At 41.7% G+C, this 82,189-nt stretch carries 84 protein-coding genes, 1 tRNA gene and 1 rRNA gene (1 of these 86 only partly in view); 55 read left to right on the plus strand and 31 right to left on the minus strand.

Features of this window, described 5'->3' with window-relative positions; translation table 11 throughout:
- From rsmH to lpxC, 15 genes are all read left to right on the plus strand, one after another.
- Positions 1-697 carry the 3' portion of a 16S rRNA (cytosine(1402)-N(4))-methyltransferase RsmH gene (gene rsmH, locus A7968_RS17475; RefSeq protein ID WP_064667856.1) on the plus strand. The gene continues 242 nt to the left of window position 1, outside the view, so only the last 697 of its 939 coding nucleotides appear in the window; its start codon lies off the left edge, out of view; the stop codon is at positions 695-697.
- Positions 694-1,020: a cell division protein FtsL gene (gene ftsL, locus A7968_RS17480; protein ID WP_064667857.1), complete on the plus strand. Its 327-nt coding sequence runs from the start codon at positions 694-696 to the stop codon at positions 1,018-1,020. The genes rsmH and ftsL overlap by 4 nt, the downstream gene beginning before the upstream one ends.
- The gene (locus A7968_RS17485) at positions 1,017-2,834 is read left to right on the plus strand and encodes a penicillin-binding transpeptidase domain-containing protein (RefSeq protein ID WP_064667858.1); all 1,818 of its coding nucleotides are present in this window, start codon (positions 1,017-1,019) and stop codon (positions 2,832-2,834) included. Before ftsL ends, A7968_RS17485 begins: the two co-directional genes overlap by 4 nt.
- Positions 2,827-4,332, plus strand: coding sequence for a UDP-N-acetylmuramoyl-L-alanyl-D-glutamate--2,6-diaminopimelate ligase (murE, locus tag A7968_RS17490; RefSeq protein WP_064667930.1), 1,506 nt, complete (start codon positions 2,827-2,829; stop codon positions 4,330-4,332). The genes A7968_RS17485 and murE overlap by 8 nt, the downstream gene beginning before the upstream one ends.
- The gene (locus tag A7968_RS17495; RefSeq protein ID WP_064667859.1) at positions 4,329-5,717 is read left to right on the plus strand and encodes a UDP-N-acetylmuramoyl-tripeptide--D-alanyl-D-alanine ligase; all 1,389 of its coding nucleotides are present in this window, start codon (positions 4,329-4,331) and stop codon (positions 5,715-5,717) included. Before murE ends, A7968_RS17495 begins: the two co-directional genes overlap by 4 nt.
- Positions 5,711-6,793, plus strand: coding sequence for a phospho-N-acetylmuramoyl-pentapeptide-transferase (gene mraY, locus A7968_RS17500; protein WP_064667860.1), 1,083 nt, complete (start codon positions 5,711-5,713; stop codon positions 6,791-6,793). The genes A7968_RS17495 and mraY overlap by 7 nt, the downstream gene beginning before the upstream one ends.
- Entirely contained in the window at positions 6,794-8,119 is a 1,326-nt protein-coding gene (murD, locus tag A7968_RS17505; RefSeq protein ID WP_064667861.1) for a UDP-N-acetylmuramoyl-L-alanine--D-glutamate ligase, read from the plus strand.
- On the plus strand, positions 8,116-9,291 hold the full coding sequence (gene ftsW / locus A7968_RS17510) for a cell division protein FtsW (protein ID WP_064667862.1): 1,176 nt from the start codon (positions 8,116-8,118) through the stop codon (positions 9,289-9,291). Before murD ends, ftsW begins: the two co-directional genes overlap by 4 nt.
- Positions 9,288-10,397 (plus strand): undecaprenyldiphospho-muramoylpentapeptide beta-N-acetylglucosaminyltransferase, encoded by a 1,110-nt coding sequence (murG, locus tag A7968_RS17515; protein ID WP_064667863.1) that lies wholly within the window; start codon positions 9,288-9,290, stop codon positions 10,395-10,397. The genes ftsW and murG overlap by 4 nt, the downstream gene beginning before the upstream one ends.
- Positions 10,398-11,846, plus strand: a complete 1,449-nt coding sequence (gene murC / locus A7968_RS17520) for a UDP-N-acetylmuramate--L-alanine ligase (RefSeq protein ID WP_064667864.1) — start codon at positions 10,398-10,400, stop codon at positions 11,844-11,846. It begins immediately after the preceding gene.
- Positions 11,843-12,763 carry a D-alanine--D-alanine ligase gene (locus A7968_RS17525; protein WP_064667865.1) on the plus strand — a complete coding sequence of 307 codons (921 nt, stop codon included), beginning with the start codon at positions 11,843-11,845 and terminating at the stop codon, positions 12,761-12,763. Before murC ends, A7968_RS17525 begins: the two co-directional genes overlap by 4 nt.
- 1 nt (position 12,764) lies before the next feature.
- On the plus strand, positions 12,765-13,544 hold the full coding sequence (locus A7968_RS17530; protein ID WP_064667866.1) for a cell division protein FtsQ/DivIB: 780 nt from the start codon (positions 12,765-12,767) through the stop codon (positions 13,542-13,544).
- The gene (gene ftsA, locus A7968_RS17535) at positions 13,541-14,773 is read left to right on the plus strand and encodes a cell division protein FtsA (protein WP_016709472.1); all 1,233 of its coding nucleotides are present in this window, start codon (positions 13,541-13,543) and stop codon (positions 14,771-14,773) included. Before A7968_RS17530 ends, ftsA begins: the two co-directional genes overlap by 4 nt.
- Before the next feature lie 21 nt (positions 14,774-14,794).
- Positions 14,795-16,039, plus strand: a complete 1,245-nt coding sequence (ftsZ, locus tag A7968_RS17540) for a cell division protein FtsZ (protein ID WP_064667867.1) — start codon at positions 14,795-14,797, stop codon at positions 16,037-16,039.
- A 104-nt stretch (positions 16,040-16,143) separates the two neighbouring features.
- Complete coding sequence (lpxC, locus tag A7968_RS17545; RefSeq protein WP_016709470.1) at positions 16,144-17,055, plus strand: UDP-3-O-acyl-N-acetylglucosamine deacetylase; 912 nt, start codon at positions 16,144-16,146, stop codon at positions 17,053-17,055.
- A gap of 62 nt (positions 17,056-17,117) precedes the next feature.
- On the opposite strand, the gene yjjG is transcribed toward lpxC, so the two are convergent.
- The 3 genes from yjjG to A7968_RS17560 form a co-directional block, all read right to left on the minus strand.
- Positions 17,118-17,792 carry a pyrimidine 5'-nucleotidase gene (yjjG, locus tag A7968_RS17550; RefSeq protein ID WP_064667868.1) on the minus strand — a complete coding sequence of 225 codons (675 nt, stop codon included), beginning with the start codon at positions 17,790-17,792 and terminating at the stop codon, positions 17,118-17,120.
- Positions 17,792-18,337: an inosine/xanthosine triphosphatase gene (yjjX, locus tag A7968_RS17555; protein ID WP_064667869.1), complete on the minus strand. Its 546-nt coding sequence runs from the start codon at positions 18,335-18,337 to the stop codon at positions 17,792-17,794. Before yjjX ends, yjjG begins: the two co-directional genes overlap by 1 nt.
- A 67-nt stretch (positions 18,338-18,404) precedes the next feature.
- Complete coding sequence (locus A7968_RS17560; RefSeq protein WP_016709467.1) at positions 18,405-19,304, minus strand: phosphoribulokinase; 900 nt, start codon at positions 19,302-19,304, stop codon at positions 18,405-18,407.
- Between the two features lie 128 nt (positions 19,305-19,432).
- Here A7968_RS17560 and A7968_RS17565 point away from each other — a divergent pair, with 128 nt between their 5' ends.
- Positions 19,433-20,302: a TolB-like translocation protein gene (locus A7968_RS17565; protein ID WP_064667870.1), complete on the plus strand. Its 870-nt coding sequence runs from the start codon at positions 19,433-19,435 to the stop codon at positions 20,300-20,302.
- Positions 20,303-20,373: 71 nt separating this feature from the next.
- A complete protein-coding gene (locus A7968_RS17570; RefSeq protein ID WP_064667871.1) occupies positions 20,374-20,739 on the plus strand; it encodes a hypothetical protein in 366 nt (121 codons plus the stop codon).
- 51 nt (positions 20,740-20,790) lie between these two features.
- Here A7968_RS17570 and A7968_RS17575 read toward each other — a convergent pair whose 3' ends face one another.
- The 6 genes from A7968_RS17575 to A7968_RS17600 all read right to left on the minus strand — a co-directional run bounded on the left by A7968_RS17575 (position 20,791) and on the right by A7968_RS17600 (position 26,211).
- The gene (locus A7968_RS17575) at positions 20,791-23,361 is read right to left on the minus strand and encodes a M1 family metallopeptidase (RefSeq protein ID WP_064667872.1); all 2,571 of its coding nucleotides are present in this window, start codon (positions 23,359-23,361) and stop codon (positions 20,791-20,793) included.
- Positions 23,362-23,487: 126 nt separating this feature from the next.
- The gene (locus A7968_RS17580; RefSeq protein ID WP_064667873.1) at positions 23,488-24,168 is read right to left on the minus strand and encodes a site-specific integrase; all 681 of its coding nucleotides are present in this window, start codon (positions 24,166-24,168) and stop codon (positions 23,488-23,490) included.
- Positions 24,169-24,257: 89 nt separating this feature from the next.
- The gene (locus tag A7968_RS17585; RefSeq protein WP_064667874.1) at positions 24,258-24,608 is read right to left on the minus strand and encodes a DUF2750 domain-containing protein; all 351 of its coding nucleotides are present in this window, start codon (positions 24,606-24,608) and stop codon (positions 24,258-24,260) included.
- Positions 24,609-24,624: 16 nt separating this feature from the next.
- The gene (locus A7968_RS17590; protein WP_064667875.1) at positions 24,625-25,203 is read right to left on the minus strand and encodes a glutathione S-transferase family protein; all 579 of its coding nucleotides are present in this window, start codon (positions 25,201-25,203) and stop codon (positions 24,625-24,627) included.
- Positions 25,204-25,272: 69 nt separating this feature from the next.
- A complete protein-coding gene (locus A7968_RS17595; protein ID WP_064667876.1) occupies positions 25,273-25,554 on the minus strand; it encodes a peptidylprolyl isomerase in 282 nt (93 codons plus the stop codon).
- An 84-nt stretch (positions 25,555-25,638) separates the two neighbouring features.
- The gene (locus A7968_RS17600; protein ID WP_064667877.1) at positions 25,639-26,211 is read right to left on the minus strand and encodes a glutathione peroxidase; all 573 of its coding nucleotides are present in this window, start codon (positions 26,209-26,211) and stop codon (positions 25,639-25,641) included.
- Positions 26,212-26,336: 125 nt separating this feature from the next.
- Here A7968_RS17600 and A7968_RS17605 point away from each other — a divergent pair, with 125 nt between their 5' ends.
- The 3 genes from A7968_RS17605 to A7968_RS17615 all read left to right on the plus strand — a co-directional run bounded on the left by A7968_RS17605 (position 26,337) and on the right by A7968_RS17615 (position 30,098).
- Positions 26,337-26,825, plus strand: coding sequence for a GNAT family N-acetyltransferase (locus tag A7968_RS17605; RefSeq protein WP_064667878.1), 489 nt, complete (start codon positions 26,337-26,339; stop codon positions 26,823-26,825).
- Between the two features lie 146 nt (positions 26,826-26,971).
- A complete protein-coding gene (locus tag A7968_RS17610) occupies positions 26,972-28,888 on the plus strand; it encodes a hybrid sensor histidine kinase/response regulator (RefSeq protein ID WP_064667931.1) in 1,917 nt (638 codons plus the stop codon).
- Between the two features lie 79 nt (positions 28,889-28,967).
- Positions 28,968-30,098: a response regulator gene (locus A7968_RS17615; protein ID WP_064667879.1), complete on the plus strand. Its 1,131-nt coding sequence runs from the start codon at positions 28,968-28,970 to the stop codon at positions 30,096-30,098.
- 38 nt (positions 30,099-30,136) lie between these two features.
- Here A7968_RS17615 and queG read toward each other — a convergent pair whose 3' ends face one another.
- The 4 genes from queG to A7968_RS17635 form a co-directional block, all read right to left on the minus strand.
- Positions 30,137-31,270 (minus strand): tRNA epoxyqueuosine(34) reductase QueG, encoded by a 1,134-nt coding sequence (gene queG / locus A7968_RS17620; protein WP_064667880.1) that lies wholly within the window; start codon positions 31,268-31,270, stop codon positions 30,137-30,139.
- A gap of 71 nt (positions 31,271-31,341) precedes the next feature.
- Positions 31,342-32,559 carry a methyl-accepting chemotaxis protein gene (locus tag A7968_RS17625; protein WP_064667881.1) on the minus strand — a complete coding sequence of 406 codons (1,218 nt, stop codon included), beginning with the start codon at positions 32,557-32,559 and terminating at the stop codon, positions 31,342-31,344.
- 100 nt (positions 32,560-32,659) lie between these two features.
- Entirely contained in the window at positions 32,660-33,358 is a 699-nt protein-coding gene (locus A7968_RS17630) for a glycerophosphodiester phosphodiesterase (RefSeq protein WP_064667882.1), read from the minus strand.
- A complete protein-coding gene (locus A7968_RS17635; RefSeq protein ID WP_064667883.1) occupies positions 33,355-34,221 on the minus strand; it encodes a DMT family transporter in 867 nt (288 codons plus the stop codon). The genes A7968_RS17630 and A7968_RS17635 overlap by 4 nt, the downstream gene beginning before the upstream one ends.
- A 310-nt stretch (positions 34,222-34,531) precedes the next feature.
- On the opposite strand from A7968_RS17635, the gene A7968_RS17645 reads away from it, so the two are divergent.
- From A7968_RS17645 to alr, 18 genes are all read left to right on the plus strand, one after another.
- A complete protein-coding gene (locus tag A7968_RS17645; protein ID WP_064667885.1) occupies positions 34,532-35,635 on the plus strand; it encodes a sensor histidine kinase in 1,104 nt (367 codons plus the stop codon).
- Positions 35,632-36,246: a response regulator transcription factor gene (locus A7968_RS17650; RefSeq protein WP_064667886.1), complete on the plus strand. Its 615-nt coding sequence runs from the start codon at positions 35,632-35,634 to the stop codon at positions 36,244-36,246. Before A7968_RS17645 ends, A7968_RS17650 begins: the two co-directional genes overlap by 4 nt.
- A 120-nt stretch (positions 36,247-36,366) precedes the next feature.
- Entirely contained in the window at positions 36,367-38,865 is a 2,499-nt protein-coding gene (gene rnr / locus A7968_RS17655; protein WP_064667887.1) for a ribonuclease R, read from the plus strand.
- A complete protein-coding gene (gene rlmB / locus A7968_RS17660) occupies positions 38,862-39,608 on the plus strand; it encodes a 23S rRNA (guanosine(2251)-2'-O)-methyltransferase RlmB (RefSeq protein WP_064667888.1) in 747 nt (248 codons plus the stop codon). The genes rnr and rlmB overlap by 4 nt, the downstream gene beginning before the upstream one ends.
- Positions 39,609-39,744: 136 nt before the next feature.
- Positions 39,745-40,086 carry a 30S ribosomal protein S6 gene (rpsF, locus tag A7968_RS17665; protein WP_016709443.1) on the plus strand — a complete coding sequence of 114 codons (342 nt, stop codon included), beginning with the start codon at positions 39,745-39,747 and terminating at the stop codon, positions 40,084-40,086.
- Between the two features lie 69 nt (positions 40,087-40,155).
- A complete protein-coding gene (gene priB, locus A7968_RS17670; protein WP_064667932.1) occupies positions 40,156-40,458 on the plus strand; it encodes a primosomal replication protein N in 303 nt (100 codons plus the stop codon).
- Positions 40,459-40,470: 12 nt separating this feature from the next.
- Positions 40,471-40,698, plus strand: coding sequence for a 30S ribosomal protein S18 (gene rpsR / locus A7968_RS17675; protein ID WP_002962753.1), 228 nt, complete (start codon positions 40,471-40,473; stop codon positions 40,696-40,698).
- A gap of 36 nt (positions 40,699-40,734) precedes the next feature.
- Positions 40,735-41,187, plus strand: coding sequence for a 50S ribosomal protein L9 (gene rplI / locus A7968_RS17680; RefSeq protein ID WP_064667889.1), 453 nt, complete (start codon positions 40,735-40,737; stop codon positions 41,185-41,187).
- Positions 41,188-41,482: 295 nt separating this feature from the next.
- Positions 41,483-41,920, plus strand: a complete 438-nt coding sequence (locus A7968_RS17685; protein ID WP_227008858.1) for a type IV pilin protein — start codon at positions 41,483-41,485, stop codon at positions 41,918-41,920.
- A 2-nt stretch (positions 41,921-41,922) separates the two neighbouring features.
- Positions 41,923-42,372 carry a GspH/FimT family pseudopilin gene (locus A7968_RS17690; protein WP_064667890.1) on the plus strand — a complete coding sequence of 150 codons (450 nt, stop codon included), beginning with the start codon at positions 41,923-41,925 and terminating at the stop codon, positions 42,370-42,372.
- Positions 42,372-42,785, plus strand: a complete 414-nt coding sequence (locus A7968_RS17695; RefSeq protein ID WP_064667891.1) for a type IV pilus modification PilV family protein — start codon at positions 42,372-42,374, stop codon at positions 42,783-42,785. The genes A7968_RS17690 and A7968_RS17695 overlap by 1 nt, the downstream gene beginning before the upstream one ends.
- A complete protein-coding gene (locus A7968_RS17700; protein WP_064667892.1) occupies positions 42,785-43,309 on the plus strand; it encodes a prepilin-type N-terminal cleavage/methylation domain-containing protein in 525 nt (174 codons plus the stop codon). The genes A7968_RS17695 and A7968_RS17700 overlap by 1 nt, the downstream gene beginning before the upstream one ends.
- Positions 43,309-45,144, plus strand: a complete 1,836-nt coding sequence (locus A7968_RS17705) for a pilus assembly PilX family protein (protein WP_064667893.1) — start codon at positions 43,309-43,311, stop codon at positions 45,142-45,144. The genes A7968_RS17700 and A7968_RS17705 overlap by 1 nt, the downstream gene beginning before the upstream one ends.
- A 136-nt stretch (positions 45,145-45,280) precedes the next feature.
- Positions 45,281-45,832, plus strand: coding sequence for an RNA polymerase sigma factor (locus tag A7968_RS17710; protein WP_064667894.1), 552 nt, complete (start codon positions 45,281-45,283; stop codon positions 45,830-45,832).
- Positions 45,819-46,301 carry a hypothetical protein gene (locus A7968_RS17715; RefSeq protein ID WP_084448233.1) on the plus strand — a complete coding sequence of 161 codons (483 nt, stop codon included), beginning with the start codon at positions 45,819-45,821 and terminating at the stop codon, positions 46,299-46,301. The genes A7968_RS17710 and A7968_RS17715 overlap by 14 nt, the downstream gene beginning before the upstream one ends.
- Before the next feature lie 11 nt (positions 46,302-46,312).
- Positions 46,313-47,254 (plus strand): DUF4097 family beta strand repeat-containing protein, encoded by a 942-nt coding sequence (locus A7968_RS17720; protein ID WP_064667895.1) that lies wholly within the window; start codon positions 46,313-46,315, stop codon positions 47,252-47,254.
- Between the two features lie 100 nt (positions 47,255-47,354).
- Positions 47,355-48,734, plus strand: coding sequence for a replicative DNA helicase (dnaB, locus tag A7968_RS17725; RefSeq protein ID WP_016709432.1), 1,380 nt, complete (start codon positions 47,355-47,357; stop codon positions 48,732-48,734).
- Positions 48,734-49,813, plus strand: coding sequence for an alanine racemase (gene alr, locus A7968_RS17730; RefSeq protein ID WP_064667896.1), 1,080 nt, complete (start codon positions 48,734-48,736; stop codon positions 49,811-49,813). The genes dnaB and alr overlap by 1 nt, the downstream gene beginning before the upstream one ends.
- A 10-nt stretch (positions 49,814-49,823) precedes the next feature.
- On the opposite strand, the gene A7968_RS17735 is transcribed toward alr, so the two are convergent.
- Positions 49,824-50,063, minus strand: a complete 240-nt coding sequence (locus A7968_RS17735) for a DUF2960 domain-containing protein (protein ID WP_064667897.1) — start codon at positions 50,061-50,063, stop codon at positions 49,824-49,826.
- 133 nt (positions 50,064-50,196) lie between these two features.
- Between A7968_RS17735 and A7968_RS17740 the strand changes: the two genes are divergently transcribed.
- Genes A7968_RS17740 through A7968_RS17750 form a run of 3 tightly spaced genes read left to right on the plus strand, consistent with a single transcriptional unit; the run spans position 50,197 to position 51,908 of the window.
- Positions 50,197-50,448, plus strand: coding sequence for a hypothetical protein (locus tag A7968_RS17740; protein ID WP_064667898.1), 252 nt, complete (start codon positions 50,197-50,199; stop codon positions 50,446-50,448).
- A gap of 24 nt (positions 50,449-50,472) precedes the next feature.
- Positions 50,473-51,096, plus strand: a complete 624-nt coding sequence (gene pnuC, locus A7968_RS17745; RefSeq protein WP_064667899.1) for a nicotinamide riboside transporter PnuC — start codon at positions 50,473-50,475, stop codon at positions 51,094-51,096.
- An 8-nt stretch (positions 51,097-51,104) separates the two neighbouring features.
- On the plus strand, positions 51,105-51,908 hold the full coding sequence (locus A7968_RS17750) for a phosphotransferase (RefSeq protein WP_064667900.1): 804 nt from the start codon (positions 51,105-51,107) through the stop codon (positions 51,906-51,908).
- A 10-nt stretch (positions 51,909-51,918) separates the two neighbouring features.
- On the opposite strand, the gene A7968_RS17755 is transcribed toward A7968_RS17750, so the two are convergent.
- Positions 51,919-52,101: a hypothetical protein gene (locus A7968_RS17755; protein ID WP_064667901.1), complete on the minus strand. Its 183-nt coding sequence runs from the start codon at positions 52,099-52,101 to the stop codon at positions 51,919-51,921.
- A gap of 253 nt (positions 52,102-52,354) precedes the next feature.
- Here A7968_RS17755 and A7968_RS17760 point away from each other — a divergent pair.
- From A7968_RS17760 to A7968_RS17770, 3 genes are all read left to right on the plus strand, one after another.
- Positions 52,355-52,429 (plus strand) — tRNA-Arg (locus A7968_RS17760).
- 325 nt (positions 52,430-52,754) lie between these two features.
- A complete protein-coding gene (locus A7968_RS17765; protein ID WP_064667902.1) occupies positions 52,755-54,905 on the plus strand; it encodes a TonB-dependent siderophore receptor in 2,151 nt (716 codons plus the stop codon).
- An 80-nt stretch (positions 54,906-54,985) separates the two neighbouring features.
- Positions 54,986-55,210 (plus strand): Rho-binding antiterminator, encoded by a 225-nt coding sequence (locus tag A7968_RS17770; RefSeq protein ID WP_064667903.1) that lies wholly within the window; start codon positions 54,986-54,988, stop codon positions 55,208-55,210.
- On the opposite strand, the gene A7968_RS17775 is transcribed toward A7968_RS17770, so the two are convergent.
- Positions 55,188-56,159, minus strand: a complete 972-nt coding sequence (locus A7968_RS17775; protein WP_064667904.1) for a zinc transporter ZntB — start codon at positions 56,157-56,159, stop codon at positions 55,188-55,190. The two genes, A7968_RS17770 and A7968_RS17775, sit on opposite strands and share 23 nt — an antisense overlap.
- Positions 56,160-56,309: 150 nt before the next feature.
- On the opposite strand from A7968_RS17775, the gene A7968_RS17780 reads away from it, so the two are divergent.
- Genes A7968_RS17780 through A7968_RS17790 form a run of 3 tightly spaced genes read left to right on the plus strand, consistent with a single transcriptional unit; the run spans position 56,310 to position 58,699 of the window.
- Positions 56,310-56,738: an ATP-dependent zinc protease family protein gene (locus A7968_RS17780; RefSeq protein WP_064667905.1), complete on the plus strand. Its 429-nt coding sequence runs from the start codon at positions 56,310-56,312 to the stop codon at positions 56,736-56,738.
- 10 nt (positions 56,739-56,748) lie between these two features.
- The gene (rimK, locus tag A7968_RS17785) at positions 56,749-57,654 is read left to right on the plus strand and encodes a 30S ribosomal protein S6--L-glutamate ligase (RefSeq protein WP_064667906.1); all 906 of its coding nucleotides are present in this window, start codon (positions 56,749-56,751) and stop codon (positions 57,652-57,654) included.
- Positions 57,641-58,699, plus strand: a complete 1,059-nt coding sequence (locus A7968_RS17790; RefSeq protein WP_064667907.1) for a succinylglutamate desuccinylase/aspartoacylase family protein — start codon at positions 57,641-57,643, stop codon at positions 58,697-58,699. The genes rimK and A7968_RS17790 overlap by 14 nt, the downstream gene beginning before the upstream one ends.
- 79 nt (positions 58,700-58,778) lie before the next feature.
- Here the strand turns inward: A7968_RS17790 and A7968_RS17795 are convergent, their stop codons facing one another.
- The 4 genes from A7968_RS17795 to recQ all read right to left on the minus strand — a co-directional run bounded on the left by A7968_RS17795 (position 58,779) and on the right by recQ (position 63,312).
- Positions 58,779-59,321: a mechanosensitive ion channel domain-containing protein gene (locus tag A7968_RS17795; RefSeq protein WP_064667935.1), complete on the minus strand. Its 543-nt coding sequence runs from the start codon at positions 59,319-59,321 to the stop codon at positions 58,779-58,781.
- Positions 59,322-59,398: 77 nt separating this feature from the next.
- Positions 59,399-61,108 (minus strand): POTRA domain-containing protein, encoded by a 1,710-nt coding sequence (locus A7968_RS17800; RefSeq protein ID WP_064667908.1) that lies wholly within the window; start codon positions 61,106-61,108, stop codon positions 59,399-59,401.
- A gap of 65 nt (positions 61,109-61,173) precedes the next feature.
- Entirely contained in the window at positions 61,174-61,473 is a 300-nt protein-coding gene (locus tag A7968_RS17805; protein WP_064667909.1) for a DUF3630 family protein, read from the minus strand.
- Between the two features lie 15 nt (positions 61,474-61,488).
- Positions 61,489-63,312 carry a DNA helicase RecQ gene (gene recQ, locus A7968_RS17810; RefSeq protein ID WP_064667936.1) on the minus strand — a complete coding sequence of 608 codons (1,824 nt, stop codon included), beginning with the start codon at positions 63,310-63,312 and terminating at the stop codon, positions 61,489-61,491.
- A gap of 111 nt (positions 63,313-63,423) precedes the next feature.
- Here recQ and A7968_RS17815 point away from each other — a divergent pair, with 111 nt between their 5' ends.
- Together A7968_RS17815 and rarD are read left to right on the plus strand one after the other, a co-directional pair.
- Positions 63,424-63,879 carry a thioesterase family protein gene (locus A7968_RS17815; RefSeq protein ID WP_064667910.1) on the plus strand — a complete coding sequence of 152 codons (456 nt, stop codon included), beginning with the start codon at positions 63,424-63,426 and terminating at the stop codon, positions 63,877-63,879.
- A 52-nt stretch (positions 63,880-63,931) separates the two neighbouring features.
- Positions 63,932-64,855, plus strand: coding sequence for an EamA family transporter RarD (gene rarD, locus A7968_RS17820; protein WP_064667911.1), 924 nt, complete (start codon positions 63,932-63,934; stop codon positions 64,853-64,855).
- Here the strand turns inward: rarD and A7968_RS17825 are convergent.
- Entirely contained in the window at positions 64,852-66,087 is a 1,236-nt protein-coding gene (locus A7968_RS17825) for a diguanylate cyclase (RefSeq protein WP_064667912.1), read from the minus strand. The genes rarD and A7968_RS17825 overlap by 4 nt on opposite strands.
- 90 nt (positions 66,088-66,177) lie before the next feature.
- Complete coding sequence (locus A7968_RS17830; protein ID WP_064667913.1) at positions 66,178-66,552, minus strand: MaoP family protein; 375 nt, start codon at positions 66,550-66,552, stop codon at positions 66,178-66,180.
- 91 nt (positions 66,553-66,643) lie between these two features.
- Between A7968_RS17830 and A7968_RS17835 the strand changes: the two genes are divergently transcribed.
- Both A7968_RS17835 and A7968_RS17840 read left to right on the plus strand, forming a co-directional pair.
- Positions 66,644-67,519: a LysR family transcriptional regulator gene (locus A7968_RS17835; protein ID WP_064667914.1), complete on the plus strand. Its 876-nt coding sequence runs from the start codon at positions 66,644-66,646 to the stop codon at positions 67,517-67,519.
- Positions 67,520-67,714: 195 nt separating this feature from the next.
- On the plus strand, positions 67,715-68,644 hold the full coding sequence (locus A7968_RS17840) for a porin (RefSeq protein WP_064667915.1): 930 nt from the start codon (positions 67,715-67,717) through the stop codon (positions 68,642-68,644).
- Positions 68,645-68,691: 47 nt separating this feature from the next.
- On the opposite strand, the gene recG is transcribed toward A7968_RS17840, so the two are convergent.
- The 3 genes from recG to asnC are packed head-to-tail and all read right to left on the minus strand — an operon-like array spanning position 68,692 to position 72,033.
- Positions 68,692-70,773: an ATP-dependent DNA helicase RecG gene (recG, locus tag A7968_RS17845; protein WP_064667916.1), complete on the minus strand. Its 2,082-nt coding sequence runs from the start codon at positions 70,771-70,773 to the stop codon at positions 68,692-68,694.
- A 60-nt stretch (positions 70,774-70,833) separates the two neighbouring features.
- Positions 70,834-71,520, minus strand: a complete 687-nt coding sequence (gene trmH, locus A7968_RS17850) for a tRNA (guanosine(18)-2'-O)-methyltransferase TrmH (RefSeq protein ID WP_064667917.1) — start codon at positions 71,518-71,520, stop codon at positions 70,834-70,836.
- 54 nt (positions 71,521-71,574) lie between these two features.
- The gene (gene asnC, locus A7968_RS17855) at positions 71,575-72,033 is read right to left on the minus strand and encodes a transcriptional regulator AsnC (RefSeq protein WP_064667918.1); all 459 of its coding nucleotides are present in this window, start codon (positions 72,031-72,033) and stop codon (positions 71,575-71,577) included.
- A gap of 198 nt (positions 72,034-72,231) precedes the next feature.
- On the opposite strand from asnC, the gene asnA reads away from it, so the two are divergent.
- Positions 72,232-73,227, plus strand: coding sequence for an aspartate--ammonia ligase (asnA, locus tag A7968_RS17860; RefSeq protein ID WP_064667919.1), 996 nt, complete (start codon positions 72,232-72,234; stop codon positions 73,225-73,227).
- Between the two features lie 253 nt (positions 73,228-73,480).
- Here asnA and A7968_RS17865 read toward each other — a convergent pair whose 3' ends face one another.
- The 6 genes from A7968_RS17865 to A7968_RS17890 all read right to left on the minus strand — a co-directional run bounded on the left by A7968_RS17865 (position 73,481) and on the right by A7968_RS17890 (position 79,898).
- On the minus strand, positions 73,481-75,085 hold the full coding sequence (locus A7968_RS17865) for a flagellar assembly protein A (protein ID WP_064667920.1): 1,605 nt from the start codon (positions 75,083-75,085) through the stop codon (positions 73,481-73,483).
- 187 nt (positions 75,086-75,272) lie between these two features.
- Positions 75,273-75,665 carry a RidA family protein gene (locus A7968_RS17870; RefSeq protein ID WP_064667921.1) on the minus strand — a complete coding sequence of 131 codons (393 nt, stop codon included), beginning with the start codon at positions 75,663-75,665 and terminating at the stop codon, positions 75,273-75,275.
- Between the two features lie 12 nt (positions 75,666-75,677).
- Complete coding sequence (gene spoT, locus A7968_RS17875) at positions 75,678-77,783, minus strand: bifunctional GTP diphosphokinase/guanosine-3',5'-bis pyrophosphate 3'-pyrophosphohydrolase (RefSeq protein WP_064667922.1); 2,106 nt, start codon at positions 77,781-77,783, stop codon at positions 75,678-75,680.
- A gap of 128 nt (positions 77,784-77,911) precedes the next feature.
- Complete coding sequence (rpoZ, locus tag A7968_RS17880) at positions 77,912-78,187, minus strand: DNA-directed RNA polymerase subunit omega (protein WP_064667923.1); 276 nt, start codon at positions 78,185-78,187, stop codon at positions 77,912-77,914.
- Between the two features lie 117 nt (positions 78,188-78,304).
- Positions 78,305-78,925 (minus strand): guanylate kinase, encoded by a 621-nt coding sequence (gene gmk, locus A7968_RS17885; RefSeq protein ID WP_064667924.1) that lies wholly within the window; start codon positions 78,923-78,925, stop codon positions 78,305-78,307.
- 112 nt (positions 78,926-79,037) lie between these two features.
- Positions 79,038-79,898 (minus strand): YicC/YloC family endoribonuclease, encoded by an 861-nt coding sequence (locus tag A7968_RS17890; RefSeq protein ID WP_064667925.1) that lies wholly within the window; start codon positions 79,896-79,898, stop codon positions 79,038-79,040.
- A 178-nt stretch (positions 79,899-80,076) separates the two neighbouring features.
- Here A7968_RS17890 and rph point away from each other — a divergent pair, with 178 nt between their 5' ends.
- From rph to A7968_RS17905, 3 genes are all read left to right on the plus strand, one after another.
- A complete protein-coding gene (gene rph, locus A7968_RS17895; protein WP_064667926.1) occupies positions 80,077-80,790 on the plus strand; it encodes a ribonuclease PH in 714 nt (237 codons plus the stop codon).
- Positions 80,791-80,812: 22 nt separating this feature from the next.
- Positions 80,813-81,457 carry an orotate phosphoribosyltransferase gene (gene pyrE, locus A7968_RS17900; RefSeq protein WP_064667927.1) on the plus strand — a complete coding sequence of 215 codons (645 nt, stop codon included), beginning with the start codon at positions 80,813-80,815 and terminating at the stop codon, positions 81,455-81,457.
- 615 nt (positions 81,458-82,072) lie between these two features.
- A 16S ribosomal RNA gene (locus A7968_RS17905) occupies positions 82,073-82,189 on the plus strand; the annotation flags it as partial.

An 82,189-nucleotide genomic window follows, 5' to 3' on the forward strand; every position in this document is an offset into this window, starting at 1 on the left:
TAACTTATACGAAGTTGCTGAGCAAAACGATCTGTTAGGGAAAGTGGATGGTATTTTGCTAGATATCGGTGTGTCGTCTCCGCAATTAGATGATGCCGAACGCGGTTTTAGCTTTATGAAAGACGGCCCACTTGATATGCGCATGGATCCAACCAGTGGTCGCAGCGCCGCGCAGTGGTTAGCTGAAGCTGAACTTGAAGACATTGTACATGTGATCAAAACCTACGGTGAAGAAAAGTTTGGGCGTCGAATTGCTCACAAGGTATTGGAGGTTCGCGAACATACGCCGATCACAACGACTAAGCAGCTTGCTGATTTAGTTGATGAAGCCGTGCCGGTAAAGGATAAGTTTAAGCATCCTGCTACACGTACTTTCCAAGCGATCCGCATTTATATCAACAGTGAATTGGAAGAGATCCAAACTGCATTACAAGCTGCCTTAGCGGTTTTAAAACCTGGTGGCCGGTTAGTGGTGATTTCGTTTCACTCACTTGAAGATCGCATTGTTAAACAGTTTATTAAAAAACAGAGTAAGGGAGCGGCATTACCCAGAGGTCTGCCTTTAACTGATGCACAAATAAATCAAAACTTGACGTTAAAAGCAGTGGGTAAAGCTATTAAGCCAAGCCAAGCTGAAATTGACCGTAACCCTCGTTCACGAAGCTCAGTACTTAGGGTGGCGCAGAGATTGGGATGAAGCCAAAAGCGAATCATCGACAACCCAATTTATTTGTAGAAGTACTCAAAGGCCTAGGAGCAAATAAGCTAACCTCGGCCTTGTTGGTTGTGATATTTGCATCAAGTTTAAGTGTGGTGCAGGTTACCCACTTTGCTCGCCAAGAGCTGATTGAACAAGATCAGTTGCTTCAAGAGCGAGATGAATTGGATTTAGAGTGGCGTTATTTACTCGTTGAAGAAGAATTTTATTCGCAGCATGCGCGCATTGAAGAAATTGCCACCATGCAACTTGAGATGAAACGGCCTACCAGCCAAGATGAACAGGTGATAGTACTGCCATGAGAAGCAGAGGGAAAAAACCAGTCAATAGTTTGATCACATGGCGTTTTATGCTGGTGTGCTCTGTTGTGCTGCTTGTTTTTGTCACTTTGGTGTCGCGTGCCGCGTATTTACAAGTTATCGAGCCTGATAAAGCCCGCTCTGAAAGTAACAAACGTACTGTGCGAGTTGAAAAGCTCCATGTACAGCGTGGGATGATTTTTGACCGCCATGGCAAAGAGCTGGCGGTGAGTGTGCCAGTAGTAAGTGTGTATGCCGATCCTAAAGCATTGCATAAATCATTACGTGGCAAGGTACTTAAGCAGGCGCGTAAAAATGGCGAAGACGATAAGGCGCTAGCTGAAAATACAGCATTGCTCGAGCAGCGCATTAGCGAATATTACAAAAATGACCTACGTTGGCGCGAACTTGCTGACGTACTACGTATCGAGCCGAAAAAAATAAATGGCCGTTTGCGTGATGATGCCAGCCGCCGTTTTGTGTATTTAAAACGTCAAGTAACCCCAGCCGTTGCCAATTACATTGGTGATTTACGTCTACCTGGTATTCATTTATTAGATGAATCAAAACGTTACTATCCTGCTGGGGAAGTCACGGCGCATGTTCTTGGCTTTACCAATATCGACGGTAAAGGGATTGAAGGTATAGAAAAACTATACGAAAGTGCGCTTACCGGTGTGGAAGGGCGCCGTACTATTCGTAAAGATGCACAAGGGCGTGAAGTTGAAGTGCTTGATGAGCGTGAACGCATTGAGCCTGAGAATATTCAACTCAGTATCGACCAACGTATTCAAGCAATCGCTTATAAAGCGGTTAAATCAGCGGTGTTGACTTATAAAGCAACGTCTGGCTCTGCTATGGTTGTGGATGTCAAAACCGGTGAAGTGTTAGCTATGGTTAACAGCCCCTCTTTTAATCCCAATAATTTGAATGACGCAGCGCCACATAAGCGCCGTAACCGCGCAATCACAGATTTGTTCGAACCAGGGTCAACTGTTAAGCCCCTAGCCATTTTAGCTGGCTTAGACTACGGCACAATTCAACCGGGTGATAAAATTGATACTTATCCTGGCTGGATGCGTTTAGGCGGTAGTTTAGTGTCAGATTCGCGTAACCACGGCGAAATGACGCTGCGAGAGATTTTAAAATACTCCAGTAATATGGGCGTAACAAAAATTAGTCAAACAGTGCCAAAAGACTATTTTGTTGGCTTGTATCAAAAGGTGGGTTTTGGCTCTGATTCTGGCACCGGTATGGTGGGGGAAAGCAGTGGTTTGTTTTATCCCAATCGTCGTTGGTCTGATCACGAAATTGCTGCTTTATCATTTGGCTATAACCTTGCTGTAAGTACTGCTCAAATGGCACGTTTTTACGCCATGCTGGGTGCTGGTGGTGTAAACCGTCCACTTACAATCTTAAAGCAAGACAGCGTTCCTGAAGGTGAACGAATATTTCAACAAAAAGATGTTGAAGCCGTTGTACATATGATGGAAAGCGTATTTGAAGAAGATGGTACAGCGAGACGCGTCAAGGTCGATGGCTATCGCGCTGCAGGAAAAACAGGTACCTCTAAAAAAGCTGCTGTAGGTGGTTATGGTGACGAGTATGTTGGTTATTTTGCAGGTTTAGCACCTGCCAGTAACCCGCGCTTAGCTGTAGTAGTATTAATTAATGAGCCCGGTGGAGATGTTTATTACGGCGGCGCGACGGCAGGACCTGCGTTTGCTGAAATAATTTCGAATTCATTAAGAATTTTAAACGTAGCGCCTGATAAAGACTCGGTTGCCTACGTGAAGGGCATAGATGATGATGCGTGATTTAAAAATAATTTTACAAAAAATAGAAGTAGCAGCTTCAAGCTTGTTAGTTAAACACTTGCGTTTAGATAGTCGCGATGTCACCCCTGGTGACGTGTTTGTGGCGATTAAAGGTCACCAGTTAGATGGCGGACACTTTATCCAGCAAGCCATTAATAACGGTGCGGTTGCTGTCATTGCTGACCGTTTATGTGAGTTTGAATCTGATTTCGATCCTTTGTATTTAATTACTGACTTGGATAAAAAGCTCCCTGCATTGGCGAGCCACTTTTATCAGCAACCAAGTAAGCATTTAGATGTGATAGGTGTTACTGGCACGAATGGTAAATCAACCACCACTGCCATGATCGCCCACTTAGCAACGTTTTGTGGCACCCCGTCAGCGATTGTTGGCACATTGGGTTATGGGCAGTCAGATAATTTAACCGAACTTCTTAACACCACGCCGTCGTGTGTTGATTTACAACGAATATTAGCGCAATTGGCTGAGCAAAATAATAACTTAGTGGCGATGGAAGTCTCATCTCATGGACTTGTACAACACCGTGTTGCCAATACGCATTTTAAAGCTGCTGTGTTTACTAACTTATCTCGCGATCATTTAGATTACCACGGTGATATGGCAAGTTACGCTGACGCTAAATTAATGCTAATGCGGGATTTTGACGCGCAATTGGTGGTGCTCAATCAAGATGACTACCAAGTTCAGCAATGGTTAGAGCAGTACGATTTTAATAATTTAGTGTGTTATGGCCACAAAGCACTTGTGCCTAAAGGTGCACGGTTTGTTTATTTTACCGATGTTAATTATCATAAAACCGGTATTTCGGCACAGTTAACTACAAGTTGGGGCGATATCGCTATTACTTGTCCGTTATTTGGTGAATTTAATTTATATAATTTAGCCGCTGCAATGGCCACTCTATTGGGTATGGGTTATCCGCTTGATAAGCTAGCAGCCGGTTGTGCCAGCTTGCAACCTGTTGCGGGTCGTATGCAAGCGTTTAGCGCAGCAAATCAACCAACCTGTATTGTTGATTATGCCCACACCCCTGATGCTTTAGCATTGGCACTGCAAGCATTACAACAACATGTGCCAGGCGGCGTAAGTTGTGTATTTGGATGTGGTGGTGACCGTGATAAAGGCAAGCGCCCGATGATGGCTAAAGCGGCTGAGCAATATGCTGATCAGCTAATAGTCACCAGTGATAATCCTCGCAGTGAAGATCCGTGGCAGATCATGAAAGATGTTGCTGCTGGTTTTAGCCAACCTGAGAAAGCCCATTTAGAGGCGGATCGTGCGGCAGCTATTGCCTTTGCTATCGATAATGCCAATGCTCAAGACGTCGTATTAATTGCGGGCAAAGGTCATGAGGATTATCAAATTATTGGGACGCAACGGATTGATTTTTGCGATCGAACGTTTGTTCAGCAGCACTTACAACAAAGAGCAAAGCTAGACCCACAAGAACAACAGCTCAGAGGATCGCAGTTATGATCCCTATGGATTTTGATTGGCTGGCGAATGTGCTAGCAACCGATTATCAAGGTGATAATCGCACCGTGAAAAACATTAACACAGACACTCGCACAGTCTGTGAAGGTGAGGTGTTTTTAGCGCTACAAGGCCCTAATTTTGATGGCCATACGTTTTTACAACAAGCAAAAGACAAAGGCGCTATAGCCGCTATCGTGAGCCATAAAGTTGCTGTTGATATTCCACAGTTTTTAGTAACTGATACGCGCATTGCACTAGGTGAAATCGGCGCTGCGGTAATGGCAACGGTTGCTCCGCAAACTATAGCTATCACCGGCAGTGTGGGTAAAACCACAGTAAAAGAAATGTGTGCTGCTATTTTAGCTGCTCATGGCGATGTACTTGCAACGAATGGCAACTTTAATAACGACATTGGCGTGCCATTGACTTTGTTACGCCTTGAACCACAGCATAAGTACGCAGTTATCGAGCTCGGCGCTAATCATATTGGCGAAATTGCCTATACCGCTGCGATGACCAAGCCTGATGTGGCTGTGGTTTGTAATGTTGCCGCGGCACATATTGAAGGCTTTGGTTCGCTCGAGGGTGTAGCCACCGCTAAAAGTGAAATTTACGATGGCTTAAAAGCCCACGGTACTGCGATTGTAAATTGTGATAGTGAATTTAGTGACGGTTGGCTTACAAAGCTTACAGGGCGCAAAGTTAAATGTTTATCAAGCACTGCACAACTGGATATTTGGGCTGAAGATATCTGCTTAGATGCCCAAGCGCATGCTTCTTTTTTCTTCTGTACTGCGCAGCAACGGGTGCCAGTAACGCTTGCACTGCCTGGTCGCCATAATGTTACCAATGCATTAATTGCGGCGGCACTAACCAGTGAATTTGGCGTGTCGCTTGAGGCGATCGCTAAAGCGCTCGCAAATATGGCTGAAGTTAAAGGCCGAGTAAACATAATTCCTGTTACTGACACCCTAACCGTAATTGACGACACCTATAACGCTAACGTGCAATCAGTTAAGGCGGCAATCGATCTATTACGCGACCTAGCAGGTAAGCGTATTTTGGTGTTAGGTGATATGGGTGAACTTGGCGACGACGCTGCGACTTATCATCAACAAGTTGGTGTATATGCCAAACAACAAGGTATCGATGAGCTGTATAGCTTAGGTGTATTGAGCCAATATGCCAGTGATGAATTTGCTCAACCACAGCGGCATTTTTCGAGCCGTGAGGTGCTATTGCAACAGTTGCAAGCAGCGTTAACTGACTCAGCGCAAAAAACCACTATAGTCGTGAAAGGATCACGCAGTTCTCGAATGGAATTATTAGTACAAGATTTAGTTAACAGCCAGCAAATTGGCCGCAATGGAGTATCTCAATGTTAGTTTGGCTGGCCGAATATTTAACTCAATATTACAGCGCTTTTAATGTGTTTTCGTACCTAACGGTGCGTGCTGTATTTGGTATTTTAACGGCACTATTAATTTCTTTATATTTTGGCCCTAAATTGATCCGTGCGTTGCAAAAAATGCAAATTGGCCAAGTAGTTCGTAACGATGGACCTGAATCTCACCTATCTAAAAAAGGTACACCCACGATGGGGGGCATTTTAATTTTAGCCTCCATTTTTACCAGCACTTTGCTGTGGGCTGATTTAGCGAATAAATATGTTTGGGCTACCTTGTTTGTGATTGGCTCTTTAGGAATTGTTGGCTTTGTTGATGACTACCGCAAGGTGATCCGTAAAGATCCAAAAGGGCTTATCGCGAAGTGGAAATATTTTTGGCAATCAGTGATCGCGTTAGTCGTTGCATGTGCGTTATTTTTTAGCGCTAATCACGCCAATGAAACCTCACTTGTGGTGCCATTTTTTAAAGATGTGTTACCGCAATTAGGCTTGTTCTACATAGTTATGACTTATTTTGTCATTGTGGGTACATCGAATGCCGTTAACTTAACAGATGGCCTTGATGGTTTAGCCATAGTGCCAACTATTTTGGTGGCTGCGGCATTGGCTATTATTGCTTATCTTACTGGTAACGTGAACTTCTCTGCTTATTTACATATTCCACATTTACCACTGGCTAGCGAATTAGTGGTGGTATGTACTGCCATTGTTGGTGCTGGTTTGGGCTTTTTATGGTTTAACACATACCCTGCGCAAGTATTTATGGGCGATGTAGGCTCACTGGCATTAGGTGGTGCGCTGGGAATTATTGCAGTATTGGTGCGCCAAGAATTGATACTAATCATTATGGGTGGCGTGTTCGTGATGGAAGCGTTATCAGTCATTTTACAAGTTGGCTCTTATAAATTACGCGGTCAACGAATTTTTAGAATGGCGCCCATTCATCACCATTATGAATTAAAAGGTTGGCCAGAGCCTCGTGTGATCGTGCGGTTTTGGATTATTTCTATCGTGCTAGTACTTGCTGGCCTAGTGACATTAAAGATCAGGTAAATGACGTATTTAAACGAGATAAAAAATAAACAACTAACAGTGCTCGGACTCGGTGTAACCGGTCTGGGCATTGTGCGTTTTTTATTGTCTCAAGGTTTGACACCGAATGTAGTTGATAGCCGCCAATCGCCACCAGGTTGTGATTGGTTGCAACAACATGCCCCAAATTTAAATACGCACTTTGGTGATCTAGCTTCGGCAAAGCTTGATAGTGCTGATATGATCATTATCAGCCCAGGCCTAAGCTTGACCCTGCCAGCAGTTGTCTCGGCACTGCAAGCTGGCGTGGAAGTAATTGGTGATATTGAATTATTTGCCCGCTTAACTGATAAACCTGTGGTGGCAGTAACTGGCTCTAACGGTAAATCAACGGTGGTGACGCTAGCCTATCAAGTACTAAAAAGCGCCGGTTATAAAGTCGGCCTTGGTGGCAATATTGGCACCGCAGCGCTGGACTTATTAAACGATGATTTTGATGTTTATGTATTAGAGTTATCAAGTTTTCAACTTGATACCACACGTAGCTTAAAACCAATAAGCGCTACGGTACTGAATGTTTCAGAAGATCACTTAGATCGATATGCCAGTTATCAAGCATACATAGAATCCAAACAAACGATTTATGCCAATACGGCACTGGCAGTAGTTAATAGCGCTGATGCGGCAACGCATAGCCAAGTCATGCCACAGCTGAGCTTTGGCTTAGACAGCGGTGACTACAGTTTAATGTCGCACCAAGGCGAGCAGTACTTTAGTTATCAAAGTACGCCACTGTTACCGGTGAGCAGTTTAGCTGTGGTGGGTCGTCACAATCAGCTTAATGCCTTGGCGGTTATGGCTTTACTTAGCCCGTTTGATATTACCCCAGCACAATATGCGCAGGCGTTTGGTGAATTTACTGGTTTGCCTCATCGTTGTCAGTTTGTAGCAGAGCAAGCGGGCGTTAAATACTTTAATGACTCTAAAGCCACTAATGTCGGAGCGACCATTGCGGCGATAGAAAGCTTAGCGGATCAAGCTCAGCAACTCGTGGTTATTGCCGGAGGCGATGCTAAGGGCGCGGATCTTGATAGTTTAAAGCCGTATTTGCAGCAACAAGTTAAAGCGTTAATTTGTTTTGGTAAAGATGCCAAAGCTTTGGTTGCGTTGAGCGACAAAGGGCACTTAACAAATAACATGGAACAAGCGGTTGCGCTTGCCAAGCAACTAGCCACAGCCGGCGATATTGTTTTGCTTGCACCTGCTTGTGCCAGCATCGATATGTATAACAATTACATGCAACGTGGTGATCACTTTAGTCAATGTGTTTTAGCGGAGGCGCTATGATTGCGTTTGCTGATATTCGTGACACGTTGACCCCTAAACCATCGGCGCAGCTTTATGATGTACCTCTACTGTATTGCGTGATTATGCTCATCGGTTTGGGATTCGTAATGGTGACCAGTGCCTCTATGCCCACTGCCGATCGGCTGTTTGATAATCCGTATCATATTATTATTCGCCACAGCATGTTTTTGGCGATGGGTTTTGTGTTGTTTTGGATCACTTGCTGTGTGCCTATGACATGGTGGAAGCGCTCTAACCCCTATTTATTAATGCTCGGCATGGTGCTGTTGATTATTGTGCTTATTGTAGGCCGTGAGGTAAACGGTGCAAAACGTTGGATCCCAATAGGTCCGATTGGCTTTCAAGTTGCTGAAGCGGCTAAGTTGTTTTTTTTCAGCTATATCGCTGGTTATTTAGTGCGTAAGCGCGAAGAAGTACAAGAGAACATTAAAGGCTTTGCTAAACCTATTGCGGTATTTGCAGTGTACGCGGCATTAATTTTATTGCAGCCCGACTTAGGGACTGTCGTCGTGATGTTTGTCACCACGGTAGGGTTATTATTTTTAGCTGGTGCTAAGTTATGGCAGTTTTTTGTATTGATCTTAACGGGTATTGGCTTGGTCGTTTTACTGATCATTATTGAGCCGTATCGTATGGCGCGAGTGGTGGGCTTTTTAGAACCTTGGGATGACCCATTTGGTAAAGGCTATCAGTTAGTGCAATCGTTAATGGCTTACAGCCAAGGTGGCTGGTTTGGTCAAGGTTTAGGTAACAGCGTACAAAAATTACAATACTTACCAGAAGCCCATAATGACTTTATTTTTGCCGTTATAGGCGAAGAGCTCGGCTTTATCGGCATCGTGAGCATTTTGATGGTATTTGGCACCTTTGTATTTAGAGCCTTATTAATTGGTCAACAAGCATTAAAGTGCGGCAAAGAGTATGAAGGCTATTTTGCATTCGCGATTGGTATTTGGTTTGCGTTTCAAACCATGGTGAATGTGGGCGCAAGTGCCGGTATTTTACCAACCAAAGGCCTCACCTTACCGTTTGTGTCTTATGGTGGCTCTAGCTTACTTATCATGACCATAGCGGCAGCTATTTTATTACGAGTGGATTTTGAAACTAAAATGGCCACTAAACAAGCAACATCTCGCGGAGGTAAGCGATGAGCAAAAAATTAGTCGTTGTTGCTGGTGGCACGGGTGGGCATATCTTTCCTGGTATTGCAGTGGCAGATCACTTAAAGCAACAAGGTTGGCAGGTTAGTTGGATTGGCACGGCCGACCGTATGGAAGCGCAAGTGGTTCCAAAGCATGGCATTGATATTGATTTTATTAATGTTAAAGGTGTGCGAGGCAATGGCCTTGCGCGGTTAGTAAAAGCACCATTTATGGTTATAAATGCGATTTTACAAGCACGTAAAGTATTAAAAAAACAACGTCCAGATGTTGTGCTTGCAATGGGGGGCTATGTAACAGGGCCAACCGGTATGGCTGCAAAAAGCTTAGGAATTCCATTGGTGATCCATGAGCAAAATGCGGTAGCAGGTATGAGTAATAAATACCTCGCTAAGGTTGCTAATAAGGTATTGGCGGCATTTCCGCAAGCATTTGCAGCAGGTCGCAGCGACGTTGTCGGTAATCCAGTACGTGCTAGTGTGGCGAGTGTGGCAACACGCGTGGCATCTACGCCTGTAAACATACTAGTTGTTGGTGGCTCGTTGGGCGCACAAGTACTAAATCAAACATTACCTGCGGCATTTAAGCAGCTAAATGATGATTTTCAACTTAATGTTTGGCATCAAACAGGTAAAGGACAGCTTGGCTCAGTAACACTTGCATACCAGCAACAAGGTTTTAGTGTTGAGCAAGCGAAAGTGGCAGAGTTTATTGATGATATGGATACCGCATACGGCTGGGCTGATATTGTAGTTTGCCGCGCTGGTGCTTTAACTGTCAGCGAAATTGCCGCAGCTGGCAAAATGGCGGTGTTTGTACCATTTCCTCATGCGGTGGATGATCATCAAACCGCCAATGCAAAGTTTTTAGTCGATGGCAAAGCTGCATTATTAATGCCGCAGGGGCAGTTTAACGAACAGAGTATTGTTGAACTATTACGCCCATATTTAGCCAAACCAGAATTAATTAGTGAACTTGCTGATAATGCAAAACAGCTGGCAACACTTGACGCTACCGCTAATGTCGCATGGCATTGTATGGATGCGGCCGGTGTTGCTCCACCTGCACAGCAAGTTACAGAAAAAAGAGATTATTAAGTGAAAGAAACGTCAACAGAGAAAAGTACTCGTCCGGCAATGCGCCGTATTAACACCATCCACTTTATTGGTATTGGTGGCGCAGGGATGGGAGGGATTGCCGAAGTACTCGCTTTTGAGGGCTACCGTATTACCGGTTCTGATATAGCGCACAGTGCAATGACTGAACGTTTGATCCAAGCTGGCGCCGAAGTGTTTATTGGTCACCATCAAAGTAATGTAAAAGATGCCAGCGTAGTGGTGGTATCGAGTGCGATTGATGAGGCTAACCCTGAGATCATTGCGGCAAAAGCTGCACGTATTCCTGTGGTACGTCGTGCAGAAATGTTGGCCGAGTTAATGCGTTTTCGCCACGGTATTGCTATTGCAGGCACTCATGGTAAAACGACAACAACCAGTTTAATTGCCAGTATTTATGCACAAGCAGGGCTTGATCCAACCTTTATCATAGGTGGTTTACTTAATAGCGCTGGCAGTAATGCCAAAGTGGGTAAAAGTGATTTTTTAATCGCCGAAGCGGATGAGAGTGATGCGTCATTCTTACATTTACAGCCTATGGTATCGGTGATCACTAATATTGAAGAAGATCACATGGATACCTACGGTGGTAGCTTAGAAAAAATGAAAGACACGTATGTGGACTTTATTCATAACCTACCGTTTTATGGCTTAGCTGTGGTGTGTATTGACTCAGAAGTGGCGGCTGAACTTATTCCACGCTTTGGCCGACCGGTGATCACATACGGTGAAACGGTTGACGCCGATTACCGTATGACTGACTTTAGCCAAACGGCGAATACCAGTCAGTTTAAAGTACGTAACAAGCAAGGTGATGAGTTAACTGTGCATTTAAATATGCCAGGTAAACATAATGCATTAAATGCCACTGCTGCTATTGCTGTGGCAAAAGATCAAAAAATTGCCGACCATGCGATTTTAGAAGCTCTGCAAAAATTCGAAGGTATTGGTCGTCGTTTTCAGCATTATGGTGACTATGAAAACGAGCGTGGCAAAGTGATGTTAGTTGATGATTATGGCCATCATCCTTCAGAGGTTGCAGCGACCATTGCTGCAATTCGCGAGGGCTGGCCTGATAAGCGCTTAGTGATGATTTATCAACCGCATCGTTTTACCCGTACTCGCGATTTATATGAAGACTTTGTAAAGGTACTTGCTGATGTTGATCAACTACTTCTACTGGATGTGTACAGCGCTGGTGAAGAGCCAATAGTGGGTGCTGATAGTAAGAGTCTGTGCCGCAGTTTACGCCAACGCGGTAAAGAGCCATTGCATGTGGCCAGCAGCTCAGAGCTTGCTGGGGTTTTAGCAGATACATTACAAGATAATGATTTAGTTATAACGCAAGGCGCTGGTAATATTGGTCAATTAGTAAAAACACTCGCGGCGACATCGCTATCGATTGAGCAACTTAAGCAGGTACAGGTATGACGCAATTAAACACACAATTTGGCAAAGTGGCGGTGTTGCTTGGCGGTAACTCAGCAGAGCGCGAAGTATCATTAAAGTCTGGCCAAGCTGTATTGAATGCATTGCAAAATGCCGGTGTTGATGCCATCGCCTTTGATCCAAAAGAACAGCCATTATGGCAATTAAAAGAACTCGGTATTGAGCGGGTTTTTATTGCTTTGCATGGTCGTGGCGGTGAAGACGGTACCATTCAAGGTGCACTTGAATTTATGGGCTTACCGTACACCGGCAGTAACGTATTAGGTTCAGCATTGGCGATGGATAAAATTCGCTGTAAGCATTTATTTAAATCAGCAGGTTTGAGTACTGCACCGTATGCGGTTGTTGATAATAAATATGGTTTTGATGCAAATACGATTATGAATGAGCTTAAAAAAGTGATGGTTAAACCCTCACATGAAGGCTCAAGTATCGGTATGGCACAAGCTAATAACGCACAAGAGCTAGAAGACGCATTAGCAGCAGCATTTAAATTTGATAGCCAAGTGTTAGTTGAGCAGTGGATAACAGGTCGCGAATTCACTGTGGCAATTTTAGGCGATGATGTACAGCCAGTTATTGAAATGACCACACCGAATGGTTTTTATGATTACCAAGCTAAATATCAATCAAATACCACGCAATACCATTGTCCTGCTGATTTATCAGCAAGTGATACGCAAACGTTACAAACAATGGCATTACAAGCATTTGAATTAGTAGGTGCAAGTGGTTGGGGACGGGTTGATGCTATGCAAGATGCGGGTGGTAACTTTTACTTGTTAGAAGTGAATACCGTACCTGGTATGACTGAAAAATCATTAGTACCAATGGCTGCGAAAGCAAATGGTGCAAGCTTTGAGCAATTAGTTGTTCGCATTTTAGGGCAAACACTTTAATATGCATCCCTTTTTGGAAAAAGCGCAACAATTAAAACAGCAATTAAATTGGTCGCTGATTTTTGGAGTGAGTTTTTTTCTGGTGGTGGTTTTTAGCATAGTGCAGATCACCAGTGGCGTTAGGCAGTGGTTGGTTGAAAATAAAGACGCACAAATAAAGCATTTAGCGGTATTAGGCAAACCTCAATATACTGATGAAAAAGCGATTATTAGTGCGATTAAAAAAGCCGACTTATCGAGTTTTTTTGATTTAGATGTAAAAAAAATACAGCATCTAGTTCAGGACTTGCCATGGGTTGCAACGGCATCAGTGCGTAAACAGTGGCCAGATACATTACAAGTGTATGTGGTTGAGCATCACGCAGTGGCTATTTGGAACAGTGATTTATTACTGAACCAAAGCGGTGAAGTGTTTGAAGCCAGTAGCGATAAGCTCTCGGAGCAATTACCACAGCTTTATGGCCCTGAAGGTAGCGAGCTTGAAGCATGGGGCGCCTTTAAGCAGTTTGATGGCATGCTTAAAGTGAACAATTTGAAGTTAACGAGCTTGGCATTGTCGGAGCGATTTTCATGGCAATTATGGCTTGATAACGGTATTCGCCTTAAATTAGGGCGTAAAGAGAAAGCTAAGCGGGTACAGCGGTTTATCGATGTTTACCCGCGGATGGAAAAACGTGCAGATGCACAAGTAGATGTAGTGGATTTACGGTATGATACCGGCCTTGCGGTGAGCTGGAAGCTCCTGGAAGAAGCGCAATTACAAAATAAGAGTAAGGCATGACTAAGTCAGCAGAAAGAAACCTCGTGATTGGATTAGACGTTGGCACCTCAAAAGTGGTGGCCACGGTTGGTGAAATCACCGCAGATAACAAACTCAGCATTGTTGGGGTTGGCAGCCAAGTATCCCATGGTATGGATAAGGGCGGCGTAAACGACCTTAATTTGGTGTCTGAGTCTATTCGTCGTGCAATCGATGAAGCAGAGCTTATGGCCGATTGTCGTATTAGCTCCGTGTATTTGGGGATTTCGGGTAAACATATTCAATGTCAAAACGAAAGTGGTGTGGTGGCAATCAATAACACCGAAGTCACCGACGAAGATATTGAGAATGTAATTCATATTGCTCGTTCAGTACCAGTATCGGCTGAGCGAAAAATGCTGCATGCGCTACCGCAAGAATACAGTATTGATATGCAAGAAGGGATTAAAAACCCGCGTGGTATGAGTGGCGTACGAATGGAAGCCCGTGCTCATATCATTACTTGCTCAAACGATATGGCGAAAAACATTGAAAAATGCGTAGAGCGTTGTGGTCTTGAAGTTGATCAACTGATTTTCACTGCACTTGCCTCGTGCTATTCGGTTTTAACCGATGATGAGAAAGAGCTCGGTGTTGCGGTACTCGATATCGGCGGCGGCACTATGGATATCACCATTTATATTAATGGTGCGTTGCGTCATTCTGCTGTAATTCCTGTTGCGGGTAATCAAGTGACTGGCGATATTGCAAAAATATTTCGTACACCGATATCACATGCTGAATCACTCAAGGTACAATACGCGTGTGCAAGCAGCCAAATGGCTAGCAGCGAAGAAACAATAGAAGTACCGAGTGTTGGCGGGCGACCTGCGCGATTAATGTCGCGTCACACCTTATCAGAGGTGGTTGAACCGCGTTTTAGAGAATTATTTGAACTGGCGATGGAAGAAATTCATCGTTCAGGGTTAGCAGACCAAATTGCAGCAGGACTCGTCATTACTGGCGGTAGTGCTAAAATGGCTGGCGCAATGGAAGTGGCTGAAGACATTTTCCAAATGCCAGTGAGAATAGGCAAGCCAATCGGGATGGTTGGTTTGACAGATTATGTAGATGACCCTTCATATGCAACGGCGGTGGGCTTATTACAGTATGGCCGCACAATGCAATCGATGAATGCACAAAAATCGAAACCTGAGGGCGATAACAATTGGTGGAACCGTATTACGAAGTGGTTCCAAGGCGAGTTTTAATACTCAAGTCGGAGAGTAAATATGTTTGATATGATGGAACAACACAGCGAAGAAGCTGTCATAAAAGTAATAGGCGTGGGCGGTGGCGGCGGTAACGCAGTCGAGCACATGGTTAAGCAACAAATTGAAGGTGTGCGTTTTATTGCAGCCAATACGGATGCGCAAGCATTACGTAATTCATCGGCAGATATTACTGTACAACTAGGCACGCAGATCACCTCAGGTTTAGGTGCAGGGGCAAACCCAGAAGTTGGCCGTAATTCAGCTGAAGAAGATGCAGATACTATTCGTTCTAGCCTAGAAGGTGCTGATATGGTATTTATCGCCGCAGGTATGGGCGGTGGTACAGGTACTGGTGCTGCACCTGTGGTTGCAAAGATAGCCAAAGAGTTAGGCATTCTAACTGTAGCTGTAGTAACGCGCCCGTTTGATTTTGAAGGTAAAAAGCGTGCAGCAGCGGCTGAACAAGGTATTAACGAATTGTCAGAAATTGTTGATTCGCTTATTACAATTCCTAACAATAAATTGCTTAAAGTATTAGGCAAAGGGACTACACTATTAGATGCGTTCGCGAAAGCGAATGATGTGCTATTTGGTGCGGTACAAGGTATTGCGGAATTGATCACTCGTTCTGGTCTGATCAACGTGGATTTCGCCGACGTACGTACAGTAATGTCAGCAATGGGTACTGCTATGATGGGCACAGCGTCAGCGTCTGGTCCTGATCGTGCACAAGAAGCAGCAGAAGCAGCTATCTCAAGCCCATTACTTGAAGACGTTGATTTAACAGGTGCTAAAGGTATCTTGGTTAATATCACCGCGGGTATGGATATTGCGATTGAAGAGTTTGAAATTGTTGGTAACCACGTTAAAGCATTAGCGTCAGAAAACGCGACAGTTGTTGTGGGTGCCGTGATTGACCCTGAAATGACTGATGAACTACGTGTAACGGTTGTTGCTACTGGCTTAGGTGGCGATCGTCGTCCACAGTTTGGCATTGTTGATAACGGCTTTAAAAAAGCATCAGGTTCTGATGTAAGCGGTTCAGCAGGCCAAACAAGCAGTATGTATGTGCCAAGTTTTGCCAGCCAAGGTAGCAGCGAAGAAGTAACCGCAGCCCCAAGTGTTGAAAAACATGAGCAAAGCATGACAACGCAAAGCAATAGTGGTTTATCAAAAACTAGCGAAAGCAGTAAGAAGTCTGATAAATCAGAAGGTGGCGATTATTTCGACATCCCTGCGTTTTTAAGAAAACAGGCTGATTAAGCAAATAAATAAAATTATTTTGCTTGAAAAGTAATCGAATTTGGCAGCTGGTCGTATATGTGATACAATCGGTAGTCTAACTGTAACTATAAGTGAGCGAAGCTATGATTAAACAGCGTACGATTGCAGAAATAGTCAAAGCCATAGGAATTGGACTTCATAAAGGTGAGAAGGTCACAATAACTCTCCGACCTGCGAGCGCAAATACTGGGATTGTATTTCGTCGTGTCGACCTTGATCCGGTTGTTGATTTTGAAACAACGCCTGAAGCCGTTGGCGATACGCAATTGTGTACCTGTTTAACCAACAAAGATGGCGTTCGCTTATCTACAACTGAGCACCTTATTGCTGCGGTAGCGGCAATGGGTATTGATAATCTGATCGTTGAATTAGATAGCTCAGAAGTGCCAATTATGGATGGTAGTGCATTACCATTTATATATTTGTTACAAAAAGGCGGCATTGCAGAGCAAAATGCGGCTAAGCGCTTTATTCGTATTAAAGAAAAAGTACGTATTGAAGAAGGTGATAAATGGGCCGAGATCGAACCATATGATGGTTTCCATATCGACTTTGAAATTGCTTTTGACCACCCGGCAATAAATGAAAGCCGCCAACGTATCGGTTTAGATATCACGGCACAAAGCTTCACTGAAGAAATTAGCCGCGCACGTACTTTCGGTTTTATGAAAGACATTGAATACATGCATGCAAATAACCTAGCTTTAGGTGGCAGCATGGACAACGCTGTTGTATTGGATGAGTTTAAAGTGCTTAATCCTAATGGCCTGCGTTATAGCGATGAGTTTGTTAAGCATAAGATCTTAGACTGTGTTGGTGACATGTTTATGACAGGTCATAACATTTTAGGCAAAATTACTGCCTATAAGTCAGGTCATGACTTAAACAACAAGTTACTTCGTAAAATTATGGCAACAGAGTCAGCATGGGAATGGGCTACATTCGATACCCCAGTTACTATGCCAGCACCGGGCCTAGAGGTAGCGACAGCTTAATCGCAACCGCTTATAACAGTTACAAAAAATGACGCTAACCAGCGTCATTTTTTTTGCTTTTTCTACAAGCCTAAAAGCCTTTGCAATTGCACTAGTTCAGTTACTTGGTAGGTTGGTTTTATACCCGCAGGTAACTCTACATTAGGGTGCTGTAACCAACAGCTATCAATACCTGCATTTTGTGCACCGAGTATATCGCTGCTTGCAGTATCACCAACCATTAAAATTTTTGCTTTATCTGGGTTACCCATCAAATCAAATGTATGCTGAAAAATTTCTAGCGCAGGTTTTGCTATCCCTACTTGCTCTGAGATTACCAGCCAATCAAACATATCTTTTAACCCCGTGTGCGCTAAGCGACGAGCTTGTAGCTGGGTAAAACCATTAGTAATGATACCAAGCTTTGCATGAGGTTTTAGCTTTGTCAGCAGCTCTACAGCGCCTGGTAAAGGCTGGCAGATTTCAGCCATGGCAGTTAAAAAATCATCATTGAGCTGTTGTGCGGGGACCCCTAGTTTAGCAGCCCACTCGCTAAAGCGAGTTATTTGTAAGTGCGACGCTGTTATTTTATTGTCTTGATAGGCAAGCCACAGTGATTTATTGGTTAGTTGATAATGCTGGTAATCACTTTCTGTAAAGTCCACGGCGTAATTGGTGAACATTCTTTTTAAGCCTGCATAGGCATTGAAGCTGAATAAGGTTTCATCGGCGTCAAATAGTACATGGGTATACTTCATTAAACTTCCTTAGCATAAAGTGCAGGGTGCAAAAAAGGCGCCATGGCAAGTGTGAGTGCTTGGGTGTAGGTACTTTCGCGGGTAGCATGGTGATTGGTTAATAAGCCTATTGCTCCACCTTGCTGTTTGATGTTGCTGGTATTAAATGCATTATCCATCACATCACCAAGCTCTTTACCTTGTAATAACGCGTTATACAGACTTAGTGGTAAAGGCAGGTTACTGCTGCGGCCAATTACGCGCTGCTGGTTATTGGCAATCACCACAAATGCAAAGGTTGCAGGGCCATAACTAAACTGCTCAGCACCACCTTCCATTGCTACGTAAAAATCGGCTTGGTGATACTGTTGGCAATACAGTACACGGTTTTCTGCGCCAATACGGGTTTCGTCTTCACCGATAGGCTGATCTGGTACTTGAGAAGGGGCATCAACCCCTTGGCAATCAATGGTCATAGCAGGGTAATAGAGGGAGAAAATACTGCGGGCAGCATTTATTTTTACCGGATTTTTGGAACCGACGAGAATGCGTAATGTCTCTGTCATGCTGACATCTCCTTTTATGATGAAGTCAGCAGTTTACATAAGCTATGTATTTCAGCAAGGGTATTTCTTAAATAGGCAAGTCAACTGGGGCTAATTCAGCAAGTGCGCGCTTTTTAAGAATAATATCTTTGATAAGAGGGGTTAGTACTAACTCCATGGCGAGTCCCATTTTTCCGCCTGGAACCACCAAGGTGTTGATCCGCGACATAAAGCTGCCTTCAATCATACGTAGGTAATACGGGAAGTCGACGTCATCTATACCACGAAAGCGAATAACCACAAAGCTTTCATCAAGGGACGGAATATCTTTGGCGCTAAATGGATTAGACGTATCAACTGTTGGTACACGTTGAAAGTTTATATGCGTGCGTGAGAACTGTGGCGTAATATGATTAATGTAATCATCCATACTGCGCACTATTGAGCCCATTACGGCTTCTCGAGAGTGACCACGTTCAGAGGTGTCACGGATCAGCTTTTGGATCCACTCAAGGTTAATAATTGGCACCATGCCAATGAGTAAGTCGACATGTTTTGCGACATCATGATCTTCATCGACAACGCCGCCATGCAGTCCTTCGTAGAATAAGATATCAGTACTTGCTTCTAATTCTTGCCATGGTGTAAAGGTACCAGGTAGTTGATTATATGGTACGGCTTCATCAAAAGTGTGCAAATAACGACGTAACTTACCAGCGCCGGTATCGCCATAAGTGCTAAATAAGCTTTCAAGCGCGCCAAAGTCATTCGCTTCACGACCAAAGTAACTTATGTGCTTTCCTTCTTGTTGTGCTTCGCGAACTTTTTTATCCATCTCAGGGCGAGTATAGCGATGAAAGCTGTCGCCTTCTATAAATGCGGCCTCAATATTAAGACTACGAAATATATGCTTAATAGCACTTGTCGTGGTGGTAGTACCTGCACCAGATGAACCAGTGATCGCAATAATAGGATGTTTAGCTGACATAATTGTTCTCGTTTTAAGTAGCTCTGTAGTTATAAGGCGAAGTGAGGGGGTAGGTCAAGTGACATATCGTTGGGTATAACCATAAAATAGCGCTATTATATGCTCGATAAAAATAATTAGAGAATGATATGAAATTGATTTCACCATGGTTAAGTCTAGTTGCCACTCTTGTTACTATCCCTCATACGGCTTTGGCTGCGATGCCAAAGAGCGAAATTCTGCTTGCTAAACTTAACACGGAATACGGGTTACAAGTAAGCCGTATAACTAATAATGATGTTTATAATAACCAACCGTTACTTACTCAAAGCGGTATTTATTTCACTAAAGAAGTGCTTACTGATGGGCAAAGCCAAACCGATCTGGCTTTTTATGATTTTAGCAATCAGCAAGTTGTAGACATAACAAATACACCTGTCAGTGAATACTCGCCAACGTTAACCCCAACTGGTAATGCACTTTCAGCAATCGTGGTTGAGGCTGATGGAAAGCAAAAATTATGGCAATACCCGTTTGATCATAACATAACACCGAGTCGTATTTTTGAGTGGGTAGAGCCGGTTGGTTACCATGCTTGGGGAGCTAAAAATGACATGGTAATGTTTATTTTAGGTGAACCTCATACCTTACAATATACTCAGGTAGCTGCAGCGAAGCCGAAAGTGGTTGCTGAGCATATTGGCCGTACGTTGACATATAATCATGCATTAGCTGCCTATACATTTAGTTATAACAAAGCACAACAGCACTGGTTAGCCAGTTATGATCCGCAAGAGAATACCGTTACTGATTTGTTTCGTTTACCGCAGCATGTACAAGATTACGCATTTAAAGATACTAATACGGTTATTTATGCTGTAGATAATCGTGTTTACCAACGTCAGTTAAATAATCCAGAACAGGTTTCACTGTGGCTTGATTTAACGCCTTACTGCGATAGTAATATTACCCGTATGAGTTATTTGAATGACCAGCTTGCCTTTGTATGCGCTAAATAAGATAAAACTTTGCAAGAACTTAGCTGTACTGTAGTTTACAGCTAACAGCCTAATGAGAAATAAGGATAACCATGTCAGCTAGTCCAGAGCAAATCAATGAGCAACTAATAGCATCAGAGTGCCGCAGTAATTTTAAAATTAAAAATATCACTGAATACATGTTACCTAAATCAAAAGAAGCTATTTATTTGCATATAGAAGGGGGGCAAGCTAAGTTAGTACTTCGTCCTGCTTTAGAAGTTTTTAGTGATGATTTTAATAAAATAGAAGGCGTTAGCCGTATCGCTGGTTTTTTTCATAGTAGTGAAATGACTCGCTTTCCAACTCGTATATTTAAAAGCACCAACCCAATTCATTATGGTATTGGTTTTAAGATGACTAGCGTTGAAGGCGCTAAAGACTTTATCACATCGCTGATTAAGATTATCAACGGCTAGGTTACAGTTAAGCAATATAAAAAACGGCAAGTCACTGGCTTGCCGTACAAATTAACGTTTTAAGAAGCTATTAACAGAATCTAATTCACGTTCCTTAAGTGAAATACAATTATTCACGCTTTCTTCAAGTTTGCTTAATGTACGCGCATAACCTGGTTCGTCAGCAATTTTACTCATAAAGAAGCTTTGTGTTTTTGCTAAGCTGCTAGCGCTACAACCTGAGGTTGTAAAGTAAGGCAGATTAGGCACAAAGAATGGTGGCAAGTTGGCCGCTACTTTATCGTAATTCTCATATACCCAATTGATAAATAAGCTTTCACGAGGTTTGCTATACATCTGACCTGACATGATCGTACGCATGTCAGATGCCGTGACGTCGTCAGTTAAGCTGTAATTTAATACCTTAGTTTGCAATTCTGCTTTACCAAAGTAACTCATAGCCTCGAGCATTTTAGTGCGCACTTGCGGATCTTTAGTGGTTTTAAAGGTATTTATATAGGCATCAAGTAAGTTTTGGTCACCATGAAATGCCGCTAAGTTTAAGTAAGTTGACGCTAAATATGGATCAACTTTTTCAGGATTATTTAAGTAAACTCGCGCTTGTGCTTTGGCGGTGTTTATAACGCTTTTGTCTTCACCATCAAAGCCTAAACGTGTCACTACTTGCGTACGTAATTGCGAGATTGCCGCATCTTCATCTACTTTTGCAGTTAAACCATACTGTTTTGCTGCAGGCATGATGCTTTTACGAATAAACTCAGGCCATAGGTCTTGGTTGCTTTCATCTTCAAAAGTACGTTTTTGTGCAGCTAAATAGCCCAGCGCAGTGTTGGCAACGCGAGGATGTTTATCGCTAACGAATACTTCTAGGGTCTGCATTAAATGGGCTGCTGAAATAACACCGGCATCTAATAATGCATCAGCAGCTGACAGAAGCGCTAAACGCTCACGTACGCTGAGTGATTCGGCTGCATGATCAATTAATGAAGCAAACTGTTTATCATCCATTACCCAGCGGTAATAACCCAAAGCGCCTTGATCTGGATAAATCCACTCTGGCTCAAACTCAAGTTCAACCGTTTGCTTGGCTTTACTCAGTAATACATTAGCGGTTTTAACTTTGTCACCCGCACCGTATTTAATTGCCACAGGTACATTCCAAAGTTGCGCAGGCGCGTCAACTCCGGCATTTGTAAAGCGGCTTTGATCAATCGTCAGTGTTTTACCTTGCTGAGTTACTTTAACAAGCGGAAATGAAGACTGTTCGATGAACGATTTTAATACGCTTGCTACATCTTTGTTTGATGCTTTACCGAGTGCTTGCCATAAATCAGCCGCTTCAGCATTTTTATAGGAGAACTCTTTTAAATATGCTTGGATACCTCGTTGGAATGCTTCTTCGCCAATCCAGTTTTCAACCATCGCAAGCACTGAGCTTCCTTTGCTGTACGCAAGCCCTAAGCCATCCATAATATCAGCTTCAGTTTTGATCGGCTTACGAATTGGTTTAGTGCTTAAACGCGCATCTAATGCCATTACATTATTTTGCGGTAGGTCTAAATGTGACTCAAACTCAGGGTTTAGTTGCGCTGTTATTTTTGCCGCCATCCAACTTGCAAACGCTTCATTTAGCCATAAGTCATTCCACCATTGCATGGTGACTAAGTTACCGTACCATTGGTGAGCAAGCTCGTGGGCAATAATTGACACATTACGTTGCTTTTTACTGCGTGTAGCGGTGGCTAAATCAAGCAGTAAAATATCTTCACGGTAGGTCACTAAACCAGCATTTTCCATCGCGCCAAATGGAAACTCTGGCACGGCCACTGAATCTAGCTTTTTATATACGTATGGAATGCCAAAATAATCTTCAAGGGCCGCCAATACTTTTGGCATTGCTTGCTCGGCATATGCGCCTAAATGAATTTTACCTTGTGGGGTGATCACACGCCCAGGAATAGGCATGCCTTTGACTTCACGCTCTTCAAATGGACCCACAGCCATCGCCACTAAATACGATGGAATTGGCGGGGTCTTATCAAAGTAGTGGGTAGTCATTTCACCATTTTTAGTGGTTTTTAGTTCTGGGGTGTTGGCATACACTTTTTGTGAGCTAGGCGCTGTAATGGTGAGTTGAAATGGAATTTTATAGCTTGGCTCATCGAATACTGGGAAAGCTCGGCGCGCATCGCTCATTTCAAACTGAGTAAATAAGTAAGGCACACCTTGATCTAAGGTTTTATATAAACCAACACTTTGGCGGTTATAAGGTGCAGTAAAATCAACTTTTAGCGTGTATTTGCCGGGTTGAATTTGTTCTTCACAGCTGAACTTAACTTTGCCAGTTTTAAGCATCTCAGTGCTTAGAACACAGTTTTCATCACCTAATAATTTTGCCATTTGTGTTGCATAGTCAACACCGTTAAGCTCAATATAGTGAGTTGGTTTTAGTACTTCAAGGGCTATCTCGGTCATCCCTGAAAAACTATCTTGAGCAGGGTCGAGGGTTAAAGAAACGTGTTGTGAGCTTGGTTTGGCGAGTTTTTCGAGGACAAACTCATTAGCATGGGCTGAACTGACGGCAACGGCCACACTCAGAGTCAGTAGACTTTTTATAAACATAGGGCACCTGGATTTTTCTTGTTAGAAGTTATGTACCAAAGCTTTAGAAATAGCGCTCTGGCGTCGTCATTTCTATCCTAGCAGTTTTTTATCGAAGAGTAATGAGCTAGTTAGTAACAAAGTTTGTCAGACTGCGTGACGCTGTACAAAGCGCTGCCAGTGGAGCTGTGGATTAACGATTCGAAGCTGTTGGATGATATAATTTAACTGCGGTACTTCGTTAAACTCTTGCGGTTCATATTCATTAAAGCCAAGTAGATAATTAAAGGCATCTTTATTATTTGCCTGTATGGCATAAATGCGAATTTGCTGTTCAAAGTTGAGCCTTAGGCTACTAACCGCAGTTTTCATACCGAGTTGATCAATGCTGGGGATATCACACTTTTGTAAGTACCCCGCGCGCTCTCCTTCGCCAGAGAACCAAATACGCACTTTTTCACTGTAACGACCTGATTTTGAAGGTAAGTCAAACAATAAACGAGTGTGGTTCTGCTGTTTAACTAAGTTGATGTAGTCATTTAAACCGGCATCAAACAAGGCTTGGTGAATAGGCACAATACGCGCCTTAATTTTACCGTGAGTATGAAAGTGAAAACAGACCACTTGTTGGTGTTCAACAATGTCAGCCAATTGCAAATGACCAATTTCGTCACTGTAGGCGCCGCTATAATAGGCGATTAATGGCAGCCAAAAGTGCCAATGTTTTGCTTGTTCACGAGGTAGGCGTTGATCACCATAAATATAGCCATGGTAAAGCGTATGTAGTTCCATAGCGGAAAAAGGGCGACGACCAAGATGGGATTTCAACGTAATACCCTGAAAGTAAATATGTGCGTTAGTTTATACCCAAGTGTTTGGGAAATAAACCAACGCAGTAAAGCAATGTTAAATATTGCTTATTCGCTCAATGCGCGTGCTAATCCGACTGGTTCAATTTCTACACAGACTTGATCATCGTTCCAATTTAGGCCTACAAGCGCATCATCTTCTTTTAGGTCTTCAACCCAGTCATCTAAAAATTCATCTAAGGTGATTTCAAGCGGGCTGTAATCAGCCCATTCTTCTTTACACTGGGCTTTTGCAGAGGCTTCGCTTTCCCATAAGAGCAGCACATCGGTGTTTTCAAATTGGTTAGAATCACAAACCACAAAACCGCCATCTTCAGCACCTAGTGCCCAAAGTTTCTCACTTAGACGTACTTTTTCAACAAAACTTACTAGTTCTGATTCTATTTCGATATCACTCATATGTTTACCCTTAATGTTAATTACGTGGATCGGTTTGTTGCACTGCTTGGTGTTGAGCAAATGAATGATAAAACGCCATTAGCTCAGTATGTGCTGTGAGATCCGTTAATTCGCGGAAGCAAATCCAATCAAGTAAGCAGTATAAACTGATGCACAAGTATTCACAGCTTTTAAATTCCGCATCTGCAAAATGGTTATTTAAATAGCTTAATGTTTCAGCAATGCGTTCATTTTGTAGATTAAAAAATAATTTATCATCCTGCGTATCGAATCCTGAACGCTGACAAAGTAATAGCTCAACGAGTGAATCATTGCATGCATTAATGATTGTTAGCAGATGCTCTTGTTGCCAATTCAGAGGTGTTTGATTGTGCTGTTCGAGCAAAAAGCGGATGATGTTATTTGAATCCGCCAAAGTTTGCTGCTGGGTGATTAGCACTGGAATTTTTCGGGCAGGATTATTTTGTATCATCAGCTGACGATCAGTGTCTGAAAAAATATCTAAGTTGATAAACTCAAGACTACATTGATTTAACAGCGCCCAAATACGAATGCGGCGCACAAATGGTGAGGTTGTTGAGCCTAATAATTGCATATGCTTACCTGTAAGATAAAAATAAAGCCGCATAGGCGGCTTTCATTTTGGTTAGTGATAAAACTAACGTTATTCTGAGCGGCTGGTTACTTCAAGTAAGTGGTAGCCAAACTGAGTTTGTACTGGACCTTGCACTTGATTTAGTGGTGCTGAAAATACCACTTTATCAAATTCAGGAACCATCATGCCTGGGCCAAATTCACCTAGCGCGCCACCATCCTGACCGGAAGGGCAGTTAGAATGTACTTTTGCTAATTCTGCGAAGTCTTCACCTTGCTCAATTTTGCTTTTTAAATCTAAGCAATGCGCTTCGCTGTCTACTAATATGTGTCTTGCACTTGCCACTGTCATAAAATCTCCCGTTTAAAGTGGTGTTTTTTTAATCAAACCTTCAGTTATTCTAGTCTAATACTAATGCCTTGTACCAGTATTAATTTAAATATCTAAAATTGCCTGTTCAACGGCTTTCACAATAGCGTCTGAATCTGGTTTGGCTTTGCTGTTAAAACGGGTCACCTGTTTACGATCTGCAGAGACTAGATATTTATAGAAATTCCAATTGGGTGAGCTAGTTTCGGCATTTAAATGTTTAAAAATAGGATTCGCATCACTGCCGCGTACTTCGCTGGTAGCAAACATCGGGAAGGTTACACCATAGTTGATAAAGCACACTTTTGCGGTGTCTTTTTCATCATCTTCTTCTTGAAAAAAATCATCCGATGGAAACCCTAAGATCACTAAACCTTGGTCTTGATATTTTTGATAAAGTGCTTCTAATCCTTCAAATTGCGGAGTAAAGCCACAATTGCTAGCGGTATTAACGATTAATAAAGGTTTGTTCTTAAATTGGCATAGGTTTATGCTTTCTTTAGAGCGTAACTTACGCATACTGACATTGGTAAAGTCATCGCATTGGGCTTCGGACGTTGCAGTCGTTGAGCTGGTTTCAGCATGGACATAGATGCTGCTACTAAATAATGCGGTACAGAGTAATAATTTTTTAAACATAGCGATTCCTTAACTTGTTGTGGCTGATCACCCTGGATAGCAGTCTACCGTTTATTTTTCAGTAGTGTGAGTGTAACTCATACGTTACTATGCAATGAATTGATCAATAACCACAAAAAAATTTAATGACAACTCGATTAGCGACTAGTAAAGATTTATCGGCCATCGTTGCAATTTATAACGAAACCATTGCCAGCAGAATGGTCACCGCTGATACTGAAGAGGTGACAGTAGCACAAAAACAAAGTTGGTTTGATAGCCATACTTCGCTGCGCCCTATTTATGTGTATGAGCAAAATGCCAAAGTGGTTGCGTGGTTGAGTTATAAATCATTTTATGGTCGCCCAGCTTATGATGGCACTGTTGAGATCAGTATCTATATTACTAGCAGTGCGCAAGGACAAGGACTGGGCAAGTACTTACTTGAATTTGCAGAAAAACAAGCCAAGCCACTCAATATTAAAGTGTTACTAGCCTTTATATTTAGCCACAATATCCCGAGTATTAAACTGTTTGAAGCGTTTAAATATCAACAATGGGGAAAGTTGCCCAACGTGGCTATAATGGATGGTGATCACTACAGCTTAACAATATTGGGTAAGCATTTAGAATAGTGTTTTTTAGTTATACTAGGAAAATAATCTTTTTGATTATGTGAATACAGAAAACTTAGGCTACGCTTTTATCAAGTTAAGTGGATGAAAGTGTGGTCTTGGTAGTGCGGAAAATATTAATTGTTGATAGCAGTAGTGTTTTAGCAATGCGGATCAAGGTATTGCTAGAATTAATTGGCTGTGAAGTCGAATTAATTCATTTTTCAATGCTAAAAGAATGCACTGCATTTAACGCTTACGATTTAGTGGCTATTGCACATGGTGTACCAGTTGCAATAGCCAGTTTATTAGTTGCAGAGGTAAGCTCCGAACATATTTTGCTGCTGGCACCTAAAGTTGAAAATAGTGAGCAGCTATCTGCTTTTAGTGAGCTAAACCGACTTGTACCAAATGCGATTGTAATTTACCCCTTCTTCGCAAATAAAGAAATTAGCACTTTGCTGGAGAGCGTGTTAGAGCTTGGCGCTGATAGCGCTTTACAGTTACCCACAGTGTTATTGGTTGATCATATCCCTGAGCGGCTTGAAAAAGTAGCGAGCAGTTTGTTAGGCGCTCATATCAAAACCATTACCGCCAATAGTATTAGCTCTGCGGTTAGTCAATCGCATGGGCATAAAATTGATCTGTTACTCAGTGATTTTAGCTTACCTGATGGTTCTGGTATCGAAGTATATGTAACACTCAAGGCTCACCATCCGCAATGTCGTTGTTTACTTTTCACCTCTAAGCCAAATCAAGTGTCAATGATTGAAGCAATTCGTCAAGGTGTTGAAGACGTATTAGTAAAGCCCATCAATGAAAATATGTTACTGCAATCGGTGCATAAGCTTTGGCAAACCGAGTTATTAAAGCGCCACAATATTGAGCTGGTCGAGCGCTTACAAGATACAGTTGATGCCCTCATAGAGAAAGATAGTTTGCTACGGGTTATTTATAAGCACACGCCTGATGCGATCATGCTATTTGCGCGAAATGGCGAAGTGATTGAAGCAAATGATGCTTGTTCAAAACTTTTTCGGTTATCCGCAAAAGAGCTTCAGGGTCGCTCGGTGTTTACTTTGTTAGATGGTTCCTCTGCTGAAAAAATTAGCGGGAAAGTCGCGACGTTAAATCAAAATCGGCAATTTAGTTGTGATCTGTATCTGCCAATGGAAGAGGGGGATGGCATACCGCTAGTTGGCTCGTTTAATGAGATTGATCACCACGGCGAAATTGCTCTGGCGGTGATTTTTAAAAACGTTACGCATCTTAAACATAAAGAAGATCTATTACTTGAAGCAAAAGATATGCTTGAAGAGCAAGTAAGAGCCCGTACCTCACAGTTAGAGCATGCCAAAAATGTTGCTGAAGAAGCAAACCATAGTAAGTCAGAATTTCTTGCCAATATGTCCCATGAATTGCGTACCCCTATGCATTCAATTTTAAGTTTTGCCCGTTTTGGTTTAGATAAGCTTAGCAAAGGGGATATGGCGGTCGAAAAATTACAAAAATATTTGTCGCGGATCGAATGCAGTGGTGAACGGTTACTGTCATTACTTAATAATTTACTCGACTTATCGAAATTGGATGTGGGTAAATTTCCTTTTAATCCGCGCCCACATAATCTTAATAGTATTGTTAAAACCAGTATTGATGATGTATCAGGTACTGCGATGGAAAAAGAAATTGAGGTACGGTTTTTACCACCAAAATCCCCAGTCATTATTGACTGTGATGAAGCACAAATAAGTCAGCTGTTGCGCAATATATTAGGAAATGCGTTGAAATTCAGTGAACCACATAGTCACATTGAAGTCATTTTAACTAATCAGCAAGAGCAAGTCATTATTGAAGTGGTCGATAGTGGCATCGGTATACCCGACGATGAACTTGAACATGTATTTGCAAAATTTGTACAGAGTAGTAAAACGAATAGCGGGGCTGGTGGAACTGGGCTGGGCCTGGCTTTATGTCGTGAGTTTGTCGCATTACATGATGGGGAAATTACTGCTCATAATAACAGTTACGGAGGGACTACTATTCGTATCTCTTTGCCTTTTGAAATAAAAAATTCAGTTAAGTGAAATAAATTACTTAGTCGTACTGGTAAGTGCATTGTTTACGACTAAACTATTAAAATGAATTGTAAAATGGATGATTATAATGCCTTTAACACGAATACTAGCTGTTGATGACGAGCCTTTTAATTTAGAAATTATAGAAGAGATATTGCTCGATCTTGAGTTTGAGTTGAAGATGGTTAATAGTGGGCCTGAGTGCCTCGCTACAGTGGAAGGATTTGCACCGCAGGTTATTTTACTGGATGTGAGTATGCCACAAATGAACGGCTATGAGGTGTGTCGAAAACTAAAAGCAAACCCCAACACTGCGCATATTATAGTAATGTTTGTGTCAGCCAGAGGCACAGTAGAAGAACGTATGGAAGGGTATTCTGTCGGTGGCGAGGATTACATTGTTAAGCCGTTTGGTCACGATGAACTGAGATCAAAATTGAAGATCTTGAATCAAGTGATCATTGATAAAGAGAATCTTGAACAGCAAGTTGAAGATGCTACTTCCACAGCATTTAATGCCATGGCAAATAGCAGTGAAATGGGACAAATCGTAAATTATATTGAAAATATAGGAACGATTAATAATACTAAAGCGCTCGGAGAGGCTTTAGTTCACTGTTTAAAATCATTTGATCTACAAAGTAATGTTGAGTTTAGAACCCCTCTTGCTGCCCCTCAGCACTTCGCCTTAAATGGCGCATGTTCACCTATTGTAATTGAGTTGTTTGATATGCTTAAACACAAGGGGCGATTGCATGAATTTTCTCATCGGATCTTAGTTAACTATGAACTGATTAGTTTATTGATTTTAAACATGCCAGATCATGATCCTGACAAACACGGACGAATTCGTGATCATGTTTGCTTTATTGTCAGTGTTACAGAGCAACAGCTACGAGCAATTATGACTCGTGCAGCTTTAGAGTCCCAACAAGCTAAGCTAAATGATGCGATCACTATGATTAATAGTAAATTTCATGGCTTAATTGAACTATTAAATGACAATCGCAAGAATAACGAAGCGGTATTTAAGCGCCTACAAGAAGAGCTTGAAGAGAGAATTCCTTCAATGGGACTTGATGAAGATCAGGAAGTGTTTATTTATCGTAAAGTCGATGAAACGATTCAAAACTCAGTGGCTCGAGAAGAGTCTGTTAAGGGCGTAAAAGCGGCATTTCATGAAATTGAGCAAGACCTATCTATTTTGTTGAAACAGTAACACCGTTACCACAAACTAGATGAGCAACAAATGTGAACTTACGCATCTCTTGGCAGGCCTTTTTCTACGATACGTATTAAGCGCGCAGTTTTTCGTAATAATTTTTCTTGTTTTGAATGTTGCTGTTCAAGTGCCCAATCAATATGCTCTTTTACCAACTCTGTTGAATCATCTCGGGTAGCGGTAAGTGCATCAACAATTGTTTGACTAAACTGGGCATTACCTAAACCTACGGCGATATTACGACGCCAGCGCTCATGGCCAATGCGGCGAATTGGACTGCCCTCGGTATTTTTTAAAAAGGTGGCTTCATCCCAGCTAAATAATTCAAGTAGGTCTTTGTCTTTTAATTGCTTGCGTGGATGAAAGTCAGCTTCATCGGTGATTTGTCCATAACGATTCCACGGGCAGACCAGTTGGCAGTCGTCACAACCATAAACACGATTGCCCAGTAATGGTCGATATTGTTCAGGAATAGCGCCTTGCAGCTCAATCGTTAAATAAGAGATACATTTACGCGCATCTACTACATAAGGCTCAACAATAGCGCCGGTAGGGCATAAAGTTATGCAAGCAACACATTTACCGCAGCCTTCAAATTCATTGGGTTTATCAATAGGCAGTGGAATATCAACAAATAGCTCACCTAAAAAGAACCAAGATCCGGCTTCTTTATTGATCAATAAACTGTGTTTTCCCTGCCAACCCAGTCCGGCTTTTTCAGCTAGTTGTCGCTCAAGCACGGGAGCTGAGTCAACAAAAGGGCGAAAGCCTAATTGATCAACATGCTGCTCTATTTTTTGACCAAGTTGTTTAATTCGATTACGCATTAGTTTGTGGTAATCACGGCCAAGTGCATAGCGGCTAATATACGCTTTATCGGTATTTTTAAGGGTTTTAGCAAAGCTTGCATCTGGGGGGAGGTAGTTCATTTTAACCGAAATGACGCGCACAGTGCCTGGTACCAGCTCGGCGGGGCGAGCGCGTTTCATGCCATGGGCGGCCATATAATCCATTTCACCGTGATAGCCTAAGTCTAGCCAACGTTGTAGCTGAACTTCATGTTTGCTCAAGTCAATATCAGTAATACCCGCTTCACTAAAGCCAAGCTCTAAGGCCCACTTCTTTATTTCTAAAGCAAGTTGTTTGTAATCAGGGGATAGGCTAGTCACACGGGCACATCATGGTTAAAAAATCGCTGCGCAATTTAACACATTCAGCTATTAATATCACGCTTGCTACGTTAAACAAAACGCTTTAACTGTTGTTGAGTTTGTTTGCTCAACTGCTGCGATTGCTGGCAGTCGGCTAGTGCTATATCAATTTGTGACTTAGCTTGTGAGCCTAATTCCACAATCTGCTCAACTGATTGATGGGTTTGATGTTGCGTTTGTTCGAGTAAATGCACTGCACTGACAATTTGCTGTAATTGTTGTTGATTATGCTCAAACTCAATTAATCGCTCAGTAAAGCCATGAGAGGTATTGCTGATAGTGGTTTCTGCATTGTGGGAATAACTAACAAGCTGCTCTGATTCTTTATTTGTTTGGTTTACCAGTGAATCCATTTGATTGATAAAATCGCTGATCTGACGAGTTGCATCGCTTACCTTAACTGATAGTGTTCTTACTTCATCGGCTACAACAGCAAAACCACGACCAGCTTCACCAGCCCGAGCGGCTTCGATGGCTGCATTGAGTGCCAGCAGGTTCGTTTGATCTGAAAACTCTTCCACCATTTTTAAGATGCTACGAATATTGTCGCTGTTTTGTTTTAAACCTGAAATCGTCTCTGAGAAACTGCTTAACACCTGGCTAATCGATTTAACTTGGGCAACGAGTTCAGTTAATTCTTGCGCAGAGTGAGTTACAAAGTTTACATGCTCACTATTTACTTGATGAACACTATCGGTGTTGGTAACGATACTTTGCAAACTATCGGTTATTTGATTACTTGCAGCGGTAATTGTTTGGCTAAAATCGATTTGTTGCTCGCTTAATTGCGCCGTTTGTTGCATTGATACTGTCACTTGATTGTTACTTTGTGCGCTGGCTTGTGCACTTTGGTAGGTTGTCGCGAGTAATTGACTGAGATGATCAGTAAACGTATTGTATTGCTGGCTAATCTCACGAAACTCATCATAGGTAAAATGCGGGAGCTTGGCTGTTAAGTTGGCATCTTGGCTGTTAATTTGTACCAAAGTATCGCGCATTGCCGTAACCGGGCGAACAATTAAAAAACGCATATAAAACACAGTGAAAGCAAAGCCTGTAATTATAATTGCTGTAAGCAACCAGAATAATTGCGTATCAGCATTTTGTGAAGTAAGGCTTTTATATAACCAAATTAACGTAATAGCTTGAAAAGCAAAAACAAAGCTTAAGTTACCAATAATTTTACGCGTTAAAGTAAAAAAGAAGCTTTGTTCAATAAAGTTATAAATACGCATATACCCACTCATTAATCGCCCGCTTGGCTGTTGCATCAGTTTTACTCAGTATCGTTCAAATTCACTTTAATTCAAGAATATAGGACGAACGGCGCTAGTAAGTTCGGCTGATTTAAAGTGAATTTAAAATCATTTTCGTATTGCATGGGTAGTTAGTAAAAATACCGTCTACACCATAATTAAGCATCATTTCTATATCTTCTTGTTTATCAACGGTGTATGCATAAACAGCCAAACTGCGTTGCTTTGCGTCAGCGACAAACTCATGATTAATAAAGTTTTTATCAATATGAATACTTGAAGCATGTAAGCGCTGAGCAAATTCTGCATAGTTGATAGGAATAGAGGCTGTTAAAGCGCCAATTTTCACCCATGGTAACTGTTGTTTTAGCCACATGAGTTGATGGTGATCAAACGAAGAGACTAAAAGGTTGTCGCGTGACAGCTTTTTAGCTGCAATATTTGCTTCAATCAGCTCAACAAACTTATCTAACGAAAAAGTGTGTTTTAACTCTAGGTTTAATAGTGTTTTATTATTAACCCAATCAATGGTTTGTTGTAAGGTAGGGACACGCTCATTATTACCAGCATCAAAACATTGAATTTGCTCTCGGGTGAGTTTGTTTACTTTACCATGGCCATTGGTGGTGCGTTCTAGCCAGGTATCGTGAATGATCATGTAATCATCTAAGCAACTTTGAACATCGACTTCAATACCATCAACTTCGATGTCTACAGCCGCTGTAATCGCACTTTTGGTATTCTCAGGGTAAGTACCGCTGGCGCCGCGATGGGCAAAAACTTTAATCATAATGTGTGTTTCCGAGTAACTGACCATGTTTCATAAAATGCTGCACTGATCACCATCGCACCCCCAAGTAGGGTTAATAGTGAAGGTTGTTCATGCAGCAGTAAAAATGCTAAAAAAGTGCCATACAGAGGCTGTAAACAGGAAATAAGCCCCGCTGTTGATGCGGATAGATATTGTAAGCTTGCCGCAAATAAAGAGTGTGGGGTTGCGGTAAATATTACACCTGCAACGATCAACAGCCCTATATCGCGGGTTGATACATTAATCACTGGTACTTCTATAAAAGCACATAATAAAATACTTGCCACCATAGTTTGATAAAACATAGTTTGTGGCCCGCCATATTGGCTAAAATAGCGTTTATGGACAATATTTCTAAATGCGAAAAAGAACGCCGAAATAACACCTGTGATCACCCCTAAGGTAACATCATTGCCCATATCCGCACTTGGGATCAGCAAATAAATGCCGGTTATTACTACGCACGCACTGAGTAAGTCGCTTATTTTAGGTTTGTTACCATGAAAAAAAGGTTCAATAAAAACGGTGATCACAGGGTAGGTAAAAAACGCAATCATACCCACTGCAATGCCAGCCATTTGCATACCAGCAAAATAAGTTACCCAGTGGATGCCTACAGTAGCTCCTAAAAATAATGCAATTAGGTAATCTTTAGTGCTCTTAAGTTTAATCGCTTTCTTTTGCCATAACAGCAATATCATAATCGCTAGGCCAGCGATGGCTGCGCGGTACACGGTGATATCTAATGCGTTGAGATTTATTAATTTGGCAAATAGTGCTGTGCCACCAAAAAGTAATACCGCAATATGTAAATAAATTAAACTTTGTTGTTGGGGTTGCATGTAAATTCGCTCTGCTATTTTTTACTATCTTATCACTGCTCATAATAAGGTGAAATTTTTAAAGCATGACAAATGTCAGCAAAGTTGATGACATTTTACACTCTTATTTTTTTTAGCGGCTGGCATAGTTATCACATTCAACTGGAGGTAATTATGAATACTTTAATTTTAATCAGTTTATATATCAGCGATTTTTTTGAAATATATAGTTTTAGTCTTACTTACGCCGGTTACTTTATGCTGCTATGTGTTTTTATGTTATTTAGTAGAAACATAACTATAAATAAAACGATGCACTTGGGATATTAGTATGAGTTCACTTAACGCGGTTTCTGAGCAAATAGATAAAGGGTTTTGGAAGTATGGACATTTAATTTTTACTGGCTTTTATTTGTTGCCAATTATGATTAACTTTGCAAATTTAACCGCAAACAACATTTTTATGTCCTTAGCTTTATATATTGCTTTTATTATGCTCTATGTAAAAGCAATAAATTGCCAAGATATCGACCCTACTAAGTTAGTTATTGCTATGTTGTTAGTTTGTTTTAGTGCTACTTTTTATACCTCAGGCACACCGACATTATTTGGTTTCGTTGCCTACATTGTCGGTTATGCATATAGTAAACAGCAACGAATTTATTCAGCGCTAGTGGTCATTTTAACTGTTTTATTAAGTGCATATATTGGCGATATTGCAAAAGTAGAATACTTTCTCGCCATATCATTAATTTTATGTGCTGCCTTATTTAGCTACGGTATAGCAGCAAAAAGAGAGCTGCAATATAAAATCCGCGAACAAGAAAACGCCACGCAATTAGAGCAATTAGCAGCAATTGCTGAACGCGAACGTATTGCCCGCGATTTACATGATATTTTAGGTCATTCTCTTTCATCAATTGCTTTAAAAGCAGAGCTTGCTAATAAATTAAATCAAGGTGAGCGTTATACACAAGCAAATACTGAAATTGCCCAAGTTGCAGAGCTTGCAAGGCAGCTATTGAGTGATGTGAGAAGTGCTGTTAGTGATTTAAAACAGCTCAATCTTGCGAGCCAAATTTCCCAATTGAAACAAAGGCTAACCGCACAAGGTTTTGAGGCGGATTTTAACGTCAAGTTAAATGCGTTACCTGCGAAAGTAGAAGGTATCGCAAGTCTTATTATTAAGGAAGCTGTTACTAACTTACTACGCCATAGCAGCACCAAGAAATGTATAGTTAGCATAACGCAAAATCAGCAACAGTTAATAATCAATGTGGTTGATCATGCACCATGTAGCTCAATAAAACCTGGAAATGGCTTAAATGGCATTAAAGAACGAGCAGAGCAGCTAGACGGTAAGGCTACATTTACCTGTGAGAATAACTTTAGTTTAAATGTAATGCTGCCTTTAACTACGAAGGATTTCCAATGATCAAGGTATATTTAGTAGAAGATCAGGGGCTTGTACGCGACGCAATCGCAGCATTATTAAGTCTAGATTTTAATATTGAGGTAATTGGTCAAGCAAGTAACGGGCAAGATGCATTAACAGCCATAAACATGCTAGATAGCAACTCTTTTCCTGATATTATTTTAACCGATATCGAAATGCCTAGCATGAACGGCATCGAACTCAGTGAGCAAATTGCATCAAAATACCCAGCTATAAAAATAGTTATTATGACCACTTTTTCGCGAGCGGGTTATATTAGGCGTTCTTTAAGTGCTGGCGTTAAGGGCTTTATTTTAAAAGAAGCCCCGAGCGATGAATTAATTAGCGCGCTTAAAAAAGTAATGCACGGGCAAAAGGTTATTGATCCTGAGCTTGCTATTAACGCATTAGATGATATTGATCCGCTGACAGATAAAGAACGAAAAGCATTGCAACTCGCAAGCGAAGGGTTGAAAACCACTGATATTGCCGCAAGGTTATATTTAAGCGAGGGCACGGTACGTAATTACTTATCAGATGCTATTGCTAAACTAAATGCCATAAACCGAGTAGATGCAGCGCGGATAGCCAAACAAAAAGGCTGGTTATAACGTCGTAATAAGCTGTTTAAAGCAGGTAAAAGCGCTTTCTTAAAAGTTTCATAGCTTTTGCCTGTCTCATTGATTGGTTATGGGTTAAAATAACAACATAACCAACTAACAAGATAGTGAATGTCAAACCAAGATCCTAATCTCAGTCGAGAACAAGAAAAGTACGAAAACCCTGTCCCAAGTCGTGAGTTTATACTTACTCACCTAAAAGGCCGCGCTAAACCTGCTAACTTCCATCAATTATGCGAAGAATTAGCAGTGAATGATGATGAGCGCCAAATTGCGTTTAAGCGCCGTTTACGTGCCATGGAGCGCGATGGTCAACTATTCTTTAATAAATTCAAATGCTACGCCTTAATTGATGAAGCAGGGCTTGTTAAAGGTAAAGTCATCGGTCATCGTGACGGGTTTGGCTTTTTAGAAGTCGAAGGCGAAAGTAAAGACTGGTTTATTGCCAAGCATCAAATGAGCATGGTATTGCATGGTGACATAGTACTTGCTAAAGGCACCAAACGCGGCTCTGGCGGTAAGTGTGACGCACGTATTATTAAAGTGTTGTCTGGCGAACGCGCGCCGATTGTTGGCCGCTATTTTGTTGAGCATGGTATTGCCGTGGTGGTGGCGGAAGATCCGCGCATTACGCAAGATATTATTATTCTACCAGGCAGTGAAAATGGTGCACGTCATAACCAAATGGTGCAAGTGCAAATCACTCAAAGCCCTAATCGCAATATGAATGCGGTAGGTAAAGTCATTGATGTATTGGGTGAGCATTTAGCCCCAGGTATGGAAATCGAAGTTGCTTTACGTAATCACGATATTCCGCATGTTTGGCCTGAAGCCGTTGAAAAGCAAGTTGAGCATTTAGGTGAATTTGTAGAAGAAGCCGACAAGCAAAATCGTGTGGATTTACGTGACTTACCGCTAGTGACTATTGATGGTGAAGACGCCCGCGATTTTGATGATGCTGTGTATTGCGAGCCTGTTGAATCGGGTGGTTGGCGATTATGGGTCGCAATTGCTGATGTATCCCATTACGTAGCAATGAATACCCCACTTAATGCCGAGGCAATCGAGCGTGGTAACTCAGTGTATTTCCCTGAGCAAGTTATTCCTATGCTGCCAAAAGTATTGTCCAATGGCTTATGTTCATTAAATCCGAAAGTAGACCGTTTATGTATGGTCGCAGAAATGCTGGTATCGGCTGAAGGTAAATTATCAGGCTATCGTTTTTACGAAGCTGTGATGAATTCACATGCGCGCTTAACCTACACTAAAGTAAACGCCATTTTACAAAACGATGAAAAGCTCCGTACCGAGTACGCCGCTGTTGTGCCGCATTTAACTGATTTACAGCAAATGTACATGGCGTTAAAAGCAGCCCGCCAAGAGCGTGGCGCAATCGAGTTTGAAACACTCGAAACACGTTTTGTGTTTAACGCCCAGCGTAAAATTGAGTCAATTGTGCCAGTGGTGCGTAACGATGCGCATAAGCTGATCGAAGAATGTATGATTTTGGCTAATGTATCTGCAGCCAAAATGCTGGAAAAACATGAAGCCAGTGCACTTTACCGTGTGCACGCCGAACCTGATGGCGAAAAACTGGGGAACTTTAGGCAGTTCCTTTCGGAGCTGGGTATTGAATCTACGCTGAGCGACGAGCCAACGCCGAAAGAAATTACTCACGTATTAGCTAAACTTGGCGATCGTCCCGATGCAGAGCTTATTCAAACTATGTTACTGCGTTCGATGAAACAGGCAGTGTATCAAGCGGAGAATATTGGTCACTTTGGTTTATCGCTAGGTGAATACGCACACTTTACTTCGCCAATTCGTCGTTATCCTGATTTAGTGGTACATCGTGCAATTAAAGGTATTTTAAAAGCGCAGGGTATGGTGACATCCGGCGCTTATGTATACAGTGATGAAGAAGTTGTCCAGCTGGGTGAGCAGTGTTCAAACACCGAACGTCGTGCGGATGATGCGACGCGCGAAGTCGCCGATTGGCTCAAGTGCGAATATATGCAAGATCATGTTGGCGATGAATTTGAAGGAGTGATCTCATCGGTGACTAACTTTGGTTTGTTTATTCGCTTAGCTGATTTACAAATAGATGGCTTGATCCACGTGACAAACCTTGGCGATGAATACTTCCAACATGATGGTGCGAAACATTGCTTAATTGGCGAGCATTCTCGCAAGGTATATCGTTTAGGCGATAAAGTGACTGTTCAGGTCGCATCAGTAAGCTTAGATGAGCGGCGTATTAACTTAACGATAGATGGCAATGCAGCACAAGATAGGTATGCTCGCCGGCGTAGTGACGCGAAAGGCCACACTCCTGCAAGCGTTCGTTCACAGTTAAAGCGCGGCAAAATACCAGGTAAAAAAACCGATGAAGCAGCATCTGCTGAGCATAAAGGCCGTTCTGAACAGAGTAAGCCAAAGCCAAAAAAAAGCAGTGCCAGTCGAGGTAGAAAGAAACCAGCAGGGAAGTCAGCTGCTGCAACCACGACTACCACAACAGCAAAAAAACCGAAAAAAAAGGCCGTTAAAAAGCCAAAAAGACCCGGCAAAAATGCCCGGAAAAGTAAGAGTTCAGGAGCAAGTGATACGTGAGTAATGAATTAATTTTTGGCTTTCACTCTGTTGAAGCAATTTTCGCAAGTGAGCCTGAGCGTTTTATTGAAATTTATGCCCTAAAAGGACGTGATGACAAACGCTTATCTCCAATTATTGAAGAAGCGCGTAAATTTGGTATTTCTGTACAATTTATGCAGCGTAAAGCCCTTGATAACAAATCGAAAGGCGAGCAGCACCAAGGCATTATTGCTAATGTGATCGCAGCTCCTACTTTTAATGAAAAAGATTTGGATGCAATAATTGCCCGTGAAGAAACCCCATTTTTATTGGTTTTAGACGGCATTACCGATCCGCACAACTTAGGTGCTTGCTTACGTAGTGCTGATGCCGCTGGCGTGCACGCGATTATCGTTCCAAAAGATAAGTCAGCTAAATTAAATGGCACGGCACGTAAAGTGGCCTGTGGCGCAGCTGAAACCGTACCGCTGATCCAAGTGACTAACCTTGCGCGTACTTTGCGAGAAATAAAAGACGCAGGCGTGTGGGTAGTTGGCACTGCGGGTGAAACCGATGTGCATGTATTCGATGCTAACCTAACCGGCCCGATGGCAATTGTAATGGGCGCTGAAGGCGAGGGCATGCGCCGTTTAACGCGTGAGCATTGTGACGTGTTAGTCAAAATTCCAATGGCGGGCACGGTATCAAGCTTAAACGTTTCTGTAGCCACAGGCATTTGTTTGTTTGAAGTACTACGCCAGAGAAACGCGACGCAAGCTTAAAGCTAAAATACCTGCTTGCTTAATTTTCCAACTAAGCGTAAAATGCGCGCTCATTTCGGCCTAATTAATATTAATTCCTTGCCTTAAACCGACCGGCTGAAACGGTAGAAGGCTCTATTAACCGTAAGGAATATCCATGCGTCATTACGAAATCGTATTCATGGTTCACCCAGATCAGAGTGAGCAAGTTGCTGGTATGATCGAACGTTATACTGGTTCTATCACTGAAGCTGGTGGTACTATCCACCGTCTTGAAGACTGGGGTCGCCGTCAATTGGCATACCCAATCAACAAGCTTCATAAAGCTCATTATGTTCTTATGAACGTTGAAGCACCTACTGAAGTAATCAGCGAGCTAGAAACTACTTTCCGCTACAACGATGCAGTGCTTCGTAACTTAGTTATGCGTACTAAAGACGCTGTAACTGAAGCATCTCCTCTTGTAAGAGAAGAGAAGAAAGAAGCACCAGCTGCTTAATTGTTTTGAGTCCAAGCATGGCGCTTGTTCAGTTGAGTTATTAAGATGAGCCAAAAGCTTAACCCTTACATGAATCAACTAACATTATCTGGAGTTGTTTGTAAAACACCCAAATATAGCCAAAGCCCTGCTGGTATCCCGCATTGTATTTTTGTTGTAGAACATAAATCAATGCAAGTTGAAGCAGACCTTAACCGTAATAGTTATGTCAGGCTTCAGGTGGTTGCCAGTGGTAAGCAAATGCAACAACAGACTCAACATTTGCACGTTGGGCAGGCATTGCAAGTGAGCGGTTTTTTAAATCGTCACGAAGGTCGTAACGGCCTTAGCCAATTGGTTTTGCATGCTCAGCATATAGAAAGAATTATTTGAGGAATTTATCTCATGGCACGTTATTTCAGACGTCGTAAGTTCTGCCGCTTTAAAGCGGAAGGCGTACAACAAATCGATTACAAAGATCTAGCTACTCTTAGAAACTATGTTACAGAAAGTGGCAAAATCGTACCTAGCCGTATCACAGGTACTAGCGCTAAATACCAGCGCCAGCTAGCAACTGCTATCAAGCGTGCTCGCTACTTAGCCCTTCTTCCATACACTGACTTACATAAGTAAGCAGCGGATTAACACGTTTTTAAAAGGTGTAGAAACATGCAAGTTATTCTACTAGATAAGATCGCAAACCTAGGTGGCCTAGGTGACCAGGTTGTAGTTAAATCTGGCTTCGCACGTAACTTCCTTTTCCCACAAGGTAAGGCAGTTCCTGCAACTAAAGCTAACATTGAAACTTTTGACGCACGTCGTGCTGAGCTTGAAGCGAAAATCGCTGAACAGCTAGTTGCTGCACAAGCACGCGCTGATAAACTTGAAGCATTAGCTGAAGTGACATTAGTATCAAAAGCCGGTGACGAAGGTAAGTTATTCGGTTCTATCGGTACTCGCGACATCGCTGACGCTATCTCAGCTGTTGGTGTTGAAGTTGCTAAGTCAGAAGTTCGTTTACCTCTAGGTACTATCCGTGAGACTGGCGAATTTGACGTATCAATCGCAGTTCATTCAGAAGTAACGGCTACTATCAAAGTAATCGTGATCGCTGAAGCTTAATTTTTAATTAAGCGAAAAAGGCCGTGCTGAAAAGCGCGGCTTTTTTGTTTAAAAATAACTATCACTATCACACATCTTTGGCACGCCACTATAAGTATTTTTTAGGTCAACCGTGGTGTTGTACCCATTTAATTTGGATTCTATTCTTCTTACTTGAAACTTAAACAATAAGAAACTAATGATTTTTAATTATTATAATGTAGCTATATTGTAATTATGTTTCAGTTAATTGACATTGACAGCGTTGTCACTGTATATTGTTTGCGCACTGGGCATAGTGTTAAGGATGTAAGAATTGAAACAACACCTGATAAGAAATACCAAACCACCTGCTGGTTTTACATTAATAGAGTTACTAATCGTAGTCGCCATTTTAGGCATTTTATATAGCGTTGCCATGCCTTCATATGTCGAACATATGGAGCGTAGCCGCCGCGCAGATATGCAGCAGGTAATGCTGCAACATGGGGCATCACTGGAGCGTATTTATTCACGTAATGGTGGTTATCCAAACGCTTTTGATGCAGGCGCAAGTACAGAGTTTTATACTTTAACTTATACAGCGCTAAATCGTGTTACAGGAGCTGCTGCGGACGCTAATTTTAAAAGTCGTGCGTTTACCTTAACTGCGACCCCAAAACCAGGCTCTGCCCAAGCAGGAGATCGCTGTGGTGCTTTAGTGATCAAGCATGATGGAACACAATCAGCTGACGCGACTAACTGCTGGGAATAATAATGAAAAAAGCAGCAGGGTTTACATTAGTTGAGCTAATGGTCGTGGTTGGTATTGTTGCAATCATGGCGGTGTTAGCGTTTCCATCATTTAGTCAGCAAATTATGCAAGACCGTGTGGTCACAACGGCTAATCAATTAAACAGCGTTTATAAATATGCCCGTAGTGAAGCAGTAAAGCGCGACCGTGATATTAAATTGGTCGTCAGCGGTAAGAATTGGCAAGTGAAAGCCTCTGTTGATGGGGTGGAAACTGTTTTGAAAGAATTTGTTATTCAACATCAAGGTGTAACGGTTGGCTTAGTCGACCGTACTGTCTGGTCTACAGGTGAAATATCAGCGGCTAGCGAAATATTGATTAAAGATGATAACGACAAAACGGTTGATTACTATCTGTGTATTTTAAAAAGTGGTCAAAATTGGTTGGCTGAAAAGTCAGTGGCGTGTGCGTAATGTATAAGCAAAATGGTTTTTCATTATTAGAAGTTATGTTGTCAGTTGTAATTGCTGGTATTGCCTTATTAGGCTTGGCGGCTGCGCAACTAAAGTCACTACAGTACGCGACCAACAGTTTTAATTACACTGTATCTTTGGTGCAAGGGCAAAATACCTTAGAACGTATTTGGCCTCGTTTGTGTGAATTGCAAACAACAAACCCAGCATTATTTACGGATGCTAATTTTCGCGCTTCGTTAGGTCCGCAAATCGACGACTATCAGCTTAGCTTACCTGCAGCTTATGCGCATGATATGCAAATTACTGTTTCTTGGAGTGATGAAAGGATCGAACAGCAGGATCCTGCACAATTAGAAAATCAAATCACTTTAAACGCCAGCTACCCTGAGCTACCTGCAGGGTGTATTTAATGAGCACACTATCACGCAGCCAAGGTTATACCCTTGTCGAGTTAATGGTGGCACTGGCAGCTGGAGCGTTTTTACTGGCTGGCGTTAGCCTGTCATATTCAGCAATCAAAGGCACTATTTTGGTTGGTAAAGAGTTGGAAAATGCGCAAGAAGTGATCCGGTACACCAGTAAAGTATTTACCCGTAGCATTAAGCAGACCCCTAGGCTGCCAGAGGTCGCAGCCGATGGCTCGAGCATTACCATTTATCAGCCTGCCGGTGTGATTACTTGTAATGGTAGTGTATCGACTGCTGCTGTTAGTGAGTTGTACAGTTTAGTGGATAATAACTTGCAGTGTGCCTTAGATGCAGCCCCTGCTGAGCGCTTGTTAACTGGGGTCAAACAATTGAGTTTTGCGATAGATAATAATTTAGTCACCATTAATGTTGGGCCTGAGAATTTACCAGCTCAATTTGGTAACACCATTACGATTGATATTGCTGTATCTAATGTAATTTTAAATAATGCCTTTGGTGGTGCGTAATGATTAATAAGCAGCATGGATTTACACTTATTACAGTGCTTATACTTACGAGTATGGCAAGTATTGTGGTGCTTAATTCATTACGTGAAAATATTGTTCAAGAGCGTATGAGCGGTAATTTCCAGAAGAAGATGAATAGTCGGTTACTGGCTGAAAAAGGTGTTTTTGAAGAAGCCAAATTGTTACAGCAAGCTTTACAAAATGATAAAAACTTAGATATCGATGGCTTAATTGCTGCAACAGGTACTGCCTCAGGCACTGGTTTAATTGGTAGTGATGCAACCTACAACGCAAGTATTAGTAAAAATGCAGCAGGCGAGCTGGAAATCGCTAGTATTGGCGAACGTTATGAAGGCGATGCGCAGAGTAACTTAGTGGCACGGTTTGGTTTTACACCAGGTAAAGGTAGCTCTGTTTTTGAAAATGCAATTGTGGGCTGTGAAGGAGTTTCATTAAGTGCAAGTGGCCGTATCGATAGTTATGACTCAAGTTTGGGCGACTACGATCCAGATAATGCAGAAGCCGCAGCCGTTATTGGTACTGTTTATAAAGATAAAGACGTAACATTATCAGGCGCGTCCACTATCTGGGGTAGTGTACATGCGACGGGCAGCATTATTTTCAGTGGCTCATCACCTATCACAGGTTCGCTGCGTGCAAATAATACTATTACTATAGATTCTAATTTCACGGTGTCTACAGATCCACTTTTACCTGAAGGATTTCCCTTAGATACAGCGGTCGGCGGCGACGTATTATCGGCTGGTGATGTAATATGGAAGCAAGGGAAAATACTGGGGGTGGTTCGTGCTAATAATGATTTAATTTTTCCAAATAACAGTGCCAGCACAGTCCTAGTAAATAAAAATAATGAAGCACTTGATGTTATGTATGGTAATGCATTAAAAGCGCCAGCTGGCTTAGCTGAACATCTTAAGCAAGATGGTATTGCGTATTCTGATGCTAAGTTTAAGCAATCGCCCAATGTTGAATTGGTGCCTTTTCAAGATCCAGATAACTTTGCAGCCAGTAAAGTGCAATGCGATCCTATTGATATAGCAAGCGCTGTAAATGCGCTTACTGATCCTGCAGCAGAAGATATTTTAGTAAAGCACAGTACCACAACCTTGGTTGTCGGCAAGCCTGAAACACGAGTGATTTATGAACTAACCCCGGAAATTGGTCAATCTAAAATAGAGAACCCAGGGACTTATGTATGGGAAAATTGGTTAGGTGAGCCACCGGCAACGTTAAATTATCAACTGGCGACGATTAACCAGCAAATTGATCAAAAAGTACTTAAATCCGGTAGTTTCACTTTAAATAATGGCATTTTAAAAGTAACCGGTGGTGATGTTACGCTTGTTGTAAATGGTAACTTTAAAATGACGGGTGATTCTTTTATCGATATTGCACCAGGCAGTAGTTTAACGCTTTATATATCAGGTACTGTAGCTATCAATGCAGCTGAAGGTGCCATCACTATGAAGCATGGTTTAACTGTAACGGGTAAGCCTGTTTTTAGTATTTACTCAGGTTATTCAGACGCTAATGGCATAGATATTAGTGCTGACTCTGATTTATATGCAGCAATTTATGCACCTAAAACGGATGTGACTGTTGTGGCTAATGGTGGATTTAGTGGCTCTATTCGCGGAAAGACTGTAACTGCCTCTGGTCGTGGTGGGATCCACCATGATTTAAACCTATCAAATGTGAGTAATGGTGGTAGTAGTGCTAGCAGCGGTAAATTAGTTTTTCTTGGCTGGTCATATAAAGTGCCAACGCCACCGACAGCAGAGCCGGTTGACCCCCCAGTCGAACCGACGATCTAATCAGATAAAAAATGGCTAACTTTTCGGTTGGCCATTTTTTTTTAAATTTATTTTCTTTCATTTAAACCTTTTCGATCCTAGCTGACGTCTAATACACTAAATTCAGAACAATAATCATAAAGGGACAACATCAACGATGTTGATAGATGCAAAACAGGCTTTTACACAGCTAAGTGAAGAGACACTTATTACCCGTGTTAAAAGTGGCGACCAAAATGCTTATGCGGCACTTTATGAGTTACATGTAAAGCGGGTTTATGGTTTGTGCTTACGTTTATTAGCAGATCGCGAACACGCTGAAGATGCAACCCAAGAAGTGTTTGTACAGCTGTGGCATAAAATCGCTAGTTTTGAAGGGCAGTCGCAGTTTTCTACTTGGTTGCACAGCGTTACCAGCAATATTGCGATTAGTTATTTGCGCAAGCATAAAAACTGGTTGCAAAAAGTAGTGAGCTTCGAACAAAGCGGCATGGACGAGCAAAGTGCACTAGATTGCCAAGGACTCAATGGTCTGGATAAGTTAGTTTTACGGTTGCCTGAGCGAGCGCGGATGGTATTTGTTTTACACGTCATTGAAGGTTATCGCCATGAAGAGATAGCCACCATGTTAGGAATGGCAGTGGGTTCTAGTAAGTCGCAATTTCATCGCGCCCGTCAGTTATTAAAAGAGTGGTATGAAAATGAATAAGCCAGATTTTGACACCTTTTTAGCAGAGTCGATTAATAACTCTGACTCAGACATTACGCCACAAAAAGATTTATGGCCAGGTATAGAAAAAGCGTTAGCACATGCGCCGCAACCGCAGGTTAAAGCCTCTCTTTGGCCTAAAATCACTGGCGTGGCTGCATGTTCAGTTGCCGCTTTATTAGCCGTACAGTTGTTATTTTCTGGCGCTGAGCCTGCAACTAGTGTGGCGATGAGTGAGTACTTTACTCAACAAAAACAAACCTTGTTAGTGCAGTATCAAAACCAGCCGGCACTGACAGATAACTGGCAACAGCAATTGGCTGAATTAGAAGATGCTGAGCGAGCAATCAAGCAAGCACTAGAAAATGAACCTCAAAGCCCTGCGCTGTTAAAAATGCTCGCACAGGTTTACCAACAACAATTAGATTTAATCAATAAGGTGCACGCACCAAAATGGCAACAAATTTAGGAGTAACAACCATGAAAACATTATTATTAGCACTGACCTTATTGCCGTTTTTAGCCACCGCAGGCGAAAAAATCAATGAACAAATTGAAGTGCCAGCCAATAAACGCATTTTTATCGATAATCAACGCGGTGATATACGTATTGAAGGCTGGGATAAGCCACAACTGCAGATCACCGGTGAACTTGATGATAAAGCGCAAGGATACCGTTTAGAAGAGCAAAATGGTCGTATTGAGTTTATCGTTAAAATGCCACGCAATAATAATGGCTGGAACAGTGGGGATGGTTCAAACTTGACGATTTACATGCCAAAAAGTAGTGAACTTGAGTTTACAGGGGTAAATGCCAACATCAATGCAAAAGATTTACATGCAGGCGCAGATATCGACGTTGTTAATGGCGATATCACCTTACAAACTATCAGCGGTAATATTAGCGTTGATACCGTCAATGGTGATGTGAGTGCGATTGGCTTAAAAGGCGATATAAGCTATGAAACCGTTAACGGTGAAATCAATGATAAAGACTCTGAAGGAACACTGCGCTTTACCGCCGTTAATGGCGATATTAAATCAAAAACAGCAGCGCAAGAAGTCCGCTTAGAAAATGTAAACGGTGATATCGATTTTGCTTTTGCAGCGTTAAAAAGCTTACGCGTTAGCACAGTGAATGGCGAAAGTGAGATCCACATTAATCAGTTGTTAAAGGGCGCACAAGTAACCTATGAATCAGTCAGTGGTGATGCTGATTTTTACTTCCCTGCTAATGTTTCTGCACGCTTTGAAATAGAAGCCCATGCTAATGGTAAAATCGTTAACGAGCTGAGCAATGATAAGGTGAAAAAAGCTAAATACGGCCCATCAAGTGATTTAGAATTTGCTGTTAACGGCGGCGATGCAGATATTGAAATCGATACAATCAGCGGACGCATTGAATTACGTAAGAAAAACTAATCTCCCTTAGCAAAGCAGGAAAAGAAATCCTGCTTTGCTCTTTGCACGGCTAAGCCAAGTCGATAGAATAGAGGCCATTCATTGTTAGTATTGCGAAGTTATGGCTAAACCAGATAAACAAGTCGACACTCTAAAAGTTCCTCCTCATTCCATTGAAGCAGAGCAATCTGTTTTAGGTGGCTTAATGCTTGATAACCAAGCCTTTGACCGTGTTGCTGAACTGGTTGTCTCACAAGACTTTTATACCCGTACTCACAAGCTGATTTTTGAGGCCATGGTTGAGCTTGCCGAGGTCGGTGATCCAATCGATTTGATCACTATTTCTGAAAGCCTAGAGAAAAAGAACCTGCTCAGCGGCATTGGTGGTTTTGCTTATTTAGCAGAAATCGCCAAAAATACGCCAAGTGCGGCGAATATCGATGCTTATGCGAATATCGTACGCGAACGCGCGGTAGTGCGTGAAATGATTGGCGTAGCCAATGAAATTGCCGAAGCTGGATTTAATCCGGAAGGGCGCACCAGTCATGATTTACTCGATTTTGCTGAGAGCAAAGTGTTTAAAATTGCTGAGCAGCGCACCAAAAGCAACGATGGCCCGCAAAGCTTACATAGCATTCTAGAAAAAACCGTTGATAAAATCGAAGAGCTCTACCAGTCACCGCAAGATGGTGTGACGGGAGTGAGCACAGGTTATGCCGATCTAGATAAAATGACCACAGGTTTACAGCCTTCTGACTTGATTATTGTTGCCGCGCGTCCGTCGATGGGTAAAACCACCTTTGCGATGAACCTCGCAGAGCACGCTGCGATGACGCAAGATAAACCTGTGTTAATTTACTCACTAGAGATGCCCTCGGAGCAGATCATGATGAGGATGCTGGCATCGCTTGGTCGAATTAACCAAACCAAAGTACGTACCGGTCAGCTTGATGATGAAGATTGGGCGCGACTATCATCTACCATGGGCTTATTAATGGAAAAAGGTAAGATGTATGTTGATGATGCATCGGGCCTAACCCCTACCGATGTGCGCTCTCGTGCTCGTCGTATTGCGCGCGATCACGGTGGTATCAGTATGATCATGGTCGATTACTTGCAGTTAATGCGCGTACCGAGTTTGTCTGATAACCGTACTTTAGAGATTGCTGAAATTTCACGTTCACTTAAGTCGTTAGCAAAAGAGCTACAATGCCCAGTGGTTGCACTGTCGCAGCTAAACCGTACCCTAGAGCAACGCGCCGATAAACGGCCAATTAACTCCGACTTACGTGAATCAGGCTCTATCGAGCAGGATGCCGATTTGATCATGTTTATCTACCGTGATGAAGTGTATAACGAAGACAGCACCGAAAAAGGTGTGGCTGAGATCATCATAGGTAAACAACGTAACGGCCCAATCGGTAAAGTACGTTTAACTTTCCAAGGCCAATTCTCGCGTTTTGATAATTACGCAGGCCCAGCCATAGACGATGATTACTAATGCGTTTAGCCATAGCCGAAATTAATTTACAGGCACTTGCGCATAATTTAGCGCAAGTGCGCCAGTTTGCCCCCCATAGTAAAATTATGGCAGTGTTAAAAGCTAACGCTTATGGCCATGGCTTAGTTAAAATCGCGCAACATTTAAATGCCGCAGATGCGTTTGCTGTTGCTCGGATAGATGAAGCGTTAGCACTGCGTGCTGGTGGCTTAACAAAACCAATCGTGTTGTTAGAAGGTTTTTTTCATCAAGATGATTTACCTATTTTATTAGCGAATAACTTTCAAACCATTATTCATGATGAAAACCAATTAGCCGCGCTGGAAAAAGCGCAATTGGATGCGCCTATTAACTGCTGGTTGAAGATTAATACCGGTATGCATAGATTAGGCATTGCCGCGACCCAGTTCGAAGATTTTTATCAACGCTTACAAACGACTAAAAATGCCAACAATGCTATCAATTTAATGACTCACTTTTCTTGTGCAGATGATGTCAATGATATTAAAACCGAGCAGCAAATTAGCTTGTTTGACTCGTTAGTAACCGGTAAGCAACAAGCACATTGCTTAGCGAATTCGGCAGGTATAATCGCATGGCCAGCTGGGCATGGTGATTGGGTACGGCCAGGGTTAATGCTGTATGGTGTCTCACCTATGCTTAATTGCAGCGGGGCACAACATAACTTAAAACCGGTGATGCGTTTAACCACTAAGGTGATTGCAATTCGTGATGTGGAAGCCGGACAATGCGTTGGCTATGGTGGTCGTTGGCAAAGTACCAAAACAACTAAGCTGGCTGTTGTAGCTATGGGCTATGGCGACGGTTATCCGCGCCATGCTAAACACGGAACACCGGTGGTTATAGGTAATAAGCGCTACGGCATTGCTGGAAACGTCTCTATGGATATGATCAGTGTTGATATTGGCGATAACAGCGACAATATTAAAGTGGGCGATGAAGTGGTAATGTGGGGTCCAGAGCTTCCCGTTGAAGAAATTGCTCAATGTGCGACAACAATTCCTTACGAGTTACTGTGTAATATAACCCCACGGGTAAGTTATGAGTATTTAGAATAACGTATCACGGTTACTCTTTAATAAAGTACACATCACTAAAACCCATGCGGGCAAATTCTTGATCACGAAAATTACGCACTGCCGCTGAGCCTTTAGAGGTCATTTCAATTTGTTGAACCATGTTTAAGTAATTTGTTAGATCAATGCCTTCGGCTGCAGCAATTGCTTGGTACATGTCGTGGTACTTATCTTTAGCGAAGTTAATCTCACGTGGTTGGTTTTTAAACTTGTACGTAATGCGTCGTGCCATTGTAAACTCGTGTCGATAAATTAAATTACCCTGATTTTACACCTTCTTCGCCATCTGCTCTACCTTTGAATGACTTGTGGCCAAGCTCAAGTTACAATGTCGTCCTATTTTGTAGGCAATGCTAAGGAACATCATGAAATTATCTGTTGAGATCAGTAAGTACCCACTACACCAAGATTACATTCCATTTATTAAAGGTTTTATCGACCGATTAAATACTTACGATGATTTAAAAGTCATTACGAACACCTTATCGACACAAATTTTTGGTGATTATGATTTAGTGATGTCGGTGCTTAGCATTGAAATTAAGCGCTCATATGAAGAGTTTGGTAAAGCTATTTTTGTGTGCAAATTTCTCAATGGCGATCTGTCTCCTGAATAAACTTTAATACCTTAGCGAGTCAATATGGACTTTATTACGCAAACGCTTACAGGCTTTACGGCAATGTCCCATTGGGAATATATCGCTGTAGGTTTATCTATGGCGTATTTACTACTGGCAATCAAAGAAAGCCTTTGGTGTTGGCCTGCGGCCTTTTTTAGCACGCTAATTTATACCATTATGTATTGGAACGGCGCTTTATTAATGGAGTCGTTATTGCATTTTTATTATATGTATATGGCGGTATATGGCTGGCTTGCATGGCGAAAGGGCGGTGCAAATAAGCACGAATTAGCTATAACCTCATGGTGTATAAATCAGCATTTACTGATAATTGCTGGTACATCCATTGTAGCTGTGGTGTTAGGTTATGTGATGAGTAATTATACCCATGCAGATTTTGCCTACTTAGACAGTTTTACAACGTGTTTTGCGGTGGTGACTACTTATTTAGTGGCGAAAAAAGTGCTGGAAAATTGGTTGTATTGGATTGTAATTGATGCCGCGTCAATGTACTTATACTATGAGAAGGGTTATTACCCGACACTCGTACTGTTTGTGTTTTACACCATTATGGCTGCGTGGGCATTTAAAACCTGGTACGAAGAATACGAGCAAAACCAAGCCAAGCCGTTAGCACAATTATAAGAAGCCGTATGACAGAGCATGAAATAAGCGGCATTTTTGCCGCTTTTAACGCGCAATTAAATATTGTTAGCAATGAGCGATTACACAGTGGTTTAAGTAACGATAACTTCTTAGTGCGCGCCCAGCTCGGGCAACAGTCACAGGCTTATTTATTAAAGTGCTATCGTGAGCATTGGCCTGTTGTTGGTTTGACGGCGCAAGCAGCATTTGCAGCACAAGGTATATGTCCGCAGCCAGTTTGGACTGATGAAGCCAATAAAGTCGCGATTTTTGATTACCTAGAGGGTGATATAGCACAAGGCGAGTACAGCACTGAATTGCTACAAAAATTAGCAGCTTTGCATGGCTACAATATGCAGACCGTGGCAATGGACATCAGCGATGAGTTAGCTTTTTACCAACACACAGCTTTATTTCAGCACTACCAAACAAGTGTAACTAACGCATTGCAGCAAATCGCCTTATTTCCTCGAGATGAAGGTTTTTGTCATAATGACTTGGTGAAAGAAAACATCATAGTAAACCCGCAAGGCATGTTTTTAATTGATTTTGAATACGCTAAGAGCAACGACGTCTACTTTGATTTAGCCGCCTTGGTTGTCAGTTTTACACTCAATGAAGAGCAAAAGCAGCGCTTGCTGGATGACTATCAACGACACTTGCCTAATACGCAGTGTTTCTATAGCAGCGTGGCTAAGCTGGAGTGCTATCAAGTGGTATTTTTAGTTTTGTGTATTTGCTGGTACAACGCACGCTCAGTCGAAGATAAAGTAACATTATTACGTACGCAATTAGATAGTTTGATTAATTAAAATGCAGAGGTTAGAGGCCACCAAAACGAGCAGCAAGCTCTTTATATTTTGCTACTTCATCAGCATCAAATTGCGGTTCACCATTAGCGTCTTCACCTTTTGCGATCAGTAGACTTTCTCGGGCTAAACGCTTTACCCGCTCAGCTTTAACCCCTAAAAATTCTGCAACTTGCTCGGTTGACATTAAACTCATAAATACTTCCTCGTGTTAAAACTTTTACAAGCGCCTTTAAATAATGAAAAGGGCATGGAATTGTTGCAAAATGGTTATTAATTTTTTTAAGTATAATTTAATAGCTGTTTTTTGCTTGCTTGTGAAGTAATTTATTCTATTTCGCTTAATTAATAATCATCTAGGCGATAGATGCTGGCATTTAGTTGCAGATGCCTTTATTATTGCAGCGCCTAAACACTGATATCGCGAGTTGGTGTGGTGGCACAAATGTGCTCTCGTGGTGAAATGGATATCACGTGGCCCTCCGGAGGCTAAGTTGTAGGTTCGATCCCTACCGAGAGCGCCATTTGCTTATAAATAGTTTTTCCTAACTAAATCGTGCACTTTCTTATTGTCTCAATCATTTTTGCTTATCTAGCTAACCTCGTCTCGTAGTGCTGACTTTTCATATTAATAAAGATTTTAATGTTCTCTGCCAGTCGTACTCCGCGATAAAATTTTAATGCTGTTTTCAATTATTGTTCGCCTTCCCATCTTTGTTTTTGCTAAGACATTAAGTTAGCGTGCAAAATAGTTTAATTAAATGTGTATTATACTACAAATCAGGATGAAATTAATTATCATTCGTGATAAATTAATGCTGTTGTTTTTCTTCTACTTAGAGTATTACCATGCATTTTACCCTACTGCCAATTGCGACAGCTGTGAGTGTCGCACTTATGTCATTGAATCTAGCTGCCGCAGAAAACGATAGCCAAGATGAAAATAAAATTGAAAAAATCACTGTTAATGGCAAATATGTTGTTAATGAAAATATAGATACTGCGACCGGCTTAGGTTTATCTATCCGTGAAACACCCCAGTCAGTTACGGTCTTTACCGCCGAACGTATTCGTGACCAAGATCTTGATACCATCATTGATGCGGTTGATAACACTGTGGGTTTATCATCATCAAAAATGGATAACGTCCGTAACACCATGCAGTCACGTGGATTTAGCGTATCTAATTATCAAATTGATGGTGTGCCATTATCATGGAGTTTGGCTGGAGATTCTGGTGAAACCTCCGCAGATGTCGCCATCTATGAGCGTGTCGAGTTTGTACGCGGTGCAACAGGCTTATTAACAGGAGCGGGTGATCCGTCTGCTTCAATAAACCTCGTTCGTAAGCGTGCGAGTAATACAGATTTAACTGGCTATGTTGATTTATCGATAGGAAGCTGGAATAAAAAGGAGCTAACAGTTGATCTTGCCAATGGCTTGAATGACAGTGGTTCAGTGCGAGGACGTGTTGTTGCTAAAGTGGTTGATAGTGAATCTTACATTGACTTATACGAAGAAAATAAAAAGATTTTTTACGGTGTATTAGAAACCGATTTATCTGCAGATACCACTTTTCGCGTAGGCGGAAGCTATCAAAAAAGTGATCCTCATGGGCCTGTGTGGGGCGCATTGCCAGCTTACTATACCGATGGTACAGAGACTGATTGGGATGTATCAAAGACCACGGCGGTTGATTGGACTCGCTGGGAGACTGAACATACAAACTACTTTGCCTCGGTTGATCACTTGTTTTCAAATGGTTGGCAGCTAACAGCAAATTACAATCACTCAAAATATGATAAAGAGAGTCGATTATTTTATGTATATGGTGCGTTAGATAAAGAGACGGGGGCTGGGCTTACTGGGCAACGTTACTTTGCATTTGGCACAACAGAGCAAGACAGTGTTGATATACAACTTAAAGGTCAATATAACCTGTTTGAACAAACTCATGACTTTGTAGTTGGCGCGCTTTATTCAAAACAAAAAGGAGATACAAGTACACGTGACCCAGATCCTATTATTGGTGGCTCTGCATGGGATGCTGTTCCAATTGAAGACTTTTATAACTTCCAAGGTGACTCCATTGCAGAGCCAAACTGGACTGAAGAAGCGACAGTGCAAGATGATAATGACACTGAGCAAAAAGGCTTTTACGTTGCAACACGTATTTCGATCACCGATTCATTTAAAGTGATTGGTGGTGGTCGCATTTCATCGTGGGAGCGCGAGCGTTACTACTATGGTGCACAGCAAGACTACGGTAATTCTGGTGTGTTTGTACCTTACTTTGGTGCTTTATATGATCTGAACTCTCAGCACCGTATTTATGCAAGCTACACAGAAATATTCAAACCGCAGAATAACTTAGATGCGAGCGGTGAATACTTAGATCCAATCGATGGTAAAGCAAGTGAAATTGGCTTAAAGAGTGCTTACTTTGACGATCGCTTACAAACTTCAATTGCGATCTTTGATATTCAACAAGACAACTTAGCCGTTGAAGATCCTAATTACGTACCGACTGCAGAACAAATGTCAGCATACTATGGTGCTGAGGGTACGCAAAGTCGTGGTTTTGAGTTTGAAGCTATAGGGGAACCTGTTGATGGTTGGAACATCTCTGCCGGTTATTCACAGTTTGAAGCTGAAGATGCTGATGATGTTAAAATAAACACCACAGCACCTCGTAAGCAGTTTAAATTATTTACCACCTATCAATTTGTTGATCAATTACCTGAGCTAACAATTGGTGGTGGCCTGAATTGGCAAAGTAAATCCTATGCCAAAGGCAGTACTGTTAACGTAGAGCAAGGTTCATACGCGCTGGTTAATTTAATGGCTCGTTATAACATCAACGAAGCAATGAAAGTACAAGCTAACGTGAACAACCTGTTTGACGAAAAGTACTATAACTATATGACTGCGGGTAGCTCAAACCTATATCGCTATGGTGCACCGCGAAGTGTATCAGTAAGCTTTAGCTATAACTTCTAAGTTAGTATAAAGGCGCTGTAATAGCGCCTTTTCTTTTGCTGTGCTTGCTATACTTAGCTTTTTACTCTCAACGGACATTTATGAAATACCAACCAATTAAATGCGGCGACTATGATCAGTATGAACTGTTTTGCATGCAATCAGCACGGGTTAAAATTATCACCACCGATGATCAGGAACTGATTGGTAACGCAAAGGATTTACTCAACCTAAAGGATAAAGGTGAGTTTTTACTGATTGAATGCCAAGAACAAGGCGAGCATAAAGTTCGCCTTGATGAAATTAAAGCCATCTCTTATTTTTAAAATATACCCCGATCCCGCCAGTTAATACGATTAAAAAGATCACAAATGCACTAAATGCATAAGGGCTTTCGGTACCCGGAATTCCACCCACATTGACACCGAGTAAGCCGGTTAAAAAGCCTAGCGGTAAAAACAACGCGGCAACCACTGACATCACATACATACGCTGGTTGAGTTGCTCTGAAACTTGATTGGTAACGGTCTGCTGAATAATCTGCGCACGTTCGATTGAGTTGTCTAGTTCCTCAATAAAACGGATCAGCAAATGAGTTGTTTCATTCAATTTTGCTTTATCGCTTTCATCCAGCCAGCTATATTTGTTTACTATTAGTGTGCTAAGCGCTTCTTTTTGCGGCTTTAGATAACGTTTTAAACCAATGGTTTGACGACGTAATTGCGATAGACCTTGGTTATCGAAACGTTTAGTTGGCTCGTCAATTTCATCTTCAAACTCATCCAAGGAATCGTCTAAGTCATCAATAACGCTTTGCATACGTGAGGTGAGATTATGCGTTAATTGGCAAATCAGTTCAGAGATGTTGCACGGGCCATTCTTTGCTGTTAATGAGGCAAGTACATCTTGCACTGAAAGCAGACGGCGTTTACGGGTAGTGATCACTATGTTTTCGTTAATAAATAAACGAATCGACACCATGTCTTCAGGGCTTTGTGCAGGATTTAAATTAACGCCGCGTAAAAATAGCATACAGCCGTTAGTCGCTTGGGTTATGCGTGGGCGTGTTTCATCGGCTGTTAATGAAGCAAGTTCATAATCAGTCAGTTGTTCGCTTTTTCTTAGCCACTCAATAGCTTCAGTTTGACTATAATCCAAGTGCACCCAAAGTTTTCCTTGAGCGGGTTGCCAATTATCTAGGTCTGTACTGTTCTCTATTGTATGTGCCCCGCCTTGTTCATCAAGGATAAGTGCATGTAGTAAACCATTGAACATAGTAAATTCTCATTAATACTGTATGGTTAATATAGTTGACTATTGAGAGACTTAGGTCAATTAAATTGGCTAATCGAATTGATAAAATTATTTCATTGGTGTTTTAATGCGTGTAGCGTATAAGACAGTTTTTTATTAAAGGGCACATTTATGACGGCAAAGATAATTGTTGGTTGGCGTGAGTGGCTGAGTTTACCTGAGCTTGGCATTAATCAAATTAAAGCTAAGATTGATACAGGCGCCCGTACGTCATGTATTCATGCTCTTAATATTGAAGAATATGAGCGAGAAGGTGAAAAGTGGGTTAAATTTATAGCCCAGCCTTTGCAAGAAGATGAACACACCCAAGTTGAGTGCAATGCTAAGGTTAAAAACAGAAAGTATGTTACCAGCTCAAGTGGGCAACGTGAATATCGGTACTTTATTGAAACTCAGCTCCATGCTGGTGATAAAAGTTGGCCTATAGAGGTCACCTTAACTAGCCGAGCAAGCATGAAGTTTAGAATGTTATTAGGGCGAACAGCCATGGAAAATCGTATAGTCGTTGATCCGGCTTTATCTCATTTATTAGATAGTTAAGGTTTTAACTATGAAAATCGGTATTTTATCTCGCAATAAGAATTTATATTCAACACGTCGTTTAATCGAAGCTGCCCAGCTGCGTGGCCATGAAGTGAAAGTGATTGATGCGCTGCGTTGTTATATGAACATTAACTCGGAACAACCAGAGATCCACTATCGCGGTGAAAATCTAAAAGACTTTGACACTATCATTCCGCGTATTGGTGCTTCCGTTACTTTTTATGGCTGTGCGGTGTTACGCCAATTCGAAATGATGAATGTGTTTCCTGTTAATGAATCTGTTGCGATTTCACGTTCGCGAGATAAATTACGTTCATTACAGTTATTGTCGCGTAAAGGCGTAGGCATGCCAGTAACAGGTTTTGCTAGTAAGCCAGATGACGTAAAAGACTTACTCGAAATGGTAGGTGGTGCTCCGGTTGTAATTAAATTACTGGAAGGCACGCAGGGTATCGGTGTGGTTTTAGCTGAAACGCGCAAAGCGGCAGAAAGTGTTATTGAAGCCTTTATGGGCTTAAAAGCTAACATCATGGTACAAGAATATATTAAAGAAGCAGGCGGTGCCGATATCCGTTGTTTTGTACTCGGTGATAAAGTGATTGCCGCGATGAAGCGTCAGGCACAAGATGGTGAATTCCGTTCTAATTTACACCGCGGTGGCAGTGCAACATTAGTGCGCATCACGCCAGAAGAACGTAAAACAGCAGTGGCTGCAGCTAAAGCGATGGGCTTGAATGTAGCTGGGGTTGACTTGCTTCGCTCATCTCGCGGGCCTTTGGTAATGGAAGTGAATTCATCACCGGGTCTTGAAGGTATTGAAGTGGCAACAGGAAAAGATATAGCAGGTATGGTGATCGAGTTTATCGAGAAAACCGCTGCGACTAAAAGGACCGCAACGCGTGGCAAAGGTTAAAATCAATAGTGCGTTTACTTTATTAGGTGAAACGGTGGGGGTCGGCGAGCGTAAAACCCTGGCTTTGGAAGCTGCGAAGCTGTACACACACTCACCGTTAAATATTCCGATTGAAGTAGTGAACGGTGTACAAGCAGGGCCAGTATTAATGGTCTGTGCTGCGATTCATGGTGATGAACTTAATGGCGTTGAAGTGGTACGCCAATTATTAGCGAAAATAGATGCGACTCAGCTGCGCGGTACGCTAATAGCAGTACCGATTGTAAATGTGTTTGGGTTTATTCATAAGTCACGTTATTTACCGGATCGTCGCGATATGAACCGCAGTTTTCCGGGCTCTATTCGTGGCTCGCTTGCTGGGCGCATGGCGCATATGTTCTTCTCGCAAGTGGCTGTTTACTGTACGCACATTATTGATTTACACACAGGGGCTATCCATCGCACTAACTTGCCACAAATACGTGCCAATTTAAGTGATGATGCAACGGCACAAATGGCAAAAGCATTTGGTACCCCGGCGGTAATTGATGCTTCTTTACGTAATGGTTCACTTCGCAGTGAAGCCGCTAACTTAGGTATTCCTGTTATTACCTATGAAGCGGGTGAAGCATTGCGCTTTGACCCTATTGCCATTGCAGCAGGTATGCAGGGCGTAGATTACGTGATGCGGCATTTAAAAATGATCCGTGGTAAGCGAGCTAAAAAACTACCTGAGCCAGTTATTGCCAGCTCAACCAGTTGGGTACGTGCTGAAGTTGATGGGATTGTTCGCGCCCAAGTATCGTTGGGTGAGCGAGTGATGAAAGGTCAGATATTGGCGTACATTAGTAGCCCATTAGGTGACTCAGAGCTTGAGCTATTGGCCCCGCGCAGTGGTATCGTAATTGGCCAGCAAACGATGCCGCTGGTTAATGAAGGAGATGCGGTGTTCCACTTAGCGTATTTTGCTCATGCAAATAGCTTAGTTGAACAGCAATTAGAAACCTTTATTGATGAAATTAGTGATATTGAAGATGAGTTAAAAACGGCCGATTTAAATAATTAACCGTTATTTTAAGCTGTGATTAAAAAGCCGCCGAAGAAATTTTCTTCAGCGGCTTTTTACGTTCTGCCACTATCACCATTTATAATGGTTTTCTTGGCCCAATAATACGTTTAATAGGGGCTGTTTTGCTGGGTTTTGGCTCATTGCTTAATACCATCACCGGGCGTGTAACAAATAAGTTGTTTGGGTAAATAACGCGATGACCATCAATATGCTCAAGAACCACATTCATTAAGCCCATTTCAACAATTCGTCCTTCAACAAAGTTAGCGCCATCAATCACTCTGACCCAATAACCAACACGGCAGTCATTTTGAATAAACATTAGTAAAAAGGAGGTTAGATTGCTTAGCAGTGACCACGCAGCAAAAAGTGCCACGCCAAGCATAGCAAATAAGGATGAACCAAGTACCAGCAAACCGCGTAACTCTATGCCCCAAAAAACCAGTACTAAACAGAGCAGCACAAATGCGAGAATAATTTTTAGTAGTAGCTCAGCGCGGTATTTTCGATGAATATCGACTTTACCTTTGATGGTTTTTTCGAGTAGTTTTTTGGTGAGTTTTAACAGCAATGGAAATGCTAATAAGGCAACTAATGTTACCACCCATCTGTATTGCATACTGAGAATATCAAGTAGTTCCACACGTCGTCCTAATCAGCTTTACCGAAGGCGTATTTTAGCGTTTTTCGTGACCTTTAAAAGGTATTTTTTACAGTGACAAGCCATTGGATTGAATCCACATCATCATCTTTATCAAGGGGAGCGGCGATATCTAGATGGATCACCGTTCCGGCGTTGGCTCTGCTTGGTGCGAGCCTTAAACCAACACCAATGTTTTTTAAAACTTGGCCATTATCACCGTTATTTTTATTGTTGAACCAAGCGCGTCCAATGTCAAAAAACGCAGCACCACCGACTTTAAAAAGCTGCAGCAAGTCGTACTCCCAGTAGTAACGTTTTTCTAAATTGACCAAAAAGCTGCGATCACCTTGTTGATAATCTAACGGGTAGCCACGTAAACCATTTTCACCACCTAGGCTCAGTTGCTGATCTGGAGTGAGATTATTTGCATAATCAAGCCGTATTCTGGCATACCAGGATTGCTCTAAACTGGTATTTAAATAATATTGCACTTGGCTACTAGCTAACAGGTTCTCTACTTTGCCTTGCTCTTCGTTCCAATAACCATCGAGGCTGGCATGAAAGCGCCACAACGTATCATTACCTCTAAAGTGCGCTTTCTTAGCATTGAAGGAGTAAATGGCACGACTTGCATCATTGCTTACTTCTTCACTGGAGTAACCGAGTAAAGCTTGTAGATTCCACCCTAAATTGAGATCTTCAGTGCGATAAATGCTGTCGAAATTTCTTACTTTTACAAAGCGATCTTCAAACCAGTGGCCGCTTATATAGGGGTAACTTAACTCTCGTTTTTCAGCCAGTGGCGTATTGGTTTCTGAAGTGCTAGCAAAGCTTTGTTGTTCGTGGGTATAACCTACATTGAGACGCTGCGTCCAATTATTGCTAAGGTGTTTGGAGTGGCCAAAGTAAATACGGTTATACTCGGTTTTTTGGGAGAATTGGCTGAACACTTCGCCTCGTTTATAGAGCGACTCGGTGCGTTGATCTGAGTAACTTAATAATCCATAGCTATAAGGTGTATCAATGGAATAAAACGGGTAAGTTAACTCGAGTAAATGGCGTTTTCCATCATCGTTATCAGAATACTCAACGCGGCCACGGTAACGACTTGATAGTATATTTGGATCATCGTATACAAATAAATACCCATTGCGCTCGGCATCGGATGTGCGTGACAGTGAGAGGCGTTTCCCCCAGCCAAGTAAATTAGACTCACGAAAGCCGATACTCGATTTATTTTCGCCGCCGCTGCGACTAAAGCTTATCTCAGGCAGTAATGTCCATAAATCGCGGGTCTCTACAGTGACATCAATATGCCCATCGCAATTAGTTTCGGCACTAATATTGGCATCATATAAGTAACCTTGGCGACGTAATAAACGTTCTGATTCAGCCAGTTTTCTTGGCTCATAGTTATCTTCAGGCGCAAATAACAGAATGCTTTTAATAACATCAGGTTCTGTGGTCATGTGTGCACGATTAGCAAATCGAAATAGCGCGTTATTTTCTTCTTCGAGTTCAGTATTAAACACGTTGAGCTGATTAAGTTTGATGTTTGCTATTTTGGCATCGGGGGTTTTTTCTGGTAATAGCTCTTCGCCATCAAGTTGGCGGTATAAGTTCTTTTCAGATGCAGTAATAGTCTGTTGCTTATCACAGCTTTGCTGGGTTTGAGCCTCAGATTGCGCAAGACAATAGGGGGCATAGAGCAGGTAGCTTGAACAGGTAAAAAGTAGAAACTTAAAACATCTGCTTACGGCCATTTAAATCCTTGAAAATGAACTTTAGTCTGTGCTTACTACACACTAACTTGCAGTATAAGTCCACCTCATTGTTGCATTTGGGTAAGAAAATAATGGACAAGTACAGCTAATAATTGCTCAGCTTCAACACCTTCTGCATTGATCCAGACACTATTACTATAATGCTCGAAGTTTAAATTAAAGTTTTGGTTTGCATAGCTAAAGCGGCATTGATGGCGGTCCGCGCCACTGGCAAACTCGCTTATTGTGATCTCGGGTGCGTGGAGAAATAAATGCGCCCATAGTTCAAAGTCATCATCATTAGGCATTTCGCTCGGGCTAATAATGATTGCATTATGGCGGGTGTCTAATTGAAATTCAGTCATGCTGTTACTCTGTACTTAGGAAGCCGCTAAATAGTTACGAATAGCTTGTAAAAAGGGGCTGCCGTATTTGTTAAGTTTGGTAAAGCCAACCCCAGAGACTTTGAGAAACTCACTGTCATTGGTTGGCATTAACTGCGCCATTTCAGCGAGTGTTTTATCGTTAAATACCACATATGGCGGCACATCATCGGCATCAGCAAGTTCTTTACGCAGAGCACGAAGTTTTGCAAACAGCTTTTTATCATAGTTAAATTGAGCCAATTTATCTTGGTAAACGTGTTTAGCTTGTAGGCGCGGCTCAGCCAATTGCAGCGCATATTCACCTTTAAAAATGGCACGTGCGCCTTCAGTTAAGCGCAGCGCAGAGCCTTGGGTGATATCTTGACTTAGCAAACCTTGGTGGATGAGTTGGCGTAAAATACTCAGCCAAAATTCACTACTGTGATCTTTGCCTATGCCATAAGTACTGAGCTGGTGGTGATTATTATCACGAATACGGCTGGTGTTAGCTCCGCGTAGTAATTCTACGATGTAACCTAAACCGAAGCGCTGTTCGGCGCGATACACACATGACAGAGCTTGCTGGGCAACTAAGGTGCCATCGAAGCTTTTTGGTGGGTTCAGGCAAATATCACAGTTACCACAGGGTTCACGTTGGTATTCACTAAAATAGTTAAGCAGTATTTGGCGGCGGCAGGTTTGTGCTTCTGCAAAGCTTGCCATGGCATTAAAGCGTTGCTCTTCAACGCGGCGGCGCTGTTCATCTTCAATGTCTTCAAAAAAACGTCTTACCCGGCCAATATCAGCAGGATCAAAGTACATGATTGCTTCTGCCGCAAGACCATCACGTCCAGCTCGCCCAGTTTCTTGATAGTAAGACTCAATACTTTTTGGAATATCGTAATGTAGTACAAACCGTACATTGGGTTTATTAATCCCCATGCCAAACGCCACTGTGGCAACCACGATTTGAATATCATCGCGAGCAAAGCCTGTTTGTACAAATTGGCGCTGTTCATTACTCATCCCTGCGTGGTAAGCCGCTGCATTCATGCCTGCATCGGCAATTTTTTCTGCTATTTCGTCAACCCGTTTACGGCTGGTGCAATAAATGATGCCACTTTGATTTTGTTGTTCTTTTAAGTAGCGAAGTAATTGCGCCAGCGGTTTGAATTTTTCTTCAATAGTGTAGCGAATATTCGGTCGATCAAAACTACCTGTATGAATATAGGGAGCGGTTAAACCAAGCTGCTGGACAATATCAAAACGGGTTGCTTTATCGGCAGTGGCGGTTAGTGCCATCATCGGCACATGTGGGAAATGCTGTTTAAGCTCGCTTAGACGACAGTAATGCGGGCGAAAATCATGGCCCCAATGTGACACACAGTGAGCTTCGTCAATCGCAAATAAACTAATATTCAGGTGACTTAAGCGTTCTTTAAATTCGTGTTGTAGTACTTTTTCAGGCGCAACATACAGAAGTTTGATCAAACCACTGTGCAGTTGTTGGTATATCTGTTGTTGCTCGTCGCGGTTAAGGCTGTTGTTGATATACGCCGCTTTTACTCCAAGCGCTCGCAGTTGTGACACTTGATCTTGCATTAATGAGATCAGCGGTGAAATCACTACGGTTAAGCCACTCAACGCTAATGCTGGTACTTGATAGCAAACAGATTTACCACCACCTGTGGGTAATAATACTAGGGTGTCTTGGCCGTTAAGGGCTGCATTAATTACCGTTTCTTGGCCGTCACGAAACTCGCTATAACCAAACACTTGTTTGAGTATAGCGGCGGGGCTGCGCACAACGGCGCTTGGTGTTGGGATTGGTGTATTCATCGCGCTCATTTTAGAGCTTTTAGGCGACCTTGCATAGGTGCTTTTTATCGCACTTTCTTTTTAGTTGTGCTTTACTCATCTTACCAGTTATAAAGTATGCGGTTAATAATAATGAATAAAGCTATTTTAATTGATCAAGTTGCAAAAGTATTTGTTGAACAAATGCCGTTTAATCAGTTTTTACAAATTAAAGTAAAATTTTTAGATGCAGAGCAAGCGCAAATAAGTTTCCCCTGGCAGGATGTATTTATAGGTAATCCGGCGCAAAAGATTCTTCATGGTGGGGTGATCTCAGCGGTGCTAGATAATGTTGGCGGTATGCTTGCTGCAGCTGCAATGATAGATAAACTCACAGAGCTTGATCTGCCAAGTGTGCAAAAAAAGTTGGCTACTTTAGGTACCATCGACTTACGAACTGATTATTTGCGACCAGGTAAAGGTAGCGAATTTACTGCGAGTGCAAAACTTATTCGTTCAGGTAACAAGGTGTGTGTCTGTAGAATGGAGCTGCATAATGAACAAAGTGTGCAAATAGCATTTGGTACAGGGACTTATTTAGTTGGATAAAACTGTACTCGAAGAGTAAACTAGCCGCCTTTTACACGTTTAGAACTTATTTATGCCAACTAATCCTGAACAGCGTAAAGGCGTTATCTTAGCCTGTATGGCTTTTTTTATGTGGGGCTTAGCGCCTATATACTTCAAATTACTACAGCACATTTCGGCATTTGAAATACTAATGCACAGAGTAGTATGGTCGGTATTATTTATCGCCATCATAGTTGCTGTGTTGCAGCAGTGGCATAAAGTCCAATATATTTTCAAGCAACCTAAGTTAATTGCCATGTTAGTGCTCACGGCCGCATTACTGGGCTTTAACTGGGGGTTGTTTATTTGGGCCGTCAATAATGACCATATGCTTGATGCGAGTTTGGGTTATTACATTAATCCATTATTAAATGTGTTACTCGGCATGCTATTTTTAGGAGAGAAGCTTCGTAAATGGCAGGCGTTTGCTGTTACGTTGGCATTGTGTGGCGTACTGATCCAAGTGATTAGCTTTGGTTCTTTCCCGGTTGTTGCCTTGTCATTAGCAAGCTCATTTGCGATCTACGGCTTACTACGTAAAAAATTGCCAATCGAATCATTACCAGGGTTATTACTTGAAGCGTTAATCTTATTGCCCGTTGCTTTAGTATATTGGTGGTTAATGGTGCCTACAGCCAGCTCCGATTTTACTGCGAATGATTGGCATACCAATGCGTTGTTGATCAGCGCAGGTGTTATTACGACGTTACCGTTATTGTGCTTTATAGGTGCCGCGAAGCGCTTGCAATATACTACCTTGGGGTTTTTTCAGTACATTGGGCCAAGCTTAATGTTTATTTTAGCCGTGGTGTTTTATGGTGAAGTATTCAGCGGTGAGCGCATAGTAACATTTGCCTGTATTTGGAGTGCGCTGGCAATTTTTAGCTACGATTCATATCGACAATCACAAAAGCGCAAACGTGAAAATATCCCTGCTCCAACTAAGCCAGTTTAAGCACTGACTTTATTGCGGCCAGTTTCTTTAGCCTCATAAAGCTTAATATCAGCCTGTTTTAATAATTCATCGATTTGATAAACAGGTTGGTGTACGTAACCAATAGATAACGTGAATTTAATTTTCTGTTGGCTAAATTCAGGGCTATTGAGCTCAATGAAATGACGAAAACCCTCTAGGCGTTTTACTACTTCATTTTTATCTGTATCAGCAAAAAAAACCGCAAATTCTTCACCGCCTAACCGTGCGGCTAAATGCTTTTTAAAATATTTAGCAAAACAGCTAGCCAGTCCCCGCAGTACTTCATCGCCGGCATTATGGCCATAGTTATCGTTGATTGATTTAAAATGGTCAATATCAAGCATCGCTATAGAAGTTATTAATCCTTGTTGCTGCAGTTGCTTTAACGATTTAGTTGTTTCTTCAAAGAAGTAACGGCGATTAGGTAATTTAGTCAAATAGTCAGTATTGGCTTGCAAGCGAATAGTGTTAATTTGCTCTAACATGTCAACGTTTTGGCTCAAACGACAATAAAACTCTTCGCTGTTAAATGGTTTACGTAAATAATCGTTAGCGCCATTTTTTAAAAAGCGTGCTGAAAGATGAGATGTATCAGAACCGGAAATACCAATAATGGCTTTTTCCTCATTGCTGTATAAACGGCGGATCTCAGTACATAATTCATCACCATTCATATTGGGCATTTCGTTATCGGTAATGATCACCGTTATATCTGGGGTTTGCTCCAGAATGGCAAGTGCTTCAATGCCATCATTAGCTTCTAAAACCTGATACTTATGACGTTTAAGTAAATTACAAATATAATGTCGAGTTGAAGCCGAGTCATCAACCACCAATACTTTGACCTTTTCATTACGGGGTAAGCGTTGCAACTGTTTTTCTAAGTATTGATAAGCTTGTTTATTTTCTTTAGTGATGTAATCAATAATGGGGTATTTTTCAACAGCCTCACGGGTTTGTAAATCGATGTTACCCGTCATGACAATGGTGGGAATTTCAGCTGCAATAGTGCAGGGAATTGCTTCGCCTAGTGGAGCATCAGGCAAAATAAAATCTACTACGGCACAAAAATAGCTATTTTTGCTAATTAACACTTTTGCTTGCGCTAATGTTCCAGCTATATCAGCGTCATAGCCAACTTTAATTGCGATGTGTTTTTGCACTCGCGCTATAGTTGGCGTATCTTCAATGATGAGTATTTTCCGTGTCACGTAACACCTTGTTTTTTGGCTGGACCAAATAGTATTGCTTATACAAGGTGTAACTGTTAAAACACGAAAAAGCAAATAACATCATTATTTTTATAGACTATCTGACTCCGAATAGTAGTCTTGGCTCTGTGGCGTTGGGCTTGAGATCCGCGAGCGGCCAAATAAGGTATGAAACTTAGTTTTACAGGTTGTTAGCTTGAGGTATTTTATCCAAGCGCGTTCAATGGCGTTAGTTGGCTCTTGGCTACCTGAAACAACAGCAAGAAATTGTGCTTGAATTTCGTTTTGTGGTTCAAGGGTTTTGTTGTATAACCCTTTGAGTACCACGCCGTGTTGCTCAAGAATACTGGCTTCTAGTAAGGTGAAGTTACCACTGCGACCGAATCCGCGTGGAAAATTTTGGTCATCATAAAACTGACGTTGGCTTACAAATGCTTGGCGAAGTAGTGAAATATCATTGCTCATGGCTGTTTCCTCATGCCCTATTTACTGGCTGGAGTATGGATCAAGTTGCGCAATTTATTAAACAAAAAATTTTTATCGTGAGGATAAATAATTGGATATAGATTTATTAAAAACCTTTGTCGAGGTGGTGCGAACTCGTCACTTCGGTAAAGCAGCTGAAAACCTTTATATTACACAGTCTGCGGTGAGTTTTCGTATTCGTCAATTAGAACAAGGGTTAGGTGTTAATTTATTTATCCGCCAACGCAATAATATTCAATTGACCGCCCCTGGTGAGCGCTTGTTACCCCATGCGCAAATGATTATAACCGGTATGCAACGAGCAAAAGTCGATGTAGCACTCGCTGATAATATGCATAAGCAAGTGAGTTTAGCAGGTACTCCTAATATTTGGGATGCCTTTTTACAATTTGGTATTACTAATATTGTGTCAGCTATGCCTGGCGTATCACTGGTTGCAGAAGTTAAAGCGCAGCAAGAAAGTACACGGTTATTATTAGAGCGTACTTTAGATCTCGCCATTTTATTTGATCCGCCTAAAGTTGATGAGTTAGTTGTCGAGCGCATATGTACACTGCCGATTATTCCTATTAGTGCATTTGAAGGTGCAGCAAATGAAAACTTTTTTGATAACCAATATGTATATGTAGATTGGGGAACCACTTTCTCGCTTTGGCACGCGCGCCAATTTACAGGGCGCACACCGCCTTATTTTCGCACCAGCACAGGGCGCATAGCCCTAGATTTAATACTACAATGTGGTGGCAGTGCATTTATTCCAGAAGTATTAGCAAAACCGCATTTAGATAAAGGTGAGCTATACTGTGTTGCTGATGTTGAACATACTTCTCGAGATATTTTTGTTGCTTATCATAGAGACAACGAACAAAAACTGTTACTGGAAACTTTAGTTAATTTATTGGTCGAGTTAACGCCTAATATTAGTAGTGAATTTAGCGCAAAATAGTGAAGGGTTTCCTATTTAAACATGGTCAAAATGCTCCTTGTTTATGACGCTTTTGTGTAATTTTAATTTCAGTTGTGGTTTGTTTTTATGAATTATATAAGTCATAAATGTTTCTTTTGTAATATTTCTGTCATTTAGTGGTGGCAAAATGCAGCCGTATTAAAACTAGTCTGTTGCGTTTATTGAGGAAAAAATATGAAATTTGCAAAATCGAGCCTGTTACTTGCGGCTATTAGTGGTGTGTCTTTTTCTGCATTTGCTGATGTTGAGGTATATGGTAAAGCAAATATCACAGCACAGTCTTCTGATGAAGGGGAAGGTTCGTTCACTGAATTAAAAAGTAATGAATCACGCTTCGGCATTAAAGGTGGCGAAAAAATTAATGACGGATTAGAAGTTATTTATCAATTTGAGTTTAAAGTTGATGTGTCTGATGCGGACTCTAAAGGTGATGAAGATAACATTACCGCACGTAATCAGTTTATTGGCCTAAAAGGCAGCTACGGCATGTTAACTGCGGGCCGTGATTACTCAGCGCTACGTAAGTCACAGGGTAAAATTGACCAATTCAATGACCTTGAGGGTGATTTGAAAAATGTTTTCCGTGGCGAAGTACGTACTGGAAATGCATTACATTACACCTCTAATTCAATTAATGGTTTTAACGCTTACGCAACCTATGTAGTGGAAGATAATGTTGAAGGTGATAACTCATACTCAGCGGCACTGACTTACGGTGATAGCAGACTAAAAGAAAGTAAATTTTATGCTGCAATTGCGGGTGATTACGAAATGGAAGGCCATGATATCATTCGTGCAAGCGTTGCGACTAAAGTGGCGGGTATCAAGCTTGGTGCAATGTACCAAACTCAAGAACGCTTGATTGATAAAGTAGATGCGGATGGCTTTTTAGTCTCAGCGGCTTATGACATTAATCAATTTACCCTAAAAGCACAGTATCAGACTCTTGACAGTGATGACGGTTTAGATAAATCGGGTTACAGCATTGGTGCAGACTATCACTTGAATAAGAATACGCGCTTATTCACATTCTACACAGACTATGATTATGCATTAAAAAACGATGCCAGCTATTTAGCATTAGGTCTTGAATATAAATTCTAATGTAAGCAATCATTAAGTGACTAGCCCTGTAGACTTACGGGGCTTTTTTATGCCTGAGCATAAGCTGATTTACCAGCGAGCCAGCGGTTAATCAGCTTATCCACTTGTTCAGGGTGTTGCGTAAGCATTTGCAAGGCAATCGGTCTAACCTGATTTAAGGTGTGCTTATCTCGAGTTAAATCGGCGATTTTAAATTCTGCTAAACCGGTTTGCTTGGTGCCAAGTACTTCGCCAGGCCCACGAATTTCTAAGTCTCGCTCTGCGATAACAAAACCATCATTACTATCTCTTAGCACTGCTAGGCGTTTTTGGGCGGTGGTTGATAGTGGTGCATGATACAGCAATACGCAATGTGATGCTGTCGCTCCTCGGCCTACGCGGCCACGTAATTGATGTAACTGAGCAAGGCCTAAGCGTTCAGGATTCTCAATAATAATTAAGCTGGCATTTGGCACATCAACCCCGACTTCAATAACCGTGGTCGCAACTAATACATGAATATTTCCTGCTTTAAAGTCACTCATTATGGCTTGCTTTTCAGTCGCTTTCATTCGGCCATGTACTAAGCCCACTTTTAGCTCCGGCAAAGCTTGTGTTAATTGCAGGGCACTGTCTTCAGCTGCTTGGCATTGTAGTACTTCTGATTCATCAATTAATGTACACACCCAATAAACTTGGCGACCTTGTTCGATACAGGCCGTTTTTACCCGAGCAATAATTTCATCGCGGCGAATATCTGGCAATGCAACCGTGGTAATGGGTGTTCGCCCCGGTGGTAACTCGTCGATAATCGATGTTTCTAAATCGGCATAAGCGGTCATTGCCAAGGTACGTGGTATTGGCGTGGCTGTCATCACTAATTGGTGTGGGTAGCAATCATTAAAGCGGCCTTTTTCTCGCAGTGATAAGCGCTGGTGAACGCCAAAACGGTGTTGCTCATCGATGATGACCAATACTAAGTTGTTAAACACCACTTGCTCTTGAAATAATGCATGGGTGCCAACAATCATTTGCGCTTCACCAGAGGCTATTTTCTCAAGTGTAGCACTGCGTTCTTTGCCTTTGGTTTTGCCGCCTAGCCAAGCTGTAGTGATACCTAAAGCCTGAAACCAATTTTCGAAGGTAATGCCGTGCTGCTCAGATAAAATCTCTGTGGGGGCCATTAACGCGACTTGATAGCCTTGTGCGATAGCCGTTAGGGCACTCAAAGCGGCAACTAATGTTTTACCTGAGCCGACATCCCCCTGAACTAAGCGCATCATCGGATAGGGGTGTTGTAAATCAGCTTTAATTTCGGCAACCACTTTACTTTGCGCATTGGTGGGAGCAAAAGGCAGTTGTGCTAAAAACTTACTTTCTAATTGATTAATAGGGTTGAGCGCTACAGCTTTTACTTGTTGCCCTTGTTGGCGTAATTTTAATAGGCTGAGGTTTTGCGCTAGCAATTCTTCAAATACCAGCCGTTGCTGCGCCGGGTGCAGGCCTTGCTCAAGGGCTGTTAAATCGACGTCATTGGCTGGGCGATGCAATAATAAGAGCGCGTCTGTTAAGTTAATATTGCCATGTTGAAACTGCTTAGGTAACAGCTCTTCAACGTGATATTTATTCAGTAATTCAATTGCTTGATCACTTAAAGCCCGAATAGAGAGTTGCTTTAAGCCTTCAGTTGTTGGATAAACTGGGGTTAGTGTAGTTGCGGTTGGTTGTTCACTCGGTGTGTCGCTAAGGCTGTATTCTGGGTGAGTCATTTCAAAGCCCACTCTGCCACGGCGTATTTCACCAAAACAGCGAATCACCTTACCAGTACTCATGGCATTTTTTTGTGCTGCACTGAAGTTAAAAAACCGCAATGTTAGCCTGCCAGTACCATCGTTTACCTGACACACCAGCATACGCCGCTTACCAAAAGTGATCTGACTGGTTTCTATGCTTGCTTCAATCGTAACATGGCTATGCACCGCTAAATCACAGATATTATAAACTCGGGTGCGATCTTCATAACGCAGCGGTAAATGAAAGAGCATATCTTGTACTGTGCTGATCCCCAGCTTTTTAAGGCGCTCAGCCATTTTTGGACCAACGCCTTTGAGATCAGTGATTGGATAGCGGCTTAAAGCTGGCTTTGACAAAATAGGCTCAAATCATTAATTTTTAGATGGTTTTTAGTTTACGTGTGAACGCTTTAGTCATCAAGCATGTTTTAACCGCTGCCAAAATGCTTCATCCGCAATGATCTCACCATTGTCATCAAGTATTGGGTAAGGCAATGATTTTTCTTTACACTTTTGCGCAATGATCGGGTGGCAGCCTTCAAACAGCATCTTATGCTTTATTGTTTCGTCAAGCATAGTTCGTTGGTATAAACCTGCTTTAAGGCGCTGGTTTTGTGCTTCAAATAAAATTAATGCCGCTGCTACAGACACATTAAGTGACTGCGCCATGCCTTGCATCGGAATAATGATATTTTTATCCGCGTGGGCGAGTGCTTGCGCTGAGATGCCGGTTTTTTCTTGGCCGACAATAATCGCTGTAGGTAGCGTGTAATCAATCTCGCGATAGTCAACAGCATCAGGACTTAAGTTAGTGGCAAGCACTTGTACTTTAGGATTGTGCTGACGCATCATTGCCACCGCACTATCAATATCTTTATGTAGATGCGTGGCTATCCAGTTCTTACTGCCGCCGGAGGTGTTATTGGTTAGCCACTTTTGATTTTCTGGCCATACCGCATGCACATGATGGCAACCCACTGCATCTGCACTACGGACAATAGCAGACAAGTTATGGTGTTTATGCACATCTTCTAAGCACACGGTTAAATCGGTTTGACGGCGATCGAGTATGTGTTTTATGCGATGGTAGCGAGTGGTTTCCATTTTTAGCCTTGTCTGAACTGATAAAATTGCCGGTATTATACGGGAAATAGCCCCTTAAGGCATTACTGAGCGGCTAATAGGGTTTTGCAGTGATATTAGCGTTTCGGTTGATTGTATTGCTTCAATTGCTTGAATTTTATTGATCAGCACATCTTGTAAATGATCAATTGAACGCGTCATTACCTTAATAAAAATACTGTAGTTACCGGTTGTGTAATAAGCCTCTACAACTTCTTCAAGCTCCTTCAAATGCAATAATGTTTGTGGGTAGTCACGGGCATTATTAAGGTTTATGCCAATAAAACAGCACACGTCATAGCCAAGTTGCTTAGCATTAATGCTTACTTGGGTACCGGTGATGATCCCTGCTTGTTTCATTTTCTCAACGCGAACATGAATAGTGCCTGCACTAACAGCGAAACGTTTGGCTAATTCTGCATAGGCAATACGGGCATTATCCATTAAAGCGTGAAGGATCTGTTTATCGAGATTATCGATTTGATAATTTTCCATATAAATAAAGCGTCATAATTATTGAATCTTTGTTTTTTATACCATTAAATTGATTTAATTAATATATTAAAGCTCTTTTTGTTGTTGGTTATTGAATTAAATTGCTAAATGGTTGAGGATTGCTTTAACGACATGGTTGCTGCAGCGCAATCATGCACTTTTAGCAAGTAACAATAACTGGGAATGAGGCCAATTATTATGAGTTCACAATTTATGCAGCAACAGCAGCAAATTAGCAAAGTGAAACAGTATTTTTCACAGCAATTAGAGCAACAATTAGGGTTAATTGAAGTGCAAGCCCCAATTTTAGCTAAAGTAGGTGATGGTATTCAAGATAACCTAAGTGGCACTGAAAATGCGGTTGCGGTAAATGTTAAAACCATTCCAGGTAGCCAATTTGAAGTGGTTCACTCACTGGCGAAATGGAAGCGTAAAACTTTGGCAGATCACGGTTTTGCAATTGGCGAAGGTTTATATACGCATATGAAAGCATTGCGCCCAGATGAAGAGTCATTAAGCCCGATACACTCTGTGTATGTTGATCAGTGGGATTGGGAAAAAGTAATTTGTGCCAGTACAGAACGATCTTTAGACAAGTTAAAAGAAACAGTACGCGCTTTGTATAAAAGCTTAAAAGCAACTGAGCAGTTTGTTGCTGATGAATTTGCTATCAGCCCTTTTTTACCTGCTGAAATTACCTTTGTGCACAGTGAGCAATTACGTCAAATGTATCCGGATTTTACCGCTAAGCAGCGCGAAAAAGCCATTACTCAAGAATATGGTGCGGTGTTTCTAATTGGTATTGGTGGCGCATTGGCAGATGGTAAAATTCATGATGTACGCGCGCCAGATTATGACGATTGGTCAACCCAAACCTGTGAGCAGTACAGTGGTTTAAATGGCGATATTTTACTATGGAACCCTGTGCTTGAAGACGCATTTGAAATCTCTTCAATGGGGATCCGGGTATCGCCAGATGCATTAGTTGCTCAGCTTGCGATCACAGGTGACCAAGGGCGTTTAGAATTTGATTGGCATAAGCAATTACTTGCTAAAGAGTTACCGCAAACGATCGGCGGTGGCATTGGTCAGTCACGATTAGCTATGTTGTTATTGCAAAAGTCGCACATCGGTCAAGTGCAAGTTGGTGTGTGGCCAGCGGATTTAAAACAAACTATCGCGGGTATTTTGTAAGTAGCGCTAAGTTACTAACCTCAACTCTGGATAATAAATCTATCTCCAGCGGCTACTTTTAACGCTAACTACGTTGAATTTACTTGCAATAGGCCAGCTATTGACGCGTAAATTCGCCTTGTTATCACTAAAAGTCTCCGGCTGGAGACTGAGAAATAAATTTGTTATTTAATATCAATACAGTAAGTACATCTCTTAACCAGAGTTCAGGTTAACAAGAGACTAACCAAGGTTAGTCTCTTGCTGCTGGTGATCAACTGGTTTTAAATTCAATCTCTATTTTGCCTTCTTGTAGTTTTACATTACAAGGAGGGTAGCTACGATTGGTTTTTAATACTTTATCAAAAATATGGATCTCAACCCCAGAGTGCAGAGTTTTATTGACGGCTAAATTAGCATTATTGAGCAACCCATATAAATGTTGTTCCAGATTTGATAAGCGCTTTTCTAATTGCTCAGCTTGCTGACAATAATGAGTTTGAGTCGCGCCTATTTTTGCTAACAGTAGCTTTTTCTTTTCTGCATCTTTGAGTAAATCAGCTTTTTCGATAGTGGCTTGCAACGTATCAAGTTGGCTATCAGTTTTAGCGAGCTCTTTTAAGCATTCATCAGTTTCAGCGGTTATCGCTTGCCCTGATGCTGCCATGTTGATAAGCATTTTTGCACCAGACTCATTGCCAATTTCACCAGCTATGATCATCCCTGCATCAAGAATTTCACCGCCAAATAATTTACCTTGCGGATTATCTGTTTGGCCAATTTGTAATAACTGTGTGGCTTTCATTGCACAGTGGCTTGCTTGGCGTTCAATAAAAATATTATTGCCAGCTAGGTAACTATATTGTGCGTGAGAAAGGTGAATATTACCGTTACTAATAATTTTACATGAAAGCGTTTTATCATCTTGCTGGTGGCCAATTGCACCTTGTTTAATGGTAATATCGCCTTGGGCTGTTAATTCACCGGATTCAACGGTGCCCATAACGGTGATATCACCTTTGGCGGTAACCTTCATGCCTGGCTCAATGTTATGAGTAACAATCACGCTACCATCAAAATTAATATGGCCACTTTTAACCGTTACATCGGCAATAGTAAAAATATCATCAACGCGCATACCATTTTGAATTTCTACTGGCACGCCTGCAATGGTTGAGATTAACTCTAGTGGATTCGTTTTAGATATTTCACTGCCTTCGCCTGCGACTAACGGGCTGCTTTCACCTGCTTTAGCTGGCAGAACATCACCTTTGACAGTAAAACCTTCTTTACCTGGGGTTGCAGGCTGTTGTCTAACTAATATTGTACCTGGTTCAACACTGGCTAACTTGCCAAAATCACGCATATCAACAGTGCCGTCTTCACGCAGTTTTGGGGTTTTTAACCGTTCTTTTAAGGTTTGTACTTGAGGGAGTAATTTTGATGATTTTCCGTCTTCTGGCAAGCGACCTTTCGCGAGTATGCCTTTAGCCGTTGTGCCTGCTGGTAATTCAAATTGCTGTTGTAAAAGCTGTTCTAAAAAAGCCTGCTTATAGCCTCTGGCAACGCCTGCTTTGATCAGCTGTTGTTTAGCTTGTGCAAGCGCTAAAGCTTTACCACCTTGTGCAGTTGTAAGCTCACCAGTGGCTAACATTTTATCGTCACTAATAGTTACTGTCAGGGTGGCATCATGTTTACTTGCTACAACTAAACTACGTTCACTATTGGGTTCTTTAAAAAAAGCGTTTATGGCGTCATGATCTATCCGACATTCACAGAATGTCGACTTTTCTAGTGCTTCAATAATAAAAGCGGCACTGGGTGGTGAATGTTCTATAACATCGAGTAATACATTACCGTTATGAGCAAGCTTAAACACGGACTATCCTTTTACAACATTTAAGTTAAAGGTTTTTATAATTATATAATGATAGAGTGCTAGAGATTTGAATAGGTGTCAAGAAAATCGAAGGTGAGACTAGAATAGGTTAGTTTAGCTAATTCTTTATTCTTAGATGTGTTGCTATACCCAAATCACCATAAGATGTGACTTGGGTATAATGAAGTTAATTTGTTGAAGGCAATTCCATAATGCCATCAATTTCAACTTGCACGTTTTTTGGAAGTGCACGAACACCAATTGCTGCACGGGCAGGGTAAGGAGCTTTAAAATATTGGCTCATTACTTCATTTACAGTGGCAAAATTAGATAAGTCAGTTAAATAAATATTAACTTTTACTAAATCTTGAATGCTACCACCGGCTTCTTGACAAACCGCACTGATATTCTTAAATACTTGATGTGTTTGCTCTGCGAAGTCTTCAGAGATCACTGCCATCGTTGCCGGTACTAAAGGGATTTGACCAGATAAATAAACGGCTGTACCAACTTTAACTGCTTGACTGTAAGTACCGATTGCAGCAGGTGCTTGATCGGTAGAAATAAATGCTTTATTCATGATTTTCCTATGTTATTTTTTACGATAGACTTTTTGTACATCAGGCATAACGCGAATGCGGCGCATGATATTAGCAACATGGACACGGTTTTTCACGGTGATCCCTAAATCTATCACGTATAAATTACTTTCTTTTTCATCAGTGGCAATTTCCACGATGTTTGCCTGGGTTGTTGCCACTACATTGGTTAGTTTTGCTAAGGCACCTTGGTGATTGATAATCTCCACTCGCAGTGCAGCAATATATTCTTTTTCTGGGTTATCGTCCCACTTAACCACTAAATATTTAGAGCGCTCAGTTTCCCAGCCGCGAATATTTTTACATTCTTGGCGGTGCACGGTGATGCCTTTACCTTGGCTGATATGTGCAGTGATTGCATCTCCAGGCACGGGTCTACAACATTTAGAGTAATTAACTAACATGCCTTCAGTGCCTATAATGGTCGCTTTAGCATTTTTAGTCATATCGCCTAAATCATCATTGTCATTTTGTAACAGGCGGCGTGCAATCAGCATACTCATTAAATTACCGCAGCCAATTTCAACTAATAACTCTAATACAGTATTAAGCTCATGCTCTTCAAGTACTCGGTTAATATTTTCGCTCGGTAAGTCATCAAACTTAGTTTCACCTAATGCTGAATCGAGTAATCTGCGACCAAGTAATAAGGCCTCTTCATGATGCTGACTTTTCAGATAGTTACGGATGCCTAAACGGGCTTTACCTGTAACAATAAAGTTAAGCCAAGTAGCATTTGGGTGCGCACCAGAGCTTGTTATAACTTCAACGGTTTGCCCTGTATCGAGTGCTTTACTGAGTGGGTGAGGCTTGCGATTAACGCGTGCACCTACACAGGTATTCCCCACATCAGTATGAACTGCATAAGCAAAATCAACAGCGGTTGCGCCCATAGGTAACTCGACTATGCGACCATCAGGAGTGAACACGTAGATTTCTTCAGGGAACAGTTCGGTTTTAACGTTTTCAACAAATTCAAACGATGAGCCCGCACTTTGTTGCAGCTCAAGTAGACTTTGCATCCATTGGCGAGCACGCTGCTGCGCAGTGTGACCTGCGCTATCACCGGCTTTTTTATACATCCAATGTGCAGCTACCCCTTTGTCTGCCATATGATCCATATCGTGAGTACGAATTTGGATTTCCACCGGAATACCGTGTGGGCCAACCAACGAGGTATGTAACGATTGATAGCCATTGGTTTTTGGCACGGCGATATAATCTTTAAAGCGTGTTTCAATTGGCTTATATAAGTTATGGGCAACGCCTAACACGCGATAACAGGTGTCCATTGACTCAACGGCAATTCTAAAGGCGTATATATCCATCACTTCATTGAACAGCAGTTCTTTATTTAGCATTTTTTTGTAAATGCTATATAAGTGTTTTTCGCGTCCTGAAACGGTTGCTTTAATACCCGCTTCTTCAAGTCGCGCCGCTATTTCTGTTTGGATATTTGAAATGACTTCTTTACGATTACCGCGAGCTTTAGCGACTTCTGACTTTAAAGCACGATGACGCATAGGGTAAAGAGCCTGAAAGCCCAAATCCTCTAGTTCATTCTTGATATCATGAATACCTAAACGATTTGCAATGGGTGCATAAATCTCTAGTGTTTCACGTGCTATGCGGCGGCGTTTATCAGGGCGTAATGCACCAAGCGTGCGCATATTATGTGTACGATCGGCTAACTTGATCAAAATAACTCGAATATCTTGAGTCATTGCCATGATCATTTTGCGATAGTTTTCAGCTTGGAATTCTTTTTTATCTTTAAAGCTGAGTTTATCGAGCTTGCTAACGCCTTCAACTAACTCGGCAACGGTATCGCCAAATATTTCGGCTAAATCTTGTTGACTAAAGTCAGTGTCTTCGATCACGTCATGCATTAATGCAGCCATTAATGTTTCATGATCTAAATGCATGCCAGCCAAAATTTGGCTTACTTCAACAGGGTGAGTAATGTAAGGTTCGCCGCTTGAGCGAGTTTGACCTTCATGGGCCTCTCGGGCTACCACGTACGCTTTTTGTACCAGCTCTACATCAGCAGCAGGTAAGTATTCTGAGATTTTCTTTTTTAGACCTTCAAAAAGATACATTCACACTCCAATGTTCTCGTGAAGCAAATAGATAACGGTATGTTAAGAATATACGATGAAAAGAAGGGATTGCCAACGGCTAGCGTAGAAATACTACCCCGTTGGCTAAATCAGACAAGGAAGTCAGATTATTGGTTGCCGCCTACAATTGCTGCAACCGCAGCCATTTCAGCTGCTTCTTGATGTTGTTGTTCCTCACGATCAATCAGATCCATCGATGAGCTATCAACTAAACCAAGTTCAATTTCACGTAAAGCAACAACTGTTGGTTTATCGTTTTCAGGGTCTACTAATGGTTTTTTACCACCAACAGCGATTTGGCGGGCACGACGAGCCGCAACTAAAATTAAGTCAAAACGATTACCAATTGCATCTACTGCATCTTCAACAGTTACGCGAGCCATCTTCAGCACTCCAAATAAATTTTTAAGCAAAGACGTAGTTTACTGTACACAGTCAGATTCGCCAATAGCTTGTGGTTAATTTAAACAAATAAAATACGCGCTTAATAAAAATAACGATTATTTAAGCAGATCAGTCAGCAACTCTTGATGACGAATGACTTGGCTTTGTAGCGATAATCGCTTGGCGAGCACAATAGTCTCGATTTCCTTGAGTGCAGTAGCAAAATCATCGTTAACCACTACATAATCATACTCGTTGAAATGTGACGTTTCCGATTGTGCTTGCGCCATTCTACCCGCGATGACTTCTTGCGAATCTTGACCACGATTATTTAAACGTGATTCAAGTTCAGCTTTTGAAGGTGGCAAAATAAAAATTGTCTCAACATCAGCGACCAAGTCACGAACTTGGCGCGCACCTTGCCAATCAATATCTAAAAATACATCAATACCGGCTGCAAGTTGCTGCTCAATTGCTTGTTTTGAGGTGCCGTAGTAGTTGTCAAAAACTTGCGCCCACTCAAAGAAATCATCTTTATCAATGAGGGCTTTAAACTCATCAACCGATACAAAATGATAATGCACCGCGTTTTCTTCACCTGGACGAGGTGCGCGAGTAGTGTGTGAAACAGATACTTTCATATCACTGTGCTTTGCTAATAAAGCATTAATTAGGCTTGATTTACCTGCACCAGATGGCGCTGATAATATAAATAAGTTTCCGCGAGTTTGCGTCATTAATTTGTTCTCTACTAAAAATAAATAGGCTTGAGTTACGAGTAACTCAAGCCTTTAATATTCATATTGTACTTTATTTAAGTGATTTTGCTCAAGTTGAGCGAGTTAGTGATTACTCAATATTCTGGATCTGCTCACGCATTTGCTCTATTAATACTTTTAGCTCAACCGCTGCATTGGTGATATCACTATTGATTGATTTAGAGGCGAGGGTGTTGGCTTCGCGGTTAAACTCTTGCATCATAAAATCTAAACGACGACCACATGCGCCACCTTTTTTAAGGATTTTTTTAGTTTCTTTGACATGTGATTTTAAACGATCAAGTTCTTCTGCTACGTCTTGCTTTTGTGCAAGGTAGATTAGTTCTTGCTCTAGGCGAGATTCGTCAATATCAGTTTTTAAATCTTCTAATTTTTGGTTGAGCTTTTCGCGCTGCCATTTTGCTATTTCTGGCATGTGAGTTTCCACAACGGCTACTTGTTCTAAAATAGCATCAAGGCGAGTGGCGATCATTTCTTCAAGGTTTGCACCTTCATCACCACGTGCTGATTTGAAATCTTCAATTACTTGATCAAAACCTGCAATAAGTGCTGTGTTTACGCTATCCATGTCAAGCTCTTCGGCTTCCATAACACCAGGCCAACGCAGGATATCAACAGGGTTTATGTCACCATTGCTTTGCTGTTGTACCCACTTGGCACTATTAATGAGCTGTGCTGCTAATGCTTCATTAATAGAAAGCTCACCAACATGTGCAGGATTAGCAACAAACTTTAAAAATACTTCGACCTTGCCGCGCTGCAAATGTTTACGCAGACGTTCACGAATTACCGGCTCCATGCCACGAAATTGCTCAGGTGCGCGAATAAAGGTTTCAAGGTAACGTTGGTTAACTGAACGAACTTCCCACGTGCCAGTGCCCCAATCGCCTTTAATTTCGCGACGCGCGTAGGCAGTCATACTGTGGATCATGGATGGTTTCCTAGTTTTATTTAAACAATTTTAACGTGATTATACCGTAACACCGTCTAAGCTCTAGCGGAAATTTTTGTTGATGAGAATTTTACAATTGGCTTTTGTTTAAATCAGCATGGCATCTGAGTACACATCGACTTATAATACGTAAAATTATGAATTAAGGGGATCGTTAATGCGTCCAAGCGAAAGAACACCTAACCAAATTAGACCGGTTACATTTACCCGTAACTACACTTTGCATGCCGAAGGCTCTGTGTTGGTAGAGTTTGGTAACACTAAAGTACTTTGTACAGCAACTGTTGAATCAGGTGTACCGCGTTTTATGAAAGGCCAAGGTAAAGGATGGATCACAGCTGAGTACGGTATGTTGCCGCGCTCAACCCATACTCGAAATGGTCGTGAAGCGGCGCGTGGAAAGCAAGGCGGTCGTACTATGGAAATTCAACGTTTAATTGCACGTGCTCTGCGTGCCGCAGTTGACTTAAAAGCGTTAGGTGAAAATACCATCACTATCGATTGCGATGTTATTCAAGCTGATGGCGGTACTCGTACTGCGTCTATTAGTGGTGCTTGTGTGGCATTAGTTGATGCGCTTACCCATATGCGTAGTAAGGGGATGATCAATTCAAACCCACTTAAATTTATGATCGCGGCAATTTCGGTTGGTATCTATAAAGGCCAAGCAATTACAGACTTAGAATATTTAGAAGATTCTGACGCTGAAACTGATATGAATGTGATTCTAACTGAAACCGGTAAAATCATAGAGATTCAAGGTACCGCAGAGGGGGAACCATTCTCGTTTGATGAGCTTGATGAGTTACTAACTCTTGCTAAGCATTCAATCCGTGAAATCATTGACGTTCAAAAACAAGCGTTAGCTTAATAAAGAATAGGTTTATATAGTAATGAAAGATTATCAAATCGAGTTTATTGAATTTGCGCTTGAAAAGCAGGTGCTAAAGTTTGGTGAGTTTACCTTAAAATCTGGCCGTACTAGCCCTTACTTCTTTAATGCTGGCTTGTTTAATACTGGTCGTGATCTTGCACGTCTTGGTCGTTTTTATGCTGCAGCCCTAGAAGATGCGGCGATTGACTACGATGTTTTATTTGGTCCAGCTTATAAAGGCATTCCAATTGCAACAACCACTGCAGTTGCACTTGCTGATCATCACGATAAAGATGTGCCTTATTGCTTTAATCGTAAAGAGAAGAAAGCACACGGCGAAGGCGGCACATTAGTTGGTTCTGAGCTGAAAGGTAAAATCATGTTAGTTGATGACGTGATCACAGCGGGTACTGCTATTCGTGAATCAATGGAAATCATTGCGCAAAATGGCGCTGATTTAAGTGGTGTCTTAATAGCACTTGATCGTCAGGAGAAAGGTAAAGCTGAGCTTTCTGCGATTCAAGAAGTAGAACGTGACTTTGGTACTAAAGTTGTTTCAATAGTAAAACTAGCAGATCTTATTAGCTACCTTGAAACGAAAGGCACTATGAATGAGCACTTAGCTTCTGTAAAAGCCTATCGTGAGCAATATGGTATAGCTTAATCTAAGTATACTTAAAGCTTTCCAACAAAAGCCCGATGATTTTCATCGGGCTTTTGCGTTTTATAACCGCATAAAGTTATTTTGAAGTTAAAAAAGTATCTCTTTTGTAGAGTTTGGTTTGATTTTTGAACGAACAGTGTTTTATTTAAAGTTTTCTTCAAAAAAGGGTTGATCTGTTTTTGGATCTCCCTATAATGCGACCCCACTGAGACGGCAGAGCGCAACGCATAGCGCGGCACTAGCTACTTAGTAAGTCGAGTAAAACTTGAGTTTAGATTTTTTAGAAAGTTTAAATTTAAGTGTTGACAAAAAAATAGGAAAGCGTAGTATGCGCAGCCCTAGCGACGTAAAGCAAAGCGCTTTAATCGCAACGTTCTTTAACAATATAAAGCAATCATCTGTGTGGGCACTCGTACAGATTGAGTTCTAACAGCAGATTCTAGTTCGCTAGATGACGCAAACAAATTTAGAGTCTCAATTGAACTGAGTGACCAACAGCAATAACTTACTTAGGTTTTACTTAAGAAAAGAATTGCAGCACAGTCAATTCAATATCGAAAGATATTAAATAATTCAGAATTCATTGAGCATGTCCTTAGGGACAGAAAAAACTTTTAATTGAAGAGTTTGATCATGGCTCAGATTGAACGCTGGCGGCAGGCCTAACACATGCAAGTCGAGCGGTAACAGAGAGTAGCTTGCTACTTTGCTGACGAGCGGCGGACGGGTGAG

The organism is Pseudoalteromonas prydzensis (assembly GCF_001661495.1).
In the GTDB taxonomy this organism is placed as follows: Bacteria; Pseudomonadota; Gammaproteobacteria; order Enterobacterales; family Alteromonadaceae; genus Pseudoalteromonas; species Pseudoalteromonas prydzensis.

Coding starts and splice junctions, on each gene's coding strand:
- ftsA (WP_016709472.1), top strand. CDS start 13,541: ATGACTAAGTCAGCAGAAAGAAACCTCGTGATTGGATTAGACGTTGGC.
- A7968_RS17735 (WP_064667897.1), bottom strand. CDS start 50,063: ATGGCACGACGCATTACGTACAAGTTTAAAAACCAACCACGTGAGATT.
- dnaB (WP_016709432.1), top strand. CDS start 47,355: ATGGCTAAACCAGATAAACAAGTCGACACTCTAAAAGTTCCTCCTCAT.
- pnuC (WP_064667899.1), top strand. CDS start 50,473: ATGGACTTTATTACGCAAACGCTTACAGGCTTTACGGCAATGTCCCAT.
- mraY (WP_064667860.1), top strand. CDS start 5,711: ATGTTAGTTTGGCTGGCCGAATATTTAACTCAATATTACAGCGCTTTT.
- A7968_RS17495 (WP_064667859.1), top strand. CDS start 4,329: ATGATCCCTATGGATTTTGATTGGCTGGCGAATGTGCTAGCAACCGAT.
- trmH (WP_064667917.1), bottom strand. CDS start 71,520: ATGGAAACCACTCGCTACCATCGCATAAAACACATACTCGATCGCCGT.
- A7968_RS17890 (WP_064667925.1), bottom strand. CDS start 79,898: ATGATCCACAGTATGACTGCCTACGCGCGTCGCGAAATTAAAGGCGAT.
- asnC (WP_064667918.1), bottom strand. CDS start 72,033: ATGGAAAATTATCAAATCGATAATCTCGATAAACAGATCCTTCACGCT.
- A7968_RS17750 (WP_064667900.1), top strand. CDS start 51,105: ATGACAGAGCATGAAATAAGCGGCATTTTTGCCGCTTTTAACGCGCAA.
- A7968_RS17870 (WP_064667921.1), bottom strand. CDS start 75,665: ATGAATAAAGCATTTATTTCTACCGATCAAGCACCTGCTGCAATCGGT.
- rplI (WP_064667889.1), top strand. CDS start 40,735: ATGCAAGTTATTCTACTAGATAAGATCGCAAACCTAGGTGGCCTAGGT.
- A7968_RS17560 (WP_016709467.1), bottom strand. CDS start 19,304: ATGTCAGCTAAACATCCTATTATTGCGATCACTGGTTCATCTGGTGCA.
- recQ (WP_064667936.1), bottom strand. CDS start 63,312: ATGAATACACCAATCCCAACACCAAGCGCCGTTGTGCGCAGCCCCGCC.
- A7968_RS17770 (WP_064667903.1), top strand. CDS start 54,986: ATGAAATACCAACCAATTAAATGCGGCGACTATGATCAGTATGAACTG.
- priB (WP_064667932.1), top strand. CDS start 40,156: ATGAATCAACTAACATTATCTGGAGTTGTTTGTAAAACACCCAAATAT.
- A7968_RS17650 (WP_064667886.1), top strand. CDS start 35,632: ATGATCAAGGTATATTTAGTAGAAGATCAGGGGCTTGTACGCGACGCA.
- yjjX (WP_064667869.1), bottom strand. CDS start 18,337: ATGACAGAGACATTACGCATTCTCGTCGGTTCCAAAAATCCGGTAAAA.
- A7968_RS17765 (WP_064667902.1), top strand. CDS start 52,755: ATGCATTTTACCCTACTGCCAATTGCGACAGCTGTGAGTGTCGCACTT.
- lpxC (WP_016709470.1), top strand. CDS start 16,144: ATGATTAAACAGCGTACGATTGCAGAAATAGTCAAAGCCATAGGAATT.
- A7968_RS17615 (WP_064667879.1), top strand. CDS start 28,968: ATGCCTTTAACACGAATACTAGCTGTTGATGACGAGCCTTTTAATTTA.
- murE (WP_064667930.1), top strand. CDS start 2,827: ATGCGTGATTTAAAAATAATTTTACAAAAAATAGAAGTAGCAGCTTCA.
- A7968_RS17815 (WP_064667910.1), top strand. CDS start 63,424: ATGAATAAAGCTATTTTAATTGATCAAGTTGCAAAAGTATTTGTTGAA.
- A7968_RS17585 (WP_064667874.1), bottom strand. CDS start 24,608: ATGAGTGATATCGAAATAGAATCAGAACTAGTAAGTTTTGTTGAAAAA.
- A7968_RS17700 (WP_064667892.1), top strand. CDS start 42,785: ATGAGCACACTATCACGCAGCCAAGGTTATACCCTTGTCGAGTTAATG.
- A7968_RS17755 (WP_064667901.1), bottom strand. CDS start 52,101: ATGAGTTTAATGTCAACCGAGCAAGTTGCAGAATTTTTAGGGGTTAAA.
- A7968_RS17610 (WP_064667931.1), top strand. CDS start 26,972: ATGCGGATCAAGGTATTGCTAGAATTAATTGGCTGTGAAGTCGAATTA.
- A7968_RS17800 (WP_064667908.1), bottom strand. CDS start 61,108: ATGGCCGTAAGCAGATGTTTTAAGTTTCTACTTTTTACCTGTTCAAGC.
- A7968_RS17485 (WP_064667858.1), top strand. CDS start 1,017: ATGAGAAGCAGAGGGAAAAAACCAGTCAATAGTTTGATCACATGGCGT.
- rimK (WP_064667906.1), top strand. CDS start 56,749: ATGAAAATCGGTATTTTATCTCGCAATAAGAATTTATATTCAACACGT.
- A7968_RS17710 (WP_064667894.1), top strand. CDS start 45,281: ATGTTGATAGATGCAAAACAGGCTTTTACACAGCTAAGTGAAGAGACA.
- spoT (WP_064667922.1), bottom strand. CDS start 77,783: ATGTATCTTTTTGAAGGTCTAAAAAAGAAAATCTCAGAATACTTACCT.
- A7968_RS17600 (WP_064667877.1), bottom strand. CDS start 26,211: ATGTTTAAAAAATTATTACTCTGTACCGCATTATTTAGTAGCAGCATC.
- yjjG (WP_064667868.1), bottom strand. CDS start 17,792: ATGAAGTATACCCATGTACTATTTGACGCCGATGAAACCTTATTCAGC.
- ftsW (WP_064667862.1), top strand. CDS start 8,116: ATGATTGCGTTTGCTGATATTCGTGACACGTTGACCCCTAAACCATCG.
- ftsZ (WP_064667867.1), top strand. CDS start 14,795: ATGTTTGATATGATGGAACAACACAGCGAAGAAGCTGTCATAAAAGTA.
- A7968_RS17635 (WP_064667883.1), bottom strand. CDS start 34,221: ATGCAACCCCAACAACAAAGTTTAATTTATTTACATATTGCGGTATTA.
- rarD (WP_064667911.1), top strand. CDS start 63,932: ATGCCAACTAATCCTGAACAGCGTAAAGGCGTTATCTTAGCCTGTATG.
- A7968_RS17715 (WP_084448233.1), top strand. CDS start 45,819: ATGAAAATGAATAAGCCAGATTTTGACACCTTTTTAGCAGAGTCGATT.
- asnA (WP_064667919.1), top strand. CDS start 72,232: ATGAGTTCACAATTTATGCAGCAACAGCAGCAAATTAGCAAAGTGAAA.
- rpoZ (WP_064667923.1), bottom strand. CDS start 78,187: ATGGCTCGCGTAACTGTTGAAGATGCAGTAGATGCAATTGGTAATCGT.
- A7968_RS17605 (WP_064667878.1), top strand. CDS start 26,337: ATGACAACTCGATTAGCGACTAGTAAAGATTTATCGGCCATCGTTGCA.
- ftsL (WP_064667857.1), top strand. CDS start 694: ATGAAGCCAAAAGCGAATCATCGACAACCCAATTTATTTGTAGAAGTA.
- A7968_RS17575 (WP_064667872.1), bottom strand. CDS start 23,361: ATGTTTATAAAAAGTCTACTGACTCTGAGTGTGGCCGTTGCCGTCAGT.
- murG (WP_064667863.1), top strand. CDS start 9,288: ATGAGCAAAAAATTAGTCGTTGTTGCTGGTGGCACGGGTGGGCATATC.
- rph (WP_064667926.1), top strand. CDS start 80,077: ATGCGTCCAAGCGAAAGAACACCTAACCAAATTAGACCGGTTACATTT.
- A7968_RS17525 (WP_064667865.1), top strand. CDS start 11,843: ATGACGCAATTAAACACACAATTTGGCAAAGTGGCGGTGTTGCTTGGC.
- rpsF (WP_016709443.1), top strand. CDS start 39,745: ATGCGTCATTACGAAATCGTATTCATGGTTCACCCAGATCAGAGTGAG.
- A7968_RS17780 (WP_064667905.1), top strand. CDS start 56,310: ATGACGGCAAAGATAATTGTTGGTTGGCGTGAGTGGCTGAGTTTACCT.
- A7968_RS17740 (WP_064667898.1), top strand. CDS start 50,197: ATGAAATTATCTGTTGAGATCAGTAAGTACCCACTACACCAAGATTAC.
- rpsR (WP_002962753.1), top strand. CDS start 40,471: ATGGCACGTTATTTCAGACGTCGTAAGTTCTGCCGCTTTAAAGCGGAA.
- alr (WP_064667896.1), top strand. CDS start 48,734: ATGCGTTTAGCCATAGCCGAAATTAATTTACAGGCACTTGCGCATAAT.
- gmk (WP_064667924.1), bottom strand. CDS start 78,925: ATGACGCAAACTCGCGGAAACTTATTTATATTATCAGCGCCATCTGGT.
- A7968_RS17695 (WP_064667891.1), top strand. CDS start 42,372: ATGTATAAGCAAAATGGTTTTTCATTATTAGAAGTTATGTTGTCAGTT.
- A7968_RS17570 (WP_064667871.1), top strand. CDS start 20,374: ATGTCAGCTAGTCCAGAGCAAATCAATGAGCAACTAATAGCATCAGAG.
- A7968_RS17775 (WP_064667904.1), bottom strand. CDS start 56,159: ATGTTCAATGGTTTACTACATGCACTTATCCTTGATGAACAAGGCGGG.
- A7968_RS17830 (WP_064667913.1), bottom strand. CDS start 66,552: ATGAGCAATGATATTTCACTACTTCGCCAAGCATTTGTAAGCCAACGT.
- A7968_RS17690 (WP_064667890.1), top strand. CDS start 41,923: ATGAAAAAAGCAGCAGGGTTTACATTAGTTGAGCTAATGGTCGTGGTT.
- A7968_RS17625 (WP_064667881.1), bottom strand. CDS start 32,559: ATGAGTGGGTATATGCGTATTTATAACTTTATTGAACAAAGCTTCTTT.
- A7968_RS17530 (WP_064667866.1), top strand. CDS start 12,765: ATGCATCCCTTTTTGGAAAAAGCGCAACAATTAAAACAGCAATTAAAT.
- A7968_RS17705 (WP_064667893.1), top strand. CDS start 43,309: ATGATTAATAAGCAGCATGGATTTACACTTATTACAGTGCTTATACTT.
- A7968_RS17720 (WP_064667895.1), top strand. CDS start 46,313: ATGAAAACATTATTATTAGCACTGACCTTATTGCCGTTTTTAGCCACC.
- A7968_RS17645 (WP_064667885.1), top strand. CDS start 34,532: ATGAGTTCACTTAACGCGGTTTCTGAGCAAATAGATAAAGGGTTTTGG.
- A7968_RS17590 (WP_064667875.1), bottom strand. CDS start 25,203: ATGCAATTATTAGGCTCAACAACCTCACCATTTGTGCGCCGCATTCGT.
- murD (WP_064667861.1), top strand. CDS start 6,794: ATGACGTATTTAAACGAGATAAAAAATAAACAACTAACAGTGCTCGGA.
- pyrE (WP_064667927.1), top strand. CDS start 80,813: ATGAAAGATTATCAAATCGAGTTTATTGAATTTGCGCTTGAAAAGCAG.
- A7968_RS17565 (WP_064667870.1), top strand. CDS start 19,433: ATGAAATTGATTTCACCATGGTTAAGTCTAGTTGCCACTCTTGTTACT.
- A7968_RS17595 (WP_064667876.1), bottom strand. CDS start 25,554: ATGACAGTGGCAAGTGCAAGACACATATTAGTAGACAGCGAAGCGCAT.
- rnr (WP_064667887.1), top strand. CDS start 36,367: ATGTCAAACCAAGATCCTAATCTCAGTCGAGAACAAGAAAAGTACGAA.
- A7968_RS17795 (WP_064667935.1), bottom strand. CDS start 59,321: ATGCAATACAGATGGGTGGTAACATTAGTTGCCTTATTAGCATTTCCA.
- A7968_RS17630 (WP_064667882.1), bottom strand. CDS start 33,358: ATGATTAAAGTTTTTGCCCATCGCGGCGCCAGCGGTACTTACCCTGAG.
- A7968_RS17805 (WP_064667909.1), bottom strand. CDS start 61,473: ATGACTGAATTTCAATTAGACACCCGCCATAATGCAATCATTATTAGC.
- A7968_RS17840 (WP_064667915.1), top strand. CDS start 67,715: ATGAAATTTGCAAAATCGAGCCTGTTACTTGCGGCTATTAGTGGTGTG.